This is a genomic window from Albidovulum aestuarii, assembly GCF_029961185.1.
Taxonomy (GTDB): Bacteria; Pseudomonadota; Alphaproteobacteria; order Rhodobacterales; family Rhodobacteraceae; genus Albidovulum; species Albidovulum aestuarii.
In genome coordinates this window covers 1-114,237 of record NZ_JASBQQ010000008.1, presented here as the reverse complement: position 1 = coordinate 114,237, position 114,237 = coordinate 1, and the positions used below count along the sequence as shown (strand labels likewise).

Here is a 114,237-nt window from a genome sequence, read left to right as displayed (position 1 = left end):
GGGGCCATGCTTGGCCGATCCGGCGGCCAGCGGTCCGGATATCACCGCGGCATTGTCCGCCCCCGCATCAGCGAGGCGCTGTTCAGCCTGCTGTGCAAGGCCGGTATCCTCCTCGACCGCAACGACGGCTTCGGCCATATGCGCGATCACCGCGGCCGAATAGCCAAGCCCGCAGCCGATATCGAGAACCAGATCATCCGACTGGATATCGAGCGCGTCCAGCATTTTGGCCAGAGTGCGCGGTTCAAGCATCACCCGGCCGCCGCCGAGTTCGACATTATTGCCGACATAGGCCGCCTCGCGCCGGGCGGAGGGCACGAATGTCTCGCGCGGCACCGCCAGCATCGCCTCGATGATCGGGAATTTGGTTACGTCATTGGGGCGCACCTGAGTGTCCACCATCATCGTTCGACGTGCAGCGAAATCGGCCATCTACTGAACTCTTCGGTCTGGTATGTGACTGGCCTGTCTTGCCACAGAACGAGAGGGGGGGCAACGGGGCAGGACGCCGCGTCGTGAAGTACGGCAACGTTGCGTTGTGGTGGGGTTCCGAGTGCCATCGTGACGGTTCCGGACGGCGACTTCCAGCCCGATAAGCCGAGTACTCGGGCGTATGGAAGGAAGGGTCACGAGGAGCGATTCTGATCTGAATCCCAGAGGAATCCTTCCGCGCGAAAGCTCATCTCCCGCGATTTTCCGATGATCAGGTGATCGTGCAGCACGATCCCCATTATTCCGGCCGCATCCTGGATTTGTCCGGTCACCGCTATGTCCTGCTCGGACGGGGTCGGATCGCCTGACGGGTGGTTATGGACAAGGATCAGCGCGCTGGCGTTCAGTTCCAGCGCCCGCTTGACGACTTCACGCGGATAAACCGGGACATGATCGACGGTGCCGCGGGCCTGTTCCTCATCGGCGATCAGCACGTTCTTGCGGTCTAGAAAGAGAATGCGGAACTGCTCGGTTTCCCGATGCGCCATCGAGGTGCGGCAATAATCAAGAAGCGCATCCCAGGACGATAGCACCGCCCGGTTCATCACCTTCGCCCTGGCCAGCCGGTGCGCAGCAGCCTCCACGATCTTGAGTTCCTGCACGACCGTGTCGCCGACGCCGTCGACCTCGGACAGCCGGTGCGGCGGGGCGGAGAGGACCCGGTTGAAGTCGCCGAACTGGTCCAGCAGCTGCCGGGCCAGCGGCTTTACATCCTGCCGCGGAATGGCGCGGAAAAGAACGAGTTCGAGTAGCTCGTAATCGGGCAGGGCCTGCGCACCGGCCTCCATGAAACGGGCGCGCAAACGTTGCCGGTGATCCTTGATGTAAGAGGGCAGTCGCCCCTGCGGCAGCGCAATTTCAGGCGCCTCGTCGCCCGGAAAGAGCGGCAGCGGGGCTTCGTGAAAGGCGCGACTCGGGCACATAACTCAAGAGTCGCGCGGCATGGTGAAGGAAAGGTTAACGGTCGTTGTAAGGTGGGCTTTGCCCACCTTACCCTTTCATTCCGTCCCAGAAGTTCTTCACCTTGGAGAAGAAGGACGACCCTTCGGGGTTGTTGTCCTTGCTGAGCTGTTCGAATTCGCGCAGCAATTCCTTTTGCCGGCCGGTCAGGTTCACCGGCGTTTCCACCGCAACCTCGATCAGCATGTCGCCGATACCGCCGCCGCGCAGCGCGGGCATGCCCTTGCCGCGCAGGCGCATCTGCTTGCCGGTCTGGGTGCCGGACGGAACCTTCACCTTGGACCGTCCACCGTCAATTGTCGGCACCTCGACATCACCGCCAAGGGCGGCCGCCGTCATCGACACAGGGACACGGCAGTAGAGATTCACCCCGTCGCGCTGGAAAAGCGCGTGTTCGCGGACCTCGATGAAGATGTAAAGATCGCCCGACGGCCCGCCGCGCATCCCTGCCTCGCCCTCGCCGGCGAGGCGAATGCGGGTGCCGGTCTCCACCCCTGCCGGGATGTTGACCGAAAGCTGGCGTTCCTTTTCGGTCCGCCCCGCGCCGTGACACGACTTGCAGGGGTTCTTGATCGTCTGACCAAGCCCGCCGCAGGTCGGGCAGGTGCGTTCGACGGTGAAGAAGCCCTGCTGCGCGCGGACCTTGCCCATGCCGGAACAGGTCGGACAGGTCTGCGGTTCCGCACCGCCCTCAGCACCGGTCCCGTTGCACGACCCGCAGGCAACCGAAGTCGGCACGGTGATCGATTTCTGAACGCCTTTGTACGCCTCTTCCAGGGTCACCCGCATGTTGTAGCGCAGGTCGGAACCGCGCTGCGCACGCTGCCGCCCGCCACCGCCACGACCGCCCATGAAATCGCCGAAAAGGTCTTCGAACACGTCCGAGAAGGCCGACGCGAAATCGCCCTGCTGGCCATACCCCTGACCGCCGCCACCGCGCGGACCGCCGCCTTCGAAGGCCGCGTGACCGAAGCGGTCATAGGCCGCCTTGCGGGTGTCGTCCTTCAGGACGTCATAGGCCTCGTTCACTTCCTTGAACTGGGCCTCGGATTCGGGTTTGTCCTTGTTGCGGTCGGGATGGAGTTCCTTGGCCTTCGTGCGATAGGCCTTCTTGATCTCGTCGGCGGATGCACCGCGCGCGACGCCCAGAACCTCATAATAATCGCGTTTCGCCATTCTTCGCCCTTTCGGGGAACGCGCGGACCGGCCCGACCGTAAAGGTCAGGCCGGTCCTATGGTTCCGGTCGCGTTACTTGCGCTTCTTGTCGTCGCCGAGGTCTTCGAAGTCGGCATCCACGATGTCGTCATCGACGCCGCGCGGGCCGTCTTCGTCGACTTCAGCCTCACCGCCTTCGGCCTGCTGCGCCTTGTAGATCGCCTCACCCAGCTTCATCGCCGCATCGGTGACGTTCTGGATGCCGCCCTTGATCTTGCCGGCATCTTCAGACTTCAGCGTTTCCTCAAGTGCGCCGATTGCGAGTTCGATCGCCTCGACGGTCGAGGCATCGACCTTGTCGCCATGCTCTTCAAGCGCCTTCTTGGTCGAGTGGATCAGGCTTTCGGCCTGGTTCTTGGCTTCCACCAGATCCTTGCGGGCCTTGTCGCCTTCGGCATTCGCCTCGGCATCCTTGACCATCTTCTCGATCTCTTCATCCGACAGACCGCCCGAGGCCTGAATGGTGATCGCCTGTTCGCGGCCTGTGCCCTTGTCCTTGGCCTTGACCGAGACGATGCCGTTCGCGTCGATGTCGAAGGTGACCTCGATCTGCGGCAGACCGCGCGGCGCGGGCGGGATTTCCTCAAGGTTGAATTGGCCGAGAAGCTTGTTGTCGGCGGCCATTTCACGCTCGCCCTGGAAGACCCGCAAGGTCACGGCGTTCTGGTTGTCCTCGGCCGTCGAGAAGATCTGGCTTTTCTTCGTCGGGATCGTGGTGTTGCGGTCGATCAGGCGGGTGAAGACACCGCCCAGCGTCTCGATGCCGAGCGAGAGCGGCGTCACGTCGAGGAGGACGACGTCCTTCACGTCCCCTTGCAGAACGCCGGCCTGGATGGCGGCACCCAAGGCCACGACCTCATCGGGGTTCACACCCTTGTGCGGCTCCTTGCCGAAGAAGTTCGTCACTTCCTCGATCACTTTGGGCATACGAGTCATGCCGCCGACCAGAACGACCTCGTCGATATCGCCTTTCGACAGACCCGCATCCTTCAGCGCGTCCTGACAGGGCTTCATCGACTTCTTGATCAGGTCGGAAACCAGCGATTCCAGCTTTGCGCGGGTCAGTTTCATGACCATGTGCAGCGGCGTACCGGTGTTCTTGTCCATCGAGATGAACGGCTGGTTGATCTCGGTCTGCTGGCTGGAGGAAAGCTCGATCTTCGCCTTCTCGGCCGCTTCCTTCAGGCGCTGAAGCGCCATCTTGTCGCCGGTCAGATCGACGCCATGCTCTTTTTTGAACTCCTCGGCGAGGTAGTTCACGATGCGCATGTCGAAGTCTTCACCGCCAAGGAACGTGTCGCCGTTCGTCGACTTCACTTCGAAGAGGCCGTCGTCGATTTCAAGGATCGTGATGTCGAACGTACCGCCGCCAAGGTCATAGACCGCGATGGTCTTCGTCTCTTTCTTGTCGAGGCCGTAGGCGAGTGCTGCCGCCGTCGGTTCGTTGATGATGCGCAGCACCTCAAGACCGGCGATCTTGCCCGCGTCTTTCGTGGCCTGACGCTGGGCGTCGTTGAAATAGGCCGGAACCGTGATGACGGCCTGGGTGACGCTTTCGCCCAGATAGCTCTCGGCGGTTTCCTTCATCTTCTGAAGGATCACGGCGCTGATCTGCGCGGGGGAATATTTCTCGCCCTTCACCTCAACCCAGGCGTCGCCATTGCCACCGTTGACGATGGAATAGGGGACAAGTTTCTTGTCCTTCTCCACCTCGGCATCGCCCATGCGGCGGCCGATCAGGCGCTTGACGGCATAGACGGTGTTGGAGGGGTTCGTGACCGCCTGGCGCTTGGCCGGCTGGCCGACGAGGCGTTCGCTGTCGGTGAATCCGACGACAGACGGGGTGGTGCGCGCACCTTCCGAGTTTTCGATGACGCGCGGCTGCGACCCATCCATGATGGCGACGCAGGAGTTGGTGGTCCCGAGGTCGATCCCGATGACTTTGGCCATATGTATACCTTTCCTTCGGCGATTAAGTGGCGCCAGATCCGATTGCGGCCTCTGGCCCCGATCCCAAGATTTCGGTCGGGTATGGCACCCTGACCGGCTTCGCAGGGTATATAAGGAGGGGCATGGGGCGCTGCAAGCGCTCTGGCCGAAGGAAAAACAGGGAAAATTTGTGGAAAACCAATCCGCACAATCGAAGCCTGCCAGCGCGTCCGTTCCGACTGCCGTTGTCAACGGCGCAACCCTATTTGCCGGCCTGCTCGACACGGCCGAGCAGGTGCGGATTGTCGAAGATATCCGCAGGGTGGTTGCGGCCGCACCGCTTTTCTCGCCATTGACGCCATGGGGTAAGCCGATGTCGGTTCGGATGACTTCGGCTGGGAAGTATGGCTGGTACACGGACCGCAAAGGATACCGTTACTCAGACGTGCATCCAGAAGGCAGCGACTGGCCGCCGATCCCCGCCAATGTGCTGGACATCTGGCGCCGTCTCGTCGGATCGGAACGTATGCCCGATTGCTGTCTGGTCAATTTCTACGCCGAAGGCGCACGGATGGGTTTGCATCAGGATCGGGACGAGGCGGACTTTCGCTGGCCGGTTCTGTCGGTCAGCCTTGGCGATGATGCCCGGTTCCGCATCGGTGGCACCACACGCGGCGGGCCGACCGAAAGTGTCTTGCTGCGTTCGGGCGACGTGTTGCTCCTGACGGGTGAGTCACGGCTCGCCTATCACGGCATAGACCGGATCATGCCAGGCACCTCAACGCTCCTGCCGAAAGGAGGGCGGATCAATCTGACGCTGAGGGTTGTCGACTAGCGCCCAGCCATCCAGCTGAAAGAAACCTTACGACGGGTATAGAACTCTCCCATCAGGCCAAGAACAAAAAGCGCGAGGGTCACGTAAAGCGGATAGGCCAGAGACGTTTTTTGCGGGTAATAGTTGATGAACGCATATCCCCGCGCCTGATCGATGAGATGGAAGAGCGGGTTCCAGTCGAACATCTTCAACATCGAAAAGCTCAGCGTGTTTGCAACGAACATCTTGCCCGATGCGAACATATTGACACGCATGTAGAGTGTACGTGCGATGTTGACAAAACCCGGCCACCACGGTCGGAGCGCCAGAACGACCATCCCCACCGATACACCGTTCAGCCATGCCAGAAGCAATATGCCAAGGCAGGAAACCGGATCGTGAATTTCAATCGGTCCGAACGCCATATGATAGACGCCGAGCACGACCGTTATGGACAAGACCTGAATGTAGAGCGACGCGAGGGCTGATGAACAGATTGCCACGGCGGAATTCATCGGCGCGTGCAGCATCATCGCCGATGTCGGCCCGTCGGCAGAAAGCACGGCCCCCATCGCCTTTGCGTTCGCCATAAAAACAAGGATTCCCGACATCAGGTAGACGACAAAATCACCCCGGATGGCGTTTCCACGCATGCCCAGAAAAGTAAACATCACATAGAAGACGGCGATGAGCAGGACGGTCTGAAATAAATTCATGATCAGGCCGACCATCGCATTGCGGTGGGTTCGACGGACCGATTGAACTGTGCTGTGATAGATCAGCTCAAGAATCGTGAGGGCGGCGTTCAGCCCCGATTTCTCTGTCTCGACCCTGAACATCGCTTGCGCCGTTTCCGCTTGTGATACCCTGCCTCAAGGTTTTTCGCATAGGAATCTTGCTGTTCCTTTAGCGCGCGATCATAAGGTTAACCGCATTCGCGATCAACTGAGCGTATCAGGAGAAACCATTGGATCATGAACACCTCACCCGCGTGATGCGCCGTCTAGCGCTCGAAGCAGGCGACCGGATCATGGCGGTCTACAGTGCCGAGGATTTCGAGGTGCGCTCCAAGTCCGATGCAAGCCCTGTGACAGAGGCGGATGAGGCCGCCGACGCGCTGATTTCCGAAGGGCTGGCCGAAGCATTCCCCTCCATCGCGATCGTCACCGAAGAACAGGCGGCGAGCCATGGGCAGGCGGTTTCGACCTTCCTCATCGTCGATCCGCTCGACGGAACCAAGGAATTCATCCAGCGGCGTGGCGATTTCACGGTGAACATCGCCTATGTCGAAGATGGTGTGCCCCTGCGCGGCGTTGTCTATGCGCCGGCAAAGGGCAGGCTGTTCTACACGCTCCCCGACGGCCGTTCGGTCGAAGAAAAGGGAGATTTCGACAAGGAAGTGCCGGGCGAGCAGGTTCCGCTCAGCGTTTCGGTGCCCGACAATCGGGCATTGATGGTCGTCGCTTCCAAATCCCATCGCGATCAGGCGACCGACGACTATATCGGCCGCTATGCCGTGCGTGACATGACCAGCGCCGGGTCGAGCCTCAAATTCTGCCTTGTCGCAACCGGTGAAGCGGACCTCTACCCGCGTCTGGGGCGCACGATGGAATGGGATACGGCCGCGGGTGACGCCGTCCTACGTGGCGCGGGCGGAGAGATGGTGCGGTTCGAAGATCATTTGCCGTTCACCTATGGCAAACCGAGTTTCGAGAATCCCTTTTTCATAGCCTATGCTCCGGGCGTTCTTCTGGTGAAGGAATGAGCGTCCTTATCGCCATACCGGCGCGCTATGCGTCCACCCGCTATCCGGGAAAACCACTTGTTGCTTTGACAGGCGCCGATGGGCAGGCCCGCACCCTGATCCAGCGCAGCTGGGAAGCCGCGATGCAGGTTTCCGGCGTCGATCGCGTCGTGGTCGCAACGGACGACGACCGCATCCGATCCGCCGCGGAGGGTTTCGGCGCCGAGGTCGTGATGACATCAGAGACCTGCCGTAACGGGACCGAACGCTGCGCCGAGGCACATGACCTTCTGGGAAGTGGATACGATATTGTCGTTAATCTTCAAGGAGATGCCCCGTTGACGCCGCATTGGTTCGTCGAGTCGCTGATCGACGGACTGCGCGCAGATCTCGAAGCCGATATAGCGACCCCGGTGCTGCGTTGCGACGGACAGGCGCTGAGCGGTTTCATCGAGGATCGCCGCCACGGTCGTGTTGGGGGCACCACTGCGGTTTTCGGCGAGGGCAACCGGGCGCTCTATTTCTCGAAAGAAGTGATCCCCTTTACCGGCAGGCAATATCGGGACGATGAACCGACGCCGGTCTTTCACCATGTCGGTGTCTATGCCTACCGGCCCGCGGCGCTCGCCGCCTATCCCGGCTGGCCGACCGGCCCGCTTGAAACCCTCGAAGGTCTGGAACAACTTCGCTTTCTGGAGCAGGGCCGTCCGGTTCTCTGCGTCGAGGTGGAGGCGCGTGGCCGTCATTTCTGGGAACTCAATAATCCCGAAGACGTGCCACGAATCGAAGCGATGCTGAAACACATGAACATGAACTGAATTACCCGTGCGGGTTGCATGGAGATTCGTGAGTGGCTAGGGAAAACCTGACTACAATCTAGGCATACGAAGGCCTACCGTTGCCAAATCAGCCCGCTGTTAGCCAAATTTAGTCACCGCGGGTCGTACAAATGTCGTATCCTTGCTCTATTACCAAAAGCAGGGCATGAATCAGCAGCGCTTTAGGGGACAGCCGACAGGCTGAGCGCTGTGAAAAATTGGATGGTGTGTGATGAAGCGTAGGGTCACGAAGGCGATTTTCCCCGTTGCCGGTCTTGGAACTCGATTTCTACCGGCAACAAAGTCGATTCCGAAAGAAATCATGACGCTCGTCGACCGTCCGTTGATCCAATATGCGATTGACGAAGCCCGCGCTGCCGGGATCAAGGAATTCATCTTTGTAACCTCGCGCGGCAAGGGCGCGCTTGAGGATTACTTCGATCACGCGAACGAGCTTGAGGCGCATCTGCGGAAATCCGGCAAGGATGACCTTCTGGAAGTCCTGCGCACGACCAACATGGAATCGGGTGCGATCGCCTATATCCGCCAGCACAAGGCGCTGGGCCTTGGTCACGCAGTCTGGTGCGCGCGCCGTCTTGTTGGCAACGAACCCTTTGCGGTGATCCTGCCGGATGATGTGATTGCGGCTGAAAAGCCCTGCCTTCAGCAAATGGTCGAGGCACATGCCGAGGTTGGCGGCAACATGGTTGCGGCGATGGAGGTCGCGCCGGAAAAGGCGTCCTCCTATGGCGTGCTCGATGTGCGCGATGACATGGGGTCCATGGTTTCGGTCAAGGGCATGGTCGAAAAACCCAAGGCCAAGGAAGCGCCGTCGAACCTCGCTGTGATCGGTCGCTATATCCTGACACCCAAGATCATGCAGAACCTGAACAAACTGAAAACCGGTGCCGGGGGCGAAGTCCAACTGACTGATGCGATCGCCGAAGAAATCCGGAAATCGAACAATGTTTACGGCTTCCGCTTCCGCGGCCAGCGCTTCGACTGCGGGTCCAAGGCCGGTTTCCTTCAGGCCACGGTGGCATTCGGCCTTGCGCGCGACGAATTGCGCGACGAATTCCAGCAGTTCCTCATCTCGATGACGGCGGTTCGGAAGGCTGCCGAGTAAGGACGCATGACCCGTTATATTCTGGTCACTGGAGGCGCCGGTTATATCGGGTCTCATGCCTGCAAGGCACTGAAACTTGCAGGGTATACGCCTGTCACATTCGACAATCTTGCGACCGGATGGCGCGACGCCGTGAAATTCGGCCCGCTGGAGGAAGGCGATCTTGCTGACCGGGCGCGGCTTGACGAGGTCTTTGCCCGCTGGAAGCCCGAGGCCGTCCTGCATTTCGCCGCGATCAGCCTTGTCGGCGATGCGATGCGCGATCCCGGCACCTACTGGCGCGTCAATGTTCTCGGCGCGCTCAACCTTATTGAGGCGTCTCTGGCCGCCGGGTGCCGGAACTTCGTCTTTTCCTCGACCTGTGCCACGTATGGCGATCAGGACGGCGTGATCCTGGACGAAGAGACGACACAGAATCCGCTGAATGCCTACGGAAAATCCAAACTCGCCATCGAGCAGATGCTCGATGATTTCGGTGCGTCGCACGGCCTGAACTCGGTGATTTTCCGGTATTTCAATGTTGCCGGCGCCGACCCCGATGGCGAACTGGGCGAGTTCCACAGACCGGAAACCCACCTCATTCCGCTGATGCTGGACGCGATCGACGGACGGCGCCCGGCGCTGACCGTTTTCGGAACCGACTACCCGACCCGGGACGGCACTTGCGTGCGCGACTATGTCCATGTTGCCGATCTCGTCGATGCGCATGTGGCTGGATTGAAATGGCTGGAGGCCGGACACGGTTCGCGCGCCTTTTGTCTCGGCACTGGCGTGGGGTTCACGGTACGCGAAGTTATCGCTCAGTCGCGCGCCGTCACGAACCGCGAAGTGCCCGTAATCTATGGTGAGCGCCGCGCGGGCGACGCTGTCAGCCTCGTTTGCGGAAGCGAGCGGGCAGTGCGGGAGCTTGGCTGGATGCCGTCCCGTTCGGACCTGACCACGATGATTACCGATGCGTGGCGCTGGCACCAGTCCGGCGACTACAAGGAATAAGACAACCTGGCTCTTGATCAGGTTTCCGACAACCTTTTGGAGTCACTCGCCAATCTTATCGCGGAAACGATGAATCCGCAGTTTACCGGCGCCAAGCTGATCTGTATTCTTTTCCGACAGGACATGGGGAAAAGGCAGCACAGCAGAAACTGGGACAGCCGTGCGTGGCGCGGTTGCGCGAAACTCAGTCTTAAGCAGCTTGCATTTATCAGTTAACCCGCCTGCGGGGGCGCGGCGTCGAGAGGATCGGATTGGGCATCTGGGAACGATACCGGTTGCGGCTGAAACGCAGGCAATTGCGTTTTCGGGCCTTCCGCAAGCGCCGTGAGTTGTTGGCGCTGAAGGATCGGACGTCGTCCATCGGTGCCCGCGACGTGATCGCCGTCGCGGTCCTGCGCAACGAATGTGTTCGCCTGCCGTATTTCCTGCGCTATTACCGTGACCTCGGGGTCCGGCATTTTTTCATGATCGACAACGGCTCAAACGACGGTTCGCGCGAATATCTCGCCGAGCAGGAGGATGTGTCGCTCTGGTCGACCAATGCCAGTTATAAGGCCGCGCGGTTCGGCGCGGACTGGCTAAACTGGCTATTGTTCCGCTATGCGCGCGGGCACTGGATCCTCGCGCTCGATGTTGATGAGTTCTTGGTCTATCCGTTCTGCGATACCAGACCGGTTCAGGCGCTGACCGACTGGCTCGACACCTACAATGTTCGCAGTTTCCCGGCCATGGTGCTGGACATGTATCCCAAGGGACCGGTCGGTGCGGAACGATACCGCGAAGGCCAGAACCCATTCGAGATCGCTGCCTATTTCGATGCGGGGAACTACACGATTTCCAAGAATCCGAGCTTCCAGAACCTCTGGATACAGGGCGGCCCGAGAGCACGGACCATGTTCGCCGATGCGCCTGAGGACGCACCATCGCTGAACAAGATCCCGCTGGTGAAGTGGCACTGGTCCTATTGTTTTGCCAGTTCCACCCACATGCTCTTGCCGCGCGGCCTGAACCAGATCTATGACGAATGGGGGGGCGAGAAAGCCTCTGGCTGCCTTCTCCACGCCAAGTTCCTTTCGACCTTCGAAGCAAAGGTGGAGGAGGAGCTTGAGCGGCGGGAACATTTCGCCGGCAGCCGTGAATACCTCGCCTATGCCGAGTCACTGAAGGGTGAGACCAATCTCTGGTGCAAATGGTCCGAGAAATACGTGAACTGGCGGCAGCTTGAGATCCTCGGACTGATGTCGAAGGGCAACTGGGCATGAGGATCGGCGCGTGACGGTTGGCTTCATCATGATGTGCCACACAGCGCTGGATCGTGCCGCGCAGGTCGCGCGGTTTATGGCCGAGGCCGGCTGCCCGGTCGTGATCCATGTCGACAAGCGGGTGCGCCACCGGTCTTATGACAAGTTGGTCGCGGCACTCTCGGATATCGATACGATCAGTTTCTCGGAACGGTTCGCCTGTGACTGGGGAACCTGGTCGCTCGTCGCCGCAACACAGGCGGCATCCGAACAGATGCTGGCCCGGAACAAGGCGGTTCGGCATGTTTTTCTAGCCTCCGGCGCCTGTCTGCCGCTGCGCCCGCTGCCCGAACTGATCGCCTATCTCGATGCGCGGCCGACGACGGATTTCATCGAAAGCGTAACCACCGCTGATGTTGGCTGGACCATTGGCGGGCTCGATGTGGAACGGTTCACCCTGCGCTTTCCGTTTTCCTGGCGAAAGCAGAGGATGGCCTTCGATTTCTATGTCAGGCTACAGCGCCGGTTCCGGTTCAAGCGTCGCATTCCCGAAGGTCTCGACCCTCATCTCGGATCGCAATGGTGGTGTCTGACCCGTCAGACATTGTCGGCCATTCTCGAAGACCCGAAGCGCAGGGCATATGACCGGTATTTCCGCCGCGTGTGGATCCCGGACGAAAGCTATTTCCAGACGCTGGCGCGGATTTATTCGACACAGATAGAAAGCAGGTCGCTGACGCTGTCGAAATTCGACTATCAGGGTAAGCCGCATACGTTCTACGACGATCACCTGCAGCTTCTGCGCCGGTCGGACTGCTTCATGGCGCGGAAGATCTGGCCGAAGGCCGACCGGCTCTATCGCGCGTTCCTGTCGCCGTCCTCCGAACAGGCGGCCCGGGCCGAACCCAATCCCGGCAAGATCGACCGGCTTTTCGCCAAGGCGGCCGAGCGGCGCGTCCGCGGCCGGGCAGGGCTTTACATGCAAAGCCGGTATCCCGTGCAGGACCACGAAAACGGCAAGACCTGCGCCCGCTATTCGGTATTTCACGGCTTTTCCGATTTGTTCGAAAACTTCGATATTTGGCTGTCGAAGGCCATCGGCGGTCGCGTCCATGGACACATCTTCGACCCGGAGCGGGTTGAGTTCTCGGGCGGCGAGAAGATCTACAACGGCGCGCTGACCGACAGCGCGGCGCTCCGCGACTACAATCCGAAGTCCTTCCTGACCAACCTGATCTGGAACACCCGCGGCGAACACCAGTGTTTTCAGTTCGGCCCCCGGGACAATCAGGACTGCAACTGGTTCATGGCGACCGATCCCAACGCGCAAATTTCGGTCGTCTCGGGGACGTGGGCCATTCCGTTGATGCGCCAGAACAGCAACTTCTCCGAAATCCGGCGCGAGGCGGCGCGGCTTCAGAAGATCGAGAAAGAACATCTGGATATCCTGGGCACGATGTATGTGAAGGCCCGTGTCAGGGTCTGGACGATGGCGGAGTTCATCGAAAATCCCATGGAACCCCTGCAAGCCATCATTGACGAGATACGCCCCCGTGCTACCCGCCGCCTGACGGAAGCACCACGCATGGTCGATCTGACCGGGTTCGGCCAGTTCCTGCAGAACCTCAAGAACCAGGGCATGCAGCCGACCGTGATGGGCGACTTCGCCAATGTCGGCGAACCGCAACCAGCAGACCGGGATCGTGGTCGCCCCTATATCGTGCGATAAGGTGGGTATGTGACCAAGGCATTCGACTATTTCGTGATCCTCGCAGAGATGCGGACGGGATCGAACCTGCTTGAGGCGACGCTGACCCAGGTGGATGGCCTCCATTGCCACGGCGAGGCGTTCAACCCCGACTATGTCGGTTCGCCAAAGCTCAATGCGCTTTTCGGCATGTCCATGGCCGACCGGCTGAAGGACCCTCTGGCGCTGCTCCATCGCATACGCAGTGCCGACGGCTTCAATGGCTTCCGCTTCTTCTTCGATCACGAGCCGCGCGTGGTCGATGCGATCCTGAACGACCCGCGCTGCGCCAAGATCGTGCTGACCCGCAATCCGGTCGATTGCTACATCAGCCTCAAGATCGCCTATAATACCAAGCGCTGGCAGCTGACCGATGTGAAGGACAAGATCGCCTGGAAGCCGCCCTTCAAACCGGCGGAGTTCGAGGCCTTTCTGCAAGATCGCCAAGAGTTCCAGATCCGCATCCAGAACGCGCTTCAGATCACCGGTCAGACCGCGTTTTATATGGACTATGAGGATTCACTGCGCCCCGAGGTGATCAACGGGCTTCTCAAGCATCTGGGGTTTGAAGCAATGATCGACAGCGTCGCGGACACGCTCGTGCGCCAGAACCCGGAAGAGATGGCCGACAAGGTTCGCAATTTCCCCGAAATGGAAGCGGCTTTGCAGCGGATCGACTGGTCGAACCTAGCCCGGACACCGAATTTCGAACCGCGCCGCGGCCCCGGCGTGCCGCGCTTTATCGCGGCGGCAGGCGCGCCGCTTCTTTACATGCCGATCCAGCCCTTGGGTGATGGGCCGATACGCGACTGGCTGTCACGCCTCGGCAAGGGCGGTCTGGCCGAGGACTTCACGCAAAAGACGCTTCGCGCGTGGATGCGAAAGGCGCCGGCTCATCGCAGCTTCACCGTGATCCGGCATCCGTTGACCCGCGCCCACGACATCTTCGCCGCCGTGCTCGATCGCGACGGACAGGCTGATCTGCGCCGGGCGTTGCGGGCGCAATACGATGTGGCCCTGCCGCCAGACGAGGAACTGGCGGGGATGAGTGCCAGCGACTACCGCGCTGCCCTGCTTGGCTTCCTGCGGTTCCTGAAGGTCAATCTGAACGGGCAGATGCCGCACCGGCAAGACATGCTCTGGGCCAGCCAATGGACGATCATTCAGGGATTTGCCCAGTTCGCGCCGCCCGACCTTCTCTGCCGCGAGGACCGGCTGGAGCAGGATCTGGCGTTCCTGTGTCGCGGCGCCGGGGTCAAATCGCCGCCGCAGGCGCCACGGACAGAGCCGCTGGCACCGGTGCCGCTCGCCGCGATCCATGACGATGAATTGGAGGACGCAGCACGGGATGCCTATCCGCGCGACTACGTCACTTTCGGGTTCTCCCGCTGGAAACCGCTCGACTGAACGTCAGGCCGCTTGGTTCGACCGTGCCTCGGTCAGGACGGCGTGCAGGGCCGCTGGGTCGGCGTTTGCGCGCAGTTTCGCGCAAATCGAGGACTCGCGCATCGTCCGAGAGACGAGCGCGAGTGCCTTCAGATGTTCGACGCCGGCATCCTTCGGCGCAAAGAGGGCAAAGACCAGATCGACCGGCTGGCGGTCGACAGCGTCGAAATCCAGCGGCTTTTCCAGCCGCAGGAAGACGCCAACGACATGATCGAGCCCTTCGAGCCGGGCATGCGGCAGCGCAACGCCATGACCGACACCGGTCGGGCCCAGGCTCTCACGCTCCTGAAGCGCGTCTACGGTGGCGGTTGCATCCAGCCCGTAGATGGACTGGGTGATGTCACCCAGATCCTGAAACAGACGCTTCTTGCTGGTGGCGTGTCCGAGGACCCGGACCGCCGCCGGCTTCAAAAGGCTCGATAGTTCCATGTGCCCTAACTGTTCCTGCGCTGTCGCTGCGCCTTGTCTAGCCAGTCGACGTGTCGATCCAGCCTACATTCCCATCGTCCCGGCGATGGACCACACTGACCCCGCCGTTCTTTTCGTTTCGAAACACCAACAACGGCGCCCCGGCAAGTTCCATCTGCATGACCGCCTCACCAACCGAAAGGGACGGGATCTGAGTCTCCATCTCGGCGATGATCATCGGTTGCAGGCTTTCCGGCTCAGAATCCGCCGCTTCACCATTCGCGGCGAGCACATACATGGGTGCGCCCGCAAATTCAACCGGGGCCGTACGGTCACGATGGTGATCCCGCAGACGCCGCTTATAACGCCGAAGCTGCTTGTCCATCTTTTCACGGCATGCTTCGAACGCCGAATAGATCTCCGTCGCCTGTCCCTTCGCGGACGCGGTCAGGCCGGTCGAAAGGTGCACCGTGGCTTCGCAGGAATACTCATGTGCATCGCGGGCGAAGATCACCGTCGCGTCGGTCGGGCGCTGAGAATATTTTTCGACCGTTTCTGCAAGTTCCGACCGCACATGGGTCTGAAGCGCATCGCCGACGTCGATCTGCCTGCCACTGATTCTGTATCTCATGACACCTCCTTTTTTGGGTGAGTTGATTCTCTGCCTCTCGCCCTGAATGCTCAGGACGACTGAATTGGATACATTTTTTGCGATTTTGCCTTGTGCACGCCTGGCGGCTGGTTCTGTCTGAAAACCTTCCGACGCTATCGCCCGATCAATGAGGGTACGCGCATGCATTTGATATATTTGGCGACAATTCGGCACGGGATGTCAACGCCCTCTTTGACCTATCTGGCCGATATCGGTTCATGGTGAGGCGAGGTAGAAGCTGTTTTTTGCGCGCATGCCCAGATCGTGAAACGCCGCCTTCTGAAGTGCCGGAACGGCGAGCGCGGGGGCTCAGGTCAGGAGATGCGGAAACTCTGCCCCAGATATACACGACGAACGTTTTCATCGCGCACGACTTCGTCGGCCGTGCCGCTCATCAGAACGGTCCCGTCATGCAGGATATAGGCGCGGTCAACGATCTCCAGTGTCTCGCGGACATTGTGATCGGTGATCAGCACACCGATTCCGCGCGACTTCAGATCGTGAACCAGGGTGCGGATATCACCGACCGAGATCGGATCGACGCCTGCGAACGGCTCGTCCAGAAGCAGGTATTTCGGGTTGGCCGCCAGACAACGCGCGATCTCCACCCGCCGCCGCTCGCCGCCTGACAGGGCCAGCGCCGGCGCGCGGCGCAGATGGGTGATCGAAAACTCCGACAGCAGTTCCTCAAGCCGTTCGCGGCGCTTGTGGATGTCGCTTTCGGTGATCTCCAGAACAGCGAGGATATTGTCCTCCACCGACAGGCCGCGGAAGATCGAGACCTCCTGCGGCAGATAGCCGATGCCCAGCCGCGCGCGGCGATACATCGGCAGGCCGGTCACGTCGCGCCCGTCGATCAGCACCTGACCGCTGTCCGGCGCGATCAGCCCCGCAATATTGTAAAAGCAGGTTGTCTTGCCCGAACCGTTAGGGCCGAGCAGTGCTACTACTTCGCCCCGCGCGAGCTCGATCGACACGTCGCGGATCACCGGGCGGCGGCGATAGCTTTTGCGCAGATGCACGACGCGCAGGCCTGCGCTGCCCTCCGCGACTTTCAGGTCTGGGCGTCGGGACATCAGTTGGCCCCCGGTTGCAGCACGGTCTTGACCCGGCCTTCCATCCGGCCGGTGCCCGACGCAAGATCAACGACCAGCCTTTCGCCTGCAATCGTGCTACCGTTCTGGGTCAGAAGGACACTGCCGGTCATGACGACCTCTCCGGCCGTGACGGAATAAACCGCTTCCTGGGCCTCGGCTGCTTCCGCGCCGTTGACCAGCGTCACGCCGCCCTTGGCATGAAGCCGCTCGATCCGGGTCCGGTCCTGTCCGCCGTATTCGACCAGCACCTCATCCGCCGACAACCGCATGTCGCCCTGTCCGATCAGGACATTGCCGGTAAAGGTCGCGGTCCCGTCGGTCTGGCTGACATTGAGCTGATCTGCCGTTACTTCCACCGGCAGGCTGGTATCGGCGCGAATGCCGCCAAACGTAATCGCCGCCCCCTGCGCAAACGCGGAAAACGGCATGAGTGCCGCCATGGCCAATATGGCCGTCAGGGCGCGGAAGTTGGTCGGCATTTTCGGTCCTTCAGTTCACCGGCTCGTATATCAGCTTCACGCCCTTGTTGAAAACCAGATCATAGCCAGGCATCCCGGCATCACTATGGCTGATTTCCATACCCCCGGCCTCAATCCTGCCAAAAGGGGCGTCCGCCTCCACCTCACCGTCCGACACAAGTTCGGTCCGGTCCAGTGCGCCGTCAAGTCCGGCGGTGATCATCCGGTAACCTTCCGACGTCACAATCACGACACCGCCTGACAACAGCAGTCTTCCTGCCGCGCGGTCCAGTTCGCCGGCAGCCGCCGTCAGGTCGATGCGAAGGCCGTCGCGGGTCTCATAGGCCGCGACCAGCTGTTCGGCGCTGGCCGATCCCTCGCCCTGCGACGGTCGGGCAATGTCCGCACTGACGCTCAGCGCCGCGCCATCGGTGGTGACGGCGGTATATTCCGGCGCGGTGAGCCTTTGGTCGCGCGCCAGCGTGTCGATATCGACCTCGGCATAGGGCAGGCTGGCTTCGGTATCGATCCTGCGCGAGAACAGGAAGAGGGTGGATAGGATCACCAACGCCAGAAGCGGCAGCGCAATCTTCAGCCAGAAGATCACGCTGGAATAGACATTGTCCCGCGTCGCCATGGTGTCAGGCCACGCCGGCGCGCAGGCAGTCGTGGATATTTAGGATACCAGCCGCGCGTCCGTCGCCATCAGGGGCAACGACAAAAAGGCAGGTGATCTTACGGTCGCGCATGATCGCTACCGCCTTTTCGGCGACCGAGCCGGGGTCGACCGTTTGGGGATCGCGGGTCATCACCTCGCCCGCATTGTGGTCCAGAAGTCCCGCCATATGGCGGCGCAGGTCGCCATCGGTAACGATGCCGGTCAGCCGCCCGGTCGCATCGGTCACGCCGACCACGCCAAAGCCCTTCTGGCTCATCACCAGGAGCGCATCGCTCATCGGTGTCGTCTCGGCCACCAGCGGCAACGCGTCGTCGCCATGCATCAGATCGGCGACTTTCAGCAGCCGCGCGCCCAGCTTGCCGCCGGGATGGAAGGTCTTGAAATGCTCGGGCGTGAAGCGGCGATGCTCCATCAGCGCCACGGCCAATGCATCCCCCAGCGCCAGCGTCATCGTGGTCGAGGTCGTGGGCACGATCCCTGTGCCGCAGGCCTCTTCGGCGGCGGGCAGCAGGATCGCCACATCGGCCTGAATAAGCAGGGTCGAACCTGCCCGGCCTGCCACCCCGATCAGCGGAATGCCAAACCGCCGTGTATGGGCGATGATATCGGAAAGCTCCGGCGTTTCCCCGGAATTGGACAGGACAAGCGCCACGTCGCCTTCCGTCACCATGCCCAGATCGCCATGGCTTGCCTCGGCGGGGTGGACATATTGCGCGGGCGTGCCGGTCGAAGCCAGCGTCGCCGCGATTTTGCGCCCGACATGGCCCGACTTGCCCATGCCCGAGACGATGATGCGGCCCTTCGCCTTCAGGATCAGGTCGACGGCGGCCGAGAAACTGTCGCCCAATGCTGCCGACAACGCGGTCAGGCCCCGCGCCTCGATCTCGATGACGCGGCGGGCGGTGGCAAGAAAGGTCTCGGCGTCGGTCATGGGTCAGTGCCTGTAAATGTCGGCTTCGTCGCCCCAGCCCATCAGGTCCAGAATGGCGCGGGTGGGCAGGAAGTCGAAACAGGCCTGGGCCAGCTCGGTGCGGCCCTCGCGGGCAAGGCGGGTGTCCAGTTCCGCCTTAAGCCGGTGCAGATAGAGCACGTCCGAGGCCGCGTAATCCTGTTGTGCTTCGGTCAGCGTCTGCGCGCCCCAATCCGAGGTCTGCTGTTGTTTCGACACATCGACCCCCAGAAGCTCCTGCAACAGGTATTTCAGCCCGTGACGGTCGGTGAAGGTGCGCACCATCTTCGAGGCGATCTTGGTGCAGTAGACCGGCGAGGTGGTGACGCCGAAGGCGTTCTTCAAGGCGGCGATGTCGAAGCGCCCGAAATGAAAGAGCTTCAGCGTGGCGGGATCGGCCAGCATCTGCTCCAGATTGGGCGCGCTTTTCTGCCCCTTGGCGATCTGCACCAGATGCGCGTCGCCGTCGCCCGACGACAACTGCACGACGCAGAGCCGGTCGCGGCGCGGGTCAAGGCCCATCGTCTCGGTATCGATCGCGACAACGGGGCCAAGGTCCAGCCCGTCGGGCAGGTCGCCCTGATAAAGATGATAGGCCATGCGGAAACCCTTTTGCTGATCCTCCCGGCAATAAGGCCTGCCGGGCGCGGACGCAACAAGGGTGCGGGCCGTCAGGCGGGGCAATGCGCATCGACGATGCGCTGGACCATCGGGGCGAAATGCCAGAAGTCGGGCGTTTCCATGTCCGGCCGCTTGCCCGCCTCGTCGAGATAGCGCACCTGAACGATCTTCTTCAGGTTCGGGTTTTTCTCGAATTCGGCCACTTCCGCGGCATTCATCGGCCCGCCCTGAAGGTTCAGGGAATGCACGGAGGCCTCCGAGAGCCGCCCGAAATAGTCGGGCTTCGTGGCGCAAAGATAGCGTTTGGCCGCGACGTGGTAGCGGACGCAATCGGTGATGACCGAGGGGAAGAACTCGGCGAGCACCTCTGCCCCCGCCTCCTCATGAAAGCGGTCCTCGGTATCCTCCATGCTGAATGTCCCGAACTCGGACGTGAAATGGCCGATATCGTGCAGAAGCGCGCCGACGATGATTTCCTCATCCAGCCCGTTCTGTTCGGCAATGGTCGCGCCCTGCAGCATGTGCTGGGCCATCGTCACCGGTTCGCCCAGATATTCCTCATCGCCGCAGCGTTCGAAGATGTCGCCGATGAAGGCGACGATGTTGTCGCGGGTGAGCGTCGTGAAATCCGGCTTCATTCCGCCGCCTCCGGCATCTGGTGTTCCAACGCGGCGAGGGTCGAGAGAAGCCCGTCCTTGTCCGCGTAGCAGCCCTGCAGCCAGCGCGTGCCGGCGCCGGAATAGCCCTTGCGGGCGTGCAGCACGCGGGTGTTGTCGACGATGAAGCATTCGCCCGGATTCAGTCTGAAAGTCACCTCCATCGCCGGGTCGTCGATGATCTCGCCCAGACGGCGATAGGCGGTGTAATAGGTCGCCATGTCGTCGAAGGGAACGTCCGTGATCGCGGCGGCGGAGCGGTTGTTGAACCGCACGGCGATCAGTTCGCCGTCGGGGGAAAGCTCGATCATGGGGCGGCGTGCGCGCAGGCGCACGCCCGCCTCACCGGCATATTCAAACCGCGCGCAGTATTTCGTGAGCACGTCGAACCAGTCGGGGTTTTCCTCGCGCAGGCGCAAAGCGGCCGCGAACCCGTCCACCACCATGTTCTCGCCCCCCGCAGCCGAACTTTCGAGGCAATAGAGCACCTGCACCGTCGGCACCGGATCGCGGTAGGGATTGTCGGTATGGGCCTGAAGGCCAAGGCCGGTATAGGCGAGGTTCGTCGGGTTGACCTCGGTCCTGACCTCGAAATGGCGGCCGTAATTCGTTTCGCGCACATAGCCGAAAAGGTCCACGACCTTGAAAAGCGCGCCGGGCTCCACCGGTCCGCCGGTCAGCTTGCCAAAGCCATAGCGTGCGACCTTGGCCAGCCAGTTCCGCTTGGCTTCGGTATTGCGACTGACCGCAGCGAAATCGGCGACCGGCACATTCGCCATCAACCGCCCGTCCCAGACCTCGATCCCCGGCGCGGTCCAGCCGGTTTCAGTCAGCGTGGGCCGGTCATAGGCATGCGCCTCCAGCCAGTGAAGGTCATAGCTCACGGTCTTGCCTTCGGGCGCGAAGGTGACGTTCAGCACGGTCCCCGCGACCTCTGCCACCTCGATCCGGATATCGGGGCTGATATCACGCAGCGCGATCAGGCGCTGGCCATTGCCGGGCGCGCGGGTTTCCGCATCCCAGGCATTGTCCCTGAGCCAGACCGCATGGAACCGCTGCCGCCCCATCCCCGTCTCAAGCGCCAGATGAGCGCCGCCAGCCTCGATCGTCACGTTTCCCATCCCGGTCGTCCTTTCGCGCGTAGAGAACCGGCGACAGTCTCCGGTCATTGAGCTATAAACTCAAATTAGGCGTTTATGATCTAAGGTATCGTTTTCCTAATGGATGATCGAAGCTTCGACAATCTGCCGCTGGAATGGGTCCGCGCCTTCGAAGCTGCGGCACGCACGGGCAGTTTCACGGGCGCGGCGGCAGAAACCGGGTTGACGCAGTCGGCAATCAGCCAGCGCATCGGCCATCTTGAACGCCGCCTCAGTACGCGGCTCTTTGTCCGGCAGGCACGCTCCATCGCGTTAACGGTCGAGGGCGAGGCGTGGCTGCCCCATGTTCGAACGGCGCTGGAAAGCCTGCGCGAAAGCTCCGAAGCGCTCTTCGGTGTCGCCCGCGACAGGTTGACGATTTCGGCCAGCACCTCGGTCATCGACCTCTGGATCGCGCCGCGCCTTGGCCGGCTGCGGGCCGCGACGGGCGGGCAGATCACATTCCGCACCATGGTACTCAGCGCCGAGACCGCGCATGACGACGATACGGTCCGTATCCGCTATGGCGCGGGCGACTGGCCACATGCCCTGAAGGTGCCGCTTTACCCCGAAGTCATGGCGCCGCTTGCCGCGCCGGGGCTGCTGAGCGCCGGGACATCGTGGCATGACCTGCCCCGCATCGCGGTCTCCGGCCCGCGCCCCGGTTGGACCGACTGGGCCGCCCGCACCGGCACGCCGACCACCCCGGTGCCGTTGCTGCGCTTCGACACGTTTTCGTCCGCGCTGGCGGCGGCGCGGGCGGGGCAGGGGGTGGTTCTGGGGTCGCTACCGCTCTGTCAGGCCGATCTGCAATCCGGGCGTCTGGTACCGGTCAGCGAAGACCGCCTGGCCCATCACGAAACCTACTGGCTGCTCGCCGCGAAGGAACGGATCAGCCGGTCCCAGTGGGATGCGCTCTGCGACAGCCTCGCCGCTGGACCCGCCTGATTTTCCCTGTGTCGCGACAGGAACAAACCATGGCCGAATCTTTCGGCCCATGCTAATTCTTGTAGGATGAACGCCGAGAGCCCCAAAATAACGCCTGAACGGTCCGTAATCCGCCAGCTTGACGAAGCGGCTGTGAACCGGATTGCGGCCGGCGAAGTGGTCGAGCGCCCGGCCTCCGCAGTGAAGGAACTGGTGGAAAACGCGCTCGATGCAGGCGCGGCGCGCATCGAGGTTGCCTATGCCGATGGCGGCAAGACTCTGATCCGCGTCACGGATGACGGCTGCGGCATGACCGCCGAAGACCTTCCGCTGGCGCTCGCGCGCCACGCGACATCCAAGATCGACGGATCGGACCTCCTGAACATCCGCTCCTTCGGGTTCCGGGGCGAGGCTCTGCCGTCGCTCGGCGCCGTGGCGCGGCTGAAGATCACCTCGCGTGCAGAAGGCGCGGAGGCCGCCGCCATTGCGGTCGCCGGCGGCCGCATAGCCCCCGTGCGCCCCGCCGCGCTGACGAAGGGCACGGTCGTGGAGTTGCGCGACCTCTTCTACGCGACGCCCGCGCGGCTGAAGTTCCTGCGCTCCGACCGGGCCGAGGCGCAGGCGATCAAGGATGTCATCCAGCGGCTGGCGATGGCCGAACCCGGCGTCGGCTTCGTCCTGCGGGACGTGACGGGCGGTGGCGAGGGTCGCGTCGTGCTGCGTGCCGATGCCGAACAGGGCGACCTCTTCGAAGCCCTGAGCCAAAGGCTCAGGGCACTCATCGGTTCGGATTTCGCCGACAATGCCCTGTCCATTGATGCCGAACGCGAAGGCATTCGCCTGACCGGCCTTGCCGCTTTGCCCACCTATTCGCGCGGCGCCGCGGTGGAGCAGTTCCTTTTCGTCAATGGCCGCCCGGTCCGCGACAAGCTGCTGATCGGCGCGCTTCGGGCGGGTTACATGGACGTACTGTCGCGTGACCGGCATCCGGCTGCGGTCCTCAACCTCATCTGCGATCCCGAGCGTGTGGATGTGAACGTGCATCCCGCCAAGGCCGAGGTGCGTTTCCGCGAACCGGGTGTGGCGCGCGGGCTTATCGTCTCAGCGCTCAGGCACGCTCTGGCCGAGGCCGGATACCGCGCGTCTTCGACCGTCTCCAGCCTCACCCTTGGCGCGATGCGGCCCGAACCCGCTGGCCCACGCATCTATCAGATGGACCGGCCGTCGCAGACCGCGCTTCGCGCCGCCTATACCGCGCAGGCCCAGCTTGCCCCAGGCTTTGCCGAAGCCTCTGCCCGTTTCGATCCTCCCGCCGACGAGAAGCCGCAGGCGCACGAGGAGGCCATCGAAGCCTGCCCGCTGGGCGCGGCGCGGGCACAGCTGCATGAAAACTACATCATTGCCCAGACCGAAACCGGTCTTGTCATCGTCGACCAGCACGCCGCCCATGAACGCCTCGTCTACGAACGTCTCAAACGCCAGCGCGCGGAAAACGGCGTCGCCGCACAGGCGCTTCTGATCCCCGAGATCGTTGACTTGTCCGAAGGCGACGCAAGACTTCTGCTCGACCATGCAGAGGCGCTCTCGCAGTTGGGCCTCACCATCGAGCCCTTCGGCGGCGGTGCCATTGCGGTGCGCGAAACCCCGGCCGTTCTGGGCGAGGTCAACGCAACAGCGCTTCTGAAGGACATCCTCGACGAGTTGCACGATCTCGGCGACAGCCAGCGCCTGCAAAGTCGGATCGACGCCGTCCTGTCCCGCATGTCCTGCCACGGCTCCATCCGTTCCGGCCGTCGCATGCGGCCTGATGAGATGAACGCCCTGCTGCGCGAGATGGAGAAGACACCGCTTTCCGGCCAGTGCAATCACGGCCGACCCACCTATGTCGAACTGAAACTCAGCGATATCGAACGGCTATTCGGACGCACATGATCACGCTCAATGGCCAGACCTACACGCTTGACGATCCCGTCGTCCTCGCCGCGCTCGGCGGCGCGGCGCTGGTGCTTTTGCTCTTCATCCTGCTGATCGTCACGCTCCGTGCCGCCGCACGCTCGGCACGGATGACCGAACCCCTTGGCTATCACCTGACCCAACTTGGCAACCGGGTCGAAAACCTGAGTGCCGGGCAGGAACGGCTGACGGGGGGTCTCACCCATGTCTCCGAGGCGCAGGCTGCATCGCAGACACGGGTGCTTCAACTGATGGAGCAGCGCCTCGCCGAAGTCTCACGCGGCATGACCGAAAGCCTGCAGGGCACGGCGACCCGCACCGCCCGGTCGCTCGGGGAATTGCAGCAACGGCTGGAGACCATCGACAAGGCGCAGTCGAATATCGAGAAACTGTCGGGCGATGTGCTGTCGCTGCAGGACATCCTGTCGAACAAGCAGACACGCGGCGCTTTCGGGGAAATTCAACTGAACGACATCGTCAGAAAGGCGATGCCGCCGGACGCCGTGACCATGCAGGCGACGCTCTCGAACGGCAAACGCGCCGACTGCCTGATCCACCTGCCGAACCCGCCTGGCCCCATAGTCATCGACTCGAAATTCCCGCTGGAAGCTTATGAGGCGCTGCGCCGGGCCGAACACCAGTCGCAGTTGATCGAGGCGCAAAGGATGTTGCGGATCGCCGTCCGCAATCACATCAAGGCGATTGCCGAGAAATACATCCTCGACGGCGAAACCGCCGACGGCGCGCTGATGTTCCTGCCCTCCGAGGCGGTCTATGCCGAGCTGCATGCGAACTTCCCCGAACTAGTGCGCGAGGGCTTCAATGCCAAGGTCTGGATCGTTTCGCCCACGACCTGCATGGCGACCCTGAACACGATGCGCGCGGTCTTGAAGGACGCCCGCATGCGCGAACAGGCGGGCGCGATCCGCACGACGCTCCGCCAATTGCACCGCGACGTTGAACTTGTGGTGGAGAGGGTCGACAAGCTCTCCACCCATTTCCATCAGGCCCGCAGCGATCTCGAAGGGATTACGATGGCCGCCGAGCGGGCCGGCAAGCGCGCCGCCAAACTGGACAATTTCGATTTCGAGGAAATCGCCCCGGAGGCCGATACCCCCCGTATCGTTCCCCTCGCGAATACACCCTGAGCATATCGCCGCCGGAGATTCCTTTGCGGTGAAAAAAGCGAGTGCCACTCCCGCAGTTCGTGTTAGCTTCCGCGCACCGACGCGCAGAACTGGAAACGCGCGGTCATGAGTATCGTCAATGTGGGGACAATGAAATGATCCAGGAATTCAAGGATTTCATCGCCAAGGGCAATGTCATGGACATGGCCGTCGGCATCATCATCGGCGCGGCGTTTACCGCCATCGTGACCTCGCTGGTGGATGACCTGATCAACCCGATCATCTCGCTGGTCACCGGCGGGATCGACTTTTCGGGGCTGAAGATCGCTCTCGGTGACGGCGCAGACGCGGCATCGTTCAATTACGGCAGCTTCATCACCGCGATCATCAATTTCCTGATCATCGCATGGGTCGTGTTCATGCTGGTGAAGATGGTCAACAAGGTGAAGGACGCGGCCACGGCCAAGGAAGAGGCCGCCCCGGCTGCCGATCCCGGTCCGTCGGAGAAGGACCTGCTGATGGAAATCCGCGACGCTCTCGTCAAGAAATAATCCGCAACACAAGCTGACCCAGAAGGCCCGCCATAAGGCGGGCCTTTTGCTATTTGGGCGCCGGTTCGGGGCCTTTGCGCAGATTTTCACGCTGAAATCACGGAAATCGGCTATTCTGAGCGGATTAACCAAGACATTTTTTGAAAGGGATACAGCAATGACCAGTTTGAATGATGTTATGGGCAAGGTTGCCGCAGTGGCTCAGTCCGAGGGGATCGAACCAGCCGCCCTTCAGACCGTCGTGGATGTCGAAAGCGGGGGCAGGGCGTTCACCACAATCGACGGCAAGGATATGCCGCTGATACTTTACGAGTATCACGTTTTCTACCGCTATCCCGGGCTTACCGATGCGCAACGGAGCGAAGCGGTCAACCGCAAGCTCGCGGCCCGACGCTGGGGCGATCTGCCTTATGCAAAAACCCAGCAAGCCCGCTACAACCAACTGGCCCGCGCCGCCACGATCAACGAACAGGCCGCCCATGCCGCCTGCTCCTGGGGTGTCGGGCAGGTTCTCGGTGAAAACGCCGATTGGCTTGGGTTCGGAACTCCAAAAGCCCTTGCGACGAAAGCAATGGAAGGAATTGAGGGGCAGCTCGCAGTCATGCTGGCCTTCATACAAAAGAAAAAGCTGCGCGATGAGCTTGCCGCCCATGACTGGCGCGGGTTCGCGCGGGTCTACAACGGACCCGGGCAGGTCGAGCATTATTCAAAGCTCATGCGCAGAGCATACAAGAAGTACTCGGGCCAGAATTCGGTTTCGCCAGAGGATGTCGATCCGGTTTCGCTGCGCGTCGGCATGAAGAACGACCTTGTCGCTGATCTGCAGCGGATGCTGCGGGGGCAGGGTTTTCACCTGCTGGTGGACGGTGATTTCGGTCCCGCGACTCTGCGCGTTGTGAAGGAGTTTCAGGCGGAACAGGGGCTGACCGTGGACGGCATTGCGGGCCCGGCAACCCTTGCGCGGCTTGAGGCCCTGTCAGGGGTCGGCGCAGCTGCCTGACCGACCTAGGTCTGATTGCAGACCCCCCTTGGTCCGGGACCATTGTCGCGGAATTTGCGACAATTTGGGCGACTAGCGTCCGTAGGCGAACCGCCGTTGTCGGGCATAGCGTGATCCCGTTCACTTCAACAGGGAATGATACAATGCACAGGATCACCACACTCGCAGTCATCGCAGGACTCTTGGTTTCGGCCGTTACCCCCACCTTCGCAGCCTCGCACGACATGGCCGGGCTCTATACCAGCGACCAGCAGGCGACCATCGACAAGCGCCGTAAGCCGCGCGTTCCGGGCGGGTCTGGTTGCGACGATCCCCGCGACCTCATCGAACACCCTGAGTGTCAAGGCTGATCGCGCCACCGCCACCACTCACAAAAAAAGCCGGGCCAGTCAAACTGGCCCGGCTTTCTCTTTGCCGAAAGGGCGAATGTCAGGCGGCGAGCGCGGCCTTCGGGTCGATCGTGTCGAGACCGAGCGCCTCGCCGACGGCGGCATAGGTCAGCTTGCCCGCATGGACGTTGAGCCCGTTCAAGAGATGCACATCGTCGGCGCAGGCCTGTTTCCAGCCCTTGTTCGCCAGCGCGATCATGAACGGCATCGTGGCGTTACCCAGCGCGATGGTCGAAGTGCGGGCAACTGCGCCCGGCATGTTGGCCACGCAGTAATGCATGATGCCATCGACCTCATAGATTGGGTCCTGATGTGTCGTGGCGCGCGAGGTCTCGAAGCAGCCGCCCTGATCGATGGCGACATCGACAAGCGCCGCGCCGGGCTTCAGTTCCGCCAGTTGCGCGCGGCTGATCAGTTTCGGCGCGGCGGCGCCCGGGATCAGCACGGCGCCGATGATCATGTCGGCCTGACGGGCCAGTTCGATCGTGTTCGCGGCCGAGGCGTAGGAGTTCTTGAACGTGCCGCCGAAGACATCGTCCAGATAGCGCAGGCGCGGGATCGAACGGTCGAGCACGGTCACATCCGCGCCCATGCCTGCCGCGATCTTGGCCGCATGGGTGCCGACGACGCCGCCGCCGATCACCAGAACCTTTGCCGGGCCCACGCCCGGAACGCCGCCCATCAACACGCCGCGGCCGCCATTGGCCTTCTGCAGCGTCCAGGCGCCGACCTGCGGCGCAAGACGGCCCGCGACCTCGGACATCGGGGCGAGAAGCGGCAGGCCGCCATTGCGGTCGGTCACGGTCTCATAGGCAATCGCGGTGCAGCCCGAGGCCAGAAGGTCCTTGGTTTGCTCCGGATCGGGTGCCAGGTGGAGATAGGTGAAAAGCGTCTGGCCTTCGCGCAGCATCTTGCGCTCCACTGCCTGCGGTTCCTTGACCTTGACGATCATGTCAGCGGTGTCGAACACCTCTTTCGCGGTGCCGAGGATCTTGGCGCCGACGGCGGTATAGTCGGCATCGGCGAAACCGGCGCCAGCGCCGGCATTGGTCTCGATCACAACGCTATGGCCGTTGTTGATGGCTTCCTGAGCGGCGGCCGGGGTCATGCCGACGCGGAATTCCTGCGGCTTGATCTCCTTGGGGCATCCGATTTTCATGGGGGTCCTCCCGAAATAATACTGCGCAGATTATCGCCCGTCGGGTATGAAATTGCTTTGAGATTCGGCTGGCCTTTTTCGGGGAAACGCGCGACATATTCGAGGAACTGACAGTTTATTCGAAGAAGATTGCACGGATATGGAACTCGACGCGACAGACCGGCGCATACTTGGGGTCCTGCAGAAGCAGGGCCGGATCACCAATGCGGAATTATCAGAGCGGGTGAATCTCTCGCCTTCGGCCTGTCATCGCCGTGTGCAAAGGCTGGAGGAAGAGGGTTACATCGACGGGTTCGTGGCCCTGCTGAACGCCCGCAAGATGCGGCGGCCGACGACGGTTTTTGTCGAGATCACGCTGTCGGGGCAGGCCGACGAGGTGCTGGAGGCATTTGAAAAGGCGGTCACGCTGGTGCCCGATATCCTCGAATGCCATCTGATGGCGGGCTCGGCAGACTATCTACTGAAAGTGATCGCCGAGGATACCGAGGATTTCGCCCGCATCCACCGCCAATACCTCGCCCGGCTGCCCGGAGTGGCGCAGATGCATTCCTCCTTCGCACTGAGGACGGTCAGGCAGACGACAGCGATCCCGGTCTAGCAGCTCCGACCCAACCGTCTGCCGCGCCGGGTACTTACCTGGCGTGCCGACGCTTCAGAACCGCAACGACAGGCAGGACATACCGCCATCCAGCTTGGCGCATTCGCTGTTGCCGATCTCGCGCACCGTGTATCCCGCATCGCGCAGGCTCTTTGCCGTTCCGGGAAACCCCGCGGCCATCAGCACCAGATCATTGAACCGGATGGCGTTGGCGGCAGCCTCCTCGCCCGGTGCCGTCAGAATGACCTTGTAACCTTCGAAACACCCCGACCGCGCCAGCCGTTCGGTCGCGAGGATGGTTTCGCCATCGAGAAGCGAGCAATCGGTTTTGAAATGCAGAACGCCCTCGGGAACGCGGACCTCGCGCAGAGGCCGACCCCAACCGGCAAGGATTTCGGCCAACTCGGCGATGCCATCCGCATTGGTCCGCGCCGACTGACCCACCAGCACCTCGCGCCCGGTTGTCAGGATATCGCCGCCCTCAATCGTGCCGGGGCCTTCAATCTGGCGAATGTCGTCGAACATCGGTCGAAGCGACGGGGCCATCGCGGCCACCTCGCCAAGGCGCGATGGCGCACCGGGGCGCATCAGGACCGCCCCCTCGGGCAGACAGAGCGCCGTATCCTCGACGAAAACCGCATCAGGGTAATCCTCAAGCGGGGGAAGAACGGTCACATCGGCGCCGGTCTCCCGCAGCGCAGCGACGTAATCGGCATGGTGCTGCAGCATCAGCGAAAGATCCGGCGCGCCGGTATCGACCGCACGCAATCCGGCCACGATGCTTTTGCCGGGTTGGCGGGTAATGGCCCGGCTGAATTGCCAGGACGTGTCCTTGATGCTCATCTCTGTCTCTCGTTTGTTGGGTATCTCAACCGTGTTCATGCCCGCTCGCCCGTCAGGGACAGGCCGATGATCGCCTCGACCGAGCGCAGACCGATCTGGCTCAGTTCGTCACTGTCGAAAGCATCGGGCAAGGCACCGCCCTCCAGCCATAGCCCGTCGATCACGGCATTGCATGCGATCGCAAGGCTGCGCGCTTCGTCAGTGGAGACCTTGCGCCCGGTTTCTGCAATGGCGGCGGTGATCATCACCTGCAACAGATCGCGGTAGTGCAGGTAGGTTTTTTCATGGGTGACGCGCATGGCCGAATCGCGACGCACCATATGGATGAAACCGGCCCAGAGCGACAGCGCCATCGGCTCGGCGACGGGCGGTGTGACCGAGGCATGGATCAGGCGCGCCAGACGCTGCCGGGCAGTGCCGCCACCGCTGTCGTGGGTCGCCTGCGACATCTCGGTCTGGGTCTGCATATGGGCCTGATAGGCCGCGTTCATCAGATCCTGCTTGGACGAAAAGTAGTGCCGGATCATGCCTTGCGTCACCCCCGCTTCCTCGGCGATAGCCCGGACCGTCACGGCCGAAGGCCCGCGCGCGGCCATTAGCGACAGGGTGGCGCGGATCAGCGCATCCTTGCGGCTGTCGGGGTCTTCTCGGGTGAAGCGGCGGCGGTCTTTGGGCACGAATTTCCGGCCTCTGTAATTATACGCTTGCAGAATTACTCGTTTTGACCGTTACTACAACAAGATTCTCGGAGCATGGAATGACCGAAGCGATCGCAACAGACAGGAATGACCCCGCCGCCGCGTCGGCCGAGGAAGCAATCCGTGTCGAAGACCTCCACAAATCCTTCGGCAATCTCGAGGTTCTGAAGGGCGTGAACATGTCCGCGAAGAAAGGTGATGTCGTCGCGATCATCGGCGGCTCGGGCTCGGGCAAGTCGACCATGCTGCGCTGCATCAACTTCCTTGAAACCCCGACCTCCGGCCGCATTGTGATCGGCGGCGAGGAAATCGCCATGCGCGCCGACGGCTCGCCCGCAAGCCGCAAGCAGATCGAACGGGTGCGCTCCCGCCTTGGCATGGTGTTTCAAGCCTTCAACCTCTGGACCCACCGCACGCTGATCGAGAACGTGACCGAAGTGCCAGTCCATGTCCTTGGCGTGCCGAAGGCCGAGGCCCATGACCGGGCCATGGCGCTGCTGGAGCGGGTTGGCCTTGCCGAAAAGGCTGCGACTTATCCGGCTTTTCTTTCGGGCGGTCAGCAGCAGCGGGCGGCGATTGCCCGTGCGCTGGCCATCGATCCGTCTGTGATGCTCTTCGATGAACCGACGAGTGCGCTTGACCCTGAACTGGTGGGCGAGGTTCTGACCGTTATCCGCGATCTGGCGGCCGAGGGGCGCACGATGCTTCTGGTCACGCACGAGATGAAATTCGCGCGCGAAGTTTCCGATCATGTGATCTATCTTTTCGAAGGCCGGATTGAGGAGCAGGGCCCACCCGAAGCAGTGTTCGGCGCGCCAAAATCCGAGCGGCTGAAGCAATTCCTGAAATCTGTCGCCTGACGGCAGAAACAACCAACCAGTACGGGGAGAATACAATGAAACTGAAATCCACAGTCGCGGCGGGCATCGCCGCCCTTGCACTGCTCACCGGCGCCGCAGCGGCGCAGGAGGTCAAGATCGGCATCGCGGCCGAACCCTATCCGCCCTTCGCCTCGCTCGATGCCTCTGGCAACTGGGTCGGCTGGGAGGTCGAGATCATCAATGCTGTCTGCGCCGCGGCAGAACTAAACTGCGTCATCACGCCGGTCGCGTGGGACGGTATCATTCCGTCCCTGACTGGCCAGCAGATCGACGCGATCATGGCGTCGATGTCGATCACCGAAGAGCGGATGCAGACCATCGACTTCTCGGACAAGTACTACAACACGCCGACCGTGATCGTGGCCGACAAATCCGCCGATATCGCACCGACGCCGGAAGGTCTTGCCGGCAAGATCCTTGGCGTACAGGCATCGACCATCCACCAGACCTATGCCCAGCAGTACTTCACCGACGCTGCCGAGATCCGCGTCTACCAGACCCAGGACGAGATCAACCAGGACCTCGCCTCGGGGCGGATCGACGCCACGCAGGCTGACAGCATCGCGATGGACGACTTCATCAATTCCGATGCGGGCGCCTGCTGCGAAATCAAGGGCGCTGTCGCCGATGATCCGTCCATCCTCGGATCGGGCGTGGGCGCCGGCGTCCGCAAGGGCGATGACGCGCTGCGCGAGAAGCTGAACGCGGGCATCGCCGCGATCCGCGCCGACGGCACCTATGACAAGATCACCGAAGGCTACTTCTCATCCTCCATCTATGGCGGCTGATAGCCTGTGGAACAGGTCATAGAGTTACTGTCTCTTTCCCCCCCGGGCTGGGGGGGAAACCTGCTGCGCGGACTTCTCCACTCACTGGAAATCGCGTTAGGTGCCTTCGGGTTCGGCCTTTTGATCGGGCTCGGGGGCGCCATAGGGAAACTCTATGGCGGGCCGGTTCTGCGTGACATCCTTGCGGTCTACACGACCGTGGTGCGGGCGGTGCCCGAACTGGTCCTGATCCTGATTCTCTATTACGTCGGCACCGACCTGATCAACAAAGCGGCCGGAGCCATGGGTTATGGCCGGGTCGAGATCAGCGGCGTTGCTGCCGGGATCTGGGTGCTGGGCATCGTGCAGGGCGCCTATGCGACCGAAATACTTCGGGGCGCGATCAAGGCCATTCCGATCGGTCAGATCGAAGCCGCCCGCGCTTTCGGCATGCCGCCCCTGAAGATGCTGCGCCGGGTGACAATCCCGGCGATGATGTCCTTCGCCATTCCGGGTCTCGCCAATCTCTGGCTCATTGCGACCAAGGATACCGCGCTTCTCGCCGTGGTCGGCTTCAACGAACTGACGCTGGAAACGCGGCAGGCCGCCGCTTCGACGCGGGCCTATTTCACCTTCTTCCTCGCCGCAGGGGCGCTTTACCTGATGGTCACGCTCTTGTCGGGTCGGGTCTTCGCCCGGATCGAGAAATGGGCGCGCAAGGGTCAGCCGGGTCATCGGAGGGCAGGGGCATGATCACACTGCGCTCTCTTCTCGTGCCGCACCGGATCGCGATGATGGCGGTCTTCGCCGCACTCGTCCTCTGGTGCGCCTACGCCCTGCGCTGGGACTGGATCCCGAAATACGCGCCGCTTGCGGCCGAAGGCATCTGGCGCACGATCTGGATTCTGGCCGTCACTTCCGTCCTCGGCTTTCTTCTGGCGATACCCCTTGGCCTCGCTCAGGCAATCGGGCCATGGTACCTCGCCGCGCCCGCCCGCACCTTCTGCACGATCATTCGCGGCACGCCGCTCCTGCTGCAAATATGGCTCCTCTATTACGGGCTCGGCTCGCTCTTCCCGCAATATCCGTGGATCCGGGAAAGCGAGCTTTGGCCCTATCTCAGGCAGGCATGGCCCTATGCCGTCCTTGCGCTGACATTGTCCTATGCGGGCTATGAAGGCGAGGTGATGCGTGGCGCTTTCTCCGGCGTGGCGCGTGGCCAGATCGAGGCGGCACAGGCCTTCGGTATGCCCCGGTTCACCATGTTCCGGCGCATCTGGCTGCCGCAGGCGATCCAGAATGCGCTGCCGACGCTTGGAGGCGAGACGATCCTGCAGCTCAAGGCAACCCCGCTGGTCGCGACCATTGCCATCGTTGAAAGTTACGCGGTCGCGTCTCGGGTCCGGCAGGATACGTTCATCGTCTATGAACCTCTCCTGCTGCTCGCCGTTGTCTACATGGTCATCGCGGGTATCCTCGCATACGGATTCCGCAAGCTTGAACAACGGGTGCCGGTTAAGGGACACTGAGCGTCGGGCAAACCACCGCCGTCAGGGCGACCGGCAGAAGAGCGCGCCGGACGGCGTGTCCGGCACGCAACCAACCGGCAGAGGCGTCTTCAGCGCCTCCACCACCGCCGCCATCGACGCCGCGTTGTCATTCTCGCCGCAGCGCCCGCCGATCATCTCCTCCAGATCCTTCCGGGTGCGCTGCGACATCGCCCAGCCAAGTGGCGGCTTGCGGCCATCGGTCCAGGCGCACATGGAGAAATGCACGAAAACCGGGTCCATCGCGGCCGGGAAGCGGTGCGGTTCGGATTTCAGACTGTCGACGACATCGGCGATAGTCTTGTTCGCCAGAACGCCTCGCGCCGTGCGGGTGTTGAGAATGCCCCAGAGCGGGCCAAGCACCTCGTTGGCAATACCGCCGGGTTTTTCAGATGCGAGATCCGCGCGATAACCGAGAAACTCAATATCAGCCGCGGCACCACCCGGCTGGTCGCGCGCCGGCAGGTCGGGATCGCTTGAAATCTGGATCAGGATCGGCCGGATCGCCACGCCGCGCTTTTCAAAGGCCTTGACCGCTGCGCGCGCAATTTCGGCGCTGGTCACCGCGCCGTAATTCTCAAAATAGCCGCCATCGAGCACATGACCCATCCCTTCCCCATCACCAGCGCGGACCAGACGACCTGCCGGGCTGACATAGGTGAACCGCGCGCTGTTGAGCGCGGCCATCCCCATCGACACATCGTGCTGCACCATCGCATGCAGGTCGAACGCGTCGAGGAAGACATCCGACGTCACCTTGATATTGCTTGCGATCAGCCGTTTGCCGGTTTCCTGATGCGTGCCGTTCAAGAGGAGGATGGGCTGCCAGCCCCCGCCCGCGCCGGGCGTACCCGCCACCTTCAGGAACGGCGCGTCGAGGTCACTAGCACTACAGCTCGCACCTGACCCGCAGGCCTTGTGCCAGGCCACGTTCCAGGCATCGGCTAGCGCGCCACCCCGGTCGGGCAGGAACCCCCAGGGAATGAACCTTTGCACCAGATCGGGATAGAACATCGCCGCCACGGTGGGGCCAAGGAACTCATCCGACAGCGTGCCGAGGATCTGGCCGCGAATGTCCCCGGCCGAGGCGTCAGCCGCGCCGCATAGCTCGGATACCGGTGGGGCCATGCCGTTGTGCAGGGCAGTCGCGTAGACCGCCGCGCCAACGCTGCCGCCCGACACGCCGCTGATCGAGAAAACGTGCCGTTCCACGCCCGGGCACGTCTTTTGCAACTCTCCCATCACCACAGCTGTCCAGTAGGCGGCCCGCAAGCCACCGCCCGCCGTTGCAACGAAGATCACCGGCCGCGCGGTATCCCCCGCGCCCGGCGCGCCGGTCGGCCCCGTCCCGCCATTCACCGCCAACCAGGCATCGACCGCGTCGTCTACGCTGAGCCGATCCTCGAATCCCGGTGCGCCGTCATCTTTTGCGACCGCAACCGCATGGTTGTCCGACCACGCGCTGATCGCCCCGGCGAACACAAGAAAACTTACGATGATCGGCGCACCGGTTTCCCGCGACCGGATGATCAATGCACTGCCCACAGGCACGATATGACCAAAGGCGAGGAAGGCGATGGAGGCCGCGCCGAACCACTGGCCAATACCGACCGGGTTCCAGATGATGAGGCCCAGCATGACCAGCGAAAAGAGTATCGAGCCGGTCAGCCAGGCTTTCGACACGGGCGAAAGATCGGCGAAGGTCGTCGGCTGGCCGTCGCCCGGATCCGACTTCAGAGATCCGCCAAGGCCGAGCCTTTCCGCCAAAGGCACCCGGATCACGAGAAACACCACGAAGGCAAGCCCCACCGCCACCGTGATCAGTGCGAGGGTGGTGGCGTTTTCCAGCCCGCCGCGGCCGGCTATGTAAAGCGACCACGCGGCAAAGCCAAACGCCGCACCGGCATAAAAACGCGGTGCCCATTTCCGCCCCTTGTCGCCCTGCCGGTGGCCATAACCCTGCTCAAAATAAAACGCGATGCGCGCCCAGTACCAGGCTTGAAAGGCGAACCAGCCGACGCAGGCAAGAAAGACCGCCATCGCCTGAACCGTCGAAACATCGTCATCGTCGAACCGCATCGCAAGTTCGCGCCCCTGCGGCGTGGCCACGAGCAGTGCGCCCCCGGCCAGAAGAGTGAACGCGCTGAACCGGCTTGGCTTGATGATGGACCAAAGGTAGCGAAGCGGCCGCCAGATCGGCCCGAGTACACGATCAATGAAGACGTCGATGCGTACGAGAACAGACCAAAGGAAATCCCGGATCACCGCGATGAAAGACATGGTTCAAATACTCCGTCACAATATGCGGAGCCCGCCCGTCTGAAAATCGACACCAACAATGCAAATACGGCAGGCTGCTATCTACCGGGAAGGATAGCACAACTTAACCGATTATCGGGAATGTTCATTCTGCCAGAGGAGAACCGGTTCAGGTCCGACCGTATTTCGCCAGCAGCGCGTCGCGCACTGGCGGGGTCACGAACTTCGCGACATCGCCGCCCAGCCGCGCAATTTCCTTCACCAGCTTCGAGGCAATCGCCTGACGCCGCGCATCGGCCATCAGGAACACGGTTTCGACCGAGGCATCCATTGCCCGGTTCATGCCAACCATCTGAAACTCGTACTCGAAATCCGCGACCGCGCGCAGGCCCCGGACGATGACCGTCGCGCCCACATCGCGGGCGCAGTCGATCAGGAGGTTCTCGAACGGATGCACGACGATCTCGCCGCCCGTTTTCGCGACGATTTCTGCGCATTCCGCCTCGACCATGGCGACGCGTTCTTCCAGCGAAAACAGGGGCCCCTTGTCGCGGTTGATCGCGACGCCGATCACCAGCCGGTCAACAAGCGCCATGGCGCGCTGGATGATATCGGTATGGCCCAGAGTGATAGGGTCGAACGTGCCGGGATAAAGGCCGATGCGCATGGGTCCGTCCCTTTCTGACACGCTCCATCCGCGCGCACGCAACAATATTGCGCGTCAGAATGCAAGCCTCTCGGCGTTCAGTTCCCCATGATCATGCCTTCAAGGGCATCCTTTTCCATCGCCAGTTCAGACATGCGGGCCGCGACCACATCGCCGATGGAAATAATACCGGTCATCTCCGAACCCTCCATCACCGGCATATGGCGGAAGCGCCCGGCGGTCATCTTCTCCAGCACGCTGTCAGCGCTGTCCGTGGGTCCACAGGAAATAAGGTTGCGGGTCATCAGCGCATCGACTGTATCGGTCAGGCAGCCCGACCCGCGCCGCCCAAGGTCGCGCACGATGTCGCGTTCCGACAGGATGCCCATCGGCGTCTTGCCGTCCTCCGACACCACGACCGCGCCGATCCTTCGTTCGGCCAGAAGCCGTGCCGCGTCTGCGATACTCGTCCCCGGTTTCACCGTGATGATGCTCTGCTTTGGCTTGGACCGCAGAATCTGGTGAACCTGCATGGGCAACCTCCTGATCAAAAGCGACTTTCCCCCAGCGTCCCCCTGATCTGCGTTTCTGTCAAGCCAAGGCTTCAAGCCGCGACACTTCGCGTCGTACGCCCTGGGCCAGAAGCTCGGCAAATCGGTTCAGCCGCTCGACGCGGCGGTCATCGGGATGGCGGATCAGATAAAATGTCCGGGTGAGCGAGACCTGATCCGGCAAAATCTTCACCAGACCGGGCGCGGCGGACATTGCGAAATCATGGACAACGGCAATCCCGGCCCCCGTCCGGACCCAGTTGAACTGCACCGAGACGGAGTTGGAGGCGAGCGTCACCGCCTCCATCCCCGCCTCGGACTGGTAGTCCAACTCCTTGTCGAAGACGAGGTCCTGGATATAGCCGATGGTGCGGTGTTGTTTCAGATCGTCAAGCGAGCGGATCGGCGGGTGGCGATCAAGGTAGTCGCGCGACGCGGCCAGATGCAGCTTGTAATCGGTCAGCTTCTGCACCGTGAGGTGGCCCGAGGCCGGGGGGCTGACGGCGATGGCCATGTCGGCCTCGCGTTTCGACAGGTTGAAGACGCGCGGCTGGGCGACGATCTGCACCTCCAGACCCGGATGATCGGCGCAGATGCCCGCGACGATCTGCGGCAAGAGGTAGTTGGCACTGCCATCGGGCGCGCCGATGCGGACCTGCCCGGTCAGGCCGCTGCCCTCGCTGCCCACCTCCTCCATCGCCTCGGCCACAGCCTGTTCGGCGCGGGCGGCGTGGGCCAGCAGACGCTGCCCCTCGACCGTCAGCGTATAGCCCTGCGCGGAACGGGTAAAAAGTCGGACCGCCATTCCCTCTTCCAGCCGACCGATACGGCGGCCGACCGTGGCCGGGTCCAGCTTCAACAGTTTCCCGGCGCCAGAAAGGCTTTCAGCCCGTGCCACGGCAAGGAATATCCTCAGATCGTCCCAGTCGGCCATGCGTTCGCCTTTGCAATAATGCAAAACACCTTTGGGAAACTGCCCCTTTATCCAGCAAAATTGCAAGGGTATTGTGCGCAGGAAATTTTCGGGAGGCTTGTCATGAAAGAACTGTCACACTGGATAAACGGCGAACACGTCAAGGGCACGTCTGGCCGTTTCGCCGATGTCTTCAACCCCGCCACCGGCGAGGTTCAATCCAAATGCCCGATGGCCTCGGCTGCCGAGACTGAAGCGGCCATCGCCAATGCCGCCGCCGCCCAGATCGCCTGGGGCGCCACCAACCCGCAGAAACGCGGCCGGGTGATGATGGCCATGGTCGGCCTGATGAACCGCGACATGGACAAGCTGGCCGAGGCGCTGAGCCGCGAACACGGCAAGACCATTCCCGACGCCAAGGGCGACCTGCAGCGCGGTCTGGAAGTGATCGAATACTGCATCGGCGCGCCGCAGATGCTGAAGGGCGACTATACCGATGACGCGGGCCCCGGCATCGACATGTATTCGATGCGCCAGCCCCTTGGCGTCGTCGCCGCGATTATGCCGTTCAACTTCCCCGCGATGATGCCCCTGTGGCACGTCGGCCCCGCGCTGGCCTGCGGCAACGCCGTCGTGCTGAAACCGTCCGAGCGTGACCCCTCGGTTCCGCTGATGCTGGCCGAGCTGTTCGTTGAGGCAGGCCTGCCGAAGGGCGTCTTCCAGGTCGTCAACGGCGACAAGGAGGCGGTCGATACGCTGCTCGACAGCGAGACCATTCAGGGCGTCAGCTTCGTCGGCTCTACCCCCATCGCGCACTACATCTACAGCCGCGCCACCGCGAACGGCAAACGCGCCCAGTGCTTCGGCGGCGCCAAGAACCACATGATCGTCATGCCGGATGCCGACATGGATCAGGCTGCCGACGCGCTGGTCGGTGCGGGCTTCGGCGCCGCAGGCGAACGCTGCATGGCGGTGTCCGTCGCGGTGCCCGTCGGTGATGCCACCGCCGACAAGCTGATCGAAAAGCTGGTTCCCCGGATCGAAAAGCTGCGCGTTGCGCCCTATACCGACGGCAATGACGTGGACTTCGGCCCGGTCGTCACCGGCGAGGCGAAGAAGCGTATCCTCGGCCTGATCAATTCCGGCGTCGAACAGGGCGCGGAACTGGTTGTCGATAATCGCGACTTCTCGCTTCAGGGCTATGAAAACGGCTTCTTCGTCGGCCCGCACCTCTTCGACAAGGTCACGACCGACATGGACATCTACAAGACCGAGATCTTCGGACCGGTTCTGTCGGTGGTCCGCGCCAAGACCTATGAAGAGGCCATCGGCATGGCGATGGACCATGAATACGGCAACGGCACCGCGATCTTCACCCGCGACGGCGACACGGCGCGCGACTTTGCGCACCGCATCAATATCGGCATGGTTGGCATCAACGTGCCGATCCCGGTGCCGCTGGCCTACCACACCTTCGGCGGCTGGAAGAAGTCGATGTTCGGCGACCTGAACCAGCACGGGCCGGACAGCTTCAAGTTCTACACCCGCACCAAGACCGTGACGGCCCGTTGGCCGTCCGGCATCAAGGAAGGCGGCGAGTTCAACTTCAAGGCAATGGACTGACCGTCAGGCCGGGGGCTTCATCCGCCCCTTAGGCAGTATTGCGATCACATGGGCCGGGGGCAGTTCTGTCTCCGGCCCGATTATTTTCGGGCGGATCGGCGCGGGGTTGCGCACCGCCTCGGCCAAGGCACCGCGATGCTGGCGCGCCTTCATGCATTCAAAGCTACCTGCCCGAAAGGCGCGGCAGGCTTCGGGGCGGATATCGTAGATGCCACAGACAAGGCGCGCGTCATCTGTGCGCGCAAGCTGGGCACAGTGCCCTTCGCACATCTTCATGAAACGGCGGCTGTCACTGTCATTGGTGAGGTTTTCGGGGATCGCCCGTGCCCGGTCTTCGGGCATCAGGGCGATATAGCGGTCATGGGTGCCGAAACAGCAGGCGCCGCAGGTCGTGCAGTCGATATCTGAGGGGGACAATCATTGGGCTCATGGCAGGCGCCGGTCCGGTCGGCCCTTTGCCACCGGGCGATGCGCCGGCGCGGCATTTAGGTTGGGGCCATGAAAACCGCAAGCCCTGAAAACTTGCCCAAAGCGGCGACCTCTGCTCAACTGACAAAAACAATGGGGGGCGCGGCGATGTCAGAGCCTGATTTCACCATCGGGGTCGAAGAGGAATACCTGCTCGTCGACCGGGATACGCTGGCGCTCGCCGTCGCGCCCGAGGCGCTGATGGACGCCTGCAAGGCCGAGATGGCGGACCAGGTCAGCCCGGAGTTTCTGCAATGCCAGATCGAGGTCGGGACCCGGGTCTGCAAGGATGTCGGACAGGCGCGGGACGAGTTGCGCAAGCTCCGCGCCTGTGTCTCGCGCCATGCCGCCAAGCACGGGCTTGCGCCCATCGCGGCCTCCTGCCACCCGTTCTCGGACTGGAAGGACCAGCACCATACCGACAAGGAGCGTTACAACGACCTGCGCCGCGACCTTGGCGGTGTGGCGCGGCGGATGCTGATCTGTGGCATGCATGTCCATGTCGGCATCCCGGCCGAGGATATGCGAATCGACCTCGTCAATCAGCTTTCCTATTTCCTGCCGCATCTTCTGGCGATGTCGGCCTCTTCCCCCTTCTGGCAGGGCGACGATACCGGGCTTGCCAGCTACCGGCTGACCGTCTTCGACAACCTGCCCCGCACCGGCCTGCCGCCCAAATTTTCAAGCTGGGCGGAATACAAGCGTACGGTCGATGCGCTGGTGCGCATGAAGCTGATCGAGGATTCCTCAAAAATCTGGTGGGACCTGCGCCCGTCGGCACGTTTCCCGACCATCGAAAGCCGCATCTGCGACGTGCAGCCCCGGCTTGAGATGACTCTGTCATTGGCAGCACTGACGCAATGCCTGACGCGGATGCTCTGGCGACTGATGCGAAGGAACCAGCGCTGGCGTCACTACGACAACTTCCTTCTGGAGGAAAACCGGTGGCGCGCCCAGAGATACGGGATAACCGGTGGCCTGATCGATTTCGGGCGGCTGGAAGTGGTCGGCTTCCCGACCCTAATGGACGAGTTGATCGAGGTTGTTGCCGAGGATGCCGGGGTACTGGGTTGCACAGCCGAGATCGAGGCCCTGCGCGACCTCCTCGACACCGGCACCAGCGCCGACCGACAGCGCATCGTTCACGCCGATGCGGTTGAGGCCGGGGATGACGGGCCCGCCGCCATGCGGGCGGTCGTTCACAGCCTGATCGAAGAGTTTCACCACGACCTCTGATCTCTGCCCTTAGCCGCTCCGGACGCTGGTCAAGACGCAGCGCGGGCGCTACCGTCAACCCATCAATTCGGGAGGCACGAATGGCGGAATGGAGGGAGATGAGCGCGGGCGATCTGGGGCGCGCGATCGGGCGGGGCGAGATCGACCCCGAGGAACTCACCGCCGCCCATCTCGACGCGATCCGCGCCAACGAATACCGCGACCGCATCTATGCAAGGCTGACAGAGGCCCGCGCGCTGGAAGAGGCCGCCGCCGCATCAAAACGCGCCAAGGCAGGGCAGCGCCTGTCGCTGCTCGACGGCGTTCCGATATCGTGGAAGGACCTCTTCGACACGGCCGGGGTGGCGACCGAATCCGGGTCGCGGCTTCTGGAGGGCCGCATCCCCGGCGCCGATGCCGAAGTGCTGGCCAACGCCACCCATCAGGGCCTCGTCTGCCTCGGCAAGACCCATATGACTGAACTCGCCTTCTCCGGCCTCGGCCTCAACCCGATGACCGCGACCCCGCCCAACGCCAACGATCCCGCACTGGCACCCGGCGGCTCCTCCTCCGGTGCCGCTGCCTCCGTCGCCTTCGGGCTGGCGGCGGCCGGGATCGGGTCTGATACAGGCGGATCAGTCCGGGTGCCTTCGGTCTGGAACGATCTCGTCGGGCTCAAGACCACTTCGGGCCGCCTCTCGCTGAAAGGCGTCGTGCCGCTCTGTGCGCGGTTCGACACCGTCGGGCCGCTTTGCCGAACCGTCGAGGATGCCGCCCTTCTGCTCGCAGCGATGGCAGGCACCAAACCGGCCGACCTGCGCGGCGCCAGCCTCAGGGGCACCCGCTTCCTGATCCTCGAAACCCTTGCCTTCGACGATATCCGCCCCGAACCGCTCGCCGGGTTCAAACATGCCATTGAACGGCTGACCGATGCGGGCGCCACCGTCACGCGCGGCACGATCCCGGAACTGACCGAGGCCATGGCGCTTTCGGGCATCCTCTTCACGACCGAGGCCTACGGCACCTGGAAACATGCGATCGAGGCGCATCCCGAAAAGATGTTCGGACCCATCCGAGACCGCTTCCGTCTTGGTGCCGAGTTCTCCGGCGCGGACTATGTCGCCGCCTGGCAAAAACTCGACCGGATACGGGCGATCTGGGCCGAAGCGACCGCGCCTTACGACGCGGTGCTGGTCCCGACCGCCCCGAACCTGCCGCCGAATGTCGAACGTCTGACAACGGACGAGAAATATTTCGTCACCGAAAACCTGCTGACGCTCCGCAATACCCGCATGGGCAACCTTATGGGGCTTTCGGCGCTGACCCTGCCGACGGGTCTGCCCTCCACGGGGATCATGCTGATGGGCCGGCCCTTCGGCGAAGAAAGGCTCCTGCGCATCGGTGCGGCAGCCGAATCTGCCCTGAGATAGCCAGCGATGAGTGGCACAGGGCAACCGGATCTGGCGACCCTGCTGGCCATGGTCACGGGCGGCTTGGAGGGGTCAGTGACGCCGCCGATCGTGCAGACCTCGCTCTTTGCATTCGATACCTATCAGGACTTTGCCGACCGGATGTCCGGTGCGACGTCGCAACCGATCTACACACGGATTCAGAACCCGACAGTTTCCGTGTTCGAGGACCTGATGACAAAGGCCGAAGGCGGCGACGCGGCGGTCGGCTTCGCCTCGGGCATGGCGGCGATTTCATCGACCGTTCTGGCCTTTGTTCGACCCGGGGATCGCATCGCCTGCGTCGAGCATGTCTATCCCGATGCCTACCGCCTGTTTGAACGCCTCCTTCGCCCCTTCGGCGTCGAGATCACCTATCATTCCACCGATGCGTTCGAACATGACCCCGACCTGCTGAAGGGCGCGCGGCTAGCCTATCTCGAAAGCCCTTCATCGGTCGTGTTCCGCCCGATGAACCTGCCCTTGGTGGCTAAACATGCAAAACGCCACGGCGTCCTTACCGTCACCGACAATTCCTGGGCGACGCCGGTATTCCAGCGCCCCCTGACGCAGGGCATCGACATCGTCCTGCATTCGGCGTCGAAATACATATCGGGCCATTCCGATACGGTCGCCGGGGTCGTGGTCGGATCGTCCGATCTGATCGCCCAGATCCGCGACCTGAGCCTTTCCCTTCTGGGCGGTAAGCTCGCACCCTTCGAGGCGTGGCTGCTGACACGCGGGCTTCGCACGCTGGAAGTCCGAATGCTTCGCCACCAGTCGACGGCGAATACTTTCCTCGAACGACTGACCGGGCTGCGCTGTGTGACAGCGGTGCATTCGCCGGGGCCGAATTCCGTGCCGGGCCTGACCGGGCGCTCGGGCCTTCTGTCGGTCGAATTCGATGACAGCGTCGACATCCCACGTCTCGTGGATGCCCTGAAACATTTCCGCATTGGCGTGTCCTGGGGCGGCTTCGAAAGCCTCGTGATGCCCGCACAGGCCGCCCTGTCGCAGAAGGGCGATCAGAATTCTCTCCAGCGCTTCGGCGTCTCGCCGCGGCTGGTGCGCTTTAGCCTGGGGCTGGAAAGCCCCGATGATCTTTGGGCCGATCTGGAGGAGGCCCTGAGCAAGAGCGGCGCATAGGCAAGGAGTATCAATGTCTTCACAGCATAAGGCACCGCGCTCTGACCTGCCGTCATGCCATCATGAATTCGCGAATGATAAGCCAACCGACACCCGAGATACGCTCGATTTCGATGGGCGCGTCGACAATCCGGCTCGCTACTGGTGGCCGGTGACCGAGGCGATCGGTGCAATGGCGCCACTGATCAAGCTCGACCGCCGCTCCGAGGACGAAGTCTGGTACCACAGGCTCTGGATCTTTGCGAACCGTCACCTGATCGACCATGAACGCGGCGGCTGATAGCCGCAGCTTGGTGCCGGAAACCGGCTGGCCGAGACTCAGTTTCTCGGCAAACCGGACATCTACCATTTGGTTCAGGCGCCACTCTTTCTCCTGTCCGGCGGCCTGTCCCGGTTAAACGAGGGTCTCCTGGGATCCGGGACGGACCGCTCGATCCTCGCAACGTGAACCTGTCTTCAGACCGGAACGGCCGCTTCACAGCGGGCACCCGCGAAAGCACCAGCGAAGGCGTCGATCTCAGCACGGCTTCCTGCCAGACAGGCGGCTGTCGAAAGCGCGTCCGCCAAAGCCGCCGATGGGGCCGAGATCGACACCGAGCGCCAGCGCGTCTCTGCGGGTTCACCGGTTGCCGGATGCAGGATGTGGCCCTTCGCACCCGCGGCGTCGAACACCGTGCCAAGCGGCGCGGAGGTGGCAAGGGCGCGGGACCGCAGCCCGACCTGACCGCCCTCAGCCAGCCTGACCAGCCAATCGCCACCGTCAGGATGACCGCCGAGGGCGTGGTGCTCTCCCGTGTCGATCAGGATATCGGTCAATCCCTCTGCCGCAAGCAGCGCGGCGACCCGGTCGGCGATATAGCCCTGCGCGATCCCGTTCAGGGTCAGCGCGCCACCCGAAGGCAGAGATATGGCCGATGCGGAAAGTCGCAGGTCGGGCCAGCCACCGCGCGCGCGCAGCGTCGCCAGTTCGGCGGTACTTGGCCGCGCGCCCGCCGCCGCGCGTTTGGCCCAGATCGACCAGAGCGGCTGTACCGTCGGGTCGAAGAGCCCGCCTGTGGCCTGATGCACAGCGCCTGCCAGCGTCAGGCATTCCAAAAGTTCCGGCGACGGCAGATCAAGCCGACCGGCCACGTTCAGGCGCATCAGGCTACTGTCGGTCCGATAAAGGCTGAACACATCCTCCAGCCGGTCGATCTCGGCAGCGATGCGTTCGGTAATTGCCGCCGCATCCGGGTGCGAGAGGCGGATCGTCGCCCGCGCGCCCAGCGCGATGCCGGACCAGAGATATACCGGTGCTTCACCGGCGCGCGCAATGGGCGCAACCCCCAACGCGGCGGCGGAGATGGACAGGAAGCGGCGGCGGTTCAGCATGGGGCTCATCCCTCGATCCTTTCGGACAACGCCTTCAGTCGGGCATTGAAATCGGCGTCGTCATCGTCGCTTTCGCCGACAAGATCGGCCGGGGCGATAACGGCGCTATCGGGCACTTCGGACAAGAGAAGGACGGTACCCCCGCTTTCAGCCGCAAAGGCTGCGGCCTTGTCCGGATCGGCGAAGGGTACAAGCTCCGGCGCGCCCATACCGCCTTCGACGCTGGAACCGACGACATAGTGGGCCGTCGCCGCATCGATCCAGTTGACCCTGCCCGGATCCTGCCATGTCGCGCCAGGGGCCCCCATGTCGTTGACATAGATCGCAAGGATCACACCGTCCTGCTCGGGCAGACGGGCATAGGCCACGGCGTCGCGGACCTGGCTGAAGAAGAGCGGCATGCCCGGCTGCCCGTCCAGATGCACCTGCGCCTTGGGCCCGGGATGTTCCAGAATATCCATCTGGCAATAATGGCCGACCGCGCTTTCGGTCAGGGCCACGGGCGAGATATCCTGTGCCTCTTCCTGGCAAGCGGCAAGGAGAAGGGCGAAAACCAGTGCGCGTTTCATGGCGTCACCCGGCGAAAAGCAGCGGTTGCCAAAGCCAGCGCCAAGGCCGGCCAAAGGGCTACGGACAACGCCGATTGCCAAAGCGGGACCGAACCGGCGGCACCGGCGACACCGGCAGCGGCAGCCGCCGCATCAGAGGCGGCGAGGTTAAAGAGCCGGAGCGCATCGGCGGGGTTGGCCAGAAGCGCGATCGGGAAGAACTCCGTGGTGAACCGGCCGCCGCCATCGGCAACGACCGCCGCGAGCAGGCCGAGATCATAAAGCACGACCGCACCCAGCCAGAGCCCCATCGCCAGCCCCGCCGCGCCGGACGGACGCCGGGCCAGTGACGACAGGGCATAGCCCGCGCCCAGGAAGGTGGCGCCGAGCAGGATCGAGGTCCAGGTCAGCCGCAAAAGCGCAGGCAAGCCCGCAGCCGACGCCGGATCGGCCCAGAACGCGACCGCACCGGCAATTCCGTACCCCACGACTACAGCGAGCGAGAGCACGGCAAGATGGGCCAGAAGCTTGCCGAAGAGGATCTCTGCCCGCGCGCCGGGATAGGTCAGCAACAAGGGCAGGGTGCCGCGCTCGACCTCACCGGCGACGGCGTCAAAGGACATCAGAAGCGCGATCAGCGGCACCAGATAGACCGAAAGCGAGGTCAGCGACGCGACGGTGACCGACAGCCGGTCGACACCCAGCCCGCCCGTCGGCGCGGAGCCCGCCGCCGACAGAACCAGCGCGAAAAGCGCCATCAGGCCGATGGCGATGGCCACCCACCGGTTGCGCAGCGCGATGCGAAACTCGGTCTTGGCGGTGGCGAGGATGCGGTTCATTGCCCGTCCCTCCGGCTGAAGTGGCTGTAGATGTCCTCAAGGCTGGGCGGCATCATCTCGATATCGGCGACCTTGTCGCCGAGACCCGTGACACAGGCCAGAATGTCCAGTTTCTCGTCCTGCCCGCAGGACAGGTGCAGGTCGGCTCCGACGCGGATCGCGCCGGGCAGGGCATCGGCAATTTCCGACCCGTAGCCGTTCCGCGCCGTGACATGCATCGTCACCGGAAGTGCTGCGGCGCGGCGCAGTTCGGAAAGCGTTCCGCTTGCAGCCATGCGACCGTTCGAAAGGATGACGATCTGGTCGGTCCGGGCCTCCACCTCGGTCAGCGCGTGGGACGACAGCAGAACCGCCGCCCCCTCTGCCGCGAGCCCGTCAAGCAGCGCGTAGAAATCGCGGCGCGACACCGGGTCCAACCCCGATGTCGGCTCGTCCAGAACCAGAAGTTTCGGTTTGCCGATCAGCGCCTGCGCAAGGCCGACACGCTGGCGCATGCCTTTCGAATATGTGCCGATCCGGCGGCGCGCCGCATCATGCAGGCCAACGCGCTCAAGCAGCGCGCGCGCCGTCTTCGGGCTCTCACCGCGCAACGCCAGGTAATGGCCGATCTGCTCCTCTCCGGTCAGCGCAGGGTGAAAGGCGGCGTTCTCGGGCAGATAGGCCACCTGCCGCCGTGCCTCGGCAGAGCCCGGCGCGGCACCGCAGACCGTCACCGTTCCGGCATCGAAGGGCAAAAGCCCGAGGATGATCTTCATCATCGTCGACTTGCCAGCGCCATTATGGCCGAGCAGAGCCACGCGGCTGCCGGGCGCGACCGTCAGCGACACGGCGTCGAGCGCCTTGACCCCGGTAAAGGTCTTAGTGAGATCCGAGATGTTCAGTGTCGATGTCATCATAATTTCCTTCCGCCCAGCGTCCGGCGACCGCTTCTTCCATGGCCGCGATTGCTGGCGGGACGGCGATGGCCCTCGCGGCCATCATTGGGTGGGAATCAAGCACGCCGCCGGGCAGCGTGGCGGGAAAGCTCTTCTGGCTCCACCGGACAAGCTGCACGGCGGGCGAACCGGTCAGCAGCGCCGCTGCGGGCTGCGACCAGAGTATATGGTCCATCAGGTCGTTCGGACGGAACACACCATCGGCGATACCATCGCCGTTCAGGTCAAAGCCGGGATGGTCCGACCAATGGTTGCCACGCCCCTCGAAACTCCATTCGACGTGTTTCGTGCCAACGTATTTCACCTGCTCACGGTTGGTGATGAAGGCATTTCCGGTCAGCACATTGCGTTCCGACCCGGCGGTAAAGTGGATACCGATACCGCAGCCCTCGAAACGGTTGTCGTAGATCAGGTTCTTGTGGGCATTGTAGATGAAGAGGCACTTGTTCGTGCCGCCACGCACAAGGTTGCCACTGACATCAGCGTTGTTCGCATAATTCAGCATCACGCCATGTTCGCGGTCGCCCAAAGACAGGTTGTCTTTCACCACGACCCGGTTCGAGAACATGATCGCATATCCAAGGTGATTGCCGACCGAGACATTGCCGGTCACCTCGCTGTCATTGGTGTACATGTAGTGCACCGCGAACCGCAGATCGCGGAACAGGTTGTTGCGGTAGATGCCCTTGCGTGACGCGTTGGAAAAGATGCCATCGCGACCGTCGCTTATGTCGTTGTCCTCGACCACCGTGCCCGGCGCATTCCAGACATAGACACCGTTGCCACGGTCGTTCATCCGCTCCAGCCGCAGCCCGACGATCGTATTGCCGCGCACCACGCTGTCGAGACCGCCATGCACGTCGACGCCATGCAGGTTCCCGACGATCTGATTGCCTTCGATCACCGCTCGGTCAGCGCCCTTGACGATCTTGATGCCGGAATCAATCTCGGCGTTCAGTAGCCCCGACCCGGTAACCGTCACGCCCCGGATCACGACATCATCTGCGGTGACGGTGATCACCGAGCCCTGACCCTCTCCGTCGATCACGGCCCCGGCGGGACCGGTCAGCGTCAGGGACTTGTCGATCACCAAGGCCCCGGCATAGGTGCCATCGCTCAGGCGCAGCACATCGCCGGGGGATGCCCCGGCGATAGCGTTTTGCAATGTGCCCTGCCCCGGCATGACCTGCACCTCCGCGGCCCAGAGGGGCGCGGCAAGCAGCATCAGGATCGGGACAAGGCGATTCAGCATGATCAGGTCGCCCGCGGCTCGACGAACATCCGGCCCCGCATCTCCATATGGAGCGCGTGGCAGAACCACTGGCAATAGTACCAGTAGACACCCGGCTGCCCCGCGACGAAGGTGACGGAGGCGGTTGCCTGCGGCGCGACCTCCATCGCGACACCGTGGTTGCCCATGGTGAAGCCGTGGGTCAGATCGTCGATGTCGTCGAGGTTGGTGACATAGACCGTCACCTCGTCGCCTTCCTTCACGGTGAAGCTCTGCAACGCGAATTCGGGCGCCTGGCTCGACATGTAGACCCGGACCTTGTCGCCGTCGCGGATGACCGTGTCCTGCCAGTCATCGAGATCGACGCCATCCGCCTCGGCCTGCATGCGGGCATCCGCCCACATCGGATCCTGCCGGTTCCACGCATTCAGCGGGTTGACCTTGCTCGCATGGACGAGGATCGAGTCATGCGGTTCGGCGAAGGTCGGACCGTCATGGGCAAGTGTCAGCGTATCGCCGTCGATGACGAAGAGCTGCTCGTTCTCGGGCTTCAGCGGACCGACGTTCAGGAACCGGTCCTTCGAGAACTTGTTCATCGAGATGTAGTATTTCGCCGCCGCGTCGAGCGTCTCGCCCTCGGCGGTGGAGTTGTGGCCCGGCTGGTAATGAACATCGGTCTTCGACAGGATCGGGTCCTCGCCCGCAACCGCCTTGTCGAGGTTCCACTTCACAACCTGGCTGTCGAGGAAGAGCGTGGTGTAGCAATTGCCCTGACCGTCAAAGCAGGTGTGTAGGGGCCCGAGACCCAGTTCCGGCTCGGCCACGACGGCCGACCGCGGCTCGGCGCCGTTGTAGAACACGTCGTCCAGCTTGCGCACGTCGATCACCGAAACCGTCGGCGACAGCTTGCCGCCGATGCAGAGGTGGATCTTGTCGGGCGCCATGTTGCAGCCATGCGGGTTGTTCGGGATCGGAATGTAGCGGGTGTAGTTTTTCTCCGACCCCTTGCGGCCGTCGATCACCTTGACGCCGTTCAGTTCCTGATAGTCTCCTGCCTCGATCCCTTTCTCGATCTCGGCGATGTTGAAGACCACGACATGGTCCATCTCGGCCGCGGTCATGTCGGCAAGGGTCATCCCCATTTCCGAGTTGTACGACGTCGAGAAGGCATATTTGCCGTCATAGTCCGCGTCGGTGTTGTCGAGGTTGCCCGTCACCATCACCTGCCAGGCGATGGTCATGTCGTCGGCGTTGATCGCGGTGTAGAAGTTCACGTACTGCGCCGGATCGTCCAGAACCTGACCATCATTGACCATCGGCACCTCATCCTCGCCATTCGCGAAGACATAGTTGGTGCGCGGCCATTTCTGCGGGCGCAGACCGTGGATGCCCTTGGCATTCGGGATCTCGATGATCTTGTCGCATTTCATGACGTCGCCACGCACACGGGCGACCCGCGTGTTGGCCTTGTCGTTCATGAACAGGAACCGCCCGTCATATTTGCCTTCGGTGAAGGACATGTGGACGTGGTGCAGGTCGCCGTTTCGCGGGAATTCCAGCCCGTTCGCGGCGAGGTACTTCTTGGTCTTCTCGGTCAGGCCCTCGGTCAGGATCTTCTTCGATTCATTGGTGATCCCCCAGCCGGTGGCCGAGCAGATGTTGAAGACCGGAACCCGCATCAGTTCACGCATCGACGGAATGCCGAGAATGCGCATCTCGCCGGTCTGGCCCGACGACCAGAAACCGTAATATTCGTCAAGCTGGCCCGGTGCGACATTGGCCGCCTCGGCCGCGTTCGCGGTTTTGGTGCCGGCCAGCGTGGCCGCGCCAATGGCGCCGCCGGTCAGCGCGAGACGTCCGCCAAGCCCTCCGGCGATTGCCGCGCCGCCCGCTGTTGCGCCAAGCAATGCCCGGCGGCTGAAGCCTGATTTCAGTTGTTCTGTCATGGTATGGACTCCTTTCAACTGGAAGCCTGTGGTTTGGGTGAGTTGGGGTGATGCCCGAGATCAGGGGCAGGCGAGGCGGCAACGCTGTCGCGCCGCTTCGCTTTCCTGATGACGACCGGGCACTTGGTCGTGGACTGGTACAAAAGCTGGCAATGCAGGCAGTTCACGCATTCGTTCGGATTGATCTCGCCGGTCGGGTGAATGGCCTGCACCGGGCATTCATTGGCGCAGGTCTGACAGGGGTGACCGCATTCGTGATACCGCTTGAGCCAGTCGAACATCCTCAGCCGCGCCGGAATTGCCAAAGCCGCGCCGAGCGGGCAGAGATAGCGGCAATAGAACCGCTCGACGAAAAGCCCCGCGATCAAGAGCGCCGCCGCATAGGCGACAAAGGGCCAGGCGCGGACGAATTTCAGAATGATCGCGGTCTTGAAGGGCTCCACCTCGGCCAGATGCTCGGCCTGTTCGATGCTCATCAGCGATACGCCGAAAAGACCAAGGAAAATCATGTATTTAAGCGGCCATAGCCGTTCGTGTAGACCCCAGGGCAGGGTCCATTGCGGGATGTGCAGGGCCTTGGCCGCGCGGTTCATGAGCTCTTGCAGCGCGCCGAAGGGACAAAGCCAGCCGCAATAGGCGCCCCGCCCCCAGAAAAGCAGCGCCGCAGCGACCGAGAACCACAGGATGAAGGTCAGCGGGTCGAGCAGGAAGGCCTGCCAGCTGAACCCCGATACCAGCGCGCCGAACAGGGCCATCAGGTTTACGACCGACAGTTGCGCGTTGGCGTACCAGCCGAGGAAGACGAGGGTAGCCGTCAGATAGGCGATGCGGAACCAGAAGAAGGCCCGCGCATTCCGTGTGGCCCAGGTCTGGAAGAAGAAAACCGCCGTCAGGACGAAAAGCATCGCGCCGAGAACCGCGATCTCGGTCTGCGATCCCAGCCAGATCCTCTTCCACAATTCGGCCTGCGCCGCGCTTTCCTCCTGCCCGGCAATCCCCTCGGCGGCAGAGGGTTCGGCCACCGGCGCAACCGCAACAGGGCGCAGGTAGGATTGCGGCAGTTGGTAGCCGAGGTCGAACGTCGTGAAGAGCTTTTCGATCGCCCCAACCTCGCGCTGCACCAGAAGCTGGATGCGGAAGGGTTGCGTCGGATCGAAGCCCGCATCGGCGGGGATCTTGAAGATGTCGGTCTCAGCAAAGACCGGTGCGCCATCCGCCGCCACCGCCATCAGGCGTTTGTGCATGCGGTCACGGAACCGGACGGAGATATCGCCTTGGATCAGCACGATCCGGTCGAAGATCCCGCCGCGCACATAACCCGAACCCTTGAAGCTATAAAGGCCCCGACCGACGATCACGATCGCATGCTCGCCCGGCTTCAGCCACCCGGTGAGGTTGGCGTATTCCGCCTCGCCGAGGATCGCTTTGCCGATCGCGGGCACCGATACCAGCGCCGTCTGCATCTCGATGAATGTCGTCTCGTCGGGTACGGTCAGCGGGCGTTCGGCTGCGCGCTGGTCTGCAAGCGCGGCAAAGGCCCCGTTGACCTGCCCCGCATCCAGGGACAACCGGCGGAGCGTGCCGTCGCCCTCCATCTCCATCCAGCCCTGCGGGGCAGTGGCCTCGGGGTTGAGCTCATAGACGGGACCGCTGGCCTTTTCCTCAGGCCTAAGGCCGCCAAGACCAAGCGCTCGGGCCACCTTCAGGCCCGACCGCACGATGGAATCGTCGATCACCATCACCGTGACCGTCGCGCCTGAGATGATGTCGACATCGTGGGCAGTGCCGCCCGATTCCGCCTCTTCGACGAGATCAAGGCCGACATAACCGGCGGCCATCTCCTTCATCTTCGAATCCGGAATGCCGATCAGGACGATGGGTTCGGAATGCTTCACCAACTGGACGCCGATGATCCGCGCATCCTTGTCGACGGCCACCATCGTGTGGATCGGCTTGCCGGAATATCCCGTCGTGCCGACGAAATCGCTGGTGACGAAGGCCCAGCCGATGGTCTCGCCGCCCTTCAGCACGGGGGCCACCGCAACATCTTCCCGCGGCGCGCCGAACCCATCGGCCCCCTGCACGAGCGCACCGGCTGAAATCTCGGGCAGGAACTTGGAAAGCACCGTTTCCGCTGCCGCCGGAAGCGCGGCAAACCAGAAAACGGTCAGGCTGAGGAGAACTCGGAACCAATTCATTGACGGGCATCCTTGAAATGTTGCCCGCAAGTCCGGCGCGGTCCAAGATCGGTCGAACCGGCTTCGATGAAGCCCGTTCCGGCTACCGAAAGATGCATACACACCGGGGCAGCCTGTGCCGGATCAAGTCGCTGTGGTTTGTCGGACGGGGGCCCCCGCGATTGCCGACGCATGTAGCGGGGTGTGCGCAAGGCAATTGTCGCAGGGCGAACGCCTCGATAGCGGCGCGATAGCCGGGCATGTCCCGAGGCTTCGGACCCGATCAGGCCGGGAACGGAAAGCGCGATGCACAAAGGGCACTTGGCGCAGTCCGATCCACGCGGCACGGGGGTTCCGTCGGCGCTCACATAAATCGTCTGCGCACCGTCTTCCGAACAGATCACCATTGCCACGGCGTCTCCAGCGACACCCATGGCATGCACGCGCGGGCCACCGGCAAACCCGACAGCCAGCGCGATTGCCAGCACGATCAAAAGGCGGACACTACAGAACATGCCGCTGCGACCCATTGGCCGTCTCGTCAGGTCTCTGATCTGGTTCCATGCGGTGCGGTGCATATCGTCTTGCTGCGGCATGTTCTGTGCCGGGATCGGCACGACCGGGACACTTTCACCTGCAACCGCCGGATGCCTTGACTTTCGTCACGGGCGTTGCGGTATATTCGCATCCGCAGAAAATTGCCGCTCCGCAGCAAGTGCGCACCATCACAGGCCGCCACCCGAACCTGGCCACCCTGCCGCTCCTCCCACCGCAAACGACGCAAAAGCCACAATCCGCACCCGCCGCCCCTGTCAAGGCGTTGGTTTTTCTGGACCAGCCCTGTCCAGCCCGCTAATCTGCCATCAAAACGGGGCGTTACGACCCCGCGAATTGAGGCAGAAATGGCGTTTCCCGAGCGGTTTTCGAACCTGCCAGATTACGCGTTTCCGCGATTGCGGACGTTGCTCGACCACCACGAACCGGGGGGCGAGCCCATTGTCATGACCATCGGCGAGCCGCGCCATGCCGTTCCCGATTTCGTCGGACCGATCCTGCAAGCCCATCTGAACGAATTCGGCAAATACCCCCCGAACGATGGCACGCCGGGGCTTCTGGCCGCCATCGCGGGCTGGCTCCGCCTGCGCTACGGCGTCGACCTGCCACCGGACCGGATCATGCCGCTGAACGGTACGCGCGAAGGGCTGTTCGATGCCTGCATGGCGCTTTGCCCCGAGGTGAAGAACGGTCAGCAGCCGGTCGTCCTCATGCCGAACCCGTTCTATCAACCCTATTCCGCCGCTGCGCTCAGCGTGGGTGCCGAACCCGTCTATGTACCCGCAGGCCCCGCCACCGGCTTCCTGCCGGATTACACAAGCCTGCCCAAGGACATCCTCGACCGCACCGCGCTCGCCTATCTCTGCTCGCCCGCGAACCCGCAGGGTGCTGTCGCGCATCGCGACTACATCGCCGAGGTGCTGCACCTGGCCGAGAAACACGATTTCATCCTTCTGTCCGATGAATGTTATTCCGAGATCTGGCGCGACCAGCCACCTGTTGGCGCCCTTCAGGTCGCGGATGAGATTGGCGCCGATCCCGAACGGGTCGTGGTCATGAATTCGCTTTCGAAACGCTCGAACCTTGCGGGTCTCCGTTCGGGTTTCGTCGCCGGCGGGGCCGAAGCGATCAGACGCTTCCGCCAGTTGCGCGCCTATGGCGGATCGCCCCTGCCGCTACCCGTCCAGCATGTCTCGGAAAAGGCATGGGGCGACGAGGCGCATGTGGACGCCAGCCGCGCGCTCTATCAGGAAAAATTCACCATCGCGGACAAGGTGTTCGCGAATGTGCAGGGCTATCAGGGCCCCGAAGGCGGCTTCTTCCTCTGGCTGCCCGTCGATGACGGAGAGGAAGCGGCGCTGAAATCATGGTGCGAGACGGGGGTCAGGGTGCTCCCCGGCGCGTATCTGGCCCGCGAGGTTGGCGGGCATAATCCGGGTAAGGGCTACATTCGCGTGGCGATGGTAGCTCCAAAAGAAGAAATGCGGCGCGGGCTGACGATGCTCCGCGACTGCCTCTACGGTTGAGGGATAAGGGTATGGCATCTTACCAGGCACGACAGCGCGATCCGCTTCTGGACCAGAACATTCAGGCTGCGCTGGAACGGCGGGGCAAGGAACTTCTGGGTATCGTGTTCTGCGTGGCCGCCCTTCTGGTTGTGCTGATGCTGGCAAGCTACTCGCCCGATGATCCAAGCTGGTTCGCCTCGACCGATGAACCTGCACAGAATCTGCTCGGCCGGTTCGGTGCCGCCATCGCCCTGCCGCTCGTCGTCATTGCCGGACACGGGGCCTGGGGGATCGCCGCGATCCTTGCCGCCTGGGGCGTGCGTTTCGTCACCCATCGCGGCGAAGACCGGGCACTTTCGCGCGTCATCTTCGCACCGATCGCTGTTGCGCTGATGTCGGTCTATGCCTCGACCCATGCGGGCGGGCCCGACTGGCAGCACAGTTTCGGCCTTGGCGGGCTTTTCGGCGATACGGTCCTTGGTGCGGTCCTTGGCATCGTGCCGGTCAGCGCCACGTTCGGCCTCAAGGTCATGTCGCTGCTCTTTGCCATCGGCACACTGGCCATGACGCTTTTCGTCATGGGGTTTGAGCGGCGCGAGGTGAACGCCATCGGGCGCTTCCTGCTGGTGGGCACCATCGTCGGATATGACTGGGTCATGCGCATGCTGGGGCAGGGGGCCGTCGCTTCGGTCAAGGGGGCGCAGGCCCTTCAGGAACGCAGCCGAAACCGCCGCGATGCCGTCTTGGAGGATGACGAAGACTGGCGTGAAGACCGCAACGACGCCTCCGCAGTTTCCCCGGCCGTCCGCGCCGCCGTCCTGCGCGCCGACGCGCGTTATGCCGAACCCGTTGCCGAGGCCCCCGTGAAACGCGGCCTTCTGGCCCGCGTGGCAGGTCTCGCGCTGGGCCGGTCGGATGAGGCCCATGCCGATCCCGAACCCGAACTCATCGAACCCCGCCTCTCGCGCTGGGCGCAGACGGCAGAGGCCCCGCCCGAGGATCGCATCCGCGCCCGCATCGCCGACGCGGTCAAGACCCGCACCGTCCATGTCGCCGATGGCGAGCCGCGCCAGCGGGTGGAGCCGCCCCTGACAACCGCCCGCACGGCCGGGGAACCGCCGCTCAGCGCCGCACCCCGCTTCATGCCGGGCCAGCGCGCCAGCGCACCGATGGTCGAGGCCGATATGCCGGGCCCTCTGACCGCCGAGCCGCTCTTCGATCCCGACGGCAATGACGACTACGCCTTCGACGACGACGCCTACAGCGCCCCGCCCTCCGCGGGCCAGCGCAGCATCGTCCAGCACACGACCCGCAAGGCCCCCGCCCCCTCGCGCCAGGCACTGGCCGAAGCCCAGCCGCGCCTGAACTTCGAGGATTCCGCAGGCCCCGAATACGAAATGCCGCCGCTCTCGCTTCTCGCGAACCCCTCCTCGGTCCAGCGCCGCCCGCTCTCCGACGAGGCCTTGCAGGAAAACGCCCGCATGCTCGAAAGCGTGCTCGACGATTACGGCGTGAAGGGCGAAATCGTCTCCGTCCGCCCCGGTCCCGTCGTCACCATGTACGAACTGGAACCCGCGCCGGGCCTCAAGGCCAGCCGCGTCATCGGGCTCTCCGACGACATCGCGCGGTCCATGTCCGCCCTTTCCGCCCGCGTCTCCACCGTCCCCGGCCGCACCGTCATCGGCATCGAACTCCCCAACGCCTTCCGCGAAAAGGTCGTCCTGCGCGAGATCCTCTCCGCCCGCGACTTCGGCGACAGCGGCCTCCGCCTCCCCCTCGCCCTCGGCAAGGACATCGCCGGCGAGCCGATCATCGCCAACCTGGCGAAAATGCCCCACCTGCTGATCGCCGGCACCACCGGCTCGGGCAAGTCCGTCGCCATCAACACCATGATCCTCTCGCTCCTCTACAAGCTCACGCCCGAGGAATGCCGGCTGATCATGATCGACCCCAAGATGCTCGAACTTTCCGTCTATGACGGCATCCCGCATCTCCTCTCCCCCGTCGTCACCGACCCCAAGAAGGCCGTCGTGGCCCTCAAATGGACCGTGGGCGAGATGGAGGAGCGCTACCGCAAGATGTCCAAGATGGGCGTCCGCAATATCGAGGGCTATAACGGCCGCGTGCGTGAGGCGCTCGCCAAGGGCGAGATGTTCAAGCGCACCGTCCAGACCGGCTTTGACGAGGAAACCGGCGACCCGATCTTCGAGACCGACGAATTCAAGCCCGAGGCCCTGCCCTACATCGTCGTCATCGTCGATGAGATGGCCGACCTGATGATGGTGGCCGGGAAAGAGATCGAGGCCTGCATCCAGCGCCTCGCCCAGATGGCCCGCGCCTCCGGCATCCACCTGATCATGGCGACGCAGCGTCCTTCCGTCGATGTCATCACCGGCACGATCAAGGCCAACTTCCCGACCCGGATCAGCTTCCAGGTCACGTCGAAGATCGACAGCCGCACCATCCTCGGCGAAATGGGCGCCGAACAGCTCCTCGGCATGGGCGACATGCTCTACATGGCCGGGGGATCGAAGATCACCCGCATCCACGGGCCCTTCGTCTCGGATGAGGAGGTGGAGGAGATCGTGACCCACCTCAAGTCCTTCGGCCCCCCCGAATACATGTCCGGCGTGGTCGAGGGCCCGGATGATGAGAAAGAGGCCGACATCGACCTCGTCCTCGGCCTCGGAGGCGACGGCAGCGAGGACGCGCTCTACGATCAGGCCGTGCAGGTCGTCCTCCGCGACCGCAAGGTCAGCACGAGCTACATTCAGCGCAAGCTCGGCATCGGCTACAACAAGGCCGCGCGTCTGGTGGAGCAGATGGAGGAAGAAGGCCTCGTGTCGGCGGCCAACCATGTCGGCAAGCGGGAAATCCTCGTCCCCGAACAGTAGGGCGGGGTTCTACCCCGCACCGTAGGGTGCGCATTGATTGCGCACCTTTCACACCGCCCCGCCACATCTATGCGCAATGAATGCTCATCCGATGGCTTACTGGTGCCGGAGCAGTAGGGGCGACAGAAGTTCGGTATCTCTAAGAGGGTTTTCTATCTGACAGCTTCCAGTATCCCCGCCTCGGAGACTCAATCATCCCACGTTCCTTCAGCCGATGGAGGTGCGTACGAAAGGTGTTCGCTTTTAGTTCGAAGTTTGCTAGAACGGCGACCTTGTACAAGGCTGATGTGGAAAGCGATTTGCTGGCCTCACCTAATTCATCCAAGATGCGCTGCTCAACCATCACACGGTTGGCGCTGTTCTTGCGAGTGACGTCCCTTAGTGCGTTGTTCTCCCACCTAGCCTTCATGAGCTGCCGTTTGAGGGCGTCTTGTTCTCGGCGTAGCTCCATGATCCTTGCGTCGATCTCTTCGATCTCGCGGATCAGTCGCGTCTCGTAGTAGCTGCGTTCGTCGTCAGACAATGTTGCACTTTCTGTTATGAAACAAAGGTATGCGTAGTGATACGAAAGATATGCAGCATTTTCAATACAATATGAACTTGACAAATTGCTCAGGAGACTGTAGCAACAACGCTTAAGCGTTGTTGCTACAGTCTCCTGACGTTCGAAACAACTAACGTTGCGAACGCTATTGATTCTTTACGAATCAACGATATGTATGGTCTCGACATGGCCGGCCCCTCTGCAACCTGAAAGGGTAGTAAGGGTCGGTTTTATTTTGTAATGTTGACTTGTGGCTCCCGGCTTAAAACCCTTCAAGACTTTGGACGAGCAGATAGCAATCCTGCGGGCTCGCGGGATGGCAATTGGCGATGTTTCAAAAGCTAAGCAGTGTCTGGCAAGGGTCGGATACTATCGCCTAAGCGCCTATTGGTATCCCTTCCGTCGGTTTCTTATTCTGCCAAACGTCGGACGCGGCAGACCACTGTTTCACACATTCGACGAGTTCGTGCCAGGAACGAAATTCGAGGAGGTGATCGACTTCTACGTATATGACAAAGAGCTACGTCTTCTTGTCAGCGACGCGTTGGAGCGGATTGAGATTTGCCTCCGGGCTCAAGTCGCCAACCTCCTTGGGGCACGTGACATGCACGCTCATCGAAGCGCCGCGCAGCTACACGGAGACTTCACTACAAAACGAAGCCGTAGAAATAACAGGTTTACTCGGCATCAGGACTGGCTTCACAGTCAAGATGACAAATTCAACAAGTCGAAAGAGGACTTTGCAGACCATTTTCGTAAGAAATACAACGGCCTCCAACCCCCTATATGGGTTGCTACTGAAGTGTGGGATTGGGGAATGCTTTCCCATTTCGTTGACGGTATGCGCCATTCGGACACGAATGCTGTCGCATCTCACTATGGAAAACTTACCGGAAAAGAATTGGTCACTTGGGTTCACGCTTTGAATGACGTGCGAAATATATGCGCACACCATTCGAGGCTTTGGAACCGCGGTCTAAAAGTTCAGCCCAAGTTTCCGCCCATGGGAGATCTGCCAGAGCTGGACCATATTCAGGGCAATACTCACAGCCAGACGCGTCTCTACTGTGCCCTTCTCATTATGTGCATCATGATGCGGAATATCCATCCTGCGACTGAGTGGCACAAACGGGTCGTTGACCTTGTAACACGCGCTCCTACAAATCCAATCATTGATTTGAATGCGGCTGGCTTTCCGATGAACTGGGAACAAGAAGCTATCTGGAAATAGCGAGCGTAGGGTGGGGTTCCACCCCACCATCCGCCCAGCGGCGGGGTAGAACCCCGCCCTACGACTCCCCCCCCCTCACTTCCCCAACCGGTAATCCCGGAACTTCCGCATCCCCTCCAGTTCCTTCTTCTCCTCCGCCGCCTTCTCCCGCGCCTCGCGGGCGTCGGTCTCGGCGATGGCGTGGTCGAGGATTTCGCGGGTCAGCGCCTTCATCTCCTCCGCATGGGTGGGCGCGTAGCGTACATCCTCCGGCCCCGTCACCAGACCCGCCAGCCGGGCGAGCATGAAGGTCCGCAAGACCGCGTTCATCCGCGTCAGGTGCCCCGCCCCCATCGCCCGGAAGAAGGCGACGACATCCTCATCCAGCCGCAGCGTCACCTTGACCTTCCCCGGCACCGCCGGCCCCTCGGCAATCGCCCGCCACGCATGGGGCAGGCGCAACGAGTCGTTCAGCCCCCAGCGCAGGTCAGCCTCCAGCCCCCGCATGGTCTCGGCCAGTTCGTGATAGGCGGCGATCCTCTCCTTCTCGGCTTTGGTCTGTCGGGTCATAACGGCCTCCGAACGCGGGGCCCCATTCATCGCAGAGGGAGGTGAATCCCCGGTTCCCCCACCGCGCGCCCTGTCGGGACGGATGCCAGACGGATACCCGACGCGAAGCGGACGGATGTGGGCCTATTTCGACCGGCGAAAGAACCGGGCCCGGGAATACAGCTCCTCCAGCCGTTTCATCCGCGCCTGCGTGTCTTCCCATGTCAGGCTCTGCACCGCCGCCATCAGCGTTTCGACCAGCACCTGAATGGCCACCGTCGAGTCCCAGGCCGACGGCACCTCGATATGCGCCGACAGCCGGTACCGCGCCCGTTCAGCGGCGGGCGAGACCCATTGGTCGGTGATCAGCACCACCTCCGCCCCCTGATCGGCGGCCATCTCGACCAGAGATAACACGTTGTTTTCATAGCGTCTTATGTCAAAAGCCAGCACCACATCGCCCTTGCCCATGTCGATCAGCGCAGGGGGCCAGGCGTTGGACATGTCGGAAATCAGCGTCACATTCGGGCGAATGACCTTCATATGGGTGACGAAATAATCCGCCATCGCATGGGTGATCCGACCGCCCATGGCAAAGATCTTGCGTTCCTTGTCGGCCATCAGCCGCGCCACGGCGTCGAATTCGGCATGGTCGATCTGGCCCAAAGTGGCCTGCAGATTCCCCACCACCGCATCCGCAAACCGGTTGAGAATATGCGTATCCGGCACCCCCCCCGCCCAGCGGTCATGCTTCGTGATGGGGGAAATCAGGCGCTCCTCAACCTCGGACCTGACCACGATCTGAAAATCCGGATAGCCCTTGTAGCCAAGCTTCTGCACCAGCCGCACGACTGTTGGCGTTGACACGTCCGCAGCCTTTGCCAGTGCTGTTATGGAGCCGAGAACCGCCACCGGATAGTGCCGGGTGATGTGCGAGGCAAGCTGCCGTTCGGCCCGAGTCAGCGCATCAAAATGCGCCTTGATCTGCTGTTCGATGGTTCGTGTGGCACCGGGCATCGCGTCCTCCCCCTCAGCCCGGCGACCATCCGGTACTGCTTGCGTAACGATTGTAACAGAATTTCCAAACAAGAAAACATCTTGACAGAAACGCGGCTGACGGAGGAGCCTTGTGACAGTGAATCGGGGAGGATTTCGGGCGAATGGCGGGGGCCAGTGACAAGACCCTTCCGGTCGTGACGACCGAGAACCGCGAGGGAGGCGGGCCGTTTCTGATCGTCTGCGAACATGCCTCGAACCATTTCCCGCCTGCCTTCGGCACCCTCGGGCTCGATGCGGAAACCCGCAAGGCGCATATCGCCTGGGACCCGGGCGCGCTGGGCCTGGCGCGCGGGCTGGCGCAGGCGCTCGACGCGCCGCTGGTTTCCGCGGGCATCTCGCGCCTCGTCTACGATCTGAACCGCCCGCCCCATGCCCCCGGCGCGATGGCCGCGAAAAGCGAAGTCTTCGAAGTGCCCGGCAATGTGGGCCTGGCACCAGAGGATCGCCAGCAGCGCACCGAACTGATCTATCTGCCCTTCCACGCCGCCCTTCACGCCGAAATCGCCCGGCTTCTGGCGAAGGGCAGTCCGCCGGTCATCGTGACCGTGCACAGTTTCACGCCGGTCTATTACGGCCAACACCGCGAGGTGGAACTCGGCATCATCCACGATGCCGACCCGACTTTCGCAGAAGCGGTTCTGGCCGAGGCGCAATCCCTCACCGGCCTAACCTGCCGCCTGAACGAGCCCTACTCGGCCGCCGATGGTGTCACCCATACGCTCCGCCTTCAGGCCACGCCCTACGGGCTGCACCACGTCATGCTTGAGATCCGTAACGACCTTCTGGCCGACGATCTTGCCATCGCGTCCATGGCCGACGGGCTTGCCCCCGTCTTGACCGCCGCCCTGACCCGGATCGGAACAACCGAAAGAAAGGCAACCGCCTGAAATGCCGAACTGGACCCGAACCTTCGTGCAGTATATCGATGCCGTGAATTACCGCATCGGGCGCTTTGCCATGTACCTTCTCTTCGTGCTGATGGGGGTCATGCTCTGGTCGTCCTTCGCACGCTCGGCGCTGACCCCGGCGATCTGGACGGATGAGACCGGCCAGTTCCTGCTTCTGGGCTATTTCATGCTGGGCGGTGCCTATTCGCTGCAACTCGACAGTGCGGTCAGGATGGACCTCTTCTACAGCCGCTGGAGCGACCGCACCAAGGCGCTCGTGGATGTCATCACCATTATCGCGCTGATCTTCTATCTCGGCGTCCTTCTCTACGGTGCGGTCGAAAGCACCGCCTATGCGATCGAATACGGCGAAAAGCGCCGCGGGCTCTGGCAGCCCTATATGTGGCCGGTCAAGGTCGTGATGTGCGTGGGCATCGTGATGATGATCCTGCAATGCACCTCGATCTTCTTCAAAGACCTTGCGAAACTCCGCGGTGAGGACCTGTCATGACCCCCAACCTCATCGCCATGTCGATGTTCGGCGCGATGCTGGTCCTCCTTTTCTCGGGCCAGCGGATGTTCGGCATGATCGGCTTTGTCGCCGTGGTCGCCGCACTTTGGCTCTGGGGCGATCGCGGCGGTTATGACATCGCCTTCGCCCAGTCCATCAAGCTGATGAGCTGGTTCCCCCTGATGACGCTGCCGATGTTCATCTTCATGGGCTACGTCCTCAGCGAAAGCAGGCTGGCCGACGACTTGTACCGGATGTTCCATGTGTGGTTCGGCCCGGTGCCCGGGGGCCTCGCCATCGGTACGATCTTCCTCATGGTGCTGATCTCGGCGATGAACGGGCTTTCGGTCGCGGGCATGGCCATCGGGGCCACGATCGCGCTGCCCGAGCTTCTGCGCCGCAACTACGACAAGCTGATGGTGACGGGCGTCATTCAGGCCGGATCGTCGCTCGGCATCCTGATCCCGCCCTCGGTCGTTCTGGTGCTTTACGCGATGATCGCGCGCCAGCCGGTGGGCAAGCTCTGGCTCGCCGGTGTGCTGCCCGGCCTGATGATGGCGGCGATGTTCATCATCTACATCTGGATCCGCTGCAAGATCACGCCCTCGCTTGGCCCGGTCCTGTCGGCCGAGGAGCGCGCGCAGGTCAGCCGCGCCGAAAAAATCCGCCTCTTGCGCGCCGGGCTACTGCCCTTTGGCATCTTCCTTGCGATGATGGTGCCCTTCGTTACCGGCTATGTCCGCCTCGTCGAAAGCTCGGTCATCGGTGCGCTGGCCGCGGTTCTTGCCGCCGTCGTCAAGGGCCGCATGACCTGGACGGTGTTCGAAACTTCGGCCCGTCACACACTGGCCATCTCCTGCATGTTCCTCTGGATCATCCTTGCCGCCCTCGCCTTCGGCGCGATCTTCGACGGGCTCCGCGCGGTCGATGCGCTGAAGGGGCTGTTCCTTGAGGACCTGCACCTGAACCGCTGGACCGTGCTGATCATCATGCAGCTGACGTTCCTTCTGATGGGCACGTTCCTTGACGACACCGCGATGCTGGTGATCGTGGCACCGCTCTATGTGCCGCTCGTCGACGCGCTGGGCTTCGACCTGATCTGGTATGGTGTTCTCTACACCATCACGACGCAGGTCGCCTACATGACGCCGCCCTTCGGCTATAACCTCTTCCTGATGCGGGCCATGGCCCCGCCTGAAATTTCACTGGCCGACATCTACCGCTCCATCATTCCCTTCGTGGCCGTGATGATCCTCGCCTTGGCGCTTGTAATCATGTTCCCTGAGATCGCGCTCTGGCTGCCCGAAACACTTTACAAACAATAAGGCGGGTCAACCGCCGATGAACCCGAACTGCAACAAGGAGGAAAGACCGATGACCACGAGACGCAAGTTCCTGACCACTGGCGCCGCAGTGGGGGCCGCTGGCCTCGCCGCGCCCGCTGTACACGGCCAGTCCGTCATCAAATGGCGGCTTCAGACCTATGCTGGCGCTGCGCTGGGTGAACACGTGATCAAGCCCGCCATCGACAGCTTCAACAAGATCGCTGAAGGCCAGATGGAGATCGAGCTTTACTTCGCTGACCAGCTCGTACCGACAGGCGAGCTCTTTCAGGCGATGCAGCGCGGCACGATCGACGCGGTGCAGTCGGATGACGACTCGATGGCCTCACCGACCGAGGTGACCGTCTTCGGCGGCTACTTCCCCTTCGGCTCGCGCTATTCGCTCGACGTGCCCGCGCTCTTCCACAACTGGGGGCTCAACGAAATCTGGGCCTCGGAATACGAAAAAGTCGGCGTCAAGCATATCTCGGCCGGATCGTGGGACCCCTGCAACTTTGCAACCAAGGACCCGATCAACAGCCTTGCCGATCTTCAGGGCAAGCGCGTCTTCACCTTCCCGACCGCTGGCCGGTTCCTGTCCAAGTTCGGCGTCGTGCCCGTCACGCTGCCGTGGGAAGACATCGAGGTTGCCGTGCAGACGGGCGAACTGGACGGCGTCGCATGGTCGGGCATCACCGAGGATTACACGGTTGGCTGGGCTGATGTGACCAACTACTTCCTGACCAACAACATCTCGGGCGCATGGGTCGGCCATTTCTTCTCGAACATGGACCGCTGGAACGAACTGCCCGCGAACCTTCAGGAACTGGTGCGCGTCTGCTTCGACTCGAGCCATTACTACCGCCAGCACTGGTACTGGGCGGGCGAGGCGCGGCTGCGCGTCGAAGGCACCAAGATGCAGCTGACCTCCATTCCCGACGAGGAATGGGCACAGGTCGAAGCCGCCGCCCGCGATTTCTGGGAAGAGATCGCAGCGGAAAGCGAGACCAAGGCCAAGATCGTCGGCATCTTCAAGGCCTATAATGAGGCGATGGACAAGGCCGGACGGCCCTATCGTTACGGCTGATCACAACAATCGGGCGGCGGCCAGCCCGCCGCCCGGCACCTTATGAAACTGTACGAATCCCGCTGTTCAATAATTTGATCAAATGATATCTGCAGGGGCCAGGCGGATAAGAAATCCGCGCGACAGAGACTGATACAAGGGAGTGGCTCAATGCCCGCCAATCTGACATTCGACGCGCTGAAGAAAGCCGTCGCCGCCGGTGAGATCGACACCGTCCTCGCCTGTTTCCCCGACATGCAGGGGCGGCTGATGGGCAAGCGCTTTGTCGCGAAGCATTTCGTCGACGGCGCATGGGAAGAGACGCATTGCTGCAACTACCTCTTGGCCGTTGATGTCGAGATGTACACGGTGCCCGGCTACAAGTCGGCAAGCTGGTCGAAGGGTTACGGCGACTACGTGCTGAAGCCCGACCTCTCGACCCTTCGTCATGTCCCGTGGCTCGAAGGCACCGCGATGGTGCTTTGTGACCTCTTGGACCATCACACGCATGAGGAAGTCGCCGTTTCCCCCCGCGCGATCCTGAAACGGCAGATCGCCCGCGCCAAGAAGATGGGCTTTGACGCGATGATGGCGACGGAGCTGGAGTTCTTCCTTTTTCAGGACAGCTTCGACGACCTGAATGACCGGGGCTACCAGAACCTTCAGGCCCTTGGCCGCCACAATATCGACTATTCGATCTTTGGCACGACCAAGGAAGAAAGCGTGATGCGGGCGATCCGCAACGGGCTTTGGGGTGCAGGCATTCCGATCGAAAACTCCAAGGGAGAGGCGGAAGTCGGGCAGGAAGAGATCAACGCGAAGTATTCCGACGCGATGGACACCGCCGACATGCACGCCATCATCAAGAATGGCGTAAAGGAAATCGCCTTCCAGAAGGGCCGCGCGGTGACTTTCATGGCCAAATACAGCCATGAAAAGGCGGGCTCGTCGAGCCATGTGCACCAGTCCCTGTGGAAGAACGGCAAGCCCGCTTTCCGGGATGAGAAGGACCCGCATGGCATGTCGGACCTGATGCGCCATTACGTGGCCGGGCAACTGACCTATGCCCGCGAATTCACCCTCTGCCTCGCGCCCTATATCAACAGCTACAAGCGCTTCGTCGTCGGCATGTTTGCCCCCACCAAGGCGGTCTGGAGCTTCGACAACCGCACGGCGGGCTTCCGCGTCTGTGGCGAGAACACCAAGGCGATCCGTGTCGAATGCCGGATCGGCGGGGCCGACCTCAACCCCTACCTCGCCTGCGCCGGTCTGCTGGCGGCGGGTCTGGCCGGGATCGAACAGAAACTGGAACTGGAACCCGCGATCACCGGCGACATCTACCACGCCAAGCGCGTGCGCGAGATTCCGCACACTCTGGGCGAGGCGGCGAGCCTGATGAACAAGTCCGAGATGCTGCGCGCTGCGTTCGGCGACGACGTGGTGGATCACTACGTCCATGCGGCGGAGTGGGAGATTCACGAACAGAACCGCGTCGTGACCGACTGGGAATTGAAACGGGGCTTTGAACGGCTCTGAGGATAACGGGCGCCACCGGGCGCCGAGTGAGGACCAAATGACCAAGATGATCCAATGTATCTCGCCCGTGGACGGGCGGGTCTATGCCGAACGCGCGCCCCTGTCGCCGGAGGCGGCGGCAGCCTCAGTGGCGCGGGCCAAGGCGGCGCAGGGCGCATGGGCCGCCCGCCCCCTTGAGGACCGCATAAAGATGGTGCAGGCGGGGGTCGCCAACCTGAACGCCGACAAGGACCGGATTGTCGAGGAACTGGCCTGGCAGATGGGCCGCCCGACGCGCTTCGGCGGTGAGTTCGGCGGTCTCAATGAACGCTCGAACTTCATGGCCGGGATCGCGGCTGAGGCGCTTGCGCCAATGGTGGTTGAGGACAGTGGCACCTTCGCCCGCCGCATCGAATTCGCGCCCCATGGCGTTGTCTTCGTCGTGGCACCCTGGAACTACCCCTACATGACCGCGATGAACACCATCGTCCCGGCGCTCATCGCCGGGAATTCGGTCATCCTGAAACATGCCAGCCAGACCCTCGTCGTCGGCGACCGCATCGCCGAGGCGCTGCACAAGGCGGGCGTGCCCGAGGATGTGTTCCAGAACATCGTCCTCGACCATTCAGGGACCGAGAAACTCATCGCCGACCGCTCCTTCGGCTTCGTGAACTTCACCGGCTCCGTCGGCGGCGGGCAGGCCATCGAACGGGCCGCAGCGGGCACCTTCACCGCGCTCGGGCTCGAACTCGGCGGCAAGGACCCCGGCTACGTGATGGAGGATGCCGATCTCGACTGGGCCGTCGATACGCTGATGGATGGCGCGATGTACAATGCAGGCCAGTGCTGCTGCGGGATCGAACGCATCTACGTAAACCACAGGCTTTTTGACGACTTCGTCGAAAAGGCGGTGAACTGGGTCAATACGCTGAAACTCGGCAACCCGTTCGATGCCGAAACCACGCTCGGGCCGATGGCCAACAAGCGTTTCGCCGCCACTGTCCGCGCCCAGACCGAAGAGGCCGTGGCCGCAGGCGCCAAGACCCTGATCGAACGGCAGAACTTCCCGGCAGATGATGGCGGGGCGTATCTGATGCCGCAGGTTCTGGTCAACGTCGATCACTCCATGCGGGTGATGACCGAGGAGAGCTTCGGTCCCGTCGTCGGCATCATGCCGGTGAAGTCCGACGAGGAAGCGCTCGCCCTCATGAACGACAGCCCCTATGGCCTGACCGCCAGCCTCTGGACTCAGGATCAGGACCGCGCCTGGAACATTGCGCGCAAGATCGACACGGGCACCGTCTTCATGAACCGCGCCGACTACCTTGATCCGGCGATCTGCTGGACCGGCTGTAAGGATACCGGCCGTGGCATCGGTCTTTCCAAGCTCGGCTACCAATCCGTCACCCGTCCCCGTTCCTATCACTTCCGCAAGGTGAAAACATGACCGCGCCCACCGCCAACTGGTCCTATCCGACCGCCGTCAAATTCGGCCCCGGCCGCATCAGGGAACTTGCCGATCACTGCAAGGCCGTGGGCATGAAGAAGCCCCTGCTCGTCACCGACAAGGCGCTTGCCGCTCTGCCGATCACGGCGCAGGCGCTCGATATCCTCGACGCTGCCGGCCTCGGCCGCGCGGTCTTTTCCGAGGTTGATCCGAACCCCAATGAGATGAACATGGAGGCCGGGCTGAAGGTCTACCGCGCCGGGGGCCATGACGGCGTCGTCTGTTTCGGCGGTGGCTCGGCGCTCGATCTTGGCAAGATGGTCGCGCTGATGGTCGACCAGAAAGTGTCCGTGTGGGAGCTTGAGGATATCGGCGACTGGTGGACCCGCGCCAACCCCGCGACCATCGCCCCGATCATCGCCGTGCCGACCACGGCGGGCACCGGATCGGAAGTCGGCCGCGCGGGCGTTCTGACCAATTCCGCGACCCATAAGAAGAAGATCATCTTCCACCCGAAACTCCTGCCCGCCGTCACGATCTGCGACCCCGAACTAACCGTGGGGATGCCGCGCTTCATCACCGCAGGTACCGGCATGGACGCGCTCGCCCACTGCCTTGAGGCCTATTCTTCACCCTTCTACCACCCGATGTCGCAGGGCATCGCGCTGGAAGGCATGCGGCTCGTGTTCGAGAACCTGCCGAAGGTCTATGCCAACCCGACCGATTTGGAGGCACGCGCCCATATGATGAGCGCCGCCGCCATGGGTGCGGTGGCCTTCCAGAAGGGGCTGGGGGCGATCCACTCGCTCTCCCACCCGGTCGGCGCAGTCTACGGCACCCATCACGGCACCACAAACGCTGTGGTGATGCCGATGGTTCTGGACTTCAACCGCCACGCCATCGAAGGCCGCATCGAACAAGCCGCCGCCTATCTTGGCATCAAGGGCGGCTTTGACGGCTTCCGGGCACGGGTCATGGACCTTCGGGCCGAACTGTCCATCCCCGAAAACCTCACAGCGATGGGGGTCGAGGCATCGCGGCTCGACGAACTGACCGAAATGGCGCTCGAAGACCCGTCCTGCAGCGGCAACCCGGTCGAGATGACGCGCGACAATACCCGCGCGCTCTATCAGGCCTGCATGTAAGCACCACCTCCGTCCCGACACCTGTCGGGACGGAGGCTGTACGCATGCCATACGAAAGCCGCCCGCCCGCCATACGGGGCTTTCGTTGCATTTTTGCAAAAGCACTGGCGGCAGACCGTCCGAAAGACACGTTGGGGTAAGCTTGCCTCTGGAGGCGCACCGCCAAGCATGTATAGTGCCCCCAAACCAAGAATGGAGAGCAGGTTGCGGGGGCAGCATAGCGCAAGACTGGCACTGGCGGGGGCCGCGACATTCGGCGCGGTGATGGCCTATGCCGATCCGATCTTGCAGCAGACACCGGGCACGTTCGGCCTTCCGGGCCTGATTGACATGCCGACCGCCGAAAGCGCGCCGGAAGGCACGCTTGGCGCGACGTTGTTCCGGTTTGAGGGCGGTCTCAGGATGACGGCGACCTTCCAGGTCACCGACCGTCTGTCGGGGGCCTTCCGCTATTCCCGGGTGCCGGACGTCTTCACGGGCGGATCGGACCTTTACGACCGTTCTTTCGATCTTCACTACCGGATTCTCGACGAAAAGGGCTGGCGCCCCGCAGTCGCCGTCGGTCTGCGCGACTTCGTGGGAACCGGCATCTATTCCGGCGAATACCTCGTTGCCACCAAGACCATCACCCCGCGCTTCAAGGCGACGGCGGGCCTTGGCTGGGGCCGGCTCGGCAGCAATGGCGATATCGGCAGCCCGTTCGGCGACCGCCCGCCGCTGGATTTCGGTGAGGGTGGCAAGGCCAATACCGACCAGTGGTTCCGCGGACCGGCAGCACCCTTCTTTGGCCTTGCGTGGCAAGCCACCGACAAGCTGAGCCTCAAGGCGGAATACTCGTCTGACGCCTATGATACGGAAACCGCCGCCGGAACATTCAACCGCGACAGTTCAGTCAATCTCGGCTTCAACTACGCGATCAACCGGACGGCCAGCCTGTCGGGTTACTATCTTTACGGGTCCGAGGTCGGGCTTCAGTTCAACCTCGCCATCGACCCGCGTCGGCCGGTGGCGCCGAGCGGTCTGGAAACCGCACCGCTCCCGGTTCGGCCACGGCCCACCCGTGCCGCCGATCCGGAGGGCTGGGGGTCCGACTGGGTCAACGACCCCGAGGTGCAGCCGGGCGTTCAGGCAGCGATTGCCAAGGCGCTTGAGAATGACGGTCAGATCCTCGAAAGCATGTCGCTCTCGACGACAAGGGCCGAAGTGCGCGTGCGCAACGAACGCCACCTGACCCAGCCGCAGGCAGTGGGCCGCACCGCCCGCATTCTGACCCGCGCCGTGCCGTCCTCGGTCGAAACCTTTGTCATCACCTCGGTCGCGAACGGCATCCCAACCTCGTCGGTCACGCTCCAGCGCAGTGATATCGAAGCACTGGAAAGCGACGCCGCCTTTAAGATGCTGCGCACGGCAGAGTTCAGCGACCCCCTGAATGGCCCGGACGAGGGCCTCGTCCAGACGCCGGGCGTCTATCCCCGGTTCAGCTGGGCGCTGACGCCCTATGCCGAAATGTCGGTCTTCGACCCCGACGATCCGGTACGCGCCGATGCCGGGCTTCAGCTCAAGGGCCGCTATGAATTCGCACCCGGCCTGGTCCTGTCGGGCAAGGTTCGCAAGAAACTGATCGGCAATCTCGACCAGTCGACCCGGGTGTCGGATTCGATCGTGCACCACGTCCGGTCTGACCTTGTCGAGTACCAGAAAGAGGGCGACCCCGCGCTCCACAACCTGACCTTCGCCTGGTATTCACGGCCCGCCCCCAACCTTTACGGGCGCGTCACCGTCGGTCTTCTGGAACGCATGTATGGCGGCATTTCGGGCGAGCTTCTGTGGAAGCGCGTCGACAGCCCCTTTGCCCTCGGCGTCGAGGTAAACCGGGTCAAGCAGCGTGACTTCGACACGCTGTTTTCGTTCCGGGACTATGAGACGACGACTGGCCATGTGTCGGCTTATTACGATTTCGGCAATGGCTTCCACGGCCAGATCGACGCCGGGCGCTATCTGGTCGGTGATTGGGGCGCGACCTTCACGCTGGACCGCGAATTTGCCAATGGCTGGAAGGTCGGCGCCTATGCGACCGTCACCGACCTCTCTTCGGCTGAGTTTGGTGAGGGCTCGTTCGACAAGGGTATCCGGCTGACGATCCCCGTTGCCTGGGTCACAGGCCAGTCCACGCGCACCAAGGTGTCGACCGTGATCAAGCCCCTGAACCGCGATGGTGGTGCACGGCTCGACGTTGAAGGCCGGTTGTACCAGACGATCCGCGACACCCACCAGGGCGACATGCAAATCCAGTGGGGGAGGTTCTGGCGGTGATCGGGCGTTTTCCGGCAAGGTCGGCCTTGCTCGTCTCTCTTTCTGTGCTTCTGGCGGCCTGCGGCAGCGACCGGTCACAGACCGAAGGCGGCCGCGCCGCTTTGGGCGCGGCAAAGACCATCGCCGCCAAGATGCGCGCGGGCAAGACGCCCGCCCAAACGCCCGATCCCGAACAGATGGCCGCCGCGGCAAAGGCCTCGTTCGACGGACCGCTGATCCTCGCCCAGATCGAGAACACCGGGCTGATGACCGTCCTTGGCGAATACGGCCGCAACGGGCCGGTGCGCACCTATTCCACACCGAACAAGCAGACCCTGTCGTTACGAGGCGGCGTGCTGATCGCCTCACGCGGGCTTGGGTTTGACCTGATGTCGTCTGACACCGGGAACTCTGTCGCGCTGATCACCGGACGGCGGTCGGGGACCAGCGACCGCTCGTATCGCTATCTCGACGGCGAGTGGCGCGAACGGCCCTTGCCGATGACCTGCACTTATCAGCCCGGTGCGGCAAAGACGCTCAGCTTTGCCGGGACGAGCTATGCCACGGTTCAGATCGACGAAACCTGTCTGGCGAAGGGTCAGTCGCTGACGGTGACGAACAGCTACTGGGTGACCGGCAACGGCACGATCGCACTCTCGCGGCAATGGATCGGCCCGGCGCTGGGCCATGTCACAGTGCAGCTTGTCCGCCCTTGACGGGGGGCGATACCGGGACTGGAACACAGGATCCGCAGAACGGGGTCGTCGTCCAAGATCAACCGCACGAATGCTGCGGTTCTCCCGTTTCCTCAATGGCGTCCGGCTCTCGGGCCTTGAAAGCCGGACGCAGCTCTTGTCGCCAGTGAATTAACCAAGATCAATAATCGTGACGTCGTTCGCCCCACGGACGCAGCACTTGGATGCAACGATGTCGGAGTTTTTGGATTGACCCGGGAAGAATGGTGCGCTGAAGGGACTGTGATTTCAACCCTATGGTATTGATTTGGTGCATGTAAAAAATGCGGTCAGACAAAAAGACCCCCAATAATGCCCCCAATCGTTGCGTTGGCTCGAAATTCTCCCACCATCCGATCTGGTTTAAGATCCGGCGTATCTAGGCTCCGCGTAGACCTTTGCACTGATGCGTCCGGCCCTTTCCGGACCTTCCCGGCGCACAGATGGTGCGGTGCAGCATTCTTTAGAGCGGCCATTCGAGCGCCGCGCAGCATACTTGCTGCGGACCCGTGGGGGTGGCTCGGCAGTGCCATCTGATCTCGGCACTGACAGCGGAGAACCCGACTCGAACCAACGCGCTCGTTCGAAGCTCTTTGACGTCAGTTGCCGCGCAACGCGTCATCTCGGGAGGTGGTGAGACATTCACTTGTCGACCAAGTGCGCGCAACGTTCCTGTTGGGATTCAATGCATTAAACTGATTCTTCCTGATTATATTTAATCTCTCTTGTCAAATAGATAATGCGGAATCTAACCTGATACCAATTTACGTCTTCAAAAGGCGCCTTGCGCGCGAAAACAGGGAGTTGGAAATGGGACTTGCCTTGAACTCACTAATGCCTCGACTGCGGGTGGTCGCAGCGGCGGTTCTGCTGACGCCGGTCGCCGTTACAGGGGCAAACGCCCAGGACCTGAACGATACCGCGGCATCGGATGGTGTGCGCGTCGCCTATTTCAACTAAGCGCCCTTCGCCTACGTGAACGACTCCGGCGACGTGATTGGCACCGATGTCGAGATACTGAAATCGGTTCTGTCCGAGATGGGTCTCGAAGTGTCCGAGGAAGTGGCAACCGATTGGGGCAATCTCATACCCGGGCTCAAGGCGGGCCGCTACGATGTCGTTGCGGCGGGAATGTTCGTCAATCCCGGCCGCTGCGCCGAAGTAGCGTTCTCCGAACCGACCTTCGGCATCAAGGCGACGTTGATCACCCCGAAAGGAAATCCGAAAGGGTTGAACCGGTACGAGGACATTCTTTCGCAGGGTGCCGTGCTCGCGGCTGTATCCGGCACGGCTCAGGTTGCGGCGGCGCTTGATCTTGGCATTGCCCGCGAAAACGTGCAGGAGTTTCCGGATGCGCCGACTGCGCTTGCGGCGCTTCGCGCGGGGCGTGCAGATGCATTCGGCGTGGATGCGCCGAGCGCGCGCCAGATCATTGCCAACCTGCCTGAGGCAGACATGGATATGGTCGAGCCCTTCGATGAGATCGGCGGCAAATCGGCGGTGGACCACGGAGCGTTTGCCTTCCGCAAGGAAGATCAGGCCTTTGTCGACCGGTTCAACGAGGCCATGCGTGGCTTCATCGGAACGGACGCCTATATTGCGATCAACGAGGCGCACGGGATGACGGCTGACGAAGCGCCAGTCAAATCCGTTTCGGAACTCTGCGGGCAATAGGTGAATCTGGCTCCGGCGACTATGGTTCGCCGGAGCCTTCCAATCTGGACACTGGATCATGACCCCGCGCCCGACTGCCATGCTCATACCGATCGCCTTCCTCGGCGGTCTGTATTTTGCGGTCTTCTCGAATGTCGCGTCTTTCCTGCCGGCGCTCCTGAACGGGCTTACGGTGACGATCCAGGTTGCCATTCCGTCCGCGATCCTGGCCTATGCCATCTCGGTTGCGGCCGGCCTCGGACGCCTGTCGCGGAACGCAGCGGTCCGCCTGATGTCCGGAGCTTATGTGGAGATTTTCCGGGGCGTCAGCCTGCTGGTCATTCTCTTCTGGCTGTTCTTCGTGCTGCCCGAATTCGGGCTGACTCTGTCGCCCTATGTCGCTGCGCTGCTCGGCATCAGCCTCAATGCCGGCGCCTATGGCGCCGAAATCATCCGGGGGGCGGTTCAGGCGGTTCCACGTGGGCAGTATGAGGCCTGTGTGACGCTCAATATGCCTGGGTGGCGCAAATACAGTCGCATCATCCTTCCGCAGGCTCTCATCATCGCGGTTCCGGCGTTGACCAACATGACGATTGAGCTTCTCAAGGGCACGGCCCTCGTCTCTGCCGTGACGCTTGTCGACGTGACTGCCGCAGGAGTGCGTCAGAACCAGTTAACCTACCGCACGATCGAGATCTTCTCGGTTCTTGCCCTGATTTATTTCTGCCTGTCGCAAGTCGTCAGGTTCGCCGGAGCCTTGCTGGAGACCGGCTTCAATCGTCATCTGCGGACGGGGCGTTCCTGATGGACTGGCGGTGGGACTTCACGTTCGAAACGGTGATCCCGCGGATCCTTCCGGGATTGTGGGTCACTGTAGAAGTCACGGTCCTGTCGTTCTTCCTTGCGCTGTTCCTTGGCCTTTTCCTCATGTTGGCCAAGCGGTCAAAGATCAGTTTTTTGGCCTTCCTGGCCGCGGAATTCATTGAATTCATGCGTGGGATGCCTCTTGTCGTCGTGATCTTCTTTCTCTTCTTCGTCCTGCCGATGGCCGGGATCTACCTTCCACCCATCTGGACGGGAGTGCTGGCCATGGGCGTTTACAATTCTGCCCCGGCGGCGGAAATTCTCCGTGGCGGTTTGCAGGCCGTTCCGAAGGGCCAGTGGGAAGCGGCCTATGTCCTGAACTACCCGCCCCATCAGGCCTTCAGGCGCATCATCCTGCCGCAGGCGGTCGGGCCGGTGATCCCGGGGCTCGGCAACCTCTTGATTCTGGCCTTCAAGGAAACGCCGCTTCTGTCCTTCGTCGCGATTCCCGAAATGTTGGATACCGCGAAACGTATTGCCTCCGAGACGTACCGCTTCACCGAACCCTTGACGGTCGTTGGCGTCCTGTTCCTGATCCTCAGCCTTGTGTCCGCCGTTTTTATCAAGATCGTGGAACGCCACATGATCCCGGAGATGCGCCATGGCAGATGAGAAGATCCGGTTTGAAGCGGTCAGCAAGCGCTACGGGTCTCTCACGGTCCTGGACCAGCTCGACCTGTCCATCGGCGCGGGGGAGGTGGTGTCAATCATCGGCCCCTCGGGGTCTGGCAAGACCACCGTCCTGCGGTGCCTGATGACATTGGAGCCGGTTGACGACGGGGTCATCTGGATCGACGGCATCCCGCTTAACAAGGAACTCCGCAGCGGTGCGCTGATCGAAGCCTCGCCCGCGCATTTGCGCCGGATGCGGACCAAGCTTGGAATGGTGTTCCAGAACTTCAACCTGTTTCCGCACATGACCATTCTGCAGAATTGCAGCGAACCGCCAGTCTATGCACTTGGGGCGAAACCTACCGAGGCCCGCAGCCGGGCCGTCGATCTATTGAAAATGGTCGGCATGGAGTCCAAGCAGGACCATTATCCGGCCCAGCTGTCCGGCGGCCAGCAGCAACGGGCCGCCATCGCGCGCACGCTTGCCATGCAGCCGGAAATCCTCGTCTTCGATGAACCAACATCGGCACTCGACCCCGAAACGATCGGGGAGGTGACCGAGGTGATACGTGCGCTGGCGACGAAACACAGCTACACGATGCTGCTCGTTACCCATCAGATCGACTTCGCCCGCGATATCTCCGACAGGATCTGCTTTTTCGACAAAGGCAGGATCGTGGAGCAGGGCCCGCCCGACGCAGTCATTGATTCCCCGAAAGAGACCAGGACACAGCAGTTCCTGCGCAAGGTCGCCAAAGCCAGATAAGGATCAAAGCGTGAAGAAACAAATGGCCAAGGCCCCCGTCAACAGAGAAGCCAGCAAATCAGAAGTCGCCTATCTTCGCGTCAAGCGCGATATCGTTAACGGGCGCATTTCAGGTGATGAGCCGTTGCGTGTCGAGGCACTGAAATCCAGCTACGATCTGGGCATCACGCCGATCCGCGAGGCACTTGCGCGGCTGGAGGCGGAAGGGTTCGTCCAGCTTCGGCACAATCGCGGCTACTATACGACACGCCTGAGCGCGGAAGATTTCGAAGACCTCGTCTTCTCGCGGGCGACGGTTGAAACCGAACTGCTAAAACGTGCAATTGAACGCGGCGGCGAGGAATGGGAAGTCGGCATTCTGTCTGCCCACCATCTGCTCAGGAACTGTGCGCTTGATCTGCGCGATCCGAACCTGAGCGATCTGGAGCGCTGGGAAGAGCGGCACATCGATTTTCATATGGCACTGGTAAGTGCCGCCGGTGCCAAACACCTGCTGGCCTTCTACCGCAGCATCTATGACCACTTCAGACGCCATCAGAAGGCCTTCGTCCTGCTTCCTTCTGCCAACCGTGCCGGACAGGGCGATGCCGACGCGCTTCGTGCGATCGAACACATGGAAAAGCGCATGTCCATCGACGCGCATACAGGGCTCATGAACGCTGCGCTCGCGCGTGACGTTGATCTCGCGGTCGAACTGATCCGGGATCATTCCAGCCTGACGCCGTCCCAGATGGGAGTGCCGTATTTCGTGGGGCCGGCATGATGGTGCGACCGTCGACCAAGTCACCTGTCCGAATTCCGACGCTTGAAGAGATCGAGGTAGCCGCACGGCGGATTGCGCCCTATCTTTCCGAAAGCCCGATTGTGGAGCTTCCGCTGGATCTGCCGGGCAAGCACCTCTTTGTGAAGGACGAGGGCGGAAACCAGGCCGGATCGTTCAAGCTCCGTGGCGCGCTGAATGCAGTGCTGAGCCGCCCGAAAGAACGCATCGCAAAGGGGGTCTGCACCGTCAGTTCGGGCAATATGGCGTACGCGGTTGCGGTGGCGGCGCGGATCGCGGGCGTGCCGATGGCGGCCTATATGTATCGCCATGCACCCCAGTCGAAGATCGAAGGGGTGCAGCGAAACGGTGGAAGCGTCCGCTTTGTTGAGGACGCACAATACTGGTCCTACGCCCTTGGGCAGGATGAGCCGGATACGCCGGAGGAATACATCTACCCGGTGACCGATCAGGCTGTCATAACCGGGCACGCCTCCATCGGGTTAGAAATCGCCGACAAGCTGCCCGATGTGGACGTTGTGCTTACTCCGTATGGCGCCGGGGGCCTGACGACGGGAACGGCGAGTGCCCTGCACCGGCTGGGCAGCAAAGCCGAAGTCGTCGCCGTAGAGGCCGAAACTGCTACCCCGGTGACTGCCGCCCTGCGCACTGGATGTCCAACCGAAGTCCCGATGAAATCTACCTTCGTCAAGGCGATTGGGGCGCCAACCGTCATTGACGGGGTATGGCAGGCGACCCGCCAGCTTGTCCGGCGGACATCCGTCGTCACCCTGGAACAGACCGTGGACGCGATGCGCATTCTGTTCGATGTAGCAAAGCTCGTCACCGAAGGCGCGGCGGCCACCTCACTCGCAGCGGCGATCAACGACCCGACCCTGACCGGCAACGTCCTGTGCGTTCTCAGCGGGCGCAACATCGACACGGAAAGCTACGGGACTGCGCTTCTGGGCAGGGTGCCAGACTGAGACAACGAGCGACAAGGCAGGTAGAACATGACGCGATTCCTCATCGACCCGACCCTTGCCGACCAGACGGCATTAGTCACCGGCGGTCTGGGTGGCGTGGGGCGGGAAACCGTCCGGCTTTTCGTCGACCATGGTGTCAAGGTCGTCTTTACCTATGCCGACGGCTTTGAAGACCCGCCAGCAGCCCAAGCCTTTGCGGATGGCTTCGACGGCATGGCCGTTGCGCTGCCCTTGAACCTGATGGAAAGAAGTTCCGTCGAAACCTGCCTCCGGAGGGCATTTGAGGTTTGGGGGCAAATTGACATCCTCGTCAACAATGCCGCGGTCGGCTCAGCCACGGTTGCTGCTTATGGCGCGACGCCCGGCGAGCAGGATCGCGCGATGCTACAGATCAACGCGGACGGGACATTGGCCATGACCCAGGCGTTTCTGACCGAACGCGAGGCACGGGGAGGCAATGCGCCCTGCAAGATCATAAACCTGAGTTCGGTTGGTGGCGGCGTCACACAGATTCCGGGTTTCCGTCTCTCCGATGGCATGAGCAAGTCGGCGATTGCCTTCCTGACCCGGGCGCTGGCGGCAGAGCATGTCCATGACGGCGTGGACGTCTTTGCCGTCTGTCCGGGCGCGGTGAATACGGGAATGTTGCGGGCTAGCACACTCGACAGGATGGCGCCCGACGCCCGTGGTGCCTTCGTCGCTCGGATGCCCAAGGGGCGGTTGATCGAACCGGCCGAAATCGCGGCGCTGATCCTCTTTCTTGCGAGCAGCTACTCGGCCCCGCTTCATGGCAGCGTCATCGACGCATCCATGGGGCTCGGCGTCCGGCCGGGGCTGGCCTCGGAACCTCTTCCGGCCGCGTGAAACCGGGATCATCTGAAATGTATTGTGAAAGACTGGAAAAGGCCAAGGCGCTCATCGAGGTTCTCGACCTAGACGCGGCAATCCTCTTTTCACCCGAAGCGCAGTTCTACTTTCTCGGGCATGATTCCTTTGCCGGGGTAAACACGCCGCAAGCGCTTATCCTGGCGCCAAGGCTTGAGAAACCTGTCATGGTCATCTGGCGCTCGGACGCCCCGATGCTGCCCCATGGCGGCGCCGACATGGACGTCCGGGCTTATGATTTCGGCATCGAAAGCCCGGCACAAGCCATCGCCGAAGCGCTCGGGTCCAATATCGGCACGAACGGCAGATATGGCTGGGATGCCCAATCGGCGGCGCTGAACCACGCCCTTGCAATTGCAATCATCGAGGCATCGGGGATGATGGCCCCGATCGATATCTCCGTTCCAATTGCCCGTCTGCGGGCCTTCAAGACGCAGGATGAATTCGAGGCGATGCGGATTGCGGGGACCTATGCTGAGAAAGGTTTGGCCGCCTTACGAAGGGCGGCAGTTCCTGGGGCTACGGAAATGGCGGTCGCGGCCGGCATCGAAGCCGCATTGCGCGACGCTGGCTCAGATTACTGGGCCGTTCCGGTCGAACTGGCCTCGGGCGATCGGTCCCATCATGTTCACGGCACGCCGACCGAACGTGTTCTCGAACCCGGCGATCTTTTGCACGCAGAGTTTGGTGCAGTCCACAATCGCTATCACGCTGTCGGCATTCAGACGGTCGCGGTCGGCGCGCCCCCTACGTCCGAGGCCCGCCACTTCTACAACACGGCCCGCAGGTGCCTCGCCGCCGGCATCGCGGTGGCGCGTCCCGGGATTCCGGCTGCCGAAATCGAGGCGCCCGCTCTCGACATCCTGTCCGGCGAAGGCTTGGGCGATGTCTTCGCCATGCGGTTCGGATACAGCGTAGGGATCGGGTATCCGCCGACATGGCTGGAACCGTTCGGCATCACCCGGACGAACGCTGAGCCGATCCATCGTGGAATGACCTTCGTCATGCACACGTGCATCCTGAATGCCGACAAGAAGATCGGGGCGCTGGTTGGCGGCACGTTCGGAATGAATGATACGTCACTCGTCCGCCTTGCTGGCGCGGGAGATTTGAGCCTACATATTACCGGACAGAGTTGAACTGGCCACTGGGAGCGGGCGGGTTTTGTCGCATATTTTCTAGGAATCATGAAACGAAAAGCCCCGGATCGCTGCTTTGGGCTGCCTCTCTGGCCTCGAGGTCAGATCCTGGTTGGCATGTTTCGGAGGCGATCCCACGGTCCTCAGGTTGGCTCCGAACGGACTCTTTCCTCAGCTTTATCTGACCATGCTATTCTAAATTGCCAACGTTTGGTTGGTGATGGGCGGTATGTGGCGGATCGGAGGAGATGCCATGACCATTGCCAATCTTCCCGCCATCCGCGCCTGCCGCCCCGCTTGGAACAAGGGCCGTGTCGTCGGCCAGAAGCGGCCTCTGCTGCCGAAACATGTCTGGGCCATCCGGGTCCGGCTCGAACTGGCCGGGAACATCCGCGACCTCGCGATCTTCAACACCGCGATCGACAGCAAGCTCAGGGGCTGCGACCTTGTGAAACTCAAGGTCGCCGACGTCTATGCCGCCGGACAGGTGAAGGAACGCGCCTCGATCATTCAGAGCAAGACACAGAAGCCGGTGCGCTTCGAACTCTCCGAGGGAACGCGAAAGTCGCTGGAGGACTGGTTCAGAAACCCGCTGATGATCGGGTCAGAATACCTTTGGCCCGGACGCTTTCATGAGCGGCTTCATATCTCAACCCGCCAATATGCCCGCCTTGTGCGCGACTGGGTGACGTCGATCGGGCTTGAGCCAAGTTCCTACGGGACGCATTCGATGCGCCGGACGAAGGTCGCCGAGATCTATCGCAAGACCGGCAATCTGCGTGCCGTGCAGCTTCTCCTGGGACATACCAAGATGGACAGCACCGTCCGATATCTCGGCGTCGAACTCGAAGACGCGCTGGCCATCGCTGAAGCCGTCGAAATCTGAGCCAAAGGGCAGTCCGACGCGGGCGGCCCAGAGCCGACATCAAGCAGCTACCTGCGATGCTGCCGTCGCAACCCGCATTGCTGCCATTCGTGTGGATCGCGGCGGTAAAACATCTGACGATGGCACGGGATGCAATGCTGGGTTTGGTCTTCATTCAGCCCTTTGCGGTCACTGATCTACGTCCCTGACGCTGCAGTGCAGCCTTCCCGAAGCAGACCTCGATCCATATTGCCGAATTGACTGGTGGGAGGAACATCGCGGCCATGCGCTGTGACTACGCCAATGTCGCTTCGAAGCGAGCGAAGAACTGGGAGGTCTGCCTCGGCCGCATACGCACATTTCAATCACTTTTGCATGAGCTAAATGATGACTCACCGGTCGGTAGTATGCTGAAGAAATACGAGCCTTGGATGCTCATTTCTAGGCAACCGACTCGTTTTGGATAAACCCGTCTTCACTAGCCGAATACGTCAAGTTCCTCATTGATATCGTCGATCAAGCCTGTGCGCTGCACGGCGGTTTCGCCGACATGTCCGACATATGACACCGCCAGCAGACGCAGCAGGCTGACCATGGTGGTATAGGTGGCGATGAGACCGTAATTCGCGATATGGCAGCGCAGGACGAGATCGGAGAAGCGCTTGGCCTGCGCCAGATTGCTGTGATCTGTGATCGCTATGATATTCACACGGGTCGTCCGCGCGAAGGACAGGATCGCCTTCAGTTCCCTGGATTGCGGTCCCTGAACCATAGTGACCAGTACGTCGCGCGGCCCCATCATCGCGAGATCTTCGGCCAAGGCACCTTCCCCCGTGCCGAGTACGTTCACGTTGTGGCGCAGGCGGGAGAAAGTGACGCGTGCGTAACGCGCCAGCCAGGCGTCGGCGCCAAGCCCAAGAAACCAGACCCGCGGCGCGTCCGCGATCATGCGTGATGCCTGCCGAAGGGATTCCGGCCCCATCTCCTCGAAGGTGCGTGTGATGTTCGTCAGCTCAAGCTCGAGGTGTTCACTGATCTTCCGTCCCAGTACCGTGCTGCCTTGAGGCGACTCTGAATAGCTGTAGGGCTGGGTACGGTTCCGCTCTTCCCGCGCCTGAAGTTTCACCTCGTCGAAATCGGCATAACCGAGTGCCCGAAAGAAGCGCGCGGCGGTCGCCTTGGATACATCGGCAATGCTCGCGAGCTCAGTTGCAGTATGCGTTTCAATAAGCGTCGGTGACTCGAGAATCACCCGAGCCAGTTTTTGCTCGCTTTTCGTCAGTCGGTTGATCCGTTCCTGGATTCTCAGGGACAGTCTTGTCGACATACATTAGCCTTTTCATATACTTATTTTTTTCTTTGACTGAGTGAAACTCGTGTTTCACAATTCTGGAACGCTGGAACATTGATTGAAACAATGAAACAGCTATCTGAAACAGTAGGGGCGCCGCGTGTCAAAATCAAACATCATTCGCCAGCAGATCTGGAGCAAGCTGAAGGACGTCGCCAAACCGGATACGAGGTTCGACAAGAATTTCGCAGAGGTCATACCGGACTTCGAAGGATCAGAGATCGCGACGAGCCGCATCCTCGACATGCCGGCCTGCAAGGAGGCCGAGTTTCTGTTCATCACGCCCGATAACTGCTTGGTGGACCTGCGTCGGCAACTGATCGAGATGGGTAAGCCTTTCTTCATGTCGACCTATGGCATCTATCGCGGTTTTCTTTATATCGAGCCGGGAAGCGTCCCGAAGGGTCATGAGCTCTATGCCGCCTGGCTGGACGGTATGGAGCATTTCGGCGTACCGATTTCGCTGGAGGAGGTCGCGCGGCACGGCAGAATTGACTTCCTGGTCACAGGCGCCTCAGCCGTCTCTGTCGATGGTGTCCGCTTCGGCAAGGGGCATGGGTTTTTCGACCTTGAATGGGGCATGTTCACCGATCTCGGGTTGGTGGGCGAAGACACGCCGGTCGTCGCAGCCGTCCATGACTGTCAAGTCGTTCAAGAAAAACTCCACCCGAGCCCGACAGATATTCTTGTCGATTACATCGCCACGCCGAGCAAGCTGCACAAGGTTGAACGGCGGGCCAAGCGCCCGCGCGGAGTCATCTGGGATCTTCTTGATCCCAAACAGATCGAACAGACCCCGCCATTGCAGGAACTGCGCGCCATGCAGGGGCTGGCGCCGTCAACTTAGGAAAGTGCAGCCGCGTGCTGCCGGTCAAGGGAGGTAATAATGACACTGACACTCAATCGCCGGACATTCCTTCAGGCGACGGCCGCGACCGCCGCCATCGGGCTGCCCCGTCGCGCATTTGCCGCCACGCCGCTCACGATGCAGGCGGCCTGGATCAACGACGCCGAATTCGCCGGATATTTCCTTGCGATGGACAAGGGGTACTACGCCGAAGAGGGCCTGGACCTGACCTATCTGTCGGGCGGGCCGGACGTGATACCGGAAAGCACAATCATCGCCCGGCGTGCGGACCTGGCGCTGACCACGCCAGATACGACGATCCGCGCCATTTCGGAACAGGGCGCCAAGTTCAAGATCATTGGCGCGCAATATCAGAAGAACCCGATCGGGATCGTTTCGCTGAAAAAGAACCCGATCAACACGCCGTCGGACCTGGTCGGCAAGACCGTTGCCGTGCCGCCGGTGAACACCGTCACCGTCGAGGCACTGCTCAGCCTGAACGGCATTGATCGAAGCGCGGTCAACATCGTGCCCTATGCTTATGATCCCACCCCGCTTGTCAGCGGCGAAATCGACGCCTCGCTCGATTTCACCACCAACGTTCCCTACACCATCAGCCGGCTTGGCGAAGAGGCACAGTCCTTCCTGCTTTACGATCATGGTGTCACGCTGTTCAACGACACCGTCGTCGTCACCGAAGAAACGCTCGCCTCGAAGCGGGCAGAGCTGGTGGCCTGGTTGCGGGCCAGCCGCAGGGGCTGGGACGAAAACCTTGCCGATCCGTCCGTCTACCCGCCGCAATGGGAAGAAACCTGGTTCAAGGGGACGGGCCGAACCATCGACAACGAGGTCTTCTTCAACACCGCACAGAAGGACCTGATCGTCGCGCCCGATGGGATCTTTTCAATGTCCGAGGACGCGATTGCAAAAAGCCTCGAGGCGCTTAGGGCCGTCGGCATCAACGGCACGCGCGAGATGTTCGACACCACGCTGCTTGAGGAGATCTGATGCACCACGATCAGGGCATCCATCTGCGCGCCGTCTGCAAGACCTATCGTGGGCGGGGCGCGGATGTCGAAGCGCTGCGGGATATGGACCTGGACTGCGCGCCCGGGTCATTCACTGCGCTTATCGGGCCGTCTGGCTGCGGCAAGTCGACGGCGATGCGGATTGCACTGGGGCTTGAGGACTATGACAGCGGCGATGTCCGGATCGCGGGTCAGCCACCCGCGGCGGCAACGGCGGCCGGAGTTACGGGGGTGGCGTTTCAGGACGCCGCCCTCCTTCCCTGGCGGAGCGTTGCGCGCAACGTCTCGCTCCCCCTCGAGGTTCTGGGACGGGACCCTGCCAAATACAGCCATGAGATCGCGAAATTGATCGAACTGGTCGGGTTGAAAGGCTACGAGAATTCGCTGCCCGGCCAGCTGTCCGGCGGTATGCGCCAGCGTGTCTCGATCGCCCGTTCGCTGATCACGGCGCCCGAGGTCTTGTTCATGGACGAACCCTTCGGCGCGCTCGACCAGATCCGTCGGCGTCAGATGAACATAGAATTGCAGCGCATCTGGCTGGAATCGAAATCGACGGCGCTTCTGGTCACCCATGGCATAGACGAGGCCGTCTTCCTCGCCGACTATGTGGTGGTCATGCATGCCAACCCGGGGCGTGTCGTCGACATCATTCTAGTCCCGTTTGAACGTCCGCGCAGAAATGAACTCTACTCCGCGCCGGAGTTCCATACGCTCTGCGACAAGATCGCGACGGTGCTTCATGACGGGTAGGACGGGATTTCTTCGCAGCCGGACTCTTCTCAATCTCGCGATACTGCTCCTCGTCTGGGAAATCGTGGGGCGCATGGACTGGATCGCTGGGGGAGCGTTACCGGGCCTGAGCGAGATTCTCGTCCGGCTCTGGATAGACCGTGCCGATTATCCCGGCCATGTCGGGGCGACGGTCTATGCCTCGGTCATGGGGTTCCTGATCGGCAATGTCGTCGCGGTCGGCGCGGGGATACTCTTCGTTCTTTTCCCGACCTTGCTGCGGCTGACGCGGGGCTTCAATATTGCGGTCTTTGCCCTGCCACCCATCGCCATCGCACCGATCCTGGTACTGACCCTGTCGGGCATGGCTCCGCGGGTCACGCTCGCCGCGCTCGGCGTCTACTTCGTAACGATGAGTGCAACGGTCGTAGGCCTGTCTCAATTCGATACCCGTGCGGCAGACGTCGTACGGGCCTATGGCGGCAAGGATTGGCTGGTGATGAAGCTAGTGCGCCTGCGCGGTGCCGTGCCCGACATCCTCAGCGGTCTTCGCATCGCAGCGCCCAACGCGGTCCTAGGCGCTATCCTTGCGGAATTTGGCGGCGGTGGACGCTGGGGGCTCGGCACCTACCTGCTCGGCTCCCTTGGCCGGGGAGAACCTGCCCGGCTTTGGGGTATCGGGTTGGTTGCGACGCTGATTGCCGGACTGAGCTATCTTGTGTTCGCAGTCATCTCCGCCCGCACCCTGGGCAGCACCCGATCCGTGACGCTGAACACCGCAATCCCCGGTGTCGGCGACGGCACGGCAAAGCCGCTGCCCCTGCGAATGGCGATCTTCGCCGGGGCGGCGCTTCTGCCCTTTGTCCTGTGGTGGGCGTTCATCAAGCTGACGGGCGTGCCGGACCTGATCGCGAAGACCCCGTTTGGCGTCGTGGACTACCTCTTTCTGTCCGACACATCGCCTGCCGCACGGGAAAAACTTCTGGCTGCGTTGGCCCAAACCCTGCCGATCACGGCGGTCGGCATGATCGCGGGGCTGAGCTTCGCCTTCCTGCTTGCAATCTCGGCCCGCATGTTTCCCGGATTCATCAAGACGTTCATGCCGGTCGCGCTGGTGACCCAGACGATGCCGCTTGTCGCTCTGACGCCACTTCTGGTCCTGATCCTCGGACGCGGCACATCGGTCACGCTCTGGATCACGATTTCGGTGACGTTCTTTCCGGCCTTCGTTTTGCTCGTGCAGGGAATCCAGCGCGTACCGCAATCCGTGCTTGACCTGCCGCGCGCATATGGCGCGTCTGCCTGGCAGGAGCTTCGGATGGTCTCGATCCCGGCCGCGCTGCCATATCTCTTCGCGGCGACCCGCCTGACGGTGCCGCGCGCGCTGCTGGGCGTGATGATCGCCGAATGGCTGGCCACAGGCACGGGGCTGGGCAACCTCCTGAACCAGTCGAGGGGTTATCTCGACTACGGCATGATCTGGACGGTCGCCGCGGTATCGGTCTGCCTGTCCGTCGCCTTCTACTACGCGATCCTGTTCGTTGAGCGGCGGACACTGACGCATCTCGGCATGCAGACGGTGGAGTGATGATGAAAGGAACAAGGTCACTTCACGACATGATCGATCAGGCCCGTGGGCTTGTCCCGGCGGATCTGGTGCTGCGCGGCGGCACCGTTCTTGATACCGTGACCGGAACGTTCCTGACCGGAGACGTGGCGGTCTGTGGCGATGCGATCATTGGCATCTGCGAAAGCTACGAGGCCCGTGAGGTCTTCGACGTGACGGGCAATTACCTGGTCCCAGGCTTCATCGATACCCATCTTCACATCGAAAGTTCCTGTGTCACGCCTTTCGAGTTCGACCGCTGCGTATGCCCCAAGGGTGTTACGACCGCGATCTGCGACCCGCACGAAATCGCAAATGTCGCCGGTATCGACGGCATCCGGTATTTCCTTGAAGCAAGCACCCATACGCTGATGGATATCCGCGTACAGTTGTCGTCCTGCGTCCCGTCAACCGAGATGGAAACCGCCGGCGCGCGACTGGAGGTCGCTGACCTGATCGCTCTGCGGGATCATCCTGCAGTGATCGGATTGGCCGAGTTCATGAACTACCCAGGCGTCATCAACAAGGCACCAGACGCCATGGCGAAACTCGAGGCTTTCCGTGGCCTTCACATCGACGGCCACGCTCCGCTCCTTAAGGGAAAGGATCTCAATGCCTATCTCAGCCCCGGGATCCGGACCGAACATGAGGCAACCTCGACCGAGGAGGCTTTGGAGAAGCTTCGCAAGGGTATGAGGATTCTGATACGCGAAGGTTCTGTCTCGAAGGATCTGGAGGCGCTGATGCCGCTGATCACCGAACGGAACTCTCCCTACATCTGCCTATGCACCGACGACCGCAATCCGCTCGACATCGCCGAGCATGGCCACCTCGACTACATGATCCGCTCCGCAATCGCACGCGGCGCCGACACGCTCGCGGTCTACCGCGCCGCCAGTCTGTCGGCCGCAGAGGCCTTTGGTCTGAAAGATCGCGGCCAGATTGCCCCAGGAAAGCGCGCGGATATCGTCGTGATGAACAATCTTGCCGCATGTCGGCCGCAGATGGTGATTTGCGGTGGAATTGTCGTCAACGATGCGGCTTTCGCCTCACGAAAGACGATCCCGCCCGTCGCGCGCAATTCGGTCAAGCCACCGCCAATCACCGCCGGTTCATTCCGTTGCGCAGAAAATCGCGCCGAAACTTCGGTCATTGGCATTTTACCGGGCAAGATCATAACCGAGCACGTGACCGAAGACATCCATCCCGATGGGGGCGACAAGCGGCCCGACCCCGCGCGAGACCTGGCCAGAATTGCCGTGATCGAGCGGCATGGAAAGAACGGCAATATCGCCACCGGCTTCGTGCGCGGTTTTGATTTCCAAAGAGGTGCGATTGCCGCAACCGTCTGCCATGATCATCACAACATTGTCGTCGTCGGCATCGACTACGAGGACATGGCACTGGCAGCGAACCGGCTGAAGGACATTGAGGGCGGATTTGTCGTCGCGCGTGGCGGAGCCGTGCTTGCCGAACTCGCGCTGCCCATTGCCGGCCTCATGAGCTTGGACCGGTTCGAAGTGGTCGAAGAAAAGTTGAGGGCTCTGCGAACAGCGGCCCGATCTCTTGGAGTGACCCTGGAGGAGCCCTTCCTGCAGATGGCGTTCCTGGCTCTTCCGGTCATTCCGCATCTGAAAATCACCGACCGCGGAATGATCGACGTCGATCGCTTCGAAGTGATGTCATAGGCTTAACATGTCAACGGCACGTTGCTGACGGCCCGTTCCTGCCGTTCATCGAGGCGCCTCGCGTTGCAGTGCAACTTCCCCGAACCTGCCGTTCGTTCCCTGGCGCAGCATTTCCGACCGGCCAAGGCCCGGATCGCGAACCCTTGCGCCATTTCGCTGCACCGACCCCGAATGTCGGCTTAAGTCGTTTCGTGACAGTATCGAGAAGTACCGCCAGCTAAGGGCGGATGTTACTCTGCGGGATCGAAGCAAAACTCAGGCATTCCGGTGAGGCAGCACTCAGTTCGAATCGATCGGGCTTCAGCACAATGGCTAAGGTTTCCGGCAGAACGCCAATTACCCGTGCTCAATCTCAACTTGGAGATAGTTGGCAGTACGCGCCGAAGGTGGTCGCCTTCGGCGCATAAGTCTTTCAAGCCTTATTTCCTCAGTTCCGTCCAGATCGCCGTGTAATATTCCAGCGCCTTGGGCGAGCAAGTCGGCAGGAATTTACCCGCAGATTTGTATTCATCCGGGATAACGATCTCGGGGGCGGTTTCCATGTCAGCCGGCATGAACTCCTCGGAGCCCTCGATGCCATTGGCATAGCGCGCAAATGCCGAGATGAGCCCCGCATTTTCAGGTTCCATGATGAAGTTCAGGAACGCGTAGGCCTCGTCGACATTCTTTGCATCACTTAACATGGCCACCGAATCCATCCACAAGGGGAAACCCTCCTTAGGATAGCCGAACTTCACCTTGTCGTTCTCCAACCGGGCCCGGAAGACGGCTCCGTTCCAGTAGACCGACGCCAGCATGTCATTGGAGGCAAGCTTCGGAGTGGCGCCGTAATCCATCGACTGCCACTTGGGCTTGGCCGCCATCAGGACATCGCGTGCCTTCTTCAGCACCTCGGTATCTTCGCTGCACGCCTCGCCTCCGACATACATAAGCGCCAGGGACATGACGTCATTCATCTCAGGCGCGACATTGATCTTGCCTACCAGCTCTTCCGGCGGGTCAAGGAACATCGCCGAGGTGTTGATATCGCCGGAATAGGTGTCGGAATTGACGGCGATGCCGACCGATCCCCACTGCCACGGAATGGTATATTTGCGGCCCGGATCCCACGGCACATCCAGCCATTCTGCCGCGATGTTGGAATGGTTGGGCAGCCGGCTAAGGTCGAGTTCCTGGATCAGACCTTTTTCAACGTAGATCTGCACGTAGTTGGCCGACGGCACGACGAGATCGTAGCCGCCACCGCCAGCCTCGACCTTGGCCAGAGCGGTATCGTTGCTGTCATAGTCCGAGACCGTGACCTTGATGCCGGTTTCGTTCTCGAATTTCTCCAGCAGTTCAGGGCTGGTATAGTCGCCCCAGTTGAACAGTTGCAGTTCACCTTCGGCATTGGCAGCAACCGCGCCTGCCAGCAGCGCGGCGGCTGCAGACATCAGTATTTTCATGGTTTCCTCCTTGTTGTGTTTATTTTTGTGGTCGGTTTCTTTCACGGGTCAGCAGAAAAAAGGCGGTCAACAGGATGACAGTCAGGCCAATAAGCAGCGTCGAGATGGCGTTGACCTCGACCGTCATGTTCCGGCGAATCTGACCCAGCATGTAGGTTGGAAGCGTATCTTGGCCGGCGGACTTTACAAACAGCGAGATGATGACGTCATCTAGCGAAGTGATGAACGCCAGCATGAAACCGGCGGCTACGGCAGGCATCAGCATCGGCAGAGTGACATGACGGAAGGCCTGCCAAGGGGTCGCATAAAGATCTGCAGCGGCGATCTCGAGGGTAATATCCATGCCTTCCAGCCGGGCCCGGATCGGCAGGTAGGCAAAGGGTATGCAGAAGGCTGAATGGGCCAGGATCAGGTAGCCCAGCCCCTGATACCCGGTTGCGACTTTGATGAACCCAAACAGAATGAGCAGCGCCACGGCAGTGACGATTTCGGGCACCATCAGCGGTTGGTTGATCATGAGGTAGACGAATGTTTGCCCCGGCGACTTTCTGCGCCGAGTTGTTCCAAGGGCCGCGAGGACTGCGACCGAGGTCGAAATGATCGCGGCCGAAGTAGCGATGACCAGAGAGCGTATCGTGGCCTCCTTGACCTGCTCATTGGCCCATGCGCGCGGAAACCAGTGCAGTGAAAATCCTTCCCAGATTGCGGGAGAGGGGCCTGCATTGAACGCGAACAGCACCAGCAGCACGATCGGCAGGTAAAGCATGACAAGAACCGTCACGGCGATGGTCGCGAAACCCGGCAAGCGTGAAACTGAGAAGGCCCGGTCAGACACGATTGTCATCCCGGGTCGCGTATCGGACATAAACGAAAAGCGCCACTGCGACGGCCAGCAACAGCGTAACCGACAGCGCCGCCCCCAATGGCCAGTTTCGCCCTGCACCGAACTGCAGATCGATGAAATTGCCAATCATCATGTTGCGCCCGCCGCCCAGGATGCGCGGCGTGACATAGGCCCCGAGCGAGGGAATGAAGACCAGGATCGATCCCGCAATAATTCCCGGTTTTACGACGGGTACAATCACATGGCGAAGCACCTGCCAGCGGCTGGCATAGAGGTCGCAACCTGCCTCAAGCAGGCGCATGTCGAACCGGTCGATTGTCGCATAAAGCGGCAGCACCATCAGCGGCAGATAGACGTAGGTCATACCCAGAAACACCGCGAAATCCGTATAGACGATCTGAATCGGCGTATCGATGACTCCGGTCCAGATCAGAAACGTGTTCACAACGCCCTCGTTGCGGATGAGCTGGTTTATCGCGAAGGTACGCACAAGCAGGTTGGTCCAGAACGGTATCGTTATGAGGAACAGAAGTACCGCCCGCATTTGCGCACTGCGGGTTGCGATGAACCATGCGGTCGGAAAGCCCACCAGGAATGTGAAAAGCGTCGTGTAAAGTGACAGCTTAAGCGAACGCCAGAAAATCGTAAGATGTGCATCCGCCAGCTTGTAGGTGCCGTCGAAGATGTCGCGCGAATAGAGGATGCCGACCCAGGCATCGAGTGAAAAACCCCATTCGACATTGCCGTATTTTCCCGGGGGCAGGAAGGAATAGACAAGGATGATCAAGAGCGGCCCTGATGCGGCGAATAACAGAACGAAAAGCGCGGGTGCGGAGAGCAGCCAGGACCTCCGCCTTTCCTTGCGTTCCGCCGCGATTTCTGCCGCGCTGCTCATTCGTTCAACACCTGAACCGCGCCCGGGTTGAATTTGATTCCCACCTTTTCGCCGCGGCTCAGGCCAATATTGCCGGATGGCGGGCTTTGCAGCCGCGCCACGAGTTCCGTCTCGTCCGCGAGCGACAGATGACAATGGGTGTCGGTGCCGAAATAGACGGTGTCGACGATTTCGGCGGTCAGGCTGTCCGACGTGCCCGCCGGACAGATGCCGACCTGTTCAGGGCGTACTGCCAATGTCACGCTGCCGGAATGGCCTTCGGTTTCTGCCGCCACCAGTTCGCCCGATGACAGGCGTATCTTGTCGCCCTCGACACGTCCGGAAAGGAAATTGGTCTCGCCAATGAAGTCGGCAACAAACCGGTCCACTGGATGGTTGTAGATCTCACGTGGCGCACCGACCTGAAGGATTTTGCCGGACCGCATCACGGCTATGCGGTCGGACATCGTCAATGCCTCCTCCTGATCATGAGTCACAAAGATGAAGGTAATGCCCGTCTCGGTCTGCAGACGTTTGAGCTCGCGTTGCATTTCCTTGCGCAGTTTCAGGTCGAGCGCCGACAGCGGCTCGTCGAGCAGCAACACCTTAGGCTCCGGCGCCAGCGCTCGCGCCAAGGCAACGCGCTGCTGCTGGCCACCGGACAACTGCTGCGGTTTGCGGGAGGCGAAACTCTCGAGGCGCACCAGGGAAAGCATTCTTTCTACCGTTTGAAGGACGTCAGAGCGGGAGCGTCCCAGCATGCGTAGGCTAAAGGCAATGTTGTCCGCGACGGTTAAGTGCGGAAACAGAGCGTAGCTTTGAAAGACGGTGTTTACCGGCCGCAGATTGGGCGGGACTGTCGTGATGTTCTTGCCGTGAAGCAGGATCTGACCGGAAGTCGGTGTCTCGAAGCCGGCAATGAGACGCAGAAGCGTGGTCTTGCCGCATCCCGATGGACCAAGCAGTGTGAAGAATTCACCCTTGTCAATGCGAACGCAAACCCCGTCAAGAGCTCGTACGGCATGCGAACCTGTCCCGTATTCCTTAAGCGCACGGCGTGTCTCAATCGCAATCGCAGAACTCAAAACCGCCCCTCCACTGGCCCGCTCAGTTGATCCGATAGGGGCTGGAATGACAAGCGGATGTTGGGTGTGGAGTTAAAGGGTCAACGTGGCCGTGAATGACATGTCCAGGGATCTCCGCTGCGACGTCGAACTCATATCGCCCGAATTCTGAGCGTTGCATCGTATTCTCTGCGCTTACACCTTGTGCGCTCAAATACTCAAATTGTCCGCCCTCCGAACCTGCACCCGTATCTTGGTCATCGTTCTGCAGCCAACGTCAGGTCAGAATGGCCGCTCTGCAGCGTGTTTGCCGCAGAGCGTATGGCAGGATTGGGCTCGCCTTAAGATCGCGAACGGCAGCCTCGCGCGGTTCACACCCGTTCGTATCGCGCGCAGCTTTAGTCAATACGGACTCTGAAGCCGTCATTGTGTCTGCCGCAGCATGTTCGCCTACTAGGCTGCACCGCCCCGGCAAGGACGGCCCAATCCGGACTTTGACCTTCATGGCAATCGCTGCAGTGCAGCTTCCCCGAAGCTGCCATTCAATATTTGGCGCAGCATTTTCGGCTCGCCAAGGCCCGGCTGCGGGACAAACTGGGCTTTCGCCGCGGTTGCGTAGATGGCTGCATTTGTTGAGCATTTGATTCTCCCTAAACAAAACGCAAACACGATGGCCCGACATTCAAGTTGTAGTTCTTTCAGGATAACCAAGAAGAATAAGTGGACAGTCTGTCAGCCAGAAAAGGTTGTTCATCGGTCAGTCACCTTGCAGAGGCTGAGTCATGCCGCAAGCGCAAGATCAATGGGTTCTGGCCCTAACTCCTTGGATTAATTTGATTTCAGGGCGGCGCGCTTGCGGAGATCAGTCGGGGAGGCAGGCCCGTCCAAAACCCAGCCGACGGATGCAACGCTAATGATATTGTCAGACTTTGGCCCGTGCCCATGGGTTTGTCCATTTGGCTCGGGACAGTCGGCCTACCAAGCGACCATCGACATAAAGCAGGCCTACGAACACGAAAATCACCCCGACTATGTTTGCACCGGTCAATGCTTCGTCAAACAAGAAAACCCCAATGGCTAGGGCCGATACTGGTGCGACAAAGGTAACAAGTGAGACGTTGATTGCACCGACCCTTTGCATCAGGGCGTAAAGGACCATGAACGGAACTGCCGTCAGGCCCAGCCCAAGCACCGAGATCGAAGCGATTGTATTCGGACTGATCGATCCTGGGACGCCTTCGACCAGCAATGCCACCGGTGCGATGAACGCGAAGCCAAAAGTAAGCGACCAGGTAATTGCGACGGTCGCAGAGACGCCCCCCAACCCTTTGGCGATGTTGAGCGCGAGCGCATAACTGAACGTCGCGAGCACCGCCACCAGCACATAAAGGGGATCTGAACCTGTCTCGTGACCATTACCCGAGACCAGCACAAAGGCACCCAGTGCACCGAAGCCGAGACCCGATAACTTGGCGGCACCCACACGTTCGCCGGTGACCAGCACAAGAGAAACGACCAGCGTGGCAACAGGTGTCAGGGCATTGGCAATTCCCGCGACAGAAGACGTGATATGCATCTGGGCAAAAGGCAAAAGTGCGAATGGCAGGGCAAACTGGAACACGCCCAGAAGTGTCAGCCTCGACGTCACTACCGCCTGCGCCAGCCCATGTCTTTCGCGGGCGAGTAACCAGACCCAGCATCCAACTGCGGCGATGCCCACCCTTAGTGCGGAAATCGTAAGCGGGCCAAGCTCACCCAGCAAAAGTTCATTAAGGCCGAATGAGGCGCCAAAGGCGCATCCGGCGATGAGGATGACAAGCCAATCCGTTGGTTTCATGTTTATCGTCCTTGTCTCAGGCGGCATCGGGTTTGGCGCGCGACAGCCTTTTGAGGCTGGAAGGCGACCAAACCTTTGCCAGGTCATAGAACTTCGGGAATTGCGGGATGTCCGGTGATACCAGAAAATGATCCTGCATCGTCTCGGCATAGATATGGACGTCAGGCGGGAAGCGATCCGGGCGGTCCAGAGTGCCCGCGCGGATGAAGCGAACGGCGACGCCGCGCCTTGCGGTAAAGATCAGGTATTCGCTCCACACCGCCACCTGACAATCGGCGCATCTGGTGATCAGTTGCCCACGACCTGAGGGCGTGAAGGCCAGTTTCTGGGTGACTTCGCCGCTTTCAAGCTCGACCTTGCTGGCCTCGATCAGCACATTGACCGCATTGGTTGACCCGCTCAGGCGCTGACACATGCGGCAATGGCAGGCGTGCACGATAAGGGGGGTGTCGCGCAGCCGGTACCTGACCCGGCCGCAGGAACATCCGCCCATTTGCAGATCATCGGGCATTGGTCATCTCGTTTTCAGGGGTGGAATGAAAACGGCTGTCGAAATGACGCGCACGGTCCTCGAACCGTTTCAGCACCTTGCGTGCGATATCGGGAACAAAGGCCGCTTCGGCATCGGCACCGGCCATTTCACGGATGCCGTCCAGATCGGTGAAGCGGAACAGGACCACAAATTCAACTTCCTGCCCGGCCTCCCGGCGAAGAAGCTCCATGGTTTTCAGGCCGTCGATGCGCTTGGCGCGAATGGCCGGGAAAATCGTGCCGATCAGAAGAGTTTCGTATGGATCCGCATTTTCGGGCGTGGTCCATGCTTGCCAAATTCTGGTGATCATAGCGGGTTCCTTCCTTTCTGGGCTAGGCTGCAAGCGTTCTGGTTGCGATTGGTTGGGGAGAGTTTGACGCCATGTGCGGCAAGGGATTGGCACAGGCGTTTGTTCACAACGTCGGGATGGGTCGCCCGGCTTGCAGAGCCGTGGATCGCCATGACGATGGATTTTGAACTTGGATCGGACGACATGGGGTTGTTCATTTCGAAGGAGGCGGCCAAGTACGCTGGTCATCCCCGTATGCGCAGACGAGATATTTGGCGCTTGAGTACCGTCTGAGTTTTTCATGATGATTTGGCAGCTCCCTTTGCATAGGAACTGAAGTTCCGATTAATGTCGGCCGCATGATCTATGAGTTCGGGGAATTTTGTCTGGACAAGCAGCGCCATGAGCTTTGTGGCGCCAACGGGACGATTGCCTTGGAACCAAAGGCGATGGCGCTATTGAACTTTCTGGTCGCTGAACGCCATCGCGCGGTGACAAAGCAGGACATTTTCGAGGCAATCTGGCCCGGCATATTCGTCACGGACGCCTCGCTTTCGACGCTGGTCAAGCAAATCCGCAAAGTGCTTGGGGATGACGGAGAACGGCAAGCGTTCATCAAGACGGTGCGAGGGCACGGGTTCCACTTTGTTGCGGAAGTCCGCGAGATACGCTCCGCCCAAGCGGCGGCACCCGTTGAGACCCTGGCTCCCGCAACCAAGCCGACAATTGCGATCCGGCCATTTCAATTGCTCGGTCATAATCCAACCCAACAAGCGGTGGCCGAAGCCATCCCGGCAGAACTGATTGCCACGCTGTCGCGCCTGCGCTGGATCAACGTTATTGCCCGAGGGTCGAGTTTTCGTTTTGGTCCCGGTGATGCAGATACCGCCGATATGGCTGAACAACTCGGCGCACAATATGTCGTCTCGGGTTTGGTCGAGTGGCACGCAGATGGGCTGGCGATATTCACCGAACTCTCGGATACACGCACCGGGCAGGTGATCTGGACGGAACGCATCTCGGGGAAGATCGATGACGTCTATGATATGCGCGCCCGTGTGGCACGCGAACTGGTTATAGCCCTGGAATTACGCCTGCCGATGCACGAAGCCGACAGGTTGACGCATGTGCCATCGGAAAATCTGGATGCCTGGGGGCACTATCATTTGGGCATCCGCCATTTGTATCGCTACAACCGCGCCGACAATCAGATTGCGGCGGGACATTTCGGCCGGGCCATCGAACTGGACAAGGGCTTTGCGCGTGCCTATGGCGGGCTGTCCTACACCGAATTCCAGAACGCGTTTCAGCATTTCGGCATGGATGTGGACCACCATCGCCGCCTGACGCTGAACCATGCTGAAGAGGCGCTGAAACTCGATCCTCTCGATCCCTTTTGCAACCTGATCTACGGACGAGCCAAGTGGCTTTCCGGGGATGCAGAGGATGGATTGATCTGGGTGGATCGCTCGCTGGAACTGAACCCCAATTATGCGTTCGGCTATTACAATAACGCGACCTTGAACACGGTCCTATGCAACAGCGAATTGGCCGATCAGAACGTCGATCATGCGCTGATACTCAGCCCCCTTGATCCGCATTTGCAATCGATGTTCGGCACCCGGGCGCTGGCTGCCTGGATCGGCGATGATCCGGCGGCCGCACGTCGATATGCCGAGCGCGCGTTGAAATCCCCCAATCCGCACCTTTACGTCTTCATAATTGCCGCTGCCATCTATGCGCAACGCGGAGAGGCGCTTAAGGCGCAGGATTGTGTTGATGCAATCCGAGCCAAACAAGTCCCATTTGGAACCAAGGAATTCCTGACCCACTTTAACCTGCGTCGGACGGATAAGTTGTCCGACCTGGTTTCCACTCTGGCGGGGCTGGGCATTTGAGCGCCGGTTTCAAAGCAACGCCGCGTGGATAAAGCTGGAATCCCTTGGGATGCCGGGAACTGATATTGGAGTGTCTTCGCGACCGGCCCTGAACGGATATCCACAGCTGGATCTTTTACCTTAGTGCAGCTTCCTCAAACCGGACGTTATGGCGAGGCGCAGCATTTCGGGAAATTGCAAGACCACAGTGCGGACGAAACGAGCCTCGGAGGCGATACATTCGATGTCAACGAGAAGTCACGTGCAAAATCGGTTTTCCATTACGGATACATGGGGCGTAGTTTACGCCGAGAGCTTCTTCCAACTGCTGAAACGACAGCGGAGCAGGCCCGGAACATATTGAGTTGATGCGGTGAATGTCCCACCAACGGCATCTTGAATGCCATGATCGTTCTATTGGATTTAAGCGGATGACGCATGCATGATGAAGAGGATCGGACCGCCTCGGTATATGACCGACATATCGGGCCGCGAGGGTTTCCGCGGCCCGACCTACCTCACCGGAGATGGATCACAGATCGCCCACCGGGGTCGCCATTATCTCCGGCCACTTGGCGAAAGCGCCGGAGATGATCGTGGCTCGGTCCTCGAGATACTTCTCGAAGATCGACTGGTTCACGAACAGGTAGAGCTTGCCTTCGACGATGTCGGCATAACGCACGTCGCCGTCCAGCTTCTTGCCGACGTAGACGCCGAAGGCGCAGAACCCGCCGAACTGGGGCAGCATGGCAGCCGGGTCAGCGTCGAAGACGGCCTTGGTCTCGGCGCTGGCGAAATAGTAGTCTACCCCGTCATGTTCCGAGGTGAATTGCGCGTCGCCGATCTGGGGTGCGTCCGCCTCGAACATCGAGACGGGATCGAAACCGTGCATGCCCAGCGGGTGGCCGGTCAGGGTCAGCCCGTTGTTCACGTTGATCTCATCGGCGGCAAAGACAGCCGGGGCATACGCGATCAGGGTAGCCGACAGGGCGGCGGTAAGGATGAGTTTTGTCATGGTCTTTGTTCTTCTCTTTGTGAGGGGATCGTTTGAGGAGGGTGTCCGCGGCGCTCAGGCGCCACGGGCAATGCGGGTCACCGCGTCGTCTGTCCACCAGACAGCGTTGGCAACCATTCGGAAATTGATGATGGCGGCTAGGTATCCGTCGCCTTCGGGCACCTTGGCCCCGGCGGTGGCGTCCCGCACCACGGCGACCTCGTAACCGAGCTCGAGCAGCTCGTAGAGATGCGCCTGGGTGCAGAGGTTCGCCGACATCCCGGCAAGGATCACCTTGTCGATCCCACGCTTGCGCAGCTGCAGGTTCAGGTCGTTCTGCGCCGGGCTGTAGACCTTGTGGGGCGAGCAGATGATGGTCTCGCCATCCTCGATGTATTTCTTGTACTGCGGCATCCAGTCGGCGCCGGAGCCGTCGAAACCGTTCAGGTCAAGCGGACCGGGTCGGTCGAACATGCCGATGGAGTGCATGGTCTTTTCCAACACGCCCTCGAAATGCCATTCGTGGTCGTGTGGATAATAGTAGTGCGGCGAGATGAAGACCGGCATGCCCGCGGATTTGGCGGCGGCGAACAGGCGCTCGATATTGTCGACAGTGCCTTGCTCGGTCACGCTCTCTCCGACGACACCCCAGGTGACACCGTCCTCGGACAGGAAGTCTACCTGCGGGTCGGTCACGACCAGAGCGGTGCGGCCAGGCACGATCTCCATGTCGAGTTGTGGCAGCCCAGGGGTTTCAGGGTCGGCATATTCCGCACGCGCCTCGGGTGTGGCCGCGTTGACCGCCGTTCCGGCCAGACCCGCAACCCCGGTGGCAGCGGCACCGGCCAGCAGGCGGCGGCGGGCCATATCAACATGCTCTCGCGTGACGTTGCAGCCGCAATTTTCATGATCGTCGTGTTTCATCGTCGTTCTCCTTGATGAGGGTTGGGTGGTGCTAGGGGACAGCGCGAAGGCGCTGTCAGGTCGGCGGAACGCCCTTATTGCCGCATGGCGGTACCGGTCGCGGACGCAGGGACGCCGCGGAAAAAGGGGTTCGCTTTCCTGGGTTGACCCGAGCCGCCGTCAGGCAGCGCAGGGAATGGCGTCAATCTGGAATGATTTGCGGCAGGATGCAGGTGCAGACCGGCGGAAGGTCGACACCGCGCGAGCTGCGGAAGGGGATAGGTGCGAGATCATCATTGGGAGAAACGTGCGCCGGATACAGCCGTTCCGGGGCATCGCTCTCTTCGCTAGCCAAGTTCATAGCGCCATGCGTGCCTTCCGTCTCGGCATAGGCTGGCGCCGACATGATGATCAGCGTCGCAATCGCACCAGTAGCCAGCGCGCCGGCGACGGCCGAAATCAGCAACGAAATCATATCCTTGGTGTCACGGCTGATGAAAGTGGGCGTGCGTGTTGGGCGAACGCGGCCGGGTGTCGGCAAGTCGCGGCTCGGGCGGTCGGGTGAGATGCGAAGTACCATATCGTGGGCCTTTCGGTTTCAGGGTGCGGGACGTTTGCACCGGGGGCTGTCGCGAGGGTTTGCCTCGTCCTGATGACATCAGGTTAGACGACCACCGCACGGATCGTATCGGTCCTGCCTGCCAGCTTTTGGGCCGTGCCTGCCAAGATGGCCGCTTTGGACGGGCGTGGTTGGGCTGAAGCGCCGTTGCGAAACTCTGCCGGGGCCTGCCCAATCCAGCGCTTGAAGGCGCGGCCAAAGGTGCTCTGTTCCGCGAAACCGGTCAGAAAGGCGACCTCGGCAATGCTGCAGTCACCGCGTTCCAGCAACTCGCGCGCCAGACGGATCTGGACGTCGCGCACCACGTCACGATAGGTTGTGCCCTCCTCGGCGAGACGGCGGAAGAAGGTTCGCTCGCTCATGCCCATTTCGCATGCCAGGGCGGCGGCGTGTGGTACACCGGTGCTAAGCGCGCTGGACAGGCGGCGGGACAGCTCGACCCGCATCGGCGGTTGGCCAGACGAGGCGTTCAATTCACGATCGAGATGGCAAGTGAGGAAGTCCGAGATCGCCTTGTCGCCGATGCGGTTGGGCAGGTCCAGCGCTCGCACGGGCATGGCGATGGCATCACGGGGGGCACCGAATATCACACGGCAGCCAAAATGCGCCGCATATCGCATGGGATCGTCGGGACAGGCATGGCGGAAGGTTACATAATCCAGTGTCAGCCCATCGCGGACGAAGGCGTGCATGTTGCGGACGACGGCGGCCAGCGCGCACTCATTGCGCAGGGTCAATGCCGCATGATCGGGGGTGCAGCCCTCGATACCCAGCGAAGCCCGGTTGCCATCCCTGTCCAGCCAATAGACCGCCGTATCGGTCAGAAGTCGGAAATAGCGTTCGAGCCGCGCCAGGGAGTCGCCCAGTGTCGGGGCGCTCTTCAGCGCAAGCCCGAGCGCTCCGAGGTCTTCCGTGCCGATCGCATCGGCATATGCGGCGATCAGCGCCATACGGTCGGGCTGATGCGACGCGGCGAGGTCGATCAGGGTGAAATGGCTCTGGTCGTCGATTTGGTCCCCCGTCATGGGCGGTAGTTGGTGGATGACTTTGGTGCCAGACATCACCTGACCTTCCGGCGTAAGGGTCAATCTGGCGGCCGAGGCCATAGCGTGGGCAAAGGCGGAAGTGACGGTGGGCATGGCCGGCTCCATATCGATGCGGCTGACTGAACGGCGCCGCCTCCATGTTGTCTGGACGTGGCGCCGGAGAGGTTCAGTCGGATGGGAAGTTCTGGTGTTCCAGTTCCGCAATCCGGTTGTGCAGGCGGGCGACTTCGGCGTCATGCTCGGCATCAGTGCGGCGCTGCGGGATATGACGGGGGCAGTTCCAGTCAAAGGCGGCGATTCGGATGACCACGCCGCGCTCGACCACCGCATCGGACTCTTCCGTCAGTGCTGAAATGATCTCGGCATCCTCGGTCAGCGTGGCGTGACCCCAGAGTTTCAGGCGCCGCTGGTTCGGGTAATCGACTGCAATGATAGACACGCGGTCGTTTGAGGTAAGATTGCCGACGCTCAGATACTGCCGGTTGCCGCGATAGTCGGCATAGGCAATGGTCCGGGCGTCGATGACCTTCAGGAACCCAGGCCTACCGCCACGGAACTGGACATAAGGCCAGCCGGTTTCAGACACGGTTGCCTGAAAGAAGCCGTCGCGGGCAGTCAGGAACGTGGCTTCCGCCGCCGTCAGTTCGTGCCCGCCGTCACGGTCGGGGGCGAGGAACTTGGCATAGGTCGCGGCAGAACCGTGGCGTTCCTGCGCGGCCCGGACCGAAGGGGTAAAAGCAATGTCGGCAAAGGCAAGGGGCATGGTCGTCTCCGTCAGAGGCCAAGGTCGGACAGGCCGGGATGATCGTCGGGGCGACGACCGAGGGGCCAATGGAACAGGCGGTCTGCCCCGGTAATCGGCAGATCGTTGATTGACGCGATACGGTGACACATCAGGCCGTCATCCGTGAACTGCCAGTTCTCATTCCCGAAAGAGCGGAACCATGACCCGCTGTCATCACGCCATTCATAGGCAAAGCGCACGGCAATGCGGTTCCCGGCGGCGGCCCACAACTCCTTGATCAGCCGGTAATCCAGTTCGCGCGCCCATTTCCGGGTCAGGAAGTCGATGATCTGGTCGCGGCCCTCGACGAATTCAGCCCGGTTGCGCCAGCGGCTGCCGGGCGTGTAGGCGCCCGCGACCTTTTCCGGGTCGCGGCTGTTCCAAGCATCTTCGGCCAGCCGCGCCTTGAGCTTGGCGGCGTCGGTGTCGAACGGGGGAAATGGGGGGCGGGTCATGGTCTGGTCCTCGGAGTTTTGGGGCGCCCCGGCCCTTCAGGGGACGGGGAGGGAGCGATTGGCCGGGGCGCCGGACGCCGCATTAATGCGCGGCGGGGGTCTGCATCGCGGCGGTAATGACCATCGCAGCCAGCGCAGCGGCGGCGGCGGCAAGGGCAAGGGTTTTCGGGCGGGGAATGGTCATGGGGCCGACTCTTCTCTGACTTATGGTGTACCGATCTGTCAACTTATGGCTTGAATGTGTACAGATCAGTAATTTTTGTCAACCTGATCATGAGCAGTCGAAGAACACCTTTCGGCGGCTCTACATCTAAATAACTGTAAAAGATAAAAACTTTCTGCAAGGTTTGCGCCCGCCGCCAATCCCATATATGTACTGATCAGTAACCTTAAGGCGCGAATCATGCGACAGACAAAACGCGACGAACTGGTGCGCAAGGCGCTCGACATCTTCTATCGGAACGGCTTTCACGCCACCGGCATGGACATGCTCGTGGCCGAGACCGGAATATCCAAGACATCAATGTACAAGCATTTCCGCACCAAGGAGGATCTGATCCTCGCGGTGCTGCGGCTCAGGGATGAGAATTTCCGCAACTGGCTCTACCGCCGGGTCGATGAATTGGCCGACACCCCGCGCGGTCAGCTTCTGGCGCTGTTCGACGCACTCGGCGAATGGTTCGGCAAACGCGAGTTCCGCGGCTGCATGTTCATTAAGGCAAGCGCGGAGTTTCAGGACAGGGATCACCCGATCCACGTCCAGGCGGCCGAGCACAAACGGCTTCTGCTGGATCACTTCACACGGCTGGCCGAAAAGGCCGGAGCAAAGGATGCTACTGCTCTCGCCTGCCAGCTGTTGTTGCTGAAGGAAGGGGCGATCGTCACAGCCGTCCTGTCGCAAAACTGCGATCCCGCGCGGGATGCCGGATTGGCGGCAAGGGTTTTGATCGATCAGATGCTTGCCGTCTAGAGAACCACCTTCCGGACGCCCTACGGCCCTATGCGGACTCTCGACGTAGTGGCTTTATGCTGCGGTCGCAGCCCGCTTTCCGGACATTCACCGCGACCGCGAAATCTCGACATTTGCCTTCTGGTCAGGCCCGGCAACTGGTGGATCGGATCGACGATGCAACTGTCCGGCTCTAGACGACTAAGTTATCCTGGCGAGAAAGCTTTCAAGGACTTCCATGCTGTCAGGTTTCCCGCGCCGACACGCGACTGCAAAGTCGATGAACGCCACTTCATGGTCGATTAGGAGTTTGGCATCGGCAGCGTCACAAGGCGGCGCGAGTTGGGCGACCTGTTCGAATTCGTCCAGAAATGCGGGATAATCTGTGACAACATGCTCAAAAAAGTCGGGCCAGCTCATGGTCCGCATCGTCTCGGCCTCGTCGCGCCCCTCGGCGCGTAAACTTTCGGGGTCGCGAATTTGCAAACCGTTCCGGTGGATTGCGGGTTCGGTGACGGCGATCATGGCACGTTCGATCTTGGCCATGAGGAGAAACGCCGGCCGCGCCACGCCGTCGTGGTAGCCGGCGAGCGTTTCGAAGAGGCCTTCACCCACGTATTCCTCTTCGAACATGGTCCGCAGTCCCGTCAAATAGTCGGCGAAGTGCCGTGTGGATTGGGCCATGGCTGGCTCTCCAATTGGCTGCAAGGGTGGTGTCGCGCCCGCCGGTTTAAGGCGGGCGCGGGAAGGTCACTTAAGGACGTCGGTCCAGATCTTGGTGTAGATGTCCTGCACTTCAGGATCGCAGATCCGCATGTTTACGGTGTTGGCCCGCGCATGTTCGGCGATCGTCAGTTCCGGCGCGCCTTTCATATCTTCCGGCATGAACTCTTCCGAACCGGCGATCCCGTTCGCATAGCGCGCGAAGGCCGAGATCAGCGCCGCATTCTCGGGATCCATGATGAAGTTCTGGAAAAGTTTGGCGTTCTCGACATTCTGCGCCTCTTTCAGAACGACCACGTTATCCGACCAGGTCGCGACGCCTTCCTTCGGATAAACGTAGGCGATGGCTGGGTTTTCCAGACGCTGGCGCATGGCCGAGCCGTTCCAGTCGATGGTCGCGGCGAAATCGCCGGCCAGCATGTACTCAATGGTGCCGTATTCCATCGCCGCCCAGTGCTGCTTGGCATTGACCAGCGTCGCATGAGCTTTTTTAAGGACTTCCTCGTCGGCGCTGCACAACTCGCCACCGTTGTAGGCGATGGCGCCGAAGATGATGTCGCTCATCTCGGGCACGACATTGACCTTGCCCTGAAGCTCCGCAGGCGGATCGAAGGCGATGGCCCAGGTGTCGAGCGGCCCCTTGTAGACGTCGGTATTGACCGCGATGCCGATTGTGCCGTGCTGCCAGGGCGCGGAATACTTTCGGCCCGGATCGAAATCGGGATCGGCCCAATCCGGCGCGATGTTCTTGCCGTTTTCCATCTGGCCAGGGTTGGTCTCCAGAAGCAGCCCCTCGGCAATCCAGATCGGCAGGTGGCTTTGCGAGGGCACGGCAATGTCGAAGCCGGTATTGCCGAGCCGAGCCTTGGCCAGTGCGGTTTCGTTCGAGTCGTAGTCCGTCATGGTTACCTTGACATCATAAGTCTTCTCGAACTTCTCGATCAGTTCGGGGTTGGTATAGTCGCCCCAGTTGTAGATGTTCAGCACACCTTCGGCATGCGCGGCGGTGGTTGTGGCAAAAAGCGCCACCATCAATCCTGACAGTTTCATGGGTCCTCCCTGGTTCATGTGTCAGTTCCCTCAGTTCCTTTTCTTGCTTGCGAAGAAAAACAGCGTCACGACCAGCACCGAGAACGTCAGGAACACGGCCGAGATGGCATTCACCTCGGGCGTGATCGAACGGCGGAGCTGGCCGAGCATGTAGGTGGGCAGCGTGTCCTGCCCGGCGGATTTCACGAATTCGGTAATGACGACGTCATCGAGCGAGATGACGAAGGCGAGCATCAGGCCGGCGAGGATGCCCGGCCAGAGAAGCGGCAGCGTCACGTACCGGAATGTATTCCAACGGGTGGCGTAAAGATCGGCTGCCGCCGTTTCCAGCGTCAGGTCCATGTTCTCCAGCCGGGCGCGGATCGGCAGATAGGCGAAGGGTACGCAGAACGCGGTATGGGCCGCGATCAGATAGCCGATGCCGGTATAGCCGATCCAGCCCTTGACCTGCGAAAAGACGATCAGGAGCGCGACGGCCGTCACGATCTCGGGGATCATCAGGGGTGCGTTCAGAAGCGCATATTTGAAGGTCAGGCCGGGATAGGGCCGGGTGCGTGTCGTCGCCAGTGCTGCCATGGTTGCAACCAGCGTCGCTATGACGGCGGAGGCGGAGGCGACATGGAACGACCGAAGCGTCGCATCGACGACCTGCTTGTTCTGCGCTGCCTGGTGGAACCAACGCAGCGAGACGCCTTCGAAGTGGCTGAGGCTAGAGGCAGAGTTGAACGCGAAGATGACCAGAACGAAGATAGGCAGGTAAAGCGCTGCGAAACAGGTGATTGCCATGGCGGTAAAGCCGCGCTGGCGCTTGACGGAAAACGGCTTAGCCATGGTGCCCCCCCGTCTTATCGGCGTTTCGGACGTAGACGATCAGCGCGGCCATCACCACGGCCATGAGCGAGATCGACAGCGCCGAGCCGAGCGGCCAGTTCCGACCCTGCCCGAACTGCAGTTCGATCAGGTTGCCGATCATCAGGTTCTTGCCGCCGCCCAGCACGTTCGGCGTCACATAGGCGCCGAGCGAGGGGATGAAGACGAGGATGCAGCCAGCGACGATGCCCGGCTTGACCAGCGGGACGATGATCAGCCGGAGCACGCGGAAAGGCGTCGCGTAAAGGTCGTAGCCCGCCTCGACGGTGCGGAAGTCGAGCTTTTCCATGCTGGCGTAAAGCGGCAACACCATCAGCGGCAGATAGACATAGACCATGCCGGCCAGGATCGCGCCGTCGGTATAGAGCATCCGGATTGGGTCTCCGATCAGCCCGAGCTTGAGCAGGATCGTGTTGATCGTGCCGTCGTTCCGGATGATCTGCAGGATCGCGAAGGTGCGGATCAGAAGGTTCGTCCAGAACGGGATTGTGATCAGGAACAGCCAAAGCTCGCGCCTGTTCGGTGCCCTTGTGGCAATGAATTAGGCGGTCGGGAAACCGAAGATCAGCGTCAGGAGGGTGGTTTCCAGCGACAGCCGTATCGAACGCCAGAAGATCGCGAGATGGGCGTCGGCGATCGACAGCGTATCGTTGAACAGCCCGCGTTCCATGACCACGCCGATCCAGGCCTCGGGCGAAAACTCCGGCAGGACACCGCCATAGGGGCCCGCCTTTAGGAAGGAATAGAGCAGAACCACCAGAAGCGGGCCGGTTGCCGCGAGAAGAACGATGAGAAGTGCGGGCGACGAAAGTAGCCAGCGGCGCGTGAGCATACGGCGATAGTCCGCCCTGATCGCGGACTGGCTCATGCCCCGGCCCTCAGGATGCGCGCGGCGTCGGCGGCTACGGCGATACTCACCTCGCTGCCGATGGCAAGCTCGCTGCTCAGCTTGGGTTTGTTCTGCTGACGGGTCACGAAAACCGACCCGTCAGCAAGGCGGACATGAAAATGCGTATCCGTGCCGAAATAGACGACGTTCTCCAGTGTGTCATTGGTCACGGCGCCGCCTGGGGCGGAGGCGGCGACAACCTCCGCATGTTCGGGGCGCACAACAATGGTTACTTCGTCGCCGACACCCACGCCGGCTGCGGCTGCAGAAATCGCGGTGCCGCCTTCCAGCATGACCTCGGCGGTTTTGTCCGCGATCGTGCGCACGCGGCCGGTCAGGAAATTCGTCTCGCCGATGAACTAGGCAACAAACCGGTCGGACGGCGCATCGTAGATGTCGCGTGGGCTGCCGACCTGTAGCACCTGGCCTTTCGACATCACCGCGATACGGTCCGACATCGTCAGCGCCTCTTCCTGGTCATGGGTCACGAAAATGAAGGTGATGCCCGTCTCGTGCTGCATCCGCTTCAGTTCCAGCTGCATTTCCTTTCGCAGCTTGTAGTCGAGCGCCGAGAGCGGCTCGTCGAGCAACAGGACCTTGGGTTGCGGTGCGAGAGCGCGGGCCAAGGCCACGCGCTGTTGCTGACCGCCCGAGATTTCGCTTGTGCGGCGCCCGGCCATCGGCTCCATCTTCACCAGCCGCAGCATCGCGTTCACCCGCTCGGACACCTCAGCCTTCGACTTTCCGAGCATGCGCAAGCCAAAGCCGATGTTGTCGGCCACCGTCATATGCGGGAAGAGCGCGTAATTCTGGAAGACCGTGTTGATCGGGCGGCGGAAGGGCGGCATGTCGGCGATGTTCTCGCCGTGCAGCAGAATCTCGCCATCGGTCGGAAACTCGAACCCCGCGATCATCCGCAGAAGCGTGGTCTTGCCACAGCCCGATGGCCCGAGAAGCGTGAAGAGCTCGTTTTCACGAATGTTGATGTTGACCCTGGCAACGGCGGTGAAGGCGGAATCGCCCTGGCCGAACACCTTGCTGACATCCTTGATGCCGATTGCTTCCTTCATGTGGTCAGGCCCTCCCCCTCGGCCTTTGTGCCGCTTTGACAACAGTTCATGCGCGCACGCGTTCACTTTTCGGATCGTAGAAGGGCGCGATTGAGAGCGTCGCCTTGACGCGCCGGTCGTTGACCTCGACCTCGAATGATTTCGTTTTCAGGTAGTCGGACGTTACGCCGTCTGCATTCTCGACAATGGCGAGCCCGACCGAGGCGCCCAATGTGTGGCCAAAGGTTCCGGCGCGGACATAGCCCACCGGAACACCATCCGCGAAAAGCGGCTCTGACCCCAGCAGCAGCGGCTCCGGGTCGTCGAGCTTCAGCGCAACCAGCCGTTTCGGCAAAGCGCCGGCAGCCTTCTGTTCGGCCAGCCGGTCGCGGCCGATGAAATCCTTGCCCATATCAACGACAAAGCCGAGGCCCATTTCCAGCGGCGTATCGGTATTGTCGATATCGACGCCAAAATCACGGTATCCCTTTTCCAACCGCAGGCTTTCCAGCGCCATCAACCCGCAAAGGGTGCAGGGCACTCCTTGCGCCTCTATTCCCGCCACCAACGCATCAAAAACGTTCAGGCTCTGCTCTGACGGGATGTAAAGTTCGTAACCGAGTTCACCCATATAGGTGACGCGGACGATGCGGATGCGGGCATAACCGATCTCGACGAAGGCCGAGCTGCGGAAGGGCAGCGCCTCGGTCGAAAGGTCCGCACCGGTGATTGCTGCCAATACCTCACGCGACCGGGGGCCCTGCAACGATAGAATCATATAGGCCGAAGTCACGTCGGTGACGGCGCAGAACTCGTCCGGCCCGGCATGACGTTTCAGCCAGGACGGCGTAATACGCTGCAGCACGTCGCCGGTAACCAGCAGGAACTCATCCTCGCCGGTGCGGGTGATCGTCAGGTCCGAGATGATGCCGCCCTGCGGGTTCAGCCACTGAGTATAAATGTTTGCACCGACGGGAACCGAGACCGAATTGGCACTCACCCGGTTCAGCACCTTCTCGGCGTCGCGGCCTTGGACCACGAACTTTCCCATGAAGGTTTTATCGAACAGTCCGACGCTTTCGCGCGTCGCCCGGTGTTCGGCAGCAGAGAGGTGGAACCAGTCCTGTCGGCCGAATTCGTATCTCACGTCTGGCTTCGGTCCGTCAGGCGCAAACCAGAAGGGCATCTCCCAGCCCGAGAGCGCGACGAAATAGGCGCCCTTTTCAGCATACCGGTCATGCAGCGGCAACCGCCGCGCGGCCCGGGCCCGCTTGTGCTTGAAGTTTGGCAGCGAAGCGTTGGTGAAACTGTAAGCCAGCGCGTCCGGCAGCCTGTCGAGCAGATAGTGGCGCACCGCCTCATGTGCCCCCATGCGCGCAGGCGTCAGTCCGGTCATATCCTGGCTGGCATTGCCCTGGACGATCTCTTCGGCCAAGAGCGCACCGACCCCGCCACCCGACAGGATGCCAAGCGAGTTCAGGCCGGTACCGAGGTAGAGCCCCTGAACCTCGGGGCATTCGCCGACCAGGAACTTGCCGTCCGGTGTAAAACTTTCCGGGCCGCAGAAGAAGGTCTTGAGCCCCGCTGTCTGCATCGCCGGAAAGCGGCGAAAGGCATGTTCCAGATGTGGCGTCATCCGGTCCCAGTCAGGCGCCAGCGTGGAAAAGCTCGCATCCCCCGGAATCCCCGTAGTGGCCCAGGGCGCGCCATCGGGCTCAAACAGGCCGAAAAGCAGCCCACCACCCTCTTCGCGGACATAGGCGTAACTTTCGGGGTCTTCAACGACCGGCAAGTCGCGGTGCACGCCATTCATCGGCTCGGTCAACAGATAATAGTGTTCCATCGCCTGCAGGGGCACCGGCACACCAATCTTCGCGCCGATCTGGCGCGACCACATCCCGGCGGCCAGAACAACAGCATCCGCTCTGATCGTTCCCTGCGGCGTGACCACGCCGCGCACCCGCCCGCGTTCGACGAGGATGTCGTCCACCGGGCAGCCTTCGACGATCCGAACGCCGCGCTTTCGCGCCCCGGCGGCCATCGCCATGGTCACGTCGACCGGATTGGCGCGGCCATCCTCGGGCGACCAGATCGCCGAGAGCATCCCCTCGGTCTCGATCAGCGGAAACATTGCCTCGACCTCGGCCGGCGAGACCTCGTGCTTGTCGTGCCCCATCAGGCGCATGAAGTTCATCTCGCGCCGCTGCGCCTCGCGTCGGGCACTCGTCGTGGCGATATGCAGATGACCGCATTGATGGAAGCCGGTGGAGACACCTGTTTCCGCCTCAAGCCGCCGATAGAGGTCGTGCGAATGGCGAAAGATCCAGCTGAGCGTCTCGGTTGACATGCCTGCCGAGGCGATCAGGCCCGCTGCATGCCAGGTTGTGCCTGATGTGAGTTTGTCACGTTCGAGGACGACGATATCGGTCCAGCCCTGTTCGGCAAGGTGGTAGGCTGTGGATGTACCAATGACACCACCGCCGATCACAACGGCCCGGGCATGGGAAGGAAGAGTCTGCTGCATCGTCTGTCCGCGAATCAAGGTTTGATCAAAAGCATCGATTGACTCGGCGACAAAAGCAAGCAATGATTGAATACACATTCAATGGGCGTAAATTAATGAATAAATCAGAGAGTGTTAGGAGGAGAAGAACTGCTCCTCCGGAAGAGCGGAGAAAGCAATTGATTGAGGCGACGATCACCTCGATCAGCCGCTATGGGATCTCGGGCACGACACTGACGACCGTGACGGGGATCGCGGAGTTGTCGCTTGGCCTGGTGAATTTTCACTTCAAGTCCAAGGACGCGCTGTTGGTCGAAACTCTGAACTACCTCGCCGCCGAACTGCGCGACCGTTGGCAGGAAACGGCGCGGCGGCCAGATCTTGCACCGCATGAGAAACTCTCCGCGATCGTCGAAGCACATTTCGAGGGCGGCATCAGCAATCGTCGCAAACTCGCCGTCTGGTTCGCCTTTTTCGGGGAGACCAAGCAGCGCAAATCCTACCGCGAATGTACGGCCGCACTCGACATGGAACGGCTGGACACGTCGACCGAATTGTGCCGCGCCCTCATCAGCCAGGGTGGGTACGAAGATGTAAATCCCGAAGGCATAGGCGAAGCGCTGGAAGCGCTCTTCGATGGATTCTGGCTGAACATCCTGATGTATCCGGCGCGTTTCTCAAATGACGACGCCAAGGCTCAGATCTACGCCTATCTTGCGGGTCAGTTCCCGCGTCACTTCACCACCGCAGGGCCGCGACAGGAAGACTGAGCCATGGCCCGCGACCCGCGTTTCGATATCCTGTTCCAGCCCTTGAAGATCGGCCCCGTCACCACGCCGAACCGCTTCTGGCAGGTGCCGCATTGCACCGGCATGGGGTTTGCGCTCCCCGCTACTCTTGCTGCCATGCGAGGGGTCAAGGCCGAGGGCGGCTGGGGCGTGGTCAACACCGAATATTGCTCGATTCATCCTACTTCGGATGACACACCCGCGCCCTTTGCCACGCTATGGGACGAGGGCGATATCGCCAACATGGCGGCGATGACCGAGGCCGTGCATGCCCATGGCGCGCTGGCCGGGGTGGAACTGTGGCACGGCGGCTGGCGGGCGGGGAACGTCCTTTCCCGCGAGGCGCCTCTCGGCCCCGAAAGCATGCTGGCCGAGAATGTGCCATGGCAGAGCCAGCGCATGGACCGGCAAGATATCCGCGACCTGCGAGCCTGGCATCGGACGGCCGCGCTCCGTGCCAAGCAGGCCGGGTTCGACGTGATCTATGTCTATGCCGCGCATACATATCTTCTGACCCAGTTTCTCGACCCCTCGACCAATCCGCGCGCCGATGAATATGGTGGCGAGTTCGCCGCCCGCACCCGGCTGGTCCGGGAACTGGTCGAGGAGACGCGTGAAGCGGTGGGCGACCGCTGTGCCGTGGCGATCCGCATCGAGGTGACGGACGAGGATGGATCGGGCGGTGAGGAACGCGCGCGGCTCTTGTCGGACCTCGCACCTTTCGTCGATGTCTTCGACGTGACGATCCCCGACTACGCCACCGAGATGGGGCCATCCCGCTTCGTCAAGGAGGCGGTGTTAGAGGACCATATCGCACACGTGAAGACCATTACGGGCAAGCCCGTCGTCGCCGTCGGACGCTTTACCAGCCCCGAGACGATGCTGTCGCAGGTCCGGCGCGGTGTCCTGGATTTCATCGGTGCCGCCCGCCCCTCGATCGCCGATCCCTTCCTGCCCGCGAAGATCCGCGAGGGGCGGCTTGAAGACATCCGCGAATGTATCGGTTGCAACATCTGCTACGCCCATGATGGTTTGGGCGCGCCGATCCGCTGTACCCAGAACCCGACGATGGGCGAGGAATGGCGGCGCGGATGGCACCCCGAACGCGTGCCCGCGCTGAAACGGACAGATGAGCCGGTGCTGATCGTCGGTGCGGGTCCGGCGGGACTGGAGGCCGCGCTCACGCTTGGGCGGCGCGGCGCACATGTGATGCTGGCCGAGGCGGGTGACGAGCCGGGCGGGCGGGTGACGCTGGAATCGCGCCTCCCGGGCCTGTCGGAATGGGCGCGAGTGCGCGACTGGCGGCTGCACCAGATCAGCCAGATGCCGAATGTGGAACTCTACCTAGCCTCCGCGATGGACCGGGCGTCGGTCCTGGAAACCGAAGCGCGCCATGTCTACGTGGCGACCGGCAGCCTCTGGCGTGCCGACGGGCGCGGCCGCAGCCATCCCCGCGGCGTCGCCAGCTTCTCTGACCCGCGCACGATGACACCGGAGGCGATTCTGAACGGCATGCGGCCCAAAGGTCCGGCCGTGATCTTCGACGACGAAGGGTATCATGTTGCGGCGGGCATCGCTGACCTTCTTGCCTCCGAGGGGCTGGAGGTCACCTATGTCACACCCGCAGGCCGCGTCGCCGAATGGTCCGCCTATACGGTCGAACAATCCCGCCTTCAGGCCCGGTTGATCGAGCGCGGCGTGACGATCCTGACCGGCACGATCATGACCGGGCTGAGCGCGGGCGCGGCGGATCTGGCCTGTGCCTACACCGGACGGCGCAGCCAGATTGCCTGCGATGGGTTCGTCCCCGTCACGTCGCGCGAGCCGCAGGACGGGCTTTGGTTGGCGTTGAAGAACGCCGGCCTTGCCACGCTCCACCGTATCGGCGACGCCCGCGCCCCCGGTCTCATTGCCCACGCCGTCCATGACGGACACAGGTTTGCGTGTCAGCATCTGGTGCATCCGGTTGACGTGCGCAGGGAAAGAGCCATGGTACGAAGGGACGGGTTCCAGCCGGAGCAACAGAGCTGACCGGTGGTCGCTCGCCCGCCAAATACTCTTGCATCAATGTCCGTTCCGGCAACTGCTTCCTGATAATCTTGCACTCGCGGCCCAAAAGAGACATTCATCGGCTTGGTTCGCGCCGCATTGCAGCTTCTCCGAAGCCGAACTTGGAGGACTGGCGCAGCATTTCCGCAGGTCGAGTGACAGCAGTGCGGACTTTGTGGTCGTTCGGCGCGGGTCTGATAAGGCTACCCCACCGTGACCCCGAACAACGCCCCGACCGCAGCTGTCGCGCCCATGGCCAGTGCGCCCCAGAACGTTACCCTTGCGGCCCCACGTAGCACGCCTGCTCCGCCGGCTGACGCGCCAAGCCCACCGAGCACCGCCAGCCCAACGATCGACGATGCCGCCACTAGAAGCCCGATCCGCGTTTCCGGCACAAGCAGCGCGAGGATCAACGGAAGCACGGCGCCAACGGCAAAGGTGAGAGCCGACACCAGGGCAGCCTGGATTGGGCGGGCCGTCACTCTCTCGGAGATGCCAAGCTCATCGCGGGCATGCGATCCGAGGGCGTCGCGTTGGGTCAACTGGATGGCCACCTTCTCGGCCAGGTCGCGCTCCAGCCCCCGATCCACGTAGATCCGGGTCAGTTCCTCGAGTTCAGTTTCAGATGTCTCCGCCAGTTCGCGGGTCTCGCGTGCGAGGTCGGCCTGTTCGGCGTCTGTTTGTGAGCTGACCGATACGTATTCTCCAGCGGCCATGGACATCGCACCCGCCACTAGCCCGGCTAGGCCCGCGATCAGAACCTCGGGCTTTCCAGAGCCGGCCGCGGCCACGCCGACGACGAGGCTTGCGGTCGATACGAGGCCGTCGTTGGCCCCGAGAACGGCCGCCCGGAGCCAGCCGATGCGATGCACCATGTGGATTTCAGAATGCGAGAGGCGGCTCATGGCGTGGCTCCTTGAGCGATGTCGGCGTGCCCAGAGGAGACAGCCTTTGGTTTCGTAGCGGGCTCGTGCGGCGCGATGCGCAGAGCGCGGAGCGCGTTCAGGATCACGGCGACGTCGATCGCCTCCTGCAGGAGTGCCCCCTGCACGGGCGTGAGATAGCCATAGGCGGCGGCGATCATGCCCGCGACCGACAGCCCGATCCCTGCCACGACGCTTTCGAGAGCGATCCGCCGCGCGCCGCGCGCGATCTCAATCCCCGGCCCAAGCCGGTCGATCAGGTCGACAAGGAGCACCACGTCGGCCGCTTCCGCCGAAGCGGCAGCGCCCCGCGCGCCCATCGCAACGCCCACGTCCGCTGCTGCGAGCGCGGGTGCATCGTTCACGCCGTCGCCCACCATCATCACCGGGCCATTCTTACGCTCGGTCAGCACAAGCAGAACTTTCTGGTCCGGCGTCAGCCCGGCCCGCAGCCCGTCGAGGCCAAGCCCCTCGGTCACGCGCTCAGCCACGTCCGCGCGGTCGCCAGTAGCGAGCAGGATGCGTGCGATCCCCTCCCGCCGCAGCCCGTCGAGCATGCCGCCCGCGCCTTCGCGCAGCGGATCGGACATCACGAGGTGCCCGGCCATATGCCCGTCGACGGCGACGGCAACGAGGACCGAGCCGGCGGCGATGACGGATTGATCGCCGGGCCGCCGACCTACGCGGGACGCGACGAAGGCATCCCCACCGACGATGACCTTTCGGCCTTCGACATGGCCCACGACGCCTTCACCCGGGATCTCCGCCACGTCTGACGGAACGGGCAGAGAGAAGCCCCGCTCCTTCGCGGTCGCGACGATTGCCTGCGCCACGGGGTGCTTGGAGGCCTGGTCGAGCGCAGCGGCAACGCACAGGATGTCGTCCTCCGCCATGCCGTCGTGGCTGTCGATCGACACGATTTG

At 61.8% G+C, this 114,237-nt stretch carries 107 protein-coding genes and 3 pseudogenes (1 of these 110 only partly in view); 55 read left to right on the top strand and 55 right to left on the bottom strand.

The genetic code is table 11. The features are described 5' to 3' along the window. The 4 genes from QKW60_RS16745 to dnaK form a co-directional block, all read right to left on the bottom strand. Positions 1–432, bottom strand: partial view of a protein-L-isoaspartate O-methyltransferase family protein gene (locus QKW60_RS16745; protein WP_282370340.1) — the 5' portion only. It extends 222 nt beyond the left edge of the window; the window shows 432 of its 654 coding nt (coding positions 1–432); it begins with the start codon at positions 430–432; the stop codon falls past the left edge of the window. Between the two features lie 194 nt (positions 433–626). After that, the gene (gene radC / locus QKW60_RS16740) at positions 627–1,415 is read right to left on the bottom strand and encodes a RadC family protein (protein ID WP_282370338.1); all 789 of its coding nucleotides are present in this window, start codon (positions 1,413–1,415) and stop codon (positions 627–629) included. A 67-nt stretch (positions 1,416–1,482) separates the two neighbouring features. Next, positions 1,483–2,628, bottom strand: coding sequence for a molecular chaperone DnaJ (gene dnaJ / locus QKW60_RS16735; RefSeq protein WP_282370337.1), 1,146 nt, complete (start codon positions 2,626–2,628; stop codon positions 1,483–1,485). A 73-nt stretch (positions 2,629–2,701) separates the two neighbouring features. Beyond that, the gene (gene dnaK / locus QKW60_RS16730) at positions 2,702–4,618 is read right to left on the bottom strand and encodes a molecular chaperone DnaK (RefSeq protein WP_282370336.1); all 1,917 of its coding nucleotides are present in this window, start codon (positions 4,616–4,618) and stop codon (positions 2,702–2,704) included. A 169-nt stretch (positions 4,619–4,787) separates the two neighbouring features. On the opposite strand from dnaK, the gene QKW60_RS16725 reads away from it, so the two are divergent. Further along, positions 4,788–5,432, top strand: a complete 645-nt coding sequence (locus QKW60_RS16725) for an alpha-ketoglutarate-dependent dioxygenase AlkB family protein (RefSeq protein WP_282370335.1) — start codon at positions 4,788–4,790, stop codon at positions 5,430–5,432. Here the strand turns inward: QKW60_RS16725 and QKW60_RS16720 are convergent. Continuing rightward, complete coding sequence (locus QKW60_RS16720) at positions 5,429–6,250, bottom strand: ABC transporter permease (protein WP_282370334.1); 822 nt, start codon at positions 6,248–6,250, stop codon at positions 5,429–5,431. The genes QKW60_RS16725 and QKW60_RS16720 overlap by 4 nt on opposite strands. A gap of 128 nt (positions 6,251–6,378) precedes the next feature. On the opposite strand from QKW60_RS16720, the gene cysQ reads away from it, so the two are divergent. The 7 genes from cysQ to QKW60_RS16685 all read left to right on the top strand — a co-directional run bounded on the left by cysQ (position 6,379) and on the right by QKW60_RS16685 (position 14,487). Next, the gene (cysQ, locus tag QKW60_RS16715; protein ID WP_282370333.1) at positions 6,379–7,176 is read left to right on the top strand and encodes a 3'(2'),5'-bisphosphate nucleotidase CysQ; all 798 of its coding nucleotides are present in this window, start codon (positions 6,379–6,381) and stop codon (positions 7,174–7,176) included. Beyond that, entirely contained in the window at positions 7,173–7,973 is an 801-nt protein-coding gene (locus tag QKW60_RS16710) for a 3-deoxy-manno-octulosonate cytidylyltransferase (protein ID WP_282370332.1), read from the top strand. The genes cysQ and QKW60_RS16710 overlap by 4 nt, the downstream gene beginning before the upstream one ends. A gap of 232 nt (positions 7,974–8,205) precedes the next feature. Further along, positions 8,206–9,099, top strand: coding sequence for a UTP--glucose-1-phosphate uridylyltransferase GalU (gene galU / locus QKW60_RS16705; protein ID WP_282370331.1), 894 nt, complete (start codon positions 8,206–8,208; stop codon positions 9,097–9,099). A 6-nt stretch (positions 9,100–9,105) separates the two neighbouring features. Continuing rightward, a complete protein-coding gene (gene galE, locus QKW60_RS16700; RefSeq protein WP_282370330.1) occupies positions 9,106–10,092 on the top strand; it encodes a UDP-glucose 4-epimerase GalE in 987 nt (328 codons plus the stop codon). A gap of 251 nt (positions 10,093–10,343) precedes the next feature. Next, entirely contained in the window at positions 10,344–11,354 is a 1,011-nt protein-coding gene (locus QKW60_RS16695) for a glycosyltransferase family 2 protein (RefSeq protein ID WP_282370329.1), read from the top strand. A 10-nt stretch (positions 11,355–11,364) separates the two neighbouring features. After that, positions 11,365–13,062, top strand: a complete 1,698-nt coding sequence (locus QKW60_RS16690) for a DUF5927 domain-containing protein (RefSeq protein ID WP_282370328.1) — start codon at positions 11,365–11,367, stop codon at positions 13,060–13,062. 9 nt (positions 13,063–13,071) lie between these two features. Further along, the gene (locus QKW60_RS16685) at positions 13,072–14,487 is read left to right on the top strand and encodes a nodulation protein NodH (RefSeq protein ID WP_282370327.1); all 1,416 of its coding nucleotides are present in this window, start codon (positions 13,072–13,074) and stop codon (positions 14,485–14,487) included. Positions 14,488–14,490: 3 nt separating this feature from the next. Here the strand turns inward: QKW60_RS16685 and QKW60_RS16680 are convergent, their stop codons facing one another. The 9 genes from QKW60_RS16680 to tmpA form a co-directional block, all read right to left on the bottom strand. Beyond that, positions 14,491–14,955 carry a PTS sugar transporter subunit IIA gene (locus QKW60_RS16680; RefSeq protein WP_282370326.1) on the bottom strand — a complete coding sequence of 155 codons (465 nt, stop codon included), beginning with the start codon at positions 14,953–14,955 and terminating at the stop codon, positions 14,491–14,493. A gap of 37 nt (positions 14,956–14,992) precedes the next feature. Further along, entirely contained in the window at positions 14,993–15,565 is a 573-nt protein-coding gene (hpf, locus tag QKW60_RS16675; protein ID WP_263741426.1) for a ribosome hibernation-promoting factor, HPF/YfiA family, read from the bottom strand. 335 nt (positions 15,566–15,900) lie between these two features. Then, entirely contained in the window at positions 15,901–16,662 is a 762-nt protein-coding gene (gene lptB / locus QKW60_RS16670; protein ID WP_282370325.1) for an LPS export ABC transporter ATP-binding protein, read from the bottom strand. Then, the gene (gene lptA, locus QKW60_RS16665) at positions 16,662–17,162 is read right to left on the bottom strand and encodes a lipopolysaccharide transport periplasmic protein LptA (RefSeq protein ID WP_282370323.1); all 501 of its coding nucleotides are present in this window, start codon (positions 17,160–17,162) and stop codon (positions 16,662–16,664) included. The genes lptB and lptA overlap by 1 nt, the downstream gene beginning before the upstream one ends. 10 nt (positions 17,163–17,172) lie before the next feature. Continuing rightward, positions 17,173–17,778: a hypothetical protein gene (locus QKW60_RS16660; protein ID WP_282370322.1), complete on the bottom strand. Its 606-nt coding sequence runs from the start codon at positions 17,776–17,778 to the stop codon at positions 17,173–17,175. Positions 17,779–17,782: 4 nt separating this feature from the next. After that, a complete protein-coding gene (locus QKW60_RS16655; RefSeq protein ID WP_282370321.1) occupies positions 17,783–18,751 on the bottom strand; it encodes a KpsF/GutQ family sugar-phosphate isomerase in 969 nt (322 codons plus the stop codon). 3 nt (positions 18,752–18,754) lie between these two features. Beyond that, entirely contained in the window at positions 18,755–19,369 is a 615-nt protein-coding gene (locus QKW60_RS16650) for a ribonuclease D (protein WP_282370320.1), read from the bottom strand. 71 nt (positions 19,370–19,440) lie between these two features. Next, positions 19,441–20,028, bottom strand: coding sequence for a (R)-1-hydroxy-2-trimethylaminoethylphosphonate oxygenase (gene tmpB, locus QKW60_RS16645; RefSeq protein ID WP_282370319.1), 588 nt, complete (start codon positions 20,026–20,028; stop codon positions 19,441–19,443). Further along, a complete protein-coding gene (gene tmpA / locus QKW60_RS16640) occupies positions 20,025–21,167 on the bottom strand; it encodes a 2-trimethylaminoethylphosphonate dioxygenase (protein WP_282370318.1) in 1,143 nt (380 codons plus the stop codon). The genes tmpB and tmpA overlap by 4 nt, the downstream gene beginning before the upstream one ends. Before the next feature lie 99 nt (positions 21,168–21,266). Here tmpA and QKW60_RS16635 point away from each other — a divergent pair, with 99 nt between their 5' ends. From QKW60_RS16635 to QKW60_RS16610, 6 genes are all read left to right on the top strand, one after another. Continuing rightward, positions 21,267–22,133: a LysR family transcriptional regulator gene (locus QKW60_RS16635; protein WP_282370317.1), complete on the top strand. Its 867-nt coding sequence runs from the start codon at positions 21,267–21,269 to the stop codon at positions 22,131–22,133. Positions 22,134–22,199: 66 nt separating this feature from the next. Beyond that, positions 22,200–24,044, top strand: coding sequence for a DNA mismatch repair endonuclease MutL (mutL, locus tag QKW60_RS16630; protein ID WP_282370316.1), 1,845 nt, complete (start codon positions 22,200–22,202; stop codon positions 24,042–24,044). Then, on the top strand, positions 24,041–25,213 hold the full coding sequence (locus tag QKW60_RS16625) for a DNA recombination protein RmuC (protein ID WP_282370315.1): 1,173 nt from the start codon (positions 24,041–24,043) through the stop codon (positions 25,211–25,213). The genes mutL and QKW60_RS16625 overlap by 4 nt, the downstream gene beginning before the upstream one ends. A 134-nt stretch (positions 25,214–25,347) precedes the next feature. Next, positions 25,348–25,743, top strand: coding sequence for a large-conductance mechanosensitive channel protein MscL (mscL, locus tag QKW60_RS16620; protein ID WP_263741070.1), 396 nt, complete (start codon positions 25,348–25,350; stop codon positions 25,741–25,743). 157 nt (positions 25,744–25,900) lie between these two features. Next, positions 25,901–26,743 carry an N-acetylmuramidase domain-containing protein gene (locus QKW60_RS16615; RefSeq protein ID WP_282370314.1) on the top strand — a complete coding sequence of 281 codons (843 nt, stop codon included), beginning with the start codon at positions 25,901–25,903 and terminating at the stop codon, positions 26,741–26,743. A gap of 143 nt (positions 26,744–26,886) precedes the next feature. Beyond that, complete coding sequence (locus QKW60_RS16610; RefSeq protein ID WP_282370313.1) at positions 26,887–27,093, top strand: hypothetical protein; 207 nt, start codon at positions 26,887–26,889, stop codon at positions 27,091–27,093. 79 nt (positions 27,094–27,172) lie between these two features. On the opposite strand, the gene ald is transcribed toward QKW60_RS16610, so the two are convergent. Continuing rightward, entirely contained in the window at positions 27,173–28,291 is a 1,119-nt protein-coding gene (ald, locus tag QKW60_RS16605; RefSeq protein ID WP_282370312.1) for an alanine dehydrogenase, read from the bottom strand. A gap of 139 nt (positions 28,292–28,430) precedes the next feature. Between ald and QKW60_RS16600 the strand changes: the two genes are divergently transcribed. Beyond that, a complete protein-coding gene (locus tag QKW60_RS16600) occupies positions 28,431–28,889 on the top strand; it encodes an Lrp/AsnC family transcriptional regulator (protein WP_282370311.1) in 459 nt (152 codons plus the stop codon). Between the two features lie 54 nt (positions 28,890–28,943). On the opposite strand, the gene QKW60_RS16595 is transcribed toward QKW60_RS16600, so the two are convergent. Next, positions 28,944–29,732, bottom strand: coding sequence for a dimethylarginine dimethylaminohydrolase family protein (locus tag QKW60_RS16595; protein WP_419762699.1), 789 nt, complete (start codon positions 29,730–29,732; stop codon positions 28,944–28,946). Between the two features lie 35 nt (positions 29,733–29,767). Next, positions 29,768–30,409 carry a TetR/AcrR family transcriptional regulator gene (locus tag QKW60_RS16590; protein WP_282370310.1) on the bottom strand — a complete coding sequence of 214 codons (642 nt, stop codon included), beginning with the start codon at positions 30,407–30,409 and terminating at the stop codon, positions 29,768–29,770. 80 nt (positions 30,410–30,489) lie between these two features. Between QKW60_RS16590 and QKW60_RS16585 the strand changes: the two genes are divergently transcribed. From QKW60_RS16585 to QKW60_RS16570, 4 genes are read left to right on the top strand one after another with little or no spacing between them, the layout of a single operon-like run. Further along, positions 30,490–31,290, top strand: coding sequence for an ABC transporter ATP-binding protein (locus QKW60_RS16585; RefSeq protein WP_282370309.1), 801 nt, complete (start codon positions 30,490–30,492; stop codon positions 31,288–31,290). A 35-nt stretch (positions 31,291–31,325) separates the two neighbouring features. Further along, the gene (locus QKW60_RS16580) at positions 31,326–32,099 is read left to right on the top strand and encodes a transporter substrate-binding domain-containing protein (protein WP_282370308.1); all 774 of its coding nucleotides are present in this window, start codon (positions 31,326–31,328) and stop codon (positions 32,097–32,099) included. A gap of 6 nt (positions 32,100–32,105) precedes the next feature. Next, entirely contained in the window at positions 32,106–32,831 is a 726-nt protein-coding gene (locus tag QKW60_RS16575; RefSeq protein ID WP_282370306.1) for an ABC transporter permease, read from the top strand. After that, positions 32,828–33,607, top strand: a complete 780-nt coding sequence (locus QKW60_RS16570; RefSeq protein WP_282370305.1) for an ABC transporter permease — start codon at positions 32,828–32,830, stop codon at positions 33,605–33,607. The genes QKW60_RS16575 and QKW60_RS16570 overlap by 4 nt, the downstream gene beginning before the upstream one ends. Positions 33,608–33,628: 21 nt before the next feature. Here the strand turns inward: QKW60_RS16570 and QKW60_RS16565 are convergent, their stop codons facing one another. From QKW60_RS16565 to QKW60_RS16550, 4 genes are all read right to left on the bottom strand, one after another. Beyond that, positions 33,629–35,905 carry a hypothetical protein gene (locus QKW60_RS16565; protein WP_282370304.1) on the bottom strand — a complete coding sequence of 759 codons (2,277 nt, stop codon included), beginning with the start codon at positions 35,903–35,905 and terminating at the stop codon, positions 33,629–33,631. A 148-nt stretch (positions 35,906–36,053) separates the two neighbouring features. Beyond that, positions 36,054–36,551, bottom strand: coding sequence for a pantetheine-phosphate adenylyltransferase (gene coaD, locus QKW60_RS16560; protein ID WP_263739532.1), 498 nt, complete (start codon positions 36,549–36,551; stop codon positions 36,054–36,056). A 77-nt stretch (positions 36,552–36,628) separates the two neighbouring features. Next, on the bottom strand, positions 36,629–37,063 hold the full coding sequence (locus QKW60_RS16555; protein WP_282370302.1) for a CBS domain-containing protein: 435 nt from the start codon (positions 37,061–37,063) through the stop codon (positions 36,629–36,631). A gap of 58 nt (positions 37,064–37,121) precedes the next feature. Continuing rightward, positions 37,122–38,015 (bottom strand): LysR family transcriptional regulator, encoded by an 894-nt coding sequence (locus QKW60_RS16550; protein WP_282370301.1) that lies wholly within the window; start codon positions 38,013–38,015, stop codon positions 37,122–37,124. A 102-nt stretch (positions 38,016–38,117) separates the two neighbouring features. Here QKW60_RS16550 and QKW60_RS16545 point away from each other — a divergent pair, with 102 nt between their 5' ends. Further along, a complete protein-coding gene (locus tag QKW60_RS16545) occupies positions 38,118–39,617 on the top strand; it encodes a CoA-acylating methylmalonate-semialdehyde dehydrogenase (protein WP_282370299.1) in 1,500 nt (499 codons plus the stop codon). A gap of 3 nt (positions 39,618–39,620) precedes the next feature. On the opposite strand, the gene QKW60_RS16540 is transcribed toward QKW60_RS16545, so the two are convergent. Next, a complete protein-coding gene (locus tag QKW60_RS16540; RefSeq protein WP_282370298.1) occupies positions 39,621–40,034 on the bottom strand; it encodes a YkgJ family cysteine cluster protein in 414 nt (137 codons plus the stop codon). 159 nt (positions 40,035–40,193) lie between these two features. Between QKW60_RS16540 and QKW60_RS16535 the strand changes: the two genes are divergently transcribed. The 4 genes from QKW60_RS16535 (at position 40,194) to QKW60_RS16520 (ending at position 44,174) form a co-directional block, all read left to right on the top strand. Next, positions 40,194–41,321, top strand: coding sequence for a carboxylate-amine ligase (locus QKW60_RS16535; protein ID WP_282370297.1), 1,128 nt, complete (start codon positions 40,194–40,196; stop codon positions 41,319–41,321). Between the two features lie 80 nt (positions 41,322–41,401). After that, positions 41,402–42,730 carry an amidase gene (locus QKW60_RS16530; RefSeq protein WP_282370295.1) on the top strand — a complete coding sequence of 443 codons (1,329 nt, stop codon included), beginning with the start codon at positions 41,402–41,404 and terminating at the stop codon, positions 42,728–42,730. A 6-nt stretch (positions 42,731–42,736) separates the two neighbouring features. Continuing rightward, entirely contained in the window at positions 42,737–43,894 is a 1,158-nt protein-coding gene (locus tag QKW60_RS16525; protein ID WP_282370293.1) for an aminotransferase class I/II-fold pyridoxal phosphate-dependent enzyme, read from the top strand. A gap of 13 nt (positions 43,895–43,907) precedes the next feature. Beyond that, positions 43,908–44,174, top strand: a complete 267-nt coding sequence (locus QKW60_RS16520; protein WP_282370291.1) for an AGE family epimerase/isomerase — start codon at positions 43,908–43,910, stop codon at positions 44,172–44,174. A 176-nt stretch (positions 44,175–44,350) separates the two neighbouring features. Here QKW60_RS16520 and QKW60_RS16515 read toward each other — a convergent pair whose 3' ends face one another. The 8 genes from QKW60_RS16515 to QKW60_RS16480 are packed head-to-tail and all read right to left on the bottom strand — an operon-like array spanning position 44,351 to position 53,537. After that, complete coding sequence (locus tag QKW60_RS16515; RefSeq protein WP_282370490.1) at positions 44,351–45,265, bottom strand: FAD:protein FMN transferase; 915 nt, start codon at positions 45,263–45,265, stop codon at positions 44,351–44,353. Between the two features lie 5 nt (positions 45,266–45,270). Then, entirely contained in the window at positions 45,271–45,834 is a 564-nt protein-coding gene (locus QKW60_RS16510; protein WP_282370289.1) for a nitrous oxide reductase accessory protein NosL, read from the bottom strand. Next, on the bottom strand, positions 45,831–46,652 hold the full coding sequence (locus tag QKW60_RS16505; RefSeq protein ID WP_282370288.1) for an ABC transporter permease: 822 nt from the start codon (positions 46,650–46,652) through the stop codon (positions 45,831–45,833). Before QKW60_RS16505 ends, QKW60_RS16510 begins: the two co-directional genes overlap by 4 nt. Further along, positions 46,649–47,545, bottom strand: coding sequence for an ABC transporter ATP-binding protein (locus QKW60_RS16500; RefSeq protein WP_282370286.1), 897 nt, complete (start codon positions 47,543–47,545; stop codon positions 46,649–46,651). The genes QKW60_RS16505 and QKW60_RS16500 overlap by 4 nt, the downstream gene beginning before the upstream one ends. Continuing rightward, positions 47,511–48,839, bottom strand: a complete 1,329-nt coding sequence (locus QKW60_RS16495; RefSeq protein WP_282370284.1) for a nitrous oxide reductase family maturation protein NosD — start codon at positions 48,837–48,839, stop codon at positions 47,511–47,513. Before QKW60_RS16495 ends, QKW60_RS16500 begins: the two co-directional genes overlap by 35 nt. 2 nt (positions 48,840–48,841) lie before the next feature. Further along, complete coding sequence (gene nosZ / locus QKW60_RS16490) at positions 48,842–50,764, bottom strand: TAT-dependent nitrous-oxide reductase (protein ID WP_282370283.1); 1,923 nt, start codon at positions 50,762–50,764, stop codon at positions 48,842–48,844. Positions 50,765–50,778: 14 nt separating this feature from the next. Beyond that, complete coding sequence (locus tag QKW60_RS16485; protein WP_282370281.1) at positions 50,779–52,962, bottom strand: NosR/NirI family protein; 2,184 nt, start codon at positions 52,960–52,962, stop codon at positions 50,779–50,781. Next, on the bottom strand, positions 52,959–53,537 hold the full coding sequence (locus QKW60_RS16480) for a DUF2946 family protein (RefSeq protein ID WP_282370280.1): 579 nt from the start codon (positions 53,535–53,537) through the stop codon (positions 52,959–52,961). Before QKW60_RS16480 ends, QKW60_RS16485 begins: the two co-directional genes overlap by 4 nt. A gap of 306 nt (positions 53,538–53,843) precedes the next feature. Here QKW60_RS16480 and QKW60_RS16475 point away from each other — a divergent pair, with 306 nt between their 5' ends. Next, positions 53,844–55,022 (top strand): aminotransferase class I/II-fold pyridoxal phosphate-dependent enzyme, encoded by a 1,179-nt coding sequence (locus tag QKW60_RS16475; RefSeq protein WP_282370279.1) that lies wholly within the window; start codon positions 53,844–53,846, stop codon positions 55,020–55,022. A gap of 11 nt (positions 55,023–55,033) precedes the next feature. Further along, on the top strand, positions 55,034–57,898 hold the full coding sequence (locus QKW60_RS16470) for a DNA translocase FtsK (protein ID WP_282370278.1): 2,865 nt from the start codon (positions 55,034–55,036) through the stop codon (positions 57,896–57,898). 139 nt (positions 57,899–58,037) lie between these two features. Here the strand turns inward: QKW60_RS16470 and QKW60_RS16465 are convergent, their stop codons facing one another. After that, a complete protein-coding gene (locus QKW60_RS16465) occupies positions 58,038–58,421 on the bottom strand; it encodes a hypothetical protein (RefSeq protein WP_282370277.1) in 384 nt (127 codons plus the stop codon). 337 nt (positions 58,422–58,758) lie between these two features. On the opposite strand from QKW60_RS16465, the gene QKW60_RS16460 reads away from it, so the two are divergent. Further along, complete coding sequence (locus QKW60_RS16460) at positions 58,759–59,673, top strand: Abi family protein (protein WP_282370276.1); 915 nt, start codon at positions 58,759–58,761, stop codon at positions 59,671–59,673. 75 nt (positions 59,674–59,748) lie between these two features. On the opposite strand, the gene QKW60_RS16455 is transcribed toward QKW60_RS16460, so the two are convergent. Both QKW60_RS16455 and QKW60_RS16450 read right to left on the bottom strand, forming a co-directional pair. Then, a complete protein-coding gene (locus QKW60_RS16455; RefSeq protein WP_282370275.1) occupies positions 59,749–60,222 on the bottom strand; it encodes a BrnA antitoxin family protein in 474 nt (157 codons plus the stop codon). 123 nt (positions 60,223–60,345) lie between these two features. Then, a complete protein-coding gene (locus QKW60_RS16450; protein WP_282370273.1) occupies positions 60,346–61,218 on the bottom strand; it encodes a MurR/RpiR family transcriptional regulator in 873 nt (290 codons plus the stop codon). 143 nt (positions 61,219–61,361) lie between these two features. Between QKW60_RS16450 and QKW60_RS16445 the strand changes: the two genes are divergently transcribed. The 19 genes and pseudogenes from QKW60_RS16445 to QKW60_RS16355 all read left to right on the top strand — a co-directional run bounded on the left by QKW60_RS16445 (position 61,362) and on the right by QKW60_RS16355 (position 80,730). Continuing rightward, a complete protein-coding gene (locus tag QKW60_RS16445) occupies positions 61,362–62,147 on the top strand; it encodes an N-formylglutamate amidohydrolase (protein WP_282370271.1) in 786 nt (261 codons plus the stop codon). 1 nt (position 62,148) lies between these two features. Next, on the top strand, positions 62,149–62,658 hold the full coding sequence (locus tag QKW60_RS16440; RefSeq protein ID WP_282370269.1) for a TRAP transporter small permease subunit: 510 nt from the start codon (positions 62,149–62,151) through the stop codon (positions 62,656–62,658). Then, the gene (locus QKW60_RS16435; RefSeq protein WP_282370267.1) at positions 62,655–63,983 is read left to right on the top strand and encodes a TRAP transporter large permease; all 1,329 of its coding nucleotides are present in this window, start codon (positions 62,655–62,657) and stop codon (positions 63,981–63,983) included. Before QKW60_RS16440 ends, QKW60_RS16435 begins: the two co-directional genes overlap by 4 nt. A 49-nt stretch (positions 63,984–64,032) precedes the next feature. Further along, the gene (locus tag QKW60_RS16430) at positions 64,033–65,067 is read left to right on the top strand and encodes a TRAP transporter substrate-binding protein (RefSeq protein ID WP_282370265.1); all 1,035 of its coding nucleotides are present in this window, start codon (positions 64,033–64,035) and stop codon (positions 65,065–65,067) included. 150 nt (positions 65,068–65,217) lie between these two features. Continuing rightward, positions 65,218–66,582 carry a glutamine synthetase family protein gene (locus tag QKW60_RS16425; protein ID WP_282370263.1) on the top strand — a complete coding sequence of 455 codons (1,365 nt, stop codon included), beginning with the start codon at positions 65,218–65,220 and terminating at the stop codon, positions 66,580–66,582. A gap of 37 nt (positions 66,583–66,619) precedes the next feature. Next, positions 66,620–68,008, top strand: a complete 1,389-nt coding sequence (locus tag QKW60_RS16420; protein ID WP_282370262.1) for an aldehyde dehydrogenase family protein — start codon at positions 66,620–66,622, stop codon at positions 68,006–68,008. Further along, entirely contained in the window at positions 68,005–69,153 is a 1,149-nt protein-coding gene (locus QKW60_RS16415; protein WP_282370261.1) for an iron-containing alcohol dehydrogenase, read from the top strand. Before QKW60_RS16420 ends, QKW60_RS16415 begins: the two co-directional genes overlap by 4 nt. 204 nt (positions 69,154–69,357) lie before the next feature. Next, positions 69,358–71,466 (top strand): YjbH domain-containing protein, encoded by a 2,109-nt coding sequence (locus QKW60_RS16410; protein ID WP_282370260.1) that lies wholly within the window; start codon positions 69,358–69,360, stop codon positions 71,464–71,466. Continuing rightward, positions 71,463–72,161: a YjbF family lipoprotein gene (locus QKW60_RS16405; RefSeq protein ID WP_282370258.1), complete on the top strand. Its 699-nt coding sequence runs from the start codon at positions 71,463–71,465 to the stop codon at positions 72,159–72,161. Before QKW60_RS16410 ends, QKW60_RS16405 begins: the two co-directional genes overlap by 4 nt. An 828-nt stretch (positions 72,162–72,989) precedes the next feature. After that, the gene (locus tag QKW60_RS16400) at positions 72,990–73,139 is read left to right on the top strand and encodes a hypothetical protein (RefSeq protein ID WP_282370256.1); all 150 of its coding nucleotides are present in this window, start codon (positions 72,990–72,992) and stop codon (positions 73,137–73,139) included. Between the two features lie 12 nt (positions 73,140–73,151). Beyond that, a pseudogene (locus QKW60_RS16395) lies at positions 73,152–73,853 on the top strand (transporter substrate-binding domain-containing protein); the annotation flags it as partial. Between the two features lie 58 nt (positions 73,854–73,911). Beyond that, positions 73,912–74,637, top strand: a complete 726-nt coding sequence (gene ehuC / locus QKW60_RS16390; protein WP_282370252.1) for an ectoine/hydroxyectoine ABC transporter permease subunit EhuC — start codon at positions 73,912–73,914, stop codon at positions 74,635–74,637. Next, positions 74,637–75,308, top strand: a complete 672-nt coding sequence (ehuD, locus tag QKW60_RS16385; protein ID WP_282370250.1) for an ectoine/hydroxyectoine ABC transporter permease subunit EhuD — start codon at positions 74,637–74,639, stop codon at positions 75,306–75,308. The genes ehuC and ehuD overlap by 1 nt, the downstream gene beginning before the upstream one ends. Then, positions 75,298–76,074, top strand: coding sequence for an ectoine/hydroxyectoine ABC transporter ATP-binding protein EhuA (gene ehuA, locus QKW60_RS16380; protein ID WP_282370248.1), 777 nt, complete (start codon positions 75,298–75,300; stop codon positions 76,072–76,074). Before ehuD ends, ehuA begins: the two co-directional genes overlap by 11 nt. A gap of 10 nt (positions 76,075–76,084) precedes the next feature. After that, complete coding sequence (locus tag QKW60_RS16375) at positions 76,085–76,837, top strand: GntR family transcriptional regulator (protein ID WP_282370246.1); 753 nt, start codon at positions 76,085–76,087, stop codon at positions 76,835–76,837. Further along, complete coding sequence (locus tag QKW60_RS16370) at positions 76,834–77,820, top strand: threonine ammonia-lyase (protein ID WP_282370245.1); 987 nt, start codon at positions 76,834–76,836, stop codon at positions 77,818–77,820. Before QKW60_RS16375 ends, QKW60_RS16370 begins: the two co-directional genes overlap by 4 nt. Positions 77,821–77,847: 27 nt before the next feature. Further along, complete coding sequence (locus tag QKW60_RS16365) at positions 77,848–78,684, top strand: SDR family NAD(P)-dependent oxidoreductase (RefSeq protein WP_282370244.1); 837 nt, start codon at positions 77,848–77,850, stop codon at positions 78,682–78,684. Between the two features lie 17 nt (positions 78,685–78,701). After that, positions 78,702–79,844: a M24 family metallopeptidase gene (locus QKW60_RS16360; RefSeq protein ID WP_282370243.1), complete on the top strand. Its 1,143-nt coding sequence runs from the start codon at positions 78,702–78,704 to the stop codon at positions 79,842–79,844. 253 nt (positions 79,845–80,097) lie between these two features. Next, positions 80,098–80,730: a tyrosine-type recombinase/integrase gene (locus QKW60_RS16355; protein WP_282370242.1), complete on the top strand. Its 633-nt coding sequence runs from the start codon at positions 80,098–80,100 to the stop codon at positions 80,728–80,730. Between the two features lie 457 nt (positions 80,731–81,187). On the opposite strand, the gene QKW60_RS16350 is transcribed toward QKW60_RS16355, so the two are convergent. Continuing rightward, complete coding sequence (locus QKW60_RS16350) at positions 81,188–82,036, bottom strand: MurR/RpiR family transcriptional regulator (RefSeq protein ID WP_282370240.1); 849 nt, start codon at positions 82,034–82,036, stop codon at positions 81,188–81,190. A 124-nt stretch (positions 82,037–82,160) separates the two neighbouring features. On the opposite strand from QKW60_RS16350, the gene QKW60_RS16345 reads away from it, so the two are divergent. From QKW60_RS16345 to ade, 5 genes are read left to right on the top strand one after another with little or no spacing between them, the layout of a single operon-like run. Further along, entirely contained in the window at positions 82,161–82,907 is a 747-nt protein-coding gene (locus tag QKW60_RS16345) for a 5-formyltetrahydrofolate cyclo-ligase (protein ID WP_282370239.1), read from the top strand. 39 nt (positions 82,908–82,946) lie between these two features. Then, a complete protein-coding gene (locus QKW60_RS16340; RefSeq protein ID WP_282370238.1) occupies positions 82,947–83,915 on the top strand; it encodes an ABC transporter substrate-binding protein in 969 nt (322 codons plus the stop codon). Then, positions 83,915–84,685: an ABC transporter ATP-binding protein gene (locus tag QKW60_RS16335; protein WP_282370237.1), complete on the top strand. Its 771-nt coding sequence runs from the start codon at positions 83,915–83,917 to the stop codon at positions 84,683–84,685. The genes QKW60_RS16340 and QKW60_RS16335 overlap by 1 nt, the downstream gene beginning before the upstream one ends. Then, the gene (locus QKW60_RS16330) at positions 84,675–86,252 is read left to right on the top strand and encodes an ABC transporter permease (RefSeq protein ID WP_282370236.1); all 1,578 of its coding nucleotides are present in this window, start codon (positions 84,675–84,677) and stop codon (positions 86,250–86,252) included. Before QKW60_RS16335 ends, QKW60_RS16330 begins: the two co-directional genes overlap by 11 nt. Before the next feature lie 2 nt (positions 86,253–86,254). Further along, positions 86,255–87,958 carry an adenine deaminase gene (gene ade / locus QKW60_RS16325; protein ID WP_282370234.1) on the top strand — a complete coding sequence of 568 codons (1,704 nt, stop codon included), beginning with the start codon at positions 86,255–86,257 and terminating at the stop codon, positions 87,956–87,958. 419 nt (positions 87,959–88,377) lie between these two features. Here ade and QKW60_RS16320 read toward each other — a convergent pair whose 3' ends face one another. The 7 genes from QKW60_RS16320 to QKW60_RS16290 all read right to left on the bottom strand — a co-directional run bounded on the left by QKW60_RS16320 (position 88,378) and on the right by QKW60_RS16290 (position 95,146). Then, positions 88,378–89,403 (bottom strand): extracellular solute-binding protein, encoded by a 1,026-nt coding sequence (locus QKW60_RS16320; RefSeq protein WP_282370232.1) that lies wholly within the window; start codon positions 89,401–89,403, stop codon positions 88,378–88,380. 19 nt (positions 89,404–89,422) lie between these two features. Continuing rightward, the gene (locus tag QKW60_RS16315; protein WP_419762698.1) at positions 89,423–90,238 is read right to left on the bottom strand and encodes an ABC transporter permease; all 816 of its coding nucleotides are present in this window, start codon (positions 90,236–90,238) and stop codon (positions 89,423–89,425) included. After that, on the bottom strand, positions 90,231–91,142 hold the full coding sequence (locus QKW60_RS16310) for an ABC transporter permease (protein WP_282370230.1): 912 nt from the start codon (positions 91,140–91,142) through the stop codon (positions 90,231–90,233). The genes QKW60_RS16315 and QKW60_RS16310 overlap by 8 nt, the downstream gene beginning before the upstream one ends. Next, positions 91,139–92,206, bottom strand: coding sequence for an ABC transporter ATP-binding protein (locus QKW60_RS16305; RefSeq protein WP_282370229.1), 1,068 nt, complete (start codon positions 92,204–92,206; stop codon positions 91,139–91,141). Before QKW60_RS16305 ends, QKW60_RS16310 begins: the two co-directional genes overlap by 4 nt. A 901-nt stretch (positions 92,207–93,107) precedes the next feature. Next, the gene (locus tag QKW60_RS16300) at positions 93,108–94,022 is read right to left on the bottom strand and encodes a DMT family transporter (RefSeq protein WP_282370227.1); all 915 of its coding nucleotides are present in this window, start codon (positions 94,020–94,022) and stop codon (positions 93,108–93,110) included. 16 nt (positions 94,023–94,038) lie between these two features. Next, on the bottom strand, positions 94,039–94,533 hold the full coding sequence (locus QKW60_RS16295; RefSeq protein ID WP_282370225.1) for a GFA family protein: 495 nt from the start codon (positions 94,531–94,533) through the stop codon (positions 94,039–94,041). Next, positions 94,523–95,146, bottom strand: coding sequence for a hypothetical protein (locus QKW60_RS16290; RefSeq protein ID WP_282370223.1), 624 nt, complete (start codon positions 95,144–95,146; stop codon positions 94,523–94,525). The genes QKW60_RS16295 and QKW60_RS16290 overlap by 11 nt, the downstream gene beginning before the upstream one ends. A 56-nt stretch (positions 95,147–95,202) precedes the next feature. Here QKW60_RS16290 and QKW60_RS16285 point away from each other — a divergent pair, with 56 nt between their 5' ends. Next, positions 95,203–96,741: a winged helix-turn-helix domain-containing tetratricopeptide repeat protein gene (locus tag QKW60_RS16285; RefSeq protein WP_282370221.1), complete on the top strand. Its 1,539-nt coding sequence runs from the start codon at positions 95,203–95,205 to the stop codon at positions 96,739–96,741. A gap of 511 nt (positions 96,742–97,252) precedes the next feature. Here QKW60_RS16285 and QKW60_RS16280 read toward each other — a convergent pair. The 6 genes from QKW60_RS16280 to QKW60_RS16255 form a co-directional block, all read right to left on the bottom strand. Further along, positions 97,253–97,735, bottom strand: coding sequence for a YHS domain-containing (seleno)protein (locus QKW60_RS16280; RefSeq protein ID WP_282370220.1), 483 nt, complete (start codon positions 97,733–97,735; stop codon positions 97,253–97,255). A 54-nt stretch (positions 97,736–97,789) separates the two neighbouring features. After that, positions 97,790–98,638 (bottom strand): cysteine hydrolase family protein, encoded by an 849-nt coding sequence (locus QKW60_RS16275; RefSeq protein ID WP_282370219.1) that lies wholly within the window; start codon positions 98,636–98,638, stop codon positions 97,790–97,792. A gap of 181 nt (positions 98,639–98,819) precedes the next feature. Then, positions 98,820–99,197 (bottom strand): hypothetical protein, encoded by a 378-nt coding sequence (locus QKW60_RS16270; protein ID WP_282370218.1) that lies wholly within the window; start codon positions 99,195–99,197, stop codon positions 98,820–98,822. Positions 99,198–99,280: 83 nt separating this feature from the next. After that, positions 99,281–100,375, bottom strand: a complete 1,095-nt coding sequence (locus QKW60_RS16265; protein WP_282370217.1) for an AraC family transcriptional regulator — start codon at positions 100,373–100,375, stop codon at positions 99,281–99,283. Positions 100,376–100,448: 73 nt separating this feature from the next. After that, entirely contained in the window at positions 100,449–101,045 is a 597-nt protein-coding gene (locus QKW60_RS16260) for a pyridoxamine 5'-phosphate oxidase family protein (protein ID WP_282370216.1), read from the bottom strand. Between the two features lie 11 nt (positions 101,046–101,056). Next, positions 101,057–101,521, bottom strand: coding sequence for a nuclear transport factor 2 family protein (locus QKW60_RS16255; protein WP_282370215.1), 465 nt, complete (start codon positions 101,519–101,521; stop codon positions 101,057–101,059). Positions 101,522–101,924: 403 nt separating this feature from the next. Between QKW60_RS16255 and QKW60_RS16250 the strand changes: the two genes are divergently transcribed. Then, positions 101,925–102,491 (top strand): TetR/AcrR family transcriptional regulator, encoded by a 567-nt coding sequence (locus QKW60_RS16250; protein WP_282370214.1) that lies wholly within the window; start codon positions 101,925–101,927, stop codon positions 102,489–102,491. A 180-nt stretch (positions 102,492–102,671) separates the two neighbouring features. Here QKW60_RS16250 and QKW60_RS16245 read toward each other — a convergent pair whose 3' ends face one another. The 6 genes and pseudogenes from QKW60_RS16245 to QKW60_RS16220 all read right to left on the bottom strand — a co-directional run bounded on the left by QKW60_RS16245 (position 102,672) and on the right by QKW60_RS16220 (position 109,575). After that, a complete protein-coding gene (locus QKW60_RS16245; RefSeq protein WP_282370213.1) occupies positions 102,672–103,154 on the bottom strand; it encodes a hypothetical protein in 483 nt (160 codons plus the stop codon). Positions 103,155–103,220: 66 nt separating this feature from the next. Then, positions 103,221–104,243: an extracellular solute-binding protein gene (locus QKW60_RS16240; protein ID WP_282370212.1), complete on the bottom strand. Its 1,023-nt coding sequence runs from the start codon at positions 104,241–104,243 to the stop codon at positions 103,221–103,223. Positions 104,244–104,273: 30 nt separating this feature from the next. Next, positions 104,274–105,074, bottom strand: coding sequence for an ABC transporter permease (locus tag QKW60_RS16235; RefSeq protein ID WP_282370211.1), 801 nt, complete (start codon positions 105,072–105,074; stop codon positions 104,274–104,276). Continuing rightward, positions 105,067–105,981 (bottom strand): annotated as a pseudogene (locus QKW60_RS16230) (ABC transporter permease). The gene QKW60_RS16235 and the pseudogene QKW60_RS16230 overlap by 8 nt, the downstream one beginning before the upstream one ends. After that, positions 105,978–107,072 (bottom strand): annotated as a pseudogene (locus QKW60_RS16225) (ABC transporter ATP-binding protein). Before QKW60_RS16225 ends, QKW60_RS16230 begins: the two co-directional pseudogenes overlap by 4 nt. 46 nt (positions 107,073–107,118) lie before the next feature. Then, complete coding sequence (locus QKW60_RS16220) at positions 107,119–109,575, bottom strand: FAD-dependent oxidoreductase (protein WP_282370210.1); 2,457 nt, start codon at positions 109,573–109,575, stop codon at positions 107,119–107,121. A gap of 158 nt (positions 109,576–109,733) precedes the next feature. On the opposite strand from QKW60_RS16220, the gene QKW60_RS16215 reads away from it, so the two are divergent. Together QKW60_RS16215 and QKW60_RS16210 are read left to right on the top strand one after the other, a co-directional pair. Then, a complete protein-coding gene (locus QKW60_RS16215; RefSeq protein ID WP_282370209.1) occupies positions 109,734–110,324 on the top strand; it encodes a TetR family transcriptional regulator C-terminal domain-containing protein in 591 nt (196 codons plus the stop codon). Between the two features lie 3 nt (positions 110,325–110,327). Further along, positions 110,328–112,373, top strand: coding sequence for an oxidoreductase (locus QKW60_RS16210; RefSeq protein WP_282370208.1), 2,046 nt, complete (start codon positions 110,328–110,330; stop codon positions 112,371–112,373). A 221-nt stretch (positions 112,374–112,594) separates the two neighbouring features. On the opposite strand, the gene QKW60_RS16205 is transcribed toward QKW60_RS16210, so the two are convergent. Together QKW60_RS16205 and QKW60_RS16200 are read right to left on the bottom strand one after the other, a co-directional pair. Then, entirely contained in the window at positions 112,595–113,296 is a 702-nt protein-coding gene (locus QKW60_RS16205; RefSeq protein WP_282370207.1) for a VIT1/CCC1 transporter family protein, read from the bottom strand. Then, positions 113,293–114,237: HAD-IC family P-type ATPase (locus QKW60_RS16200; RefSeq protein WP_282370206.1), on the bottom strand; the 945-nt coding region annotated here is incomplete at its 5' end. The genes QKW60_RS16205 and QKW60_RS16200, both read right to left, overlap by 4 nt.

Excerpts from the sequence above, each read along its gene's own strand:
- radC (WP_282370338.1), bottom strand. The coding sequence starts at position 1,415 with ATGTGCCCGAGTCGCGCCTTTCACGAAGCCCCGCTGCCGCTCTTTCCG.
- dnaJ (WP_282370337.1), bottom strand. The coding sequence starts at position 2,628 with ATGGCGAAACGCGATTATTATGAGGTTCTGGGCGTCGCGCGCGGTGCA.
- dnaK (WP_282370336.1), bottom strand. The coding sequence starts at position 4,618 with ATGGCCAAAGTCATCGGGATCGACCTCGGGACCACCAACTCCTGCGTC.
- QKW60_RS16720 (WP_282370334.1), bottom strand. The coding sequence starts at position 6,250 with ATGTTCAGGGTCGAGACAGAGAAATCGGGGCTGAACGCCGCCCTCACG.
- QKW60_RS16710 (WP_282370332.1), top strand. The coding sequence starts at position 7,173 with ATGAGCGTCCTTATCGCCATACCGGCGCGCTATGCGTCCACCCGCTAT.
- galU (WP_282370331.1), top strand. The coding sequence starts at position 8,206 with ATGAAGCGTAGGGTCACGAAGGCGATTTTCCCCGTTGCCGGTCTTGGA.
- galE (WP_282370330.1), top strand. The coding sequence starts at position 9,106 with ATGACCCGTTATATTCTGGTCACTGGAGGCGCCGGTTATATCGGGTCT.
- QKW60_RS16680 (WP_282370326.1), bottom strand. The coding sequence starts at position 14,955 with ATGGAACTATCGAGCCTTTTGAAGCCGGCGGCGGTCCGGGTCCTCGGA.
- hpf (WP_263741426.1), bottom strand. The coding sequence starts at position 15,565 with ATGAGATACAGAATCAGTGGCAGGCAGATCGACGTCGGCGATGCGCTT.
- lptB (WP_282370325.1), bottom strand. The coding sequence starts at position 16,662 with ATGTCCCGACGCCCAGACCTGAAAGTCGCGGAGGGCAGCGCAGGCCTG.
- lptA (WP_282370323.1), bottom strand. The coding sequence starts at position 17,162 with ATGCCGACCAACTTCCGCGCCCTGACGGCCATATTGGCCATGGCGGCA.
- QKW60_RS16660 (WP_282370322.1), bottom strand. The coding sequence starts at position 17,778 with ATGGCGACGCGGGACAATGTCTATTCCAGCGTGATCTTCTGGCTGAAG.
- QKW60_RS16655 (WP_282370321.1), bottom strand. The coding sequence starts at position 18,751 with ATGACCGACGCCGAGACCTTTCTTGCCACCGCCCGCCGCGTCATCGAG.
- QKW60_RS16650 (WP_282370320.1), bottom strand. The coding sequence starts at position 19,369 with ATGGCCTATCATCTTTATCAGGGCGACCTGCCCGACGGGCTGGACCTT.
- tmpB (WP_282370319.1), bottom strand. The coding sequence starts at position 20,028 with ATGAAGCCGGATTTCACGACGCTCACCCGCGACAACATCGTCGCCTTC.
- tmpA (WP_282370318.1), bottom strand. The coding sequence starts at position 21,167 with ATGGGAAACGTGACGATCGAGGCTGGCGGCGCTCATCTGGCGCTTGAG.
- QKW60_RS16635 (WP_282370317.1), top strand. The coding sequence starts at position 21,267 with ATGGATGATCGAAGCTTCGACAATCTGCCGCTGGAATGGGTCCGCGCC.
- mutL (WP_282370316.1), top strand. The coding sequence starts at position 22,200 with ATGAACGCCGAGAGCCCCAAAATAACGCCTGAACGGTCCGTAATCCGC.
- QKW60_RS16625 (WP_282370315.1), top strand. The coding sequence starts at position 24,041 with ATGATCACGCTCAATGGCCAGACCTACACGCTTGACGATCCCGTCGTC.
- mscL (WP_263741070.1), top strand. The coding sequence starts at position 25,348 with ATGATCCAGGAATTCAAGGATTTCATCGCCAAGGGCAATGTCATGGAC.
- QKW60_RS16615 (WP_282370314.1), top strand. The coding sequence starts at position 25,901 with ATGACCAGTTTGAATGATGTTATGGGCAAGGTTGCCGCAGTGGCTCAG.
- QKW60_RS16610 (WP_282370313.1), top strand. The coding sequence starts at position 26,887 with ATGCACAGGATCACCACACTCGCAGTCATCGCAGGACTCTTGGTTTCG.
- ald (WP_282370312.1), bottom strand. The coding sequence starts at position 28,291 with ATGAAAATCGGATGCCCCAAGGAGATCAAGCCGCAGGAATTCCGCGTC.
- QKW60_RS16600 (WP_282370311.1), top strand. The coding sequence starts at position 28,431 with ATGGAACTCGACGCGACAGACCGGCGCATACTTGGGGTCCTGCAGAAG.
- QKW60_RS16595 (WP_419762699.1), bottom strand. The coding sequence starts at position 29,732 with ATGAGCATCAAGGACACGTCCTGGCAATTCAGCCGGGCCATTACCCGC.
- QKW60_RS16585 (WP_282370309.1), top strand. The coding sequence starts at position 30,490 with ATGACCGAAGCGATCGCAACAGACAGGAATGACCCCGCCGCCGCGTCG.
- QKW60_RS16580 (WP_282370308.1), top strand. The coding sequence starts at position 31,326 with ATGAAACTGAAATCCACAGTCGCGGCGGGCATCGCCGCCCTTGCACTG.
- QKW60_RS16570 (WP_282370305.1), top strand. The coding sequence starts at position 32,828 with ATGATCACACTGCGCTCTCTTCTCGTGCCGCACCGGATCGCGATGATG.
- QKW60_RS16565 (WP_282370304.1), bottom strand. The coding sequence starts at position 35,905 with ATGTCTTTCATCGCGGTGATCCGGGATTTCCTTTGGTCTGTTCTCGTA.
- coaD (WP_263739532.1), bottom strand. The coding sequence starts at position 36,551 with ATGCGCATCGGCCTTTATCCCGGCACGTTCGACCCTATCACTCTGGGC.
- QKW60_RS16555 (WP_282370302.1), bottom strand. The coding sequence starts at position 37,063 with ATGCAGGTTCACCAGATTCTGCGGTCCAAGCCAAAGCAGAGCATCATC.
- QKW60_RS16550 (WP_282370301.1), bottom strand. The coding sequence starts at position 38,015 with ATGGCCGACTGGGACGATCTGAGGATATTCCTTGCCGTGGCACGGGCT.
- QKW60_RS16545 (WP_282370299.1), top strand. The coding sequence starts at position 38,118 with ATGAAAGAACTGTCACACTGGATAAACGGCGAACACGTCAAGGGCACG.
- QKW60_RS16535 (WP_282370297.1), top strand. The coding sequence starts at position 40,194 with ATGTCAGAGCCTGATTTCACCATCGGGGTCGAAGAGGAATACCTGCTC.
- QKW60_RS16530 (WP_282370295.1), top strand. The coding sequence starts at position 41,402 with ATGGCGGAATGGAGGGAGATGAGCGCGGGCGATCTGGGGCGCGCGATC.
- QKW60_RS16525 (WP_282370293.1), top strand. The coding sequence starts at position 42,737 with ATGAGTGGCACAGGGCAACCGGATCTGGCGACCCTGCTGGCCATGGTC.
- QKW60_RS16520 (WP_282370291.1), top strand. The coding sequence starts at position 43,908 with ATGTCTTCACAGCATAAGGCACCGCGCTCTGACCTGCCGTCATGCCAT.
- QKW60_RS16515 (WP_282370490.1), bottom strand. The coding sequence starts at position 45,265 with ATGCTGAACCGCCGCCGCTTCCTGTCCATCTCCGCCGCCGCGTTGGGG.
- QKW60_RS16510 (WP_282370289.1), bottom strand. The coding sequence starts at position 45,834 with ATGAAACGCGCACTGGTTTTCGCCCTTCTCCTTGCCGCTTGCCAGGAA.
- QKW60_RS16505 (WP_282370288.1), bottom strand. The coding sequence starts at position 46,652 with ATGAACCGCATCCTCGCCACCGCCAAGACCGAGTTTCGCATCGCGCTG.
- QKW60_RS16500 (WP_282370286.1), bottom strand. The coding sequence starts at position 47,545 with ATGACATCGACACTGAACATCTCGGATCTCACTAAGACCTTTACCGGG.
- QKW60_RS16495 (WP_282370284.1), bottom strand. The coding sequence starts at position 48,839 with ATGCTGAATCGCCTTGTCCCGATCCTGATGCTGCTTGCCGCGCCCCTC.
- nosZ (WP_282370283.1), bottom strand. The coding sequence starts at position 50,764 with ATGACAGAACAACTGAAATCAGGCTTCAGCCGCCGGGCATTGCTTGGC.
- QKW60_RS16485 (WP_282370281.1), bottom strand. The coding sequence starts at position 52,962 with ATGAATTGGTTCCGAGTTCTCCTCAGCCTGACCGTTTTCTGGTTTGCC.
- QKW60_RS16480 (WP_282370280.1), bottom strand. The coding sequence starts at position 53,537 with ATGCCGCAGCAAGACGATATGCACCGCACCGCATGGAACCAGATCAGA.
- QKW60_RS16475 (WP_282370279.1), top strand. The coding sequence starts at position 53,844 with ATGGCGTTTCCCGAGCGGTTTTCGAACCTGCCAGATTACGCGTTTCCG.
- QKW60_RS16470 (WP_282370278.1), top strand. The coding sequence starts at position 55,034 with ATGGCATCTTACCAGGCACGACAGCGCGATCCGCTTCTGGACCAGAAC.
- QKW60_RS16460 (WP_282370276.1), top strand. The coding sequence starts at position 58,759 with ATGGCAATTGGCGATGTTTCAAAAGCTAAGCAGTGTCTGGCAAGGGTC.
- QKW60_RS16455 (WP_282370275.1), bottom strand. The coding sequence starts at position 60,222 with ATGACCCGACAGACCAAAGCCGAGAAGGAGAGGATCGCCGCCTATCAC.
- QKW60_RS16450 (WP_282370273.1), bottom strand. The coding sequence starts at position 61,218 with ATGCCCGGTGCCACACGAACCATCGAACAGCAGATCAAGGCGCATTTT.
- QKW60_RS16445 (WP_282370271.1), top strand. The coding sequence starts at position 61,362 with ATGGCGGGGGCCAGTGACAAGACCCTTCCGGTCGTGACGACCGAGAAC.
- QKW60_RS16440 (WP_282370269.1), top strand. The coding sequence starts at position 62,149 with ATGCCGAACTGGACCCGAACCTTCGTGCAGTATATCGATGCCGTGAAT.
- QKW60_RS16435 (WP_282370267.1), top strand. The coding sequence starts at position 62,655 with ATGACCCCCAACCTCATCGCCATGTCGATGTTCGGCGCGATGCTGGTC.
- QKW60_RS16430 (WP_282370265.1), top strand. The coding sequence starts at position 64,033 with ATGACCACGAGACGCAAGTTCCTGACCACTGGCGCCGCAGTGGGGGCC.
- QKW60_RS16425 (WP_282370263.1), top strand. The coding sequence starts at position 65,218 with ATGCCCGCCAATCTGACATTCGACGCGCTGAAGAAAGCCGTCGCCGCC.
- QKW60_RS16420 (WP_282370262.1), top strand. The coding sequence starts at position 66,620 with ATGACCAAGATGATCCAATGTATCTCGCCCGTGGACGGGCGGGTCTAT.
- QKW60_RS16415 (WP_282370261.1), top strand. The coding sequence starts at position 68,005 with ATGACCGCGCCCACCGCCAACTGGTCCTATCCGACCGCCGTCAAATTC.
- QKW60_RS16400 (WP_282370256.1), top strand. The coding sequence starts at position 72,990 with ATGGGACTTGCCTTGAACTCACTAATGCCTCGACTGCGGGTGGTCGCA.
- ehuC (WP_282370252.1), top strand. The coding sequence starts at position 73,912 with ATGACCCCGCGCCCGACTGCCATGCTCATACCGATCGCCTTCCTCGGC.
- ehuD (WP_282370250.1), top strand. The coding sequence starts at position 74,637 with ATGGACTGGCGGTGGGACTTCACGTTCGAAACGGTGATCCCGCGGATC.
- ehuA (WP_282370248.1), top strand. The coding sequence starts at position 75,298 with ATGGCAGATGAGAAGATCCGGTTTGAAGCGGTCAGCAAGCGCTACGGG.
- QKW60_RS16370 (WP_282370245.1), top strand. The coding sequence starts at position 76,834 with ATGATGGTGCGACCGTCGACCAAGTCACCTGTCCGAATTCCGACGCTT.
- QKW60_RS16365 (WP_282370244.1), top strand. The coding sequence starts at position 77,848 with ATGACGCGATTCCTCATCGACCCGACCCTTGCCGACCAGACGGCATTA.
- QKW60_RS16360 (WP_282370243.1), top strand. The coding sequence starts at position 78,702 with ATGTATTGTGAAAGACTGGAAAAGGCCAAGGCGCTCATCGAGGTTCTC.
- QKW60_RS16355 (WP_282370242.1), top strand. The coding sequence starts at position 80,098 with ATGACCATTGCCAATCTTCCCGCCATCCGCGCCTGCCGCCCCGCTTGG.
- QKW60_RS16350 (WP_282370240.1), bottom strand. The coding sequence starts at position 82,036 with ATGTCGACAAGACTGTCCCTGAGAATCCAGGAACGGATCAACCGACTG.
- QKW60_RS16340 (WP_282370238.1), top strand. The coding sequence starts at position 82,947 with ATGACACTGACACTCAATCGCCGGACATTCCTTCAGGCGACGGCCGCG.
- QKW60_RS16335 (WP_282370237.1), top strand. The coding sequence starts at position 83,915 with ATGCACCACGATCAGGGCATCCATCTGCGCGCCGTCTGCAAGACCTAT.
- QKW60_RS16330 (WP_282370236.1), top strand. The coding sequence starts at position 84,675 with ATGACGGGTAGGACGGGATTTCTTCGCAGCCGGACTCTTCTCAATCTC.
- ade (WP_282370234.1), top strand. The coding sequence starts at position 86,255 with ATGAAAGGAACAAGGTCACTTCACGACATGATCGATCAGGCCCGTGGG.
- QKW60_RS16320 (WP_282370232.1), bottom strand. The coding sequence starts at position 89,403 with ATGAAAATACTGATGTCTGCAGCCGCCGCGCTGCTGGCAGGCGCGGTT.
- QKW60_RS16310 (WP_282370230.1), bottom strand. The coding sequence starts at position 91,142 with ATGAGCAGCGCGGCAGAAATCGCGGCGGAACGCAAGGAAAGGCGGAGG.
- QKW60_RS16300 (WP_282370227.1), bottom strand. The coding sequence starts at position 94,022 with ATGAAACCAACGGATTGGCTTGTCATCCTCATCGCCGGATGCGCCTTT.
- QKW60_RS16295 (WP_282370225.1), bottom strand. The coding sequence starts at position 94,533 with ATGCCCGATGATCTGCAAATGGGCGGATGTTCCTGCGGCCGGGTCAGG.
- QKW60_RS16290 (WP_282370223.1), bottom strand. The coding sequence starts at position 95,146 with ATGAAAAACTCAGACGGTACTCAAGCGCCAAATATCTCGTCTGCGCAT.
- QKW60_RS16285 (WP_282370221.1), top strand. The coding sequence starts at position 95,203 with ATGATCTATGAGTTCGGGGAATTTTGTCTGGACAAGCAGCGCCATGAG.
- QKW60_RS16280 (WP_282370220.1), bottom strand. The coding sequence starts at position 97,735 with ATGACAAAACTCATCCTTACCGCCGCCCTGTCGGCTACCCTGATCGCG.
- QKW60_RS16275 (WP_282370219.1), bottom strand. The coding sequence starts at position 98,638 with ATGAAACACGACGATCATGAAAATTGCGGCTGCAACGTCACGCGAGAG.
- QKW60_RS16270 (WP_282370218.1), bottom strand. The coding sequence starts at position 99,197 with ATGGTACTTCGCATCTCACCCGACCGCCCGAGCCGCGACTTGCCGACA.
- QKW60_RS16265 (WP_282370217.1), bottom strand. The coding sequence starts at position 100,375 with ATGCCCACCGTCACTTCCGCCTTTGCCCACGCTATGGCCTCGGCCGCC.
- QKW60_RS16260 (WP_282370216.1), bottom strand. The coding sequence starts at position 101,045 with ATGCCCCTTGCCTTTGCCGACATTGCTTTTACCCCTTCGGTCCGGGCC.
- QKW60_RS16255 (WP_282370215.1), bottom strand. The coding sequence starts at position 101,521 with ATGACCCGCCCCCCATTTCCCCCGTTCGACACCGACGCCGCCAAGCTC.
- QKW60_RS16250 (WP_282370214.1), top strand. The coding sequence starts at position 101,925 with ATGCGACAGACAAAACGCGACGAACTGGTGCGCAAGGCGCTCGACATC.
- QKW60_RS16245 (WP_282370213.1), bottom strand. The coding sequence starts at position 103,154 with ATGGCCCAATCCACACGGCACTTCGCCGACTATTTGACGGGACTGCGG.
- QKW60_RS16240 (WP_282370212.1), bottom strand. The coding sequence starts at position 104,243 with ATGAAACTGTCAGGATTGATGGTGGCGCTTTTTGCCACAACCACCGCC.
- QKW60_RS16235 (WP_282370211.1), bottom strand. The coding sequence starts at position 105,074 with ATGGCTAAGCCGTTTTCCGTCAAGCGCCAGCGCGGCTTTACCGCCATG.
- QKW60_RS16220 (WP_282370210.1), bottom strand. The coding sequence starts at position 109,575 with ATGCAGCAGACTCTTCCTTCCCATGCCCGGGCCGTTGTGATCGGCGGT.
- QKW60_RS16210 (WP_282370208.1), top strand. The coding sequence starts at position 110,328 with ATGGCCCGCGACCCGCGTTTCGATATCCTGTTCCAGCCCTTGAAGATC.
- QKW60_RS16205 (WP_282370207.1), bottom strand. The coding sequence starts at position 113,296 with ATGAGCCGCCTCTCGCATTCTGAAATCCACATGGTGCATCGCATCGGC.